The organism is Vibrio ouci, from assembly GCF_004551525.1.
Lineage (GTDB): Bacteria > Pseudomonadota > Gammaproteobacteria > Enterobacterales > Vibrionaceae > Vibrio > Vibrio ouci.
In genome coordinates this window covers 57,672-151,799 of sequence record NZ_SATR01000007.1, presented here as the reverse complement: position 1 = coordinate 151,799, position 94,128 = coordinate 57,672, and the positions used below count along the sequence as shown (strand labels likewise).

Below are 94,128 nucleotides of genomic sequence, written 5' to 3'. Positions count from 1 at the left end.
CAGATGTGGATGAGGGCGATTCGCTTACTTACAGCATTACGACCAATGTAGAAGTGGACGGTTTACCACTTTATCGTATTGATGACACGTCTGGTGAAATTTACCTCACGGATAAAGGTGTCGAGGTCTTTACTAACGATTTCGAAACTGATCCGAACTTGCACAACATTGTGGTGACCGCGACAGACAGTGGTGGCTTAACCGCAACCATCAATGTGAATTTACAAGAAACCGACGTCAATGAAGCACCAACGTCCAATGAGCCTGATGGTGGCTATGTCTTTGAGTATGAGGAAAACAGCGATACTGAAACCTTGCTCGGTACTGTGTCAGCATCCGATGTGGATGAGGGAGATACGCTCACTTACAGCATCACGACCAATGTGGAAGTGGACGGTTTACCCCTCTACCGTATAGATGACTCCTCAGGTGAAATTTACCTKACAGATAAAGGCGTYGAAGTCTTTACTAACGACTTCGAAACCGATCCGAATTTGCACAACATCGTGGTGACCGCGACAGACAGTGGTGGTTTAACCGCAACCATCAATGTGAATCTACAAGAAACCGACGTCAACGAAGCACCAACGTCAAATGAGCCAGACGGCGGCTACGTGTTCGAATATGAGGAAAACAGCGATACTGGAACTTTACTCGGTACAGTGTCAGCATCCGATGTGGATGAGGGAGATACGCTCACTTACAGCATCACCACYAATGTGGAAGTGGATGGCTTGCCACTCTACCGGATAGATGACACCTCTGGAGAAATCTATCTCACAGACAAAGGTGTTGAAGTCTTCACCAATGACTACGAAACCGACCCGAACTTGCACAACATAGTGGTGACCGCGACAGACAGTGGTGGCTTAACCGCAACAATCAATGTGACGTTGCAAGAAACCGATGTCAATGAAGCACCAACCTCAGATGAACCAGAGGGTGGTTATGTCTTCGAGTACGAAGAAAACAGCACTACGGGAACATTATTAGGCACCGTGTCAGATGTGGATGAGGGCGATTCGCTTACTTACAGCATTACGACCAATGTAGAAGTGGACGGTTTACCACTTTATCGTATTGATGACACGTCTGGTGAAATTTACCTCACGGATAAAGGTGTCGAGGTCTTTACTAACGATTTCGAAACCGATCCGAATTTACACAACATAGTCGTGACGGCCACAGACACCGGTGGCTTAACCGCAGCCATTAATGTGAATCTACAAGAAATCGACGTTAATGAAGCGCCAGTGTTTAATGAGCCAGAAGGTGGTTATGAATTCAGTTACAACGAAAACTCGACCGATGACTATGTCATTGGGGTTGTGACAGCTACAGATGAGGATGCTGGTGATGTTGTTAGTTATAGCATCAGTGAAAACATCCAATTCAACGAACTGGATCTGTTTGCGATAAACAGTGAAAGCGGTGCTATCTCGCTCACTGAGGCGGGTGTAGCTGCGTTTACCAACAATTTCGAATCTCTTCCTAATGAGCATACCATCACGGTGGCGGCTACGGATGGCGAGTTAACGACCTTCGTAGACGTTGATCTGTCAGAGTTAGACGTGAATGAGTTACCCGTTACTGAAGACTTTAACGTTGATGCCGGTGACGCGATTATTGTCCCAATTATATTCGACTCTGATGATGAATCTTTAGACCATATCTCAGACGAAGATGACGACTTTAACGGTATCCAACTCAATATCATGATCACCTCATTACCTCAGTATGGCACCTTGCTCTATACCGATGACTTTGGTGAAACTCGTGTTATTACTGAAGCTGATTTGCATGTGCTAAGTGAAGAAATCGATCCAAATAAACTTTTTGATCCTGACAATTTTACCTATGTGCCGGGCGTTGGTGACCCGTTTGAAATGGGGCATAGCGGTGATCCCGCGGATATTGTTCTTGGCGAAGATGGTTTTTATAACTGGGGTGAGTATGTCAGTGATACTGAAAGAGTCATTACTTTAGAAAACGGAAATACCATTGGGGTCAGCATTACTGATAACAATGACAAACCACTGAAACAATACACAGGCGGCCCTGCCCATGTAGGTTGGGGTATTGGTGATACCGATGGTAACGGTATGAACAAGCAAGAGACGCTAAACATTGACCTTAGTAACAATCCTCTGGGGGTCGTGACCTTTGGTCTAGATGGTATGGGCGGTGCGTTTACAGCCAATAGTAATGTTTATGTAGAGGTAACGTATACTTTCGCGGATGGTACAACTCATGTAGAGCAATACCAAAAAGACGTAGGTGATACTGGTAATGACCAGATCCTGTACGAATTTAGTTATTCCTCTCCGGATAACCCAATAGTGTCGATGGAGCTTACTGGTTCAGGGGGTAACTGGGAGCTACGTTATCTATCAGGTACAGAAGATATCACCGAAGACGTCACATTTGATTATGTTGCGGTCGACTCTGAGCTAGCGATAAGTAATGAATCAACGGTGACGATCGATGTTGATGAGTCACCTGAATTTGAAGTCCTATCAGCAGAACTCGGTGATTCACTAGATGCCGATTTGGGTAACCAAATGATGTTGGGGGATGAAAACGCTAACATCTTCACATGGCTAGACTCGACATTGGACAACGGTACTGATGTGGTTGATAACTTTGAGTTAGGTTCAGATCTTCTCGACCTAAGAGGCATCTTAGAAGAGGATGATAACGTACTGGTTGGTGATTTGATTGACTCAATATCAGCGGAAGTTGATGGCGATAACGTTGTGATGACGGTGACGGATGATGGCCGCGAACAGACCATTATCCTAGAAGGTGTGACGGAGGCTTTCGAAGAAGCCGGACTCATTACCGACAACACAATTACCAGTGAATTAGAGATGCTGACTCAGGTGCTCAAAACCGACGTCGCATAACATCAACAAGTAGAATATTAGGCCAGCCAAACGGTTGGCCTTTTTGATATTTAAGTCATTATTTGGGCGTCATTGATGAAAAAATATTGCCAGATGATTTCAAATTATGATAATTTTCGCCGCAATCTCGGAGGAGAGTCGAAAAATCGATATTCTGGGGGATACGCGTAGCAAATATTCGGGCTGAGTATTTTTACGTAGGGTAGGTATCAGCAACCTCTTGTTGTTGATAGACGGGATACTAATGTCACTTGGTGACATGTAAATGGGAAACCCAACATGAACTCACTTAACAAACACACATTAATCAGCTTAGTTCTTCCTCAATGCCCTGTTTTACAAGACAGTTGCATTACTGAACCTTGATCTAACACCTGACATGTAGTCCATCAGTTTGATGGATCGATTTGCTGTACGCGCTATTTAGAAATAACGCGGAATGGCTTGTTGCACCTTCTTGTTCGCAATTTGGCGAAAGAGGGACATATTACATTTCAAGGGATTAAATCATGAGCACAGCCTTTGAAGTCGATAACGCAGTAATCAATGCGGACATCGCAACTCCATTTTTAACTCAGATTCCAGTGGTTGAAGGCCTATATGACCTAACACCGGATCAAATTCTACTCGATCAAGAAATGCACGAATCTGAAGTTCGTTCATACCCACGTCGATTGCCGATAGCAATTAAGCAAGCTTATGGCGCATTGGTTGAAGATACACGTGGTCAGCTTTTCTTAGATTGCCTTGCTGGGGCGGGAACGCTCGCTTTGGGTTATAACCACCCAGAGATCAACCAAGCATTAAAAACGCAATTGGACTCAGGTCTTCCGTATCAAACACTTGATATACCAACAGAAGCAAAAACAACTTTTATCAAGTCTGTGAAGAACTTTTTACCGCAAGAGCTTGCTGCAAATAGCGTTATTCAATTTTGTGGTCCTTCTGGCGCAGATGCAGTCGAAGCGGCGATTAAGCTGGCAAAACAAACCACGGGTCGCAATACCATGTTTGCCTTCCGCGGTGCTTATCATGGCATGACCAACGGTACCATGGGCATGATGGGCAACTTAGGCACCAAAGCGCGCCGTACCGGACTGATGTCTGATGTTCACTTTATGCCATTCCCTTACGACTTACGTTGTCCCTTTGGCTTGGGTGGTGACGAAGGTGCTAAAGCGGGTATCCGCTATATCGAGCGCCTACTCAATGATGACGAATCTGGCATCATGAAACCAGCTGCGATGATTGTTGAACCAGTACAAGGTGAGGGTGGTGTTGTACCAGCTCCTGCTTTTTGGCTGCGTGAATTACGTCGTATCTGTGATGAGCACGGTATCCTTCTGATTTTCGATGAAATCCAATGTGGCGTCGGGAAATCAGGCTACAACTTTGCGTTTGAAGAAGCGGGCATTGTTCCTGATATCTTGTGCTTGTCGAAAGCGATTGGTGGTGGCTTGCCGATGTCTCTATTGGTTATCAATAAAGAGCACGACACGTGGAAGCCAGGCGAACACACAGGTACCTTCCGCGGAAACCAATTAGCAATGATTTCAGGTGCGAAAGCGTTAGAGATCATTGAGCGTGACGACTTGGTTGGTCACGCGAATGTTGCGGGACAGTATTTACGCCATGGCCTAGAAGCAATTCAAAAGCGCGTTAACTGCATTGCAGATGTACGTGGTAAAGGCTTGATGTTAGGCGTTGAGATCCGCAAGCCGGGCACTGAGCTGAATAAGTTCGGGGAGCCTCTCGCAGATGGCGAGCTAACTCTTAAAATTCAGCGCGCTGCATTAGAACGTGGCTTGATGGTAGAGAAAGGTGGTCGTGACGGTTCTGTTATTCGTTTCCTACCTCCTTTGATCATTTCATTTGAGCAAATTGATTTTGCCCTTCGTGTTCTTGAAGACGCGATTCTTGCCGCTGGTGGACAGCGAGTAACACAAGAAGAGTCGAACGAAGCATGGAAACAGCACTTTATTCATGCAGGCGAAGCGGGCAGTGATGAGTTCGCGAAAGTGATGAATCACGCTACGGCGGCAATGAAGTCGGTATTCGAGCAAGTTGACGCGCCATATTCTGGCTTAGAGCCTAAACAGCTAGAGCAAGCGATTAATGCCGTTGACCTAGACAACAAAAATGCTTCACTAGTGGATGTGATTGGCGATACCGCAGAGCTTGTTGCTAAGCATTCCATCATTGTTCAGCACCCTGATTGTATTGCGCATTTACACACACCTCCGTTGATGCCTTCGGTCGTGGCTGAAGCAATGATCGCCGCGTTAAACCAATCAATGGATTCTTGGGATCAAGCGTCTGCTGCAACGTATGTTGAGCAGAAAGTGGTTGATTGGATGTGTGACAAGTATGATCTTGGCACTAAAGCGGATGGCATTTTCACCAGTGGTGGCACTCAAAGTAACCTGATGGGTTTACTGTTGGCACGTGACTGGATTGCGGACAAAGTCGACAATCATTCGATTCAAAAGCTTGGTTTACCTGAATACGCTAAAAATCTCCGTATTCTATGCTCTAAAAAATCCCACTTCACTGTGCAAAAGTCAGCATCTTTGTTAGGATTGGGCGAAAGTGCCGTATGCTGTGTTGATGCTAACTCTAACGGTACAATCAAAGCTGACGCACTTAAAGTTGAAATCGACAGACTTAAGTCTGAAGGTTTGATCCCATTTGCGGTCGTTGGTACTGCTGGTACGACGGATCACGGTGCGATTGACGATCTAGATGCGATTGCTGATCTAGCGTCAGACAATGAACTTTGGTTCCACGTAGACAGTGCTTACGGTGGCGCACTCATTCTCAGCAGCCATAAAGATCGCTTAAAGGGCATTGAGCGTGCGGACTCCGTGAGTGTTGATTTCCATAAACTGTTCTATCAAACAATCAGCTGTGGCGCTGTACTGCTAAAAGATAAAAGCAACTTTAAGTATCTGCTGCATCATGCCGACTACCTAAATCGTGAACATGATGAACTGCCTAACTTGGTCGATAAATCAATCGCAACGACTAAGCGCTTCGACGCTCTGAAAGTCTTTATGACGATGCAAAGTGTGGGGCCATCAACATTAGGTGAAATGTATGATCACTTGCTTGAGCAAACTCAGCAGGTCGCATCTCTAGTGCAGGACCATGAAGGTTTTGAACTTCTCGCGCAACCATCACTTTCTACAGTGTTGTTCCGCGCAACAAATTCTAATGATCAATTAGGAAACAGCGTCACGGACTTAGACGAGCTGAACAAAACTCTAAGATTAGAGGCGCTCACGCGTGGCGTTGCTGTGCTTGGAGAAACAGTAGTAGACGGTAAGTCTGCACTGAAATTTACTATTTTGAACCCGTGTTTAAAGATTTCGGACTTCGAATCTTTGCTAACTAAAATCCATACACTAGCGGCTGAGCTAGCAAAATAAAGGTAACGAAAACGATGGCAATTCTACAGATTGGTGCAGGTGGCGTAGGTTGGGTAGTTGCACATAAAGCAGCACAAAACAACGACGTACTAGGTGATATTACAATTGCATCACGTACAGTGAGTAAATGTGAAAAGATCATCGAATCTATTCAGAAGAAAAACAACCTGAAAGATGCATCTAAGAAACTAGAAGCTCGCGCAGTCAATGCTGACGACGTAGAGGCACTTGTTGCTCTTATTAAAGAAGTTCAGCCAGATCTAGTGATTAACGCGGGTCCTCCATGGGTAAACATGACTATCATGGAAGCGTGTTATCAAGCTAAAGTCTCTTATCTAGATACATCAGTAGCGGTTGACTTATGTTCTGAAGGTCAGCAAGTACCGCAAGCGTATGACTGGCAGTGGGGTTACCGTGAGAAGTTCGCTGAAGCGGGTATCACAGGTATTCTTGGTGCAGGTTTCGATCCAGGCGTTGTGTCAGTATTCGCTGCGTACGCAGTTAAGCATCTGTTCGATGAGATTGATACCATTGACGTAATGGACGTTAACGCGGGTGACCACGGTAAGAAGTTTGCAACTAACTTCGATCCAGAAACCAACATGCTTGAGATCCAAGGTGACTCTTTCTACTGGGAAAATGAAGAGTGGAAACAGGTTCCATGTCACTCTCGTATGCTTGAGTTTGAATTCCCGAACTGTGGCTCTCACAAGGTTTACTCTATGGCGCACGACGAAGTTCGCTCAATGAAAGAGTTTATCCCTGCGAAACGTATTGAGTTCTGGATGGGCTTTGGTGATAAGTACCTAAACTACTTCAACTGTATGCGCGATATCGGTCTGCTTAGCCCAGATCCGCTAACACTGCATGACGGTACGGTTGTTCAGCCTCTTCATGTACTAAAAGCACTGCTACCTGACCCAACATCTCTAGCACCAGGCTACACGGGTCTAACGTGTATCGGTACTTGGGTTCAAGGTAAGAAAGACGGTAAAGAGCGTAGCGTATTCATCTACAACAACGCTGACCATGAAGTGGCGTATGAAGATGTTGAGCACCAAGCGATCTCTTACACAACTGGTGTACCAGCGATCACGGCTGCACTTCAGTTCTTCCGTGGCGAATGGGCAGATAAAGGCGTGTTCAATATGGAGCAGCTAAACCCGGACCCGTTCCTAGAAACGATGCCTAGCATTGGTCTAGATTGGCATGTTCAGGAGCTAGAAGCAGGTCAAGGTTTGCCAGTGATCCATGAGCTGGATAAATAAGAACTGACCTTTGGTTTGATTACTTATTAAAGGGGACAAGGACTGTTCCCTTTTTGGTGATGACTACCTTAAAGTGTTGGTATTATTTAGTTTGATTTTGTAACTCACTGCGTTCGAACAGGACAAAATCAAACTAAATCACACCAACCATATAATTTTTTTCCATCTTTAGATGCTGCTTGAGTGCGTATAGAAATGACATTTAAGAAAGAAGAACTTAAAACCCCATACTTTATGATCAACGAAGATAAGTTGATTGAGAACCTAGAGAAAGCTAAACAGCTCAAAGAGATCTCTGGCGTTAAACTGGTGCTTGCACTGAAGTGTTTCTCGACTTGGGGTGTATTCGACATCATTAAGCCGTACTTAGATGGCACGACAAGTTCAGGCCCTTTTGAAGTAAAACTTGGCTATGAGACCTTTGGTGGTGAAACTCATGCGTATAGTGTTGGTTACAGTGAAGGCGATGTTCGTGAAGTGGCGGAAATCTGTGACAAGATGATCTTCAACTCGCAGTCTCAGCTAGAAGCTTACCGACACATTATAGAAGGTAAGGCATCAATTGGTCTGCGCCTTAACCCTGGTGTGAGCTATGCGGGGCAAGACTTGGCAAACCCGGCGCGTCAGTTCTCTCGCTTAGGTGTTCAAGCTGACCATCTCAAACCAGAAGTATTTGAAGATATTGATGGCGTAATGTTCCACATGAACTGTGAAAACAAAGATGTGGATGCGTTTATCGGCTTGTTAGATTCAATCTCTGAGCAGTTTGGCCAATACCTAGATAAGTTAGATTGGGTCAGCATGGGCGGCGGTGTGTTCTTTACATGGCCGGGCTACGATATTGAAAAGTTAGGTCTAGCACTTAAACGTTTCTCTGATAAACATGGTGTTCAAATGTATTTGGAGCCGGGTGAAGCGATCATCACTAAGACAACTGACCTTGTGGTGACGGTTGTTGATATTGTTGAGAACGTGAAGAAAACAGCGATTGTTGACTCAGCGACAGAAGCGCATCGTCTAGATACGCTGATTTACAACGAGCCAGCATCAATCTTAGAAGCATCAGAAAGTGGTGAGCACGACTACGTAATTGGCTCATGTTCTTGTCTTGCTGGTGACCAGTTCTGCGAAGCAAAGTTTGAAGCGCCTCTAAAAATTGGTCAGCGCTTACATATTCTCGATAGTGCAGGTTACACCATGGTTAAGCTCAATTGGTTTAACGGATTACGCATGCCATCGGTCTACTGTGAGCGCTCAAATGGTGATATCCAGAAGCTAAACGAATTCAACTATTCAGACTTTAAACGTTCACTGTCACAGTGGTCAGTTGAGTAAGTTGCTAATAAAGAATAAGAACCTCGCCATGTGCGAGGTTTTTTTCTACCTAGATTTGAGTATTTTTATCACTAATGTCTAGATATGCCGTATAAAAAGGAAGCGATTGTTCGATTAGTAACCGCATTATTGTCAAGGGATTGTGATGTTTGTTATAGGTGCTTGTTTGGTTAATGAAAGTGATTAATATTGTAGGATAAATATTACGGAAAGCTGTTCTCTATTTGGCCGTTTTCAATGCTTTACAGTGGAATGATAGCGTTGGGCGGTAGTGGCATGGAGAGATCGCTGGTTTGCAAGGAGAGCCAATGAACCCGATTTTATACATTGAAGTAGGTGGAGTACTGTGGCAAGTGCTACCTGACGGTACTTGGCAAAGGATTCCGAGTGATTCTGTAAAAGAAGAGGGCGTCATTGTCGTTACGCAAAGTAGCGAAGCCGATAACGCTGAATTGACTCAAGAAGAAGTTGAAACAATAGAAGAGCAACTTGAGCAAGTTGTCGAACAGCTCTCTCAGTTTGTCAGTCGCCCTCAAGGTAACTCCTCCTCTGATAATGTCGATAGCCAAGGCGCATCTTTTGTCGAATATGTTCAGGCGACCCTCGATGAAACCATTGCTCAAGCCGGCTTTGATACTCGTCCGGATTCTCCTTTCGAAAATGATGACAACATTGATACCCCAGAAGTACTCGACATACTAAGCCAAAATGCTGAACTGACTGTCGATATTCTTGATGGTGGAGATGGTTACGAAAACCGATTTGAAGTCCCTGGTGTCACTATCCAAGGTACGGCTCTTGATGTTAGAGATGGCCGTATCGTCAATCTTACTATTACCGATGTAAATGGTAACAGCGTAAGTGTTACTGCAATTACGCAAGATGAAGCTTATCAAATCGATGGTGTGAACTTATCTAGCCTTGCTGAAGGGCCGTTGACGGTGACCGCAGTGATTGCCGATAACTTTGGCAACAGCATTTTGGCGCAAGATACGACGATTAAAGACACGTTGGCCGAAATTGAGGTGAATTTCGATGGTTTTGGTGATGAGTACTATAACCAGTTTGAAGTCTCAGCAGGTCGAATCGAAGGCACTGTGAGTTTTGTTCAAGATGGTCAACCGATTACCATCAAGATTACTGATAAGAATGGCCAAGTTTTAACCTTCTCTGCTGTCGTCGAAGGCAGCAGCTGGAGCATTGAAAATATAGATTTCTCCGCGTTTGCTGATGGGATACTGACTGTTGAAGCCTCAACCATTGATATTGCCGGCAACCCTGCAACTTACTCAGATACCATCGTAAAAGATGTTGTTGCATCGATCACTGCACAAGTGGAAGACGGCGGTGATAACGTACTTAACTCCACAGAAAAACAGTCGGCCACATTCCGTGGCGTGGTGACTGATGTTGAAGATGGACAAAGTGTCACTGTCGTTATTACTGATAGCTCTGGTGCGACATTGCAGTTTGAAACGGTCGTCGTGTCGGGCGTTTGGGTCGTTGAAAACGTTGATATTAGCGCTTTCGCTGATGGAGTCGTCACCGTAGAGGCTTCAACAGTAGATATCGCAGGCAACCCTGCAACGACGACAGATACCTCTACATCAATTGATACAACGGTACCTACCATTGATATCGATACTCTGACGGGCTTTAGTATTTTAGATTTCCGTACTGGTAACCTGACAACTATGCAGGGCACTACAACAGGTGTTGATGAAGGTTTACCTATCTATATCCATGTTAGCGATGGTGCTAAAACACTGGTCTTTGAAGGTGTTGTTGACGCTTCTGGTAATTGGACCATCACTGACATTGATATCTCTTCGCTTGATTTGAGTAATGCGTGGACGATTGAGGCTCAGGTGTTCAATGCCATCGGTAATGAAGCGATTGACGATATGCCAACCATTGTTTTGCCAGAGTCGCTGTCGTTTGCCGAAGCTGTGGTTGGGATATTTGGTTCTGAGTCTAAAGATTCTGATATCAACGTTGAATTTGCTGATTTTCAGTTTTATAGCGATCAGTCGTTAATTGAAGGGCTGACTTCAAAAGGTTTGGCGATTACGGTTACAGTTGCTGTTGATTCGCAAAGTTTAGAAGGGCGAGACTCCGACGGTAACTTAGTCTTTTCTGCGGCGATTATTGGCGACCAAGTTCGAGTGAGTTTCTTCCAAGCCATCGACCAGGTCGATGGGTTAGACTCGATTCAAACTGCTATTTTGGTGGAGGGTACCCAAACCGATGCGGATGGCACCACTGAAACTGTTATTGCTCACTTGCCTATTACAATTAAGGATTCAGAGCCGTTAGTTTTCGGTGAAACTTATCAAATGGTTGAGGGTACGACGGCGTCAGGCAACTTACTCAATAATGATATCGATCTGGATGGCGATTTGTTTGTCCGACAGGTTGAAGTGGACGGCACGACTAAAGCGGTGACAGAAAGTCAACCTGCCACATTTACCTTAGCAGAAGGTACTTTGACTGTGTTTGCCAATGGTCACTGGACGTTTGTCGCCAATCGAAATCTTGATCACAATAGCCTGCAGAATGTGACGATTAATTATATTGCAGGTGACGCAAGCAATGACTTTGGTGACGCGACCGCTGTCATTAATATTATTGACGGTGAGCAAGGAGCGATTAACGGTGGTAGCACGGTCTCCACTGAAAATAGTCTTGCCGACCGGGACCAAACGCTAGATGCCACCTTCACCGTAACCGCTGGCTCAGATAATCCTGATCCTGCTTCACTTCAGTTTGATGAAAGTACGTTAGCCTTGCTCAATTCGCTAGGGCTAGAATCAACCTTAACACTTAACTCTATCGACTTTGCTTTAAGTGCCGGCAATACCGTTATTACCGCTACGTCCAATGGTAACGTTATCTTTACTCTAACGCTAAGTGGTGTGGCGAGTGGCGATGATGTGACGGCGACTATACAATTGGTACAGTCTGAGCCTATAAGTCATTTACTTTCTAGTGACAACGTCACGTTACCGTTAGTTATTACTGGCAACGATCTGGATGGGACTGAGCTAGACAGTGGCCGCTTCGAGTGGACGATTTCAGACGGCGATGACCCGTTACTGTCCAATGGCACCTCTGTTGCTATAGATGAAACTGAGCTTGCAGCAGGTTCGGTAAGCAAAATAGGGCAGTTCTCGCTAGAGATTGGCAGCGATTATTTAGATTCCGTTTACTTCGATATTGCTGACCAACCAAGCTTTACCAGTGGTGGTATTGATATAATTTATGTGGTCAACGGTGATGGTTCACTCTCTGCGTATACCCAAGATCCAAATGATGCGACTCAACCAGACATTCTTGTATTCACCGTCAGTTTTAGCCAGCCAGCGAATGACCAAGATGCCACGGTTGACTACACCTTCACTTTAGAGCGAGCGTTTGACCAAATTAATGGCACGGATCCGCTACCGATCGTCGTTTCTGCTAAAGATGCGGATGGTGATGTTACCAAGCTAGAGCTAGATATCTCGATTACTGATGGTGGTGATTCTTCAATTGGCACAGGTACGGTGGAGCTCTCGGAAGTGCCTATCGTTGACGGCGTTGCAGCGGGCCCAACCGCTGAAGTCAGCTTTGATGTCAGTTCGGCGTTCGATCCGATTGTCTTCCTCGGTCTGAACGTGGCCACTGGCGATGCAGTGTTAGATTCAAACGGAAATCCACTTACTCAAAACGGTGTTGCGATTACGTGGCGTGACAATGGTGACGGAACGTACGATGCAGTATTATCAAGTGGTGAAGCTGTATTTAATATCTCGCTTCCTGCTGATTTCTTACTCGACCCAGACTCAACCGCTACGATTACCGTCTCGTTAGAACTATACCAGTCTATTGACCATATCGGCGCAGGTAATGATACCGAGTTAACCATCCCAGTACCTGTATACACCGTTGACTCTGATGGCAGCGAGAATGAAGTGACTTCCAACATCAAAATATACGATGGTGTAGGACCGGAGATTAACATTGTTGGCTCGATCTCTGTTGATGAAGATGGATTATATAAAGATAACGAAGATGTAGGCGTTGAAACAACCGCGCCTTCAATTGAGTTCATTGAAGGTTCGGATGATATCGTTTCGATTGATGTCGACTTAACTGCCTTCAATGCGAAAGGCTATACCAGTGGTGGCAGCGCGATCACGTTATCTGATGCCGATGTTGATGGTTGGTATTTTGGTGTCGATGCGTCAAGTAACCCAGTGTTTCAAATTAGGCTTGGTCTAGATGGTAGTGTTGAGTTTATTCTACTTGCACCGCTGGACCACCCAACAGGTCTTGGTGAGAACAACCTTCCGCTTGAATTCCCCATTTCAGTAACCGATGCCGATGGAGATGCCTCTCCATCTGTTGACTATATCGTTAATGTTACCGATGACGTTCCTACGACCGTTGACTCGGATGTTGCCTTGGTAGAGGGGGAGTCGTTATCGGGTAACCTGATCACTGCGGGGAATCGTGTTGGCGCTGATGGCGGTAAGCTTGTCAGCCTAGGGTACGATAGCGATGGGGATGGTAATCCAGAGACCTTCACCTTTATTGATGATGCAACACCTGTCGTCATCAACTTATATAACCCCAATGACACGAGTAATAGCTACGGTACTTTGACGGTCTATCAAGATGGTACCTATACCTTAACAACTAACGCCAGTGTGATGGCCGACCCACAAATCAACGATTTGTTGAATATGACTATCGAAGATTTTGATGGCGATATTGCTTCTAGTGAAGTGACGTTTGTTCTTGGCGATAATAACGGTGTGATTCGTGTTGAAGACGTTGAGATAAGGGAGGATAACTTAGCCACACTCTCAATTACTGTATCAACGGGAGATATTGACCAGAACGAGCAAGTCAGCCAAATCACGATTAGCGAATCTTCACTGCAAGGCGGTCAACTGTTCCTTAACGGTGTACTGCTCGTTGCCGTAAACGGACAAATTGTTTTATCAGGCAGTCAACTTAATGCGAGTAACCCAACGTCAATTGTTCCGAATGGCGATTTAACTTACCTTCCGCCAACTCATCAATCAAACACAACCATCGATATTACCCTTGATGTAGGGGCGACCATTACCAGTGACACGGGTGATCGCGACCTTACGGAAACCATCGAAGTATCGGTACTGCCTGTCGCCGATACACCGGAGTGGGGCGACTCTGTCTTTACCTATGAAACCATTGAAGATGCCGACAGCAGCTTAACGTTAGATATTGCAGCAAACTTGGTGGATGTGGATAGCTCTGAAACGTTGAAATACATCATCAATAATATTCCTGATGGTATTACGATTTTGTTAGATGGCGTGCCGATCACCGAAGGAAAGCAATACTCCCAAGGCAAGTTAAACCAAATGGAGATTGTTGCTGATGCGAACGTCGCAGGCCAATTTACCTTTGACGTCACGGCTGTAGCCATTGAAGATGGAAACAATTTCGCCAGCAATGACGACAAAAAAGCCGATACCACAGAGCAAATCACGGTCAATGTTCGCCCAGATGCGGATGCGCCAACGTTATCGGTTAAAGATATTAAAGGATTAGAAGATGAGGTAATCAACCTTCAGGATTACATCTTCGCTCATCTCACCGATACCGATGGCTCTGAGTCTTTATCTCTAATTATTGAAGTCCAAGACGGTTGGGAAATCGTTGGCGGCTCACTTACTGGCACGAATACCTATGTAGTATCAGCGCAAGATATCGCTGACGGCAACGTGACTCTAATACCAAAAGAGGACATCAGTTCTTTCACCGAAGATTTAGAGATCTATGTGACGGCAATTTCGACCGAGTCGACACAAGATGGTCTTCATCCGTCTAACCCTCAAGCATCAAGCCCGAAGGAGACAATTACCGTCTACTTAAAAGGCATTGTTGACGAGCCTACTGTCGTTGATGGAGGCCAAGGGCGCTGGCAATACGATGATGCTACTAAGGTCATTAGTAACCTTGCAGATCTTTTTGAAGACGAACTGATAGCGCTCGACTTCCTTGTTCAAACTACTGACGATGATGTCTCAGAAGAGATCAACATACTGATCACTAATATTCCTGCAGGCACGGTTCTAGTCGATGCGGCAGGCAACCCAGTTGTTTTGACCATTGCGAGCATTAATGACGTTACTGGACCTGTTTATCAGGTTAGCAATGAAGAGTTAGCGAACCTTTATCTTAAGCCTGTGGGCGACTTTAGTGGTGAGCTTTCATTTGATGTCATTGTTGTTTCTACTGAACCTGATGGTGATTCGGGAGAGTTCCCCCTAACAGTCGAAATGGAAGTGCTGCCTAAAGTAGATCAAGAGGACGGTCAGGTCATTGCGACCAGTGGTGCAGAAGACAGAAGTATTGGCTTAAACCTTACCCCATCAATCAACCAAGACGTCGATGGCAGTGAATCGCTTACCGGTTATACCATCGTTTCGTTAGACCCTGATTTAACGCTCTATTTCGATGGTTCACCGATCACGATTGATGCGAGTGGATTGGATCTCGCGACGTTACTTGATGCGACATCACCGACCTTAGCGGACCTATTAAATAGTGGTCGTTTAAGTGTTGTCGCAACTGAAGATTTAAGTGGTGTTTTCAACATTGGTATTCGATATGAGGTAACGGACACTTCTCCAACCGGTGCAACTGACGTTAAGCAAATCGATGGCTCATTGAGTGTGACAGTCAACCCTAAAGTCGAGCTGGATACGCGTTTAGAAGGCTCTGGCGCTATTTACTCAAGCGATGATGGTTCTGCTGTTGATATCTCTGATGCGGTTACTTTTGTTGATGCTGATTTAGATGGCTCAGAATTCCTCGACTACATCATTATCGTGGTCCCGGATGGCTATAACCTGATCGTTCATCACCCGAATGGCGCGAGCCAAGATGCGGATGGTAACTGGATCATCCCAGCTGATGGTTTAACCAGTGATTCAATTAAAGAGTCGTTCGCACTGATACTCAATGGTGCAACCATCTCTAGTCCACAAGATACGCCGTTACTCGATATTGTCGTGAAAGCGCGAGTGCTTGATGGCGATGACGCTCGTTTTATTGATGCGACATTCCAACTTGAAATCACCGGACATGGTGGCGGTGGTGGTACGTGTTACCCAGTTGAAGCGCCTGGTGACATTCAATCTGGCGATATCAAACAGCCTGAAGGGGATGAAATCGATCTCTCTGGACTGCTTGATAGCAACGTAGCTAGCGATCCTGGTAACGAGCTTTCTTTCTATATTCCAGCAGATTCGTTACCAGAAGGCGTTGAAATCGAAGGGGACGGTGTAACCGCAGAATACGATCGTCTAGGTAATGTTATTGGCTACTCGATCACCGGCGCTGCATTGGAAAACCTAAAGTTAACCGGAGTTGATGAAGATTTCGCTGGTTGCTTAACATTTACGGTGCAGGTAATTGAAACATCGCCGTGTAATGGTAGTACGTTAACGACGGATCAAACCATTACGATTCAAGTGACACCGGTTGTTGATGACATTACGGTTTCGACTGACTCCAATACCATTAAAGAAGATACCGCAACAGATCTAAACCTTGAGTTGATCCTAGGTGACAGTATTGAAGATGGTCAAACCATCACCGGAGAAGGGAACAGCGCAACGGGTAAAGAAACACTGAATTCGTTGACGGTTTCTTTGACGGCTGGAGCAACGTTGGCTGGGCCTGCCGATGTACTACAAAATAACAATGACGGTACTTGGACCATTCTTGACCCAACGCGTTTAAATGAAATTCAGCTGGTGCCACCAGAGCACTACAGCGGAGATATATCGATGACATTTACCGCGAATATTACCGATGCCGCGGATTGTGTTTCTGAGACAGATACACAAGATAAATCGACGACTGTGGTGATTAACGTTGAACCTGTTGCTGACATGGCCGATTTGGTGACTAGCGACGTTTTAGGTAACGAAGATGAATATATCTATCTTGGTTCGATGACAGCGTCACTGGTTGATCAAGATGGCTCTGAGAGTATGTCACTGAGCCTTAAAGGAGTGCCAGAAGGTGCAGTTGTTGTTTATAAAGTGGGCGACAGTTATGTGCTTGCTCCTAACAACGGTGCTGACGGTGGATCATTTAATGGCAAGAGTACCTACGAGTGGCAGCTAGACAGTAGCCGTTTAGGTGACGTTTATATTCTTCCACCGCGAGATTTCAGTGGTGATATTCCACTCTCGTTAGAAGCCATCACCCAAGAGCTTGAAAATGGGGATTTCAATTTCACTCAGTCAGACTTTATTGTCGGTGTTTTGCCAGTGGGCGACAGAGTAGAGTTAGTGGACTTACCTGAGACTATGTCAGGTGAAGAGAACGATGGCTTGCAAATCACACTAGATGCTTCGAGCTTTGAAACATTCAGTGATGAGTACCTAATCATCTCGCTTACTATTAATAACACCTCGGATCCTTCGGCGCTAACAGGACTAGATCAGATTCGTATTGGTCTACAAAGTGGTCTGTTCATCATGAATATTGATGGGAGTGCGACCGCGACCGTCTTAGTTAAAGTGAGTGAAGTGGATAAGATTACCTTCTTCCCAGGTGATGCGTTTGGCGATATGGACGTTACGATAACGGCTGCTACGTATGATGAAAATACGGTATTAGGTAACCTAGAAAGTGATATCGGCGATCCTGTCAGTGAAGACTTAGTCATTACCATTACACCAGAGCCAGATGAGCCGATTCTAACGACTGAGTATGAATCGATTATTGCTGAAGCTGACGGAGATATTCCGCTCGGATTAAGTATGAGTCTGATTAATCCCGCTGATAACGAATCTGGCTTTGTCACTATCTCAGGCCTTCCTTCTGGCTTGGTGCTAAGCGCTGGAACCTTATCTGACGGCAAATATACGGTTTCGATTGATGAGCTGGAAAGCTTATCAATAGTTGATGGGTATAACGGTGCAGTAGATTTTCAGTTGACGATAGAGCCAACGGCGACAATTGGGTCTGCTGAAGCGGCAGGGATCGCGCAAGTTATTGATGTGAGCTTACTTGATGTTACCGACAACACCTATCAAGGTTCGAATGGCGTTAACGATCTCTTTGTGATTAGCAATTCGTCGGGTTCGGATACGATTACCTCTTTTGATTATTCACCAAATAGCGATGCCATTGATATTAGTGCCATTGTTGACACCGTTACGGATGGTGAGCTAACCGATGTTCAGCTTGATGCGCTCATCGATATGAATGACGACAGTGGTAGTGTAACCATACAATTGAAGCCTGATGGTGCAACAACTCAACAAGAGATCGTTTTAGATGGCGTTACTCTTGACGATTTATATGGTGCAGACAGTTCTGCTGCCACTGAAGCGGATATTCTTCAGAAAATGATTGATGACCAAAACCTTATTCTGCAGTAAAGGGATTGAATAGATTAGATGGAAAATGAATACAGGGACGACCCTTGGTTGACGACATTAGAGTGGTTGGGAGACCACTTTAAGAGTCGTTGTCACCGAACGCATCTTATCAATGGATTACCACTAAAAAATGGCAGCTTTGACCGTTCACTATTTTTGCGTGGTCTTGAGAAGTTATCGCTCCAAATCCAGATGGTAAAAAAAACGGCTATTGACCAAACAATAGTGCCGCTTGTTGCCATGGATATGAAATCAGGCGAGCCTATTTTGATCATATCTGTTGAGCAAGGTGGGGTTAGGGGAATAAGGCAGGGAGAAGAATTTTCTGCCCCTTCTTCTAGCTTTCTATCAACTATTGAGTCAAACGTATGGCAAATCTCAATGCCAGCTAAACTTGACTCTAGAGTTGATGTTGTCGCGGATAAGAAACCAAGTCATTGGCTTTGGCGTACCGTTAGAGAAGTGAAACCTTGGTACCGTGATCTGCTAGTCGCTTCATTGATGATCAACGTATTGGCGCTGGTTGTGCCGCTATTTACCATGAACGTGTACGATCGCGTAGTGCCCAACCAGGCGTTTAGTACGCTTTGGGTTCTTGCGATTGGTGTCGCGGTTGTTGTCGTGTTCGATTGGTTACTTAGAGAGGCACGCAGTTCGGTAACAGACGCCGCAGGTCGCTATATCGATAATAAGCTTTCTGCAACGCTGTTTTCTAAAGTACTCGGCATGAAGCTGGAACAGCGTCCTCAATCTGTTGGTGCGTTCAGTCGCCAAATGCAAGAGTTCGACAGTGTCAGAGACTTCTTCACCTCAGTGACGCTAACCACCTTGGTGGACTTACCGTTTACACTTTTGTTTCTGCTGCTTATTGGTTGGCTTGGTGGTCCGCTGATGTTCATTCCTGTGTCGGTCATGTTGTTGCTGATCGTGTTCTCAATGGTCATGAAAGACAAGGTTGAAGGAACGCATGTAGAAACTGCGCGTTTATCGACACAAAAACAGGCGCACTTATTTGATGGCCTGACCAATATTGATGAAATCAAACAGAATAATGCTCAAGGCATGATGCAGCAACGCTGGGAACAACTGTCCAGTGCATTGTCAGATTGGCAGATACGTTCACGCCACTACTCGAACTTGATTGCTCACACGATTCAATCAAGTCAACAAGTGGTCACCATTGGCTTAATTGTTTTGGGCGTATACCAAATATCGGAAGGCCTACTGAGTATGGGCGGTCTGATTGCGATTGTGATGCTAAGTGGACGCGCTGCAGGCTCAATTAACCAGCTATCTATGCTGCTACTGCGCTACCAACAAACCAAAACAGCGGTAGACAGTCTGACGAGTATTATTGAGTTAGAGCAAGAAGATCAAAACAGCTCATTACTTTCTGATGGAGAGTTCCAAGGAGCGATCAAACTCGACGCCATTTCTTACCAATATCCAGAGACCCCAACGATTTGCTTAGACGAGATAGACCTTACTATTGCAAAAGGTCAACGAGTTGGAGTTATTGGCTCAGTAGGTGCAGGGAAATCGACCCTTTTATCCATTATCGCTAAGCAATTGAATCCGACTGGCGGACGAATTTTTTATGATGAAATCGACAGTCAGCTATGGCCAAACAGTTTGCTGCGCTCAAAAACGGGTTGGGTAGGGCAAAGCACACAGCTGTTGTTTGGTAGTGTGGTTGAAAACATCACTCTAGGGCATGGCGACGTTGATCAAGATAAGTTAACTCAAGCCGTGAACCTGTCAGGGTTAAATGCGTACATGGATCGGTTTAACAACGGACTGGAAACTCAAGTCGGTGAAGGCGGGCGATTCTTGTCTGGGGGTCAGCGACAAACGGTGGCATTGGCAAGAGCGCTGTATCGCGATTCGAGCCTCATTATTCTTGATGAGCCAACCTCTTCGCTGGATAAGCAGTCTGAAACCCGATTATTTAACAGCTTACAGAGTTTACCAAGAAGTAAGACGTTGATTATTTCATCCCATAAACCTTCTTTCCTAGCTTTATGTGACCGCATTATTGTGATGGACAGAGGCAAGGTTATTGCTGATGGCACACCGGCTGAAGTATTTAATCAAACCAACAACAAGACAGCAAAAAGCCGCGTGAGATCGGTTTCCGTAGTACGAGGAGGCCACAATGAGTAGTACTGCATGGAACAGCGTTCACTTAGCGCATCAGTCGAGAAAATTGATTTGGATGACAGCAGCTTGTATCACCGCGATTATCGTTTGGGCGTCGTGGGCAAAGCTTGAAGAAGTCGTGATTGGGGAGGGTAAGGTTGTACCAAGCTTATCGGTTCAGACAATTCAAAGCTTAGAGGGCGGGTTAGTCAAAGAGCTATTGGTAAGACAAGGTGAGCGCGTAACCAAAGGGCAACCTATCGCCGTGTTAGATGACACTCGCTTTAGAGCCAGCTATCAGGAATCAACTCAACAAGCTGAGTCACTGCAGGCCCAAAAGATACGGCTTAGGGCAGAGTTAAACTCGATTGTAGTCAGAGACTCTTCGCTACCTTGGCAGGAACATATCGTCATTGAGCCTCAAACTATTGAGGTGACAGAACAAAGCCATTTAGCTTTGATTAACGCCAAAGCGAACTATTTGGCAAGGCTTGGCAAGTTACGTTCCGAACTTGAAGAGTCGACACTCAGAGTAGAGCAACAAGCTCAATCCTATAGCGATACAGTACAAAATATCAGGACTTTGCAAAGTAGTCTCAAAATTGTGTCAAAAGAAAGAGATATGTTAAGAGAGGTGGTTGCCACCGGGGCCGTTGCTGAGGTAGAACTATTAAAGCTCAACCGTGATGTGATTAAGTTACAGGGCGATTTAGCGAGCGCTCAGACGGTTGCCCAAAAGCAAAAAGCCGCATTCTCTGAGTCGATTTCGGATAGACGCAGCACTGCACTTGAGTTTCGGACTAAAGTGCAAGGACAACTCAATGAAGTATCGGCCAAGTTAGCTCAGCTAAGTGAAAGCCGCTATGCCATTGCTGACCAACTGAAGCGCACCCAGTTGCTGGCGCCTGTCGATGGACGAGTAAAGGAAATCTTTGTTAGGACAATTGGCGGGGTAGTAAAGCCGGGTGAGCCGATTATGGAGTTGGTACCGGAAAACAGTAACTTGATTGTGGAAGCAAAAATCGCCCCTAAAGACATTGCGTTTGTTAAAACTGGGCTATCCGCGACAGTAAAATTTTCAGCTTATGACTTTGTCATATATGGCGGTCTTAAAGGGAAAGTGACTTACGTGAGTGCAGACGCCTTACAAACGGAAGAGGGTCACGCTTATTACCGAGCACACATTGAGTTAGGGGAGGATGTGAAAAGCTCAGGATTTACCATTATCCCGGGTATGCAAGTGGCAGTGGATATTTTAACCGATGAGAAGACAGTTCTTAGCTACTGGTTAAAACCAATATTAAGAGCAAAAGAAAGTGCTCTAAGAGAACGATAATAAAAGGAAATAGAATGCGTTCGAAAACAATGATGTGGATGGGGATTCTGTTCTCGACGACAACCCACGCTATTTCTCTGGAGGAGTCGGTTGCTTTCGGCATCGACTATAGCCCAGAGATAATGGCGCAGTATTCAAGATTTCAATCAGTCATCCGAGATAAAGATGCCGCGAGCGGACTCTACTTACCGCAGGCGAACCTCTACGGTGCAATAGGTTACGAAGAAACGCGCTATAACAGCGGTTCCTATATAGATCCAGAGGACAGAGGGTTAACAAGAACCGAGCTGGGTATTAAAGTTTCGCAGCTAATCTTCGATGGGTTTTCTACCACTTCTAACGTTGATCGTTTGGGTTATGAAGCAGAAGCAGAGCGACTAACGCTAATTTCTCGTGCAGAGAATGTATCTCTCGATATTGTTCGGATTTACCTTGAACGACTCAAAGCTCAAACCTTACTTGAACTCTCTGAGAGAAACGTCAAAGAGCACCAAGAAATTTATCAAGACGTATTGGATAAAAAGCAACAAGGACTCAGCAGTAACTCTGATTTAGCGCAGATATCTGCTCGTGTTGCTACCGCGCAGTCTTCATTGATTGCGTCTCAAAACAATCTTTTCGATTTAACTGCACAGTTTAATCGCTTAGTTGGCCAGAAGCCAAAAGGCTTGGTTCACCCTAACTTTGATGGTGCTTTACTACCAAGCTCGGTTGACGTCGCTAAATCGCAAGCCATTGAAAACCACCCTGAGATACTTGCCGCTATGCTCGACTTGGAAGCGGCGCGTAAAGAAGTCCGTCGCGAGAAAAGTGGCTACTACCCTGAGATCAAACTTGAGCTTCACGCGAACAAAAATGACAACGTCAGTAATGCGGAGGGTCCTGATGAAGACGCTCGCATTATGTTAACCATGGACTACGACTTGTTTAATGGCTTCTCTACGGATTCCCGAGTTGAGTCTTCCGCTTGGCGAGTAGAAGAAGCGCGAGCTATCCGAATTCGAACTGAGCGAGAGGTAACAGAAGGAACTGAGCTGGCGTGGAACGCTTATGACATGCTCGATAAACAAAAAAGTCTTCTTCAACAGAATGTCGATGCCGCTAAAATCGCTGAACTTGGCTATATCCAGCAGTTTGCCGTAGGCCGCCGGAGCCTTCTCGATGTATTAGACGCCAAAGTCGAAGTGTTTTTAGCGCGTCGTAACTATGTAAATACCAAATTTGATCATACCTTAGCGGCGTATCGACTATTCAACGCGATGGGGATTTTGACCTATGCGTTGAGGGTAGAACACCCAGAAGAGTGGCAAGAGGAGGTTAAATAATGAAGTTTAAAACTATCGCACCTGTGCTCCTTGCCCTTATGCTATTAGGCTGTGCTCAAGACCCGGTAACGCAAACGAAGCGTCATCAAATTGATGATCTCTCCGATGATGATAAGGATGGAGTGATTAATCAACGTGATCGCTGTGAGAACACGCCTGCTCAAGTTGATGTTGATCTTGAAGGGTGCACTGAGTGGCAAATTAATGAGAAGGCGAATGTGATCAGTTTCTTCTTTGAAATGGATAAATACAAAGAGAAAGCCGATCACCAGCAATCATTAACGGAGCTCGTTAAGTTGCTTTCTGAACACCCGCAATCATCGGTTGTGCTGGTGGGCGATACCAGTCCAGAAGCGAGCCTAGAGTACAACAAGGCATTGGCTCAAAGACGAACCCATACTATTCGAGACATGCTGATTCGAGAAGGGATCAGTGAAGAGCGCATTTCGGAGCAAGAGTTTACTCAAGTGACCGTAATCACAGAGCAACTTCACGCTCGAAAAAGACGTGCTATCGCTATTGTTATGACCAAAGCAATGTCAGTAAAGCCGACATGGAATATATTCAGTTCAGAACAGAATTTAAGCCCTAATTCGAATGTGGAGGTGTCAAATGAGCAATAATTGGAAACCTCTGGTTGTAGTGAGCGCAGTTTGTCTTTCAGGTTCAGCTCTGGCGAGTAATCATGAACGTGTTTCGAAAGTTGGAGTTGATAGTCATTTGATGCCACTCGTCTCTGAGCTTTTGTCTGAAGATGGTGAAAGAACGGAAGTTGCGGTTATCGATAACATCCCTCAAGCGATGATCGACAGAGATATCCGCGTTGGTATTAGTGAGCGTAAATGGACGGACTTTGAAGTCGCTCAGTTTGAGAGTGAAACGGGCTATCGTCCAACCGAGCTCTATTTTACTGCCGATGTCGTGGCTATCATTGCCAATTCCGACAACCCAAACGACAAAATTACTATCGATGAAATTAAAAGCGCCTTCACATGCAGTGAGGAGTTGAGTCCTGTTCGATGGGGAAATTGGGAAAATGATCAGAAACCGGTCATGCAGCCTTACGCGGTTGATCAAGGCTTAAAGCGTCACCACAAGTTCAGTCAGTGGGTAGAGTGTGGGGATGGGACGTACAGCGCAACGCAGTTTGTTGCTGATGAAGAAGAGCTCTTCTCCAAACTGGAATCAAATGCAGAGGCGGTGAGCTACGCGACGTATTCAGATCGACTTGATGAGTACAAGCTTTTGTCTATCGTGGACAAAATTGGCGTCACTTACGACTTAAACAAAGAAACTATATTGTCCGGGCGTTATCCATTATCAAGCGTGTATTACATGTATTTAGATATCCCTCCGCACAGAAACTACCTGAGTGACGATGAGAAAAGGTTTGTCTCGCTGGCTCTAGAGCAAGAGTACAAAGAGGCGTTCAATAACTTTGGTTTTATCAGCTTACCGGATGAAGCGATTCATCGAAATAAAGTGCGTTTAGGCTTAGTTGAGCCTATCGTCGAAGGTGGCTATAAATAGCGCCATAGATTGGCCACTAATTAACTTAAAGCCAGACACATATTGTCTGGCTTTTTTGTTAAACCAAGAACTGAGTGCCCACGGCAACAAAGGCGTGATCGCTTGCTTGCTTATCTTTTTGATAGATAGGGTTAATCAGGTGCTGATCTTGGACAAGATAGCTGATTACTTCTGCAATAGAACGTTGGGAGTCAGGCTGAAACTCTTGAGAGAGGAGAACATAATCGAGCACGTTTCCTTTTGAAAAGTGGTAATGAGTCGCTACACGAGCAGGGAAAGTGTCCGAGTCTTTATAAGCATTCCAGCTATCGGTTAGAACTAAGGCTTCACCTTCATCATCTGTTTGCTGAGTAAGTAGCCCTGTGATGTCACTAGTCAGGGGCTGATTCATGTCCCCTAGCAGAGCGGTAGGCATTGGTGACTTCTGATACTGTTTATCCATATACAGTTTAAGCATCACCGCTTCCCAGCCTCTTAGTTGGCTTGATAGCCACTGGCCAAGGAGCTGACTTGTCTCGCCTTGCATTGCGGGTTCTGTTGCGCGTTGAGATTTCAAATGACACACATACACCGAAACTTCGCCAATCGTTGGCACTTTGATAACGGCGTGGATAGGTTTGCGACTAAATTGGGGTAACTCAATCTGATAGGCCTTAGCCCATTCGTCTAAAGGTTTGACAGCCTCTGCGTGAATAATCGGATACTTTGACGCAAGAGCGACGACGGGGCGAGAATAAATATAATCACTTTCTGATTTTGGCGTATCGACAGTAACGAAATAGGGGAAACCAGATTCCACGAGAAGCTGTTGTGTGGCCTCGATACTAAAGACTTCCTGCAGGCCAATGATATCAGCGTTTAGCTGAGTAATTTGCGATTTTGTCCACTGGCACTTAGCTTGCCATTCTTGTTGTTCATAGATATTAGAAAACTCATAAAAAGCGTCGGGCGGCTTAAGGAAATTGAATAAGTTGGCGGTGGCAAAAGTAAGTGTTTTAGTTGCGTTCAATGCGGATGCCTTGCAAAGGTAGACTGACTACTAAGAGAGTAGCAACTGTTAAGCCGTAATTGAACAGATAAGCGTGAACAGCCATCAATAGAGGTACTGATGGCTGTATATTGGCTAAGCTTCAACCATCACGCGTGTATCTTCACTCAGAGCTTCTAACTCTTTGGCGACATCGTCGATTAACACTTCCGTCGGAAGGCGCATTGCTATGTTGGCCGTAAACAAGCTAGAGCTAACGCCACCACCACCCGCAATGAACACACGTTGGCAATCCATATCTAAGATGCTAATGCCTTGTCCATCTAGTACGTGAGTAATTTCATTTACGATACCTGCTCGGTCATTGGAGTCGAGTCGTAACTGGTAAATGGTATCTGCACTGTGGCTATGCAGATCAGAGTCTGTAATCTGCACCAGCAAATCTGGGTGGGAAGAAAATGCATCTTTTACTAATTGAACGTTATCAGCAGGTAATTCGACTTTGATAACTGCTGCAACCTGATCTTCGATGAAGTTGACTTTACTAATAAGCCATTTGCCATCGTTTTCATGTGTAATGGCAGCAAGTTGCTTGATGGTTGCTGGGGTTGCTTTACCGACAAAATTTACAATGAATGTGCTGTTCATATTGGGCCTCCTAGCGCTGAGTAAGGCATGACTATTCAATCTCTACAGCGATGAAAGACGAATCGGTGCCTAAAATCAGTTTAGGAAGCGCAGGGGATTTAGGTTTGAGCCAGGTCAACTTTTGGCCCTAATCTATTGTTGATATTACGGTTATTTTAACGAGAGCACAAAAAAAGCGACGTATGAACGTCGCTTTTTCAAATAATGTGAGCGTGTTAGAAGCTGATCTTCATTTCGACGCCGTAGAATACGTTGTCATAGCTTGCGCCCGCGTCCATAGCGAATTGCGCGGCGTCTTGGTTACCGAACCATGGAGTGCTGCTGTATTGGAACTCTGCACTGCCGCCCCATGCATCACTTACCCAGCCATGAATGTGGCCTACTGGGTTCAGGAAGAACAGAGTTACGCCACCCATAGTTTCAGAGCCCATGACTTCGCCACCGGAAGCGACGATGTCTTGCTCAGCTTCAAACATCATTTCACCAACAACCGCACCGAAGAACGGAGTAATGAAGATATCTTGCCAAGATGGTACTTCAGCGAAAGCTTCTACACCGTATTCCCAGAAGAAAGTCGACATAGTGGCAGAGTAAAGGAAAGACTCAAACTCATTAAAGCCAGCATGGCGCGCAGCGGTATAGTAAACACCACCAAAGTATGGGTGCATAACGTAGTTTAAGAAGTGCTCATCACGGTCCCAAACTGGACCTGAAGTGACATTGTCCTTCCATTTTGAGCCTAAGCCGCTTAAGTTACGATCTTCCTCATCCCACTTAGTGATTGATTCTGGTAGTAGAGTCATTAAGCCTACGGTCGCTACACTCAAACCAAGAATGGTGTAAGTCTGGCCCATTAAGTAATCCCAATCTTTTTCACTTGAAGCTGTAAGGTATTTTGGTAAACCTGGGTCTTCTAGCTTTAAGTTGTCTTCAGTAAGGCTTAATGAATACGGGTCTTGAGAGGTGTACTGATAAGAGTTGTAAGAGAGCGTGTCGAACTCAGCTTGGTCTACAGTGTACGAAAATTCAATATGCTGATTTGAGTCATAGATATTGGCGTTGGCACATGCAGATGCTGACATCAATAAAGCGGCGATGCTTTTTTTAAACACGGAAAACTCCACAGTTATTATTTTTTAATGATCGGGTTCACAATTATCTATTAAAGTCAGAGTAATGGGAACCAGTATTTGTTCTAAATTAGAAACTTAGACGTTTTTTACCGGATTGCCATAGGAATTAACGGTAAACTCATCAAATGTGTGACATTTCCCACTAAGGATAAACGATGTTGAAAATTGCAATGCTAAGCACTGGGGAAGAGGTCCTCCACGGAGATATTGTTGATACCAATGCCGCTTGGCTGTCTCAACGTTTCTTTGAGCATGGTTACAGCGTGACCAAGCGTTCGACGGTAGGTGATGAAATGTCTTCGCTAGTCGAAGAACTGATGATGCTGAGCTTTAATTGTGATGTCGTTGTGGTCAATGGTGGCTTAGGGCCAACGGCTGACGACCTGAGTTCTGAGGCGGCGGCTGTTGCTGCAGAAACGGAACTGACTCTTTTCCCTGAATGGCAGGCTCGCTTGGAGCAATTTTTTGCTGCTAGGGGAGTCACAATGCCAGAAAGTAATATCAAGCAAGCGATGCTACCGAAAGGGTCGCAATTACTTGATAACCCAATAGGTACGGCTTGTGGCTTCAAGGTCACCTTTAATGACTGTGATTTCTATTTTACGCCAGGTGTGCCGAGTGAATTTAAGTTAATGGTAGAACAGCAAATTCTGCCAGATATTAAGCGTTGTTACCCAGACATTATCGGTCAGGAGTGTAGCAAGCTCTACACCTTTGGTACTTCAGAGTCAGCGCTGTCAGATAAGCTCGATAAAATGCAGCTTCCTGAAGGGTATAGCTTAGGTTATCGTTCATACCTTCCCTATATTGAGGTTAAGCTGTTTGGGCCAAAAGAAGATCTAGAGAGACGTGTAAAGCTGCTTCAAATGATTTTCAGCTTAGTGGAAGCCAACGTCGTGAGCATTGATGAGTCTATGCAAGATCACGTTGCCCATTTGATTTTAGAGAAGCAGCAATCAATCTCGACCGCGGAACAATCAACCTATGGCGCGCTATCTCAGTGGGTTCAGTCTCATGAAGGTGCGGCAGAGTATTGCGGTCACGGCTGGGTACTGGGTGAAAAAGTCGCTTTAGCGGAAGGCAGTGAAGATGCGTTAGCTTCGGTACTCGCGTTATCTGGGGCGACTAAAGAGAAGTGCGCCACTGATATTGCCATAGTGACAGGGAAGGTGGTCAATAAGACATTTTCAGTTGCTTTAGCGACCCCTGAAGGGGAGTGGGGACAGACACTCACATTTAATCGTGATTACTCGCGCAAAGAGCGCACTCTTGTGATCACCACGATTGCAGCGGATATGCTTCGACGTTACTTGAGCACTAAGCCCATGTTTGCAAACTACAGCTCATTAACTCGTGAAAAAGAGATGTTTATTCCAAGAAGTATAATTGGTGCATAAAAATTCAATGAACTGACTATTTATATTTGTCAATTCAGCGTCGGTTGGCATTCTGTAATAAGCAAATGAATGCACTTGATATTTCATATTCATCAGTTAAATATTTTTTTATAGCGTATTCATATATGGCTTAACTCAATGATTTTAAATAGAAGCCAAAATTGTCTCACTTTTGGTACTTATTTTTGTTGGAGAAGAGGATAAACTGATTACTTGAATCGCTATTTTCACGGAGGGGTTAGTATGTTTAGTCAGTCAAAAATCCTTGTATGGTACCAAGTTGCTAGTCAAAAAGTTATTTTGGGTGAAGCACTTAAGGATGAACGTCAGGATGTAATCTCTTTGTGGCGACAAGCACCAAAAGAAAAAATCGTTGGGGATAGCTTAGGTTATCATCTTTCGCTTTTTGATGATGATGGTAGAGAGATCGGTGACAAAGCCGTGTCTATGCTGACCGCTGATGCATTTTTGTCACGTGAGCCAGCTAAATTAAATGCATAAAGGCTAACGCGAACCTTAGTCTTTTATAATTTGTATAGTTATGCACTTCATCATACTTATTTGAACTCGAGTTACTCGCTTGCACACCTGATTCTTTATATACAAAAAGCCCTTTAGTGATGAACTAAAGGGCTTTTTTTGATGACTAAAAATGTACTATGCGCGTTTTTCTTTTAGCGCATAGTGAACACCTTCAATCTCGATATCAGACTTTGCTTTGCAGATGCACGGTAAAATTTCGCGCTCTTCGGTGTAAGCCATAGCAAAACCAACGTATTCCACTTCACCTGAGACCAACTTGCAGCGACAAGCGCCGCAGTGTCCGTCACGGCAATTGTATTCTGGCTCTACACCTGCGTTCTCCATTGTTTCTAAAATGGTATTCGAAGGGTGAGACTGAATAGGAGTCATCCCGTTGATTTTGATTGTTGGCATTACAGTTCGAAGTCCTTAAAGTCATCCGCACGAACGTCACTATCTATCTGACCAACTAGGTAAGATGAAATCTCTGCTTCCTGAGGAGCAACCTGAACGTTATCAGAAGATAACCAAGCGTTGATCCATGGAATAGGGTTCGATGTTGCTTCTGGGTAAGCTGCGCCAAGACCAACAGCCTGCATACGGATGTTGGTAATGTACTCAACGTACTGACAAAGAATGTCTTTGTTTAGACCAATCATCGAGCCATCTTTGAATAGGTATTCTGCCCACTCTTTTTCTTGCTCTGCCGCTTCTTTGAATAGGTCGAAACACTCTTGCTTACATTCTTCAGCGATTTGCATGAATGAGAAGTCATCTTGACCGTTACGAAGCAGGTTGATCATGTGCTGAGTACCCGTTAGGTGTAGCGCTTCATCACGAGCAATGAGCTTGATGATTTTTGCGTTACCTTCCATCAGCTCACGTTCAGCAAATGCAAACGAACAAGCGAAACTTACGTAGAAACGGATCGCTTCTAGTGCGTTCACTGACATTAGACATACATACAGCTTTTTCTTCAGCTCGTGAAGAGTGATAGTCACTTCTTCGCCGTTGATTGTATGTTTGCCTTCACCGTAACGGTGGTAGTCGTTAGTCAGTTGGATCAAGTCATCGTAGTAGCGAGAAATGTCTTTCGCACGCTTTAGAATGTGCTCATTTTCTACGATGTCATCAAACACAAGACCCGGATCATTAACGATGTTACGGATGATGTGAGTGTAAGAGCGCGAGTGGATAGTCTCAGAGAAAGACCAAGTCTCAATCCATGTCTCTACTTCTGGTAGAGAAACCAATGGAAGTAACGCAACGTTAGGGCTACGACCCTGGATCGAATCCAGTAGCGTTTGGTACTTTAGGTTTGAGATGAAAATGTGTTTTTCGTGGTCTGGTAGCTTGTTGTAGTCGATACGATCGCTTGATACATCTACTTCTTCTGGACGCCAGAAGAAAGACAGTTGCTTCTCGATTAATTTTTCGAAAATTTCAAATTTTTGTTGATCGTAACGTGCAACGTTTACCGATTGACCCAAGAACATAGGTTCTTTTAGCTGGTCGTTCTTAGTTCGGTTAAAAGTACTGTAAGCCATGATGCCTCAATTCCTTTTATGCCCCTCAATCTGAGGGGCGAATATTTTGTTAAGCCTTAATAATCCCGATAGGGGATTATGGGTTAAATCTTACAACCGCCGCCCGCGCAATCGTCGTCTTGTGGTTGTACAGCGTCTTTCTGGTCATCGCTCGCACCATCACGAGTGTTATGGTAGTAAAGCGTCTTAACACCATATTTGTACGCTGTTAGTAGATCTTGCAGCAGCTTCTTCATCGGTACTTTGCCGCTTTCGAAACGAGTTGGGTCATAGTTCGTGTTCGCTGAAATAGCTTGGTCAACGAACTTCTGCATGATGCCAACTAGGTGTAGATAACCGTCATTAGAACCGATGTTCCAAAGTAATTCATAGTTATCTTTGTACTCGGTAAATTCTGGTACAACCTGCTTCAAGATACCATCTTTAGAAGCCTTAACTGATACGTAACCACGTGGTGGTTCAATACCATTTGTCGCGTTAGAGATCTGCGATGATGTCTCAGAAGGCATTAGTGCTGTCAGTGTTGAGTTACGTAGACCGTGAGTAACGATCTCTTCACGTAAACCATCCCAGTCGTAATGCAGCTGCTCATCACATACTAAATCGATATCTTTCTTATACGTATCGATTGGTAGTAGGCCTTTCGCGTAGTTTGTTTCGTGGAAAGATGGGCATTTGCCTTGTTCTTTCGCAAGCGCAACAGACGCTTTAAGTAGGTAGTACTGAATCGCTTCAAATGTACGGTGAGTTAGGCCATTTGCGCTGCCATCAGAGTACTTAACACCGTTCTTCGCTAGGTAGTAAGCGTAGTTAATAACACCAACACCTAGAGTACGGCGGTTCATAGTTGACTTGTATGCAGCTGGAAGAGGGTAGTCTTGGTAATCAAGCAGTGCATCTAGTGCACGTACTACCAGTTCAGAAAGCTCTTCGAAATCGTCTAGTGATTTAATCGCACCAAGGTTAAACGCAGAAAGCGTACATAGTGCAATCTCACCTGAATCATCTTCTACATTTGTCAGAGGTTTAGTCGGCAGTGCGATCTCTAGACATAGGTTCGATTGACGTACAGGTGCAACCTCTGAGTCAAATGGACTGTGAGTGTTACAGTGGTCAACGTTTTGAATGTAGATACGACCTGTAGAAGCACGCTCTTGCATCAAGATAGAGAACATCTCGATCGCTTTAACCGTTTCTTTCTTAACTGAAGGATCGTTTTCGTACTTCACGTATAGACGTTCGAACTCATCTTGGTTCTCGAAGAACGCATCGTATAGGCCAGGTACGTCCGAAGGTGAGAATAGAGTGATGTTGCCACCCTCAACCAAACGTTGGTACATAAGGCGGTTTAACTGAACGCCGTAATCCATGTGACGTACACGGTTTTCTTCAACACCACGGTTGTTCTTAAGAACCATGAGCGCTTGAGATTCACCGTGCCATAGTGGGTAGAATACTGTTGCTGCGCCACCACGAACACCGCCTTGAGAACAACATTTTACTGCTGTCTGGAAGTATTTGTAGAACGGGATACAACCTGTATGGAATGCTTCACCACCACGGATTTCTGAGCCTAGAGCACGAATACGACCAGCGTTGATACCGATACCAGCGCGTTGAGATACGTAACGTACAATAGAGCTTGCTGTCGCGTTGATTGAATCAAGGCTGTCACCACACTCGATAAGTACACATGAACTGAACTGACGAGTAGGGGTACGTACACCAGACATGATCGGTGTAGGTAGAGAAATCTTGAATGTTGACGTTGCATCGTAGAAACGCTTGATGTAGTCAAGACGCGTCTCTTTCGGATATTTTGCGAACAGACAAGCAGAAACCAGAATGTATAGGAACTGAGCACTTTCGTAAATTTCACCAGATACACGGTTTTGAACGAAGTACTTACCTTCAAGCTGTTTTACAGCTGCGTAAGAGAAGTTTAGATCGCGCTTGTGGTCAAGGTATGCATCTAGCTCATCTAATTCAGCTTTAGTGTAGTCTTCAAGAATGTGCTGATCGTACTTACCCATATCAACCATACGTGCAACGTGATCGTGCAGCGTTGGTGGCTCGTATTGGCCATACGCTTTCTTACGTAGGTGGAATACTGCTAGGCGAGCCGCTAGGTATTGGTAATCTGGCGTCTCTTCAGAGATCAGGTCTGCTGCAGACTTGATGATTGTTTCATGAATATCAGAGGTCGTGATGCCATCGTAGAACTGAATGTGAGCGCGTAGTTCTACTTGCGAGACTGAAACGTTATCTAGGCCTTCGGCAGCCCAAGTGATAACGCGATGGATCTTCTCTAGATCAATGCTTTCTTTACGGCCGTTACGTTTAGTAACGGTAAGTTGTTGGTTCATTCTGCTTCATTTCCCTAACAAAACTGATAAAAGCCGCATTTTTGTGTAATTCTTGTAAAACTTGTGCCGGCTTTGTGATCAAAATCTATCTATATATTGTAGTAGCAAACACAACATATAGGGGTGTATCTGTTTGCGGATTACAAGATAGTGCTATCAATCGTATATTTCAAGGAGCAGATCTGGGATGACTTGTGGATAACTGACAAAAACAAAAAAAACAGTTAGTGGCTACTAACTGATGGCGTTAGGGCTGGCAATAATGGACAAAATTACCATCTCCAGTGTGGTTTATAAGTAACCACAAACAAAAAAAAATCCCTTGATCTTTGAACAAATTTCGGAGCGAAAAAGGAGTCGATTAAATTGGAATCAAACACGCAAAAATTGATGAAAAAATGATTAAAAAAGGCGATGACACTACGTCATCGCCTGAGAAATAAACACAATATATGGTATGTGAAAGTTGTTAAAACTTTTGAGTGTGGACGATATAGTTCACGTCAACATTGCTACCAAGCTTATAGGTGTCTGTAAGAGGGTTGTAATGAAGGCCTGTAATCCCCGTCTCTGTTAAATCAGTGTGGTCAATCATTTTGATAAGTTCTGCTGGGCGAATGAATTTATCATGATCATGAGTGCCTTCAGGAACGATCTTCAGCAGTTTCTCTGCACCAACAATAGCGAACAGATAGGATTTTAAGTTGCGGTTCAGCGTTGAAAAGAAAACGTGACCACCTGGCTTAACTAATGCTGCGCATGATTTGATCACCGATAGGGGGTCAGGAACGTGTTCTAGCATTTCCATGCAAGTCACCACGTCATATTTACCCGCGTTGTCAACCGCGTGATCTTCAATTGTGCTTTGGATGTAAGTCAGCTTGGTTCCTGTTTCAAGAGCATGAAGGCGAGCGACTTCTAGTGGCTCTTTGCCCATATCTAGTCCCGTAACCGTAGCGCCTTCTTTCGCCATGCTTTCCGCTAAGATTCCACCGCCACAGCCGACATCAAGAACCGTTTTACCAAATAACCCGTCAGCATTGTCTAAAACGTAGTTGAGACGAAGAGGGTTGATTTGGTGAAGAGGCTTAAATTCACCTTCAAGATCCCACCAGCGGGAAGCCATATCTTCAAACTTTTTAATTTCGTTAGGGTCGACATTTTGTGATTGGGTCATAACAACTCTATTTATTAACCTGCATCCTTGAATTGAACGCATTATACCCGTTCAAGCATAACACTCCATAGAGAGGATCACTTTTCTCTAGAAGCGGGTAAAATATAACCATTTTTCAGCAAGATAAAATTAGAGTGTGCAATTTCTCGGCACTTGATTCACAACCAAGCTCACAACCTTATAAAAGGAGAGGGAAAGTGATGCCGAACTACTGAATTGTATGTTATATTTTTGCACCTTAAGCGTATTGTACATACGATCTATAAATAGAGGGATAATGGCTCTATGAGCGATCTAGCGAAAGAGATCACGCCCGTAAACATTGAAGATGAGCTTCGAGGTTCATACCTAGACTATGCGATGTCAGTAATCGTTGGTCGTGCTCTTCCAGATGTGCGTGATGGCCTAAAGCCTGTACACCGCCGCGTTTTGTTCGCGATGAATGTACTAGGTAATGATTGGAATAAACCATATAAAAAATCTGCCCGTGTTGTTGGCGACGTAATTGGTAAATATCACCCACACGGTGATAGCGCTGTATACGATACTATCGTACGTATGGCTCAGCCTTTCTCGTTACGCTACATGCTGGTCGACGGTCAAGGTAACTTCGGTTCGATCGATGGTGACTCAGCGGCAGCAATGCGTTACACCGAAGTTCGCATGGCGAAAATCGCCCACGAACTTTTGGCTGATCTAGATAAAGAAACTGTTGATTACGTACCTAACTACGACGGTACTGAACAAATCCCAGCAGTTCTTCCAACGAAAATTCCTAACCTACTGGTTAACGGTGCTTCAGGTATCGCGGTAGGTATGGCAACCAACATCCCGCCACATAACCTTGGCGAAGTGATTGATGGCTGTCTTGCGTACATCAATAATGAAGAAATCACTATTGATGAGCTTATGGACTACATTCCTGGTCCTGACTTCCCAACGGCAGCGCTGATCAGCGGTCGTAAAGGCATCGTAGACGCGTACAAAACTGGCCGCGGTAAAATCTACATGCGCTCTAAAGCGGAAGTAGAAGCTGACAAGAATGGCAAAGAAACCATTATTGTTACTGAGATTCCTTACCAAGTTAACAAAGCTCGTCTAATCGAGAAAATTGCTGAACTGGTTAAAGATAAGAAAGTAGAAGGCATCAGTGCACTACGCGATGAGTCAGATAAAGACGGTATGCGTATTGTTATTGAGTGTAAGCGTGATGCAGTGGGCGAAGTGGTTCTAAACAACCTATACGCACAAACTCAACTGCAAACGACTTTCGGCATCAACATGGTTGCACTGAACAATGGTCAGCCTCAGCTATTCAACCTAAAAGATATGTTGAAGTGCTTCGTTGATCACCGCCGTGAAGTGGTGACACGTCGTACTATCTTCGAACTTAAGAAAGCGCGCGATCGTGCACATATCCTTGAAGCTCTAGCACTTGCACTTGCGAACATTGATGAAATCATCGAACTGATTCGTAACGCAGCAACGCCTGCTGAAGCAAAAGCTGGCTTAGTTGCTCGTGGCTGGGATCTTGGTAACGTTGCTGCAATGCTTGAAAGTGCTGGTACTGATGCGGCTCGTCCAGATTGGTTGGAAGAGCAGTTCGGTATCCGTGACGGTCAGTACTACCTGACTGAGACACAAGCACAAGCAATTCTTGATCTACGCCTACACAAACTAACAGGCCTAGAGCACGAGAAGATCCTAGACGAATACAAAGCCCTATTGGACGAAATCAAAGAGCTAATGCATATTCTTGCAAGCACTGAGCGTCTGATGGAAGTGATTCGTGAAGAGCTAGAAACAGTTCGTGATGCATTTGGTGATGTTCGCCGTACTGAAATCACTGCAGCAAGCCATGATATTGACATGGAAGAGCTGATTGCACGTGAAGACGTTGTTGTGACGCTATCTCACGAAGGTTATGTTAAGTACCAAATCCTAAGCGATTACGAAGCACAGCGTCGTGGTGGTAAAGGTAAGAGTGCAACTAAGATGAAAGAAGAGGATTACATCGAGCGCTTGCTTGTTGCGAATACTCACGACAACATCTTATGTTTCTCAACTCGCGGTAAGACATACCGTCTGAAAGTGTATCAATTACCATTAGCAAGTCGTACTGCTCGTGGTAAGCCAATCGTCAACATTCTTCCTCTAGAAGAGGGCGAGCGTATTACAGCGATCCTACCAGTAGATGAGTTCTCACCAGAGAAGTTCATCTTCATGGCTACAGGTGACGGTACCGTTAAGAAGACGTCTCTAGATCAATTCGCGAACGTACGTGCAAACGGTCTAATTGCCGTTAACCTACGTGATGAAGACTCACTGATTGGTGTTGATATCACTAACGGTGACAGCGATATCATGCTGTTCTCTAAAGCAGGTAAAGTTGTACGCTTCAGTGAAGATAAAGTACGTGCTATGGGTCGTACTGCGGCGGGTGTCCGTGGTATGAAGTTAGCGGATGATGACCAAGTTGTGTCTCTAATCGTTCCTTCAAACGAAGGCGATATCCTAACAGTGACGCAAAATGGTTATGGTAAGCGTACTGAACTTGCTGAATACCCAACTAAAGGTCGTGCGACGCAGGGCGTTGTATCTATCAAGGTCTCTGATCGTAATGGTCCAGTAGTTGGTGCGGTACAAGTAGAAGAAGGCGACGAGATGATGATGATCACCGACGCTGGTACTCTAGTTCGTACACGTGTAGCGGAAGTAAGCCAAGTGGGTCGTAATACACAAGGTGTAACGCTAATCCGTACTGCTGAAGATGAAAATGTTGTTGGTCTACAGCGCATTGATGAAGTTGAAGAAGCTGAGTTAGTTGAAGGCGAAGAGTCGGAAGAGGTAGTGAATGCTTCTGAAGAGTCTGAAGCTCCAGCGCAAAGCGATGAAGACTCTCAAGAATAATACTTCGCTCTAATTTATAAATGCCGGACTTTATGTTCGGCATTTTTTTTGACTAAATTTAATGGAGCACTTTTGGAACAACGCATTTTGAGTTTGCATAGGTATAACAAAATAAATGAGATCATTATCTAGTAAACGGTGTTCTGTAATGAGTAGTTTCGTATTATTATGGCTTGAGCGATAAGTTCAGAAAACAGGAAGTTCTATGCATAAAAGGAAGGTGAGTGTGTCACAAGTGGCCAATCGTCAAGCCATGACATATGTTTTGACAGGAGTCTACTTAGTTGCTGTTTATCTCATTTCCTACACGCTGATCACTGAACACCAAATAGTCAGTTGGTTCTACTTGCTATTTCCCCTCGCGATGCTTGTCGCATACTTCTCTAACAGTGTTCGCATTAAAGTCGGTGCCTCCGTCATTTCTCTTATCGTCTTGTTTGGGGGCGGGATTGTTGAACCGCTGGAGCTCGATGCTATCGAAGAAGCATTTATTGGTCTCCCACTGTGTTACATCATACTTTTTCCCGGATCATTATGGCCAATTGCTATAGGGGCAGTGTTAATCGCGAGCTATTGGGTAGACTTACCAACCGAAGAGTTTGATGAGTTTATAGAAGATGCTATAGAAGTGGCATTTATTACGATATTCGCCACCATTATGACTTACTTTCAACAGAAGTCTGAGAAGCAATCCAACTTATATAAAGAAGCCAGTCTGACGGACTACCTTACCAAGCTCCCTAACAGGAAAGCCTTTTTCAATGTCGTAAATGAATTGAAAGCCAGTGACACAGTTGATTACGCTGCTTTGCAGGTTGGGTTAGATAATCTTAAAAAGGTGAATGATGAGCTAGGTTATGGTTATGGCGACGCGCTATTACTCAGTTTTTCTCGTTTAATGAAGCAATTACTTGGGGAGCAGACTCAGTTGTATCGCCTAGGTGGTGATGACCTTATCGCGCTAATCAAATGTACCGATGATAATCAGAGTGAAATTAATAATCTGATTGAAGGGCTAGAGGCCAACTACGATAGTGTTTGTCAAATTAGGAACACATCCCATCGACTAAGATACTACGCGGGTATTGCGATGCTGAGTGATGCGCAAAACAATATTGAGGTATGGGGTAAGAATGTTGATGTCGCTTTAGCTAAGAGTAAGCGCAAAAGTGATGGCGTTATCCAATGGTATGATGATGAGTTGATGAATGAAACCATTCATGATCACCAAGTAGAAACAGAGCTAAAAGGTGCGCTTGATAATGATCAGATGTACTTGGTCTATCAGCCTAAAGTGGACATCAATACGCAAGATATAGTGGGAGCAGAGGCGTTGTTGCGCTGGGAGCACCCAGACTTAGGTTTTGTGCCGCCTTGTGATTTTATCGGTGTAGCCGAAAAAACGGCCCAGATTATCCCAATTGGTCGTTGGGTTATTGAACAAGCGATTAAACAATCGAGTGAATGGCGTAAACAGGGTTATGAGATATGTATCTCAGTCAATGTCTCAAGTGTCCAATTTGCTCATGACGATATCTATCCGTTTATTGCTGAAACATTGAATCGATTTCAACTTCCTTCTCGGTGTTTGCAAATTGAAATTACAGAGACAGCGATGATGGATAAGTACTCACGCGTTGCTGATACCTGTAAAAAGCTGCAAGAAATTGGAGTCTCTATTGCAATAGACGATTTTGGCGTTGAATACTCATCATTAAACTACCTTAAGCAATTACCAGTCGATACGATTAAGATTGACAAGTTGTTTATTGATGACTGTGTGACAGAGGCCACCGATCATATGATCGTCAGAACCATTATTCAGATGGCACACAACCTTGGTAAGACCGTTATTGCTGAAGGGGTTGAGTATAATGAGCAATTAGAGCTGCTAAACCGTGAAAATTGCCACCAATACCAAGGCTATCTGTTTTCTAAACCGATCTTACCTTCAGAATTTGCACAGCTGTTTAATCGATAATTCTTCCTAATTCATCGTTACTTTTTGCGCGTGGCGATGAATTAATTCGTTGTAAGAGTCAGGCCCTTGACGCCATAAAAATGCCACAAATACAAGTACCTATCAAATTTTCGAAAAACAGTCGATTTTTCGTGCGTAAGTGTTTTCTTACTTGTAAACTCACCGCTCCCTAACTGTTCCCAAACCTTTTACTGACACTATGAAAATTTCTTTGAAACAGAAACTGATTGGCGCAAGCTTGTTAGCAGTGGTGCTAATGGCGAGCGCATTAACTTGGCTATCTGCTGACCAACTTTTTCAACAAACACGTAATGGTGTTTACTCACGAGCGGAGAGCCTAGCGACCGCAGCATCTGAAGGTATTTCTGACTGGATCGAGATCCGCAAAGATATCGCAACCGCATTTAATGATTACAGCGAAGAGATGGATGTCGTTCCATTCCTTCAGCAAGCACGTAAAGCGGGCGGCTTTGACGACATCTTCCTAGGTACGCCAGAAGGCGGTATGTACCGTTCTCACCCTGAGCGTAATCGCGCGGATTATGATCCACGTTTACGCCCTTGGTATATCGATGCGAATAAAGCGGGTAAGCAGATCGTAACGACAGCGTATAAAGATGCCATCACTAATGCATTATTGGTGACCATCGCTGAACCAGTGCGTCGCAATGGCCAATTTGTTGGTGTTGTCGGTGCTGACGTATTGATCGATCAGCTAATCAACGATGTGATCAGCCTAGACGCTGGCGACAATGCTTATGCAATGTTGATTGATACCCAAGATGGTACTTTCTTAGCGCATCCTGATAAGGCGCTTTCGCTTAAGCCTGTAACAACGTTGTCGAAGAAGTTGAACCTAAATGCCATCGAAGATGCAGCAAACAGTGGTTCAATAGAGATGATTGAGCGTGGTGGTAAAGAAAAACTATACTTCTTTAGCAAGATCGAAGGCACTGACTGGATCTTCGCGATTGAAATGGACCGAGCTACAGAAGAAGCGGCACATACAGAGCTTCTACAAAGCCTTATCATTACAGCTATCGTAATCACACTGATTGTTATCGCGGTTGTTTCGTGGTTAGTGAACTTCTTGTTCCGCGACCTAGTTCGAGTATCTGATGCTCTAGAAGAAATTGCATCAGGTGAAGGCGATCTAACTCAGCGTTTAGAACCACGTAGTGATGATGAAGTGGGTCAACTAGCGACAAACTTCAATACTTTCGTTGGCAATATGCACGAGATGGTGACGAAGCTAAGTGTGGTTTCTGCCTCTTTGTCTGAGCAGTCAAAACAAACGGCTCAACAAGCAGAAGAGCGTAGTGCGCGCATTCGTCTGCAACAAGACGAAATCAATATGGTTGCTACCGCGATCAATGAGATGGCTGCTGCGACTCAAGAAATCGCGGGTAACGCAGATAACACAGCTCAGAACTCTTCTGAAGCGGTGACTGCGTGTGTGCATGGCGGTGAGCAAGTAGTACAAACCCAAAGCTCTATCCAAAACTTAGCGACGGAAGTACAAGTAGCGACTGAAGTCATTCAAGAGCTGGAAGTGCACGGAAATAGTATCAACACGATTCTTTCTACGATCCAAGACATCGCTGAGCAAACGAACTTACTCGCACTTAATGCAGCAATCGAAGCGGCTCGTGCGGGTGAGCAAGGACGTGGTTTTGCTGTTGTTGCAGACGAAGTTCGCGTATTAAGTCAGCGTACTCATGCGTCAACGCAAGAGATTCAGCAGATGATTGAAACATTGCAGGGTACGACGGGCAAAGCGGTAAGCATTATGGGCGATAGCCGTCAGCTAGCGGATACCAGTGTAACAGATGCGGATTCAGCGGCTGTGAGCCTAACGCAAATCCAAACGGCTGTTGAACGTATTAGTGACATGGCAACCCAAATTGCTTCTGCTGCCGAAGAGCAAGCGTCGGTGACATCTGAAATCACTCGTAATACAGTGGGTATTCGCGATGTTTCGAATGAACTAGCTGATGAAGCGCATGATGCGGCGGATCAAGCCGCTAAGCTGTCAGAGCTTTCTCATGAACTAGAGCAAGAGATTCAACGCTTTAAGTTATAATCAGCGTTAACTCGAATGAATAAAAAGCCTCGAATTATCGAGGCTTTTTTTGAGCCTTATATTTCCAAAATGGAAACTGCGACTAAACATATTTTCAATAGTGGACATGGGTAAGGTTAGATAAAATCCTTAAAAACAATAAGGAATATCTCCATGTCTGACTGCCACATTGCTTTTCAACAGCGCGTATCAAAAATTGTTACCGATGCGACCTTATCCCCTAAACAGAAAAACCAGTTTTTGGCTCTAGAGGCCGAAGCCAGTTTACCTTACATGCAGGTTTCGACGGATGTTGCCCAAGCGATGGAAGCGGGGGTGTTATGTGACATGTTTGAAGGGCATGCACCATTTAAGCCGCGTTATGTGTTGCCTGATTACGCTAAGTTCCTAAAGCAAGGTTCAGGTTACCTTGAACTTGATGCAGCAACAGATTTCGATGATGCACTAAACCTACTAACCATCATCTACCATCATGTTCCTTCAGTGACCAATATTCCTGTTTATTTAGGTCAATTGGATGACGTGCTTTTACCATACGTGGGTGATCTCGATGAACAGCAAATCTATACCAAGTTGAAGCGTTTTTGGGTGATGCTTGATCGCACATTGCCTGATGCGTTCATGCATGTGAATATTGGTCCAACTGACAACGTTATTTGCCGTACTATTTTGCGTGTTGATGCTGAGCTCAAACAGATCGCGCCAAACCTAACCTTTATGTACGACCCTGAAGTAACGTCTGATGATCTATTAAGACAAGCGACGAGTAATATTTGCGAATGTAGTAAGCCTCACATTGCCAACTACCCGATGCACGCAATGGCGTATGGTGACAAACAGTTTGGTATTGTGAGTTGCTATAACTCACTACCTTTAGCGGGTGGCTCAAATACGCTTGTACGTATGAACCTTAAAAAGGTCGCGGCTCATGCCAAAGATAGCAATCATTTCCTTGACCACGTTTTACCTCATTACAGCCAGTTAATGGCAGACCTAATGGATGCGCGTAGCACGCATTTGCACGAAGAGTCCAACTTCTTTAAAGGCTTCTTAACCACAGAAGGATTGATTGAAGAGAGCCGTTTTGCGCCTATGTTTGGTATCTATGGGATGGCTGAAGCGGTCAATGCTCTACTAGAAAAAGAAGGTAAACAAGGGAAGTACGGGCACAATGAAGAAGCGAATCGCCTCGCACTGGCTATTTCAGAAAAGCTCGCTCACTTGGTAGATACGACCCCGGTGAAATACGGCTTAGATGGCAAAGCGCTGCTTCATGCCCAAGGTGGGATTAGCTTAGATGAAGACGTGACACCGGGCGTTCGTATTCCTTATGGAACCGAGCCTGATCCGGTGACCTACGTACAAGCAACAGCTCAGCAGCATAAATACTACACCTCGGGAATCAGCGATATTCTGACTATCGATGAAACGGTGAAATCAAACCCAGAAGCGATGTTTAACTTGTGTAAAGGTGCGATCAACCTAGGTTATCGTGAGTTTACCGCCAACGTGGCATCGAACGATTTGGTCCGTGTAACGGGTTATATGATTAAACTCTCTGATATCAATAAGTTTGAACAAGAGGGCTCGCGCAAGAATACAACCTTCTTAGGTGCTGAAGCGGCCAAAAATACAGGGATATTAGATAGAGCGCAGCGTGTAGTGAGTATGGAATCTTCACCAGTTTACGAATAGAAACCGATGACTATGCTGCCAGAAAAACAGGCTAAAGTGAGTCGAATTCTCAACTTTTCTTGTGTAGATGGACCAGGCAATCGTCTGGTCATCTTTCTCCAAGGGTGCAATTTTAACTGCCGCAATTGCCACAACCCGCATACGATCAATCACTGTAATCATTGCGGAGATTGTGTCGAGTCATGCCCAAGCAGTGCTCTGAGTTTGAATGAAAAAGGAGAGGTGATTTGGGACGCATCAGCTTGTACCAATTGCGATAACTGTATTGAGGTATGCGGTAATAAATCCAGCCCGAAGATTAGCCAATACACGGTCTCTGAAATGGTGGCGATGATAAAGCATCAAAGTATGTTTATTAGCGGTATAACGGTTTCAGGCGGAGAGGCAACATTACAACTTCCGTTTATTATTCAATTATTTGAATCAATAAAATCGGATGAAAGCCTAAAGCACCTGACGTGTTTTATCGATAGCAATGGTGACTTATCTGCGACAGGTTGGGAGCGAGTGAACCATGTGCTTGATGGAGCAATGATCGACTTGAAGTCTTGGCAGCGCGAAACTCACCAATGGCTAGTGGGTAAAGACAATCATCGGGTTATCGAATCGGTAAAAAGTTTGGCTAAACTAGGTAAGCTGCACGAACTACGTTTATTGCACATTCCGGGCAAGAGTGACCTTGATAGGGAACTTGGCAGCATCATTAAACTGATACAGTCTTTACCAAAAGAGGTGCTGATCCGTTTGAATGCGTTTCAACATCATGGGGTGGTTGGTGAAGCACTCGAATGGGACAAGTGTTCAGAACAAGAGATGAATCGATTCTATGCTCTATTGTCAGAAGGTGTAGAGCACAAGATTCAACTGCCGACGGTTTATACTTAATCCACCCTGTTGATACAGCTTTTGACTTTAGTAGGTTGTGGCTAACTACAGCCAGAAATTCTTGGCCAAATCGGGCATTATTAACATAAAAGAAATGCCACCATTCAAAGCCATCAGTTGGCTTCTCAATAGTCTACACTCAGTGTTCCTTAGGGCTGCCTAATACAAACTATAGATGGTTTAGGTTTTTAAGTTTACTGGTAATGCTGTTGTGTAAAGTGCTCACAACAAAATCGAATCAGCCAGTTACTGCAATGCAAGTGGCCTAGTCCTCTAACCATGTAGCAAACTGCTCGTATGCGCAATGAGCAGCATTAGCTTTGATATTAGAGTGAACACAGTATTTTCATGTAATATCTTGAAGCTATTTACCTTAAGCATATGACGTCTGTCTTAGTTCAGCATTAGACAAGTAACTTCCTATCAAAATTAGAATACAACACCTCTATACGTGATTGGTTCTTAGTTAATTATTTAATTCAAGATAATAAGATATGTATCGCATTTAAGTTTATTTAACATATGGAATCAATATGATTCCTTGAATCAATCTATTCAAATAAATAGGATTCTCACGAGCAAAATAACAACCTAGGAAATTAAGTTGGAACGATTTGATATTGATAGATTTAATAAAAGATGTAATAGCTTAAGTAATGTTTCAAACAAAAACCGAAATATGGCTTTTGACAGATTTGAGTGGCCTAAAGATATAGACGAAAACGAATGGTGGTATCCAAGGGAATTGCTTACTGTCTATGGTTCAGACTACTACGACGAAAATAACATTGAGCAGTTAATTAAGTTATCGAAGGCGGAAATGGTGAATCAGTTCAGTCTTAATATTCATAATGAAAGAATACTTATTAACGAGATATTAATGCAAATCGAGAATGGCAATCTTTCGGCTGAAGCCTGTGATTATCTACACCATTTTGTTGAAGAAGAAAATCAGCATATGTGGTACTTCAATAAGTTTTGCAGGAAATATTACGGTAAGGTATATGGTATGAAGTCGGCGTCAATAGGCAAAAGTGATTTTGCTGAGATCTCGAACTATTTGGTGTTTGCCAGAATTTATATCTTTGAAGAAGTCGGAGACTTCATCAACAGAGAGGTTTCAAAGCACCAAGGCGTAAATGAGCTCGTTAGAAACATTAATAAGGCTCATATTGAAGAGGAGTCTCGGCATATATCTTTTGGAAAGGCATATTTGCAGCATAAAGGAGAAGAGCTACTTGCTACACTTAAATTAGAGTCTAAAGATGCTCTAAAAAATAGCATTAATAGCTATATGAGATTAATGGTGGAATCTTCATATAACCCTTCTTCTTATAAGGATTCTGGTTATTCAAATTGCCTTAAAATGAGAAGTGATCTTATTGAGTTTAATGATAGAAATGGACGCAATAAAAAGTTCGTCCAAAGCCCTAGTAAATTCTTTGAAAAAATTGGAGTTATATAATGCACTTGGAAAAACTTACTGACTGGATCATAGAAAAGAATAATACAGTAGGATACATTGCTATGGATGACGATCTCATTGATGGTGGACTAATTGATTCCTTAGCATTCGTAGAATTTCTTTTCCTGATCGAAGAGCTTTCGGGACAAAGCCTGAACATTAATGAAGATACAATAAATAAAGTTAGAACGTTACAAGTTATCAACGATAATTTCTTTTCCAAGAGAATGGAGGTAGCGTAAGTTGAGCCATGGAACAGCAGCGCTAATTGGAGAGAGTGACCTTCTTCTTCTGTGCAAAAAACAACTTGATCGAGTTGGAATTCATGTCATAGCTATTTACAGCGAAGACCCACATGTAACCAGCGGTGTTGAAAACAAAGATGTTTTACATGACTCGTTTGACAAGTTTGGATCTTGGGTAACCGAACATTCTGTCGACTATTTGTTTAGTATCGTAAATCCATTGTTGATACCAAACCATGTGCTTGAAAGTATTAACAAGTATGCCATCAACTATCACGACTCCATACTTCCCAGTTATGCGGGTAGTCATGCTGCTCCATGGTCTCTCTATAACAGTGAAGCAGAGACAGGTATTACCTTCCACTTAATGAACTCGAAGTCCGATAGCGGTGACATATTACTTCAGCAAACTATTACGCTTGATGAGCACGATACCGTTGAGTCGGTTAATAAAAAATGTGGAATGAACGCATTATTCTATTTCAGTAAGTTGATTAACGAGATTGTAAACGACAAAATTAATCTGCGGAAGCAAGACAATCGTCGTCGAAGTTTTTATCATCGCTATAAGAGAATTCGGCCTGCTGGAATCGTCACTTCTCAAATCCAAGAGCAGCTCCCTTATATTCGCGCGCATGACTATGGAAAGAGCTTCAACCCCATAAGTATTCCCAAGGTGTTGGTTGATGGTGCTCTTTATCACATCACTAAAGATGAAGAGAGTGGGAACTATTTACTCACTCAACCAGAAATCACGCTTGATGGCAGCATTTCGTTAAACAATATTGAATACCTCGACAATAAGGTTTTTCGCAACGAGCGTCGGTGGATGAACTTACTGAGAAAACGCCCGAGCATTAAGACCGCAAGAAAGAAACTATGCAAGAGTGACGTTGTTCAAACATCAAAAACACCCACGAGTATCACTCATCTTCAGACTCTCATCTCACTCACTACCAGCGAGAATGTTTTCTTGTGGTTTGACGCTAAAGATTTACTTGATGCCGAAGTTATGAATAGCAATCTCTATGAAACGTTCCTGCCCGTTGACAACATAGAGTTGGCGCTTGAGGAAAAAGAAAGATTTCTGCGCGATGAGTTTGATACTTTCCTTATCGACGCATATGAACGAACAGGCTTGCCTGTACCCGAAGATGCCAACGTAATCAATATCGTGCTTGGCAAGAAAGGAAAAGAGTATTTCGGTTTTGACTATGTATGGTGTGCTTAGCATGGATAGTGTGTATATCGGGGAGCAACATGAGTGCCAGACGAACTTTATAAATACCATACAGGACAAATGCGTCACTGTCGTGGGATCTGACAATGTGTCTGCCGAGTTGGCATTTTGGCTTTGTATGTCGGGTGCTCATGTCAATTTAATTAGTGACAGTATTACGAAGGATTACCTCCATTCTGTGTCGGAATACAACTCTGTATTAAAATCTAGACCTCTGAATCATCTTTTTCAGCAAGCAGAAATTACCATAACAAGCGATTTTGCGCAGGAGAATGACGACGATGTAGTGATCATTATTGGACAGCATGAGGAAGACAAATACGCCGATCAATTAGGAGCGCGCTACTACGTCATTACCGAAGGAACGATGCCTTCGAAACGTGAGAGGCTGGACACGCAGGTAGCTATCGTAATTGGTAACGTATTGCCATCGACACCTATTTACTACAACCCATTTATTAATGAATACGTTCTCGATAAAGGGACCAGTGATGGGATCCCTTTGGATGTATTATTCACGTGGATCGTTCAGCATCTCGTGACTCAAAAAGTAAGTCGAACAACACGGCTACTTATACCCGATATTTTCTCTAGTGAAGCTATCGCAATCAATCAAAGTGGCGATTTGGCATGTGTGGCTATGCTTGAATGCTCGACGCGGCATGAGGTGGGGTTCAGCGACGGTACGTATTACAATGTTTACGAATTTCCTGGCGGTGATAAAACTGTGTTTCTCGTCAATGCTGTTGGTATGCCGACACTGTTTTTCACACGCATCGCCGACTATCTGGCGAAGGACTTTAGGGTACTGCTTATTGAGACTCCACTAGCCTTGATCGAAAACGTCAAACCTAACGACACATATTTCGATGCTGCCGCTCGGCACATTAACACGATACTGGAACGCTACTCAACTGAAAAACGAATTCATATACTAGGCTGGAGTACGGGCTGTGAACTCATTGAAAGAGCGTCAACAATAAGTTCCAGTCCCTTCGAATCTGTCTATTTGAGCCCATACCTCAGCATCCCCAACAAAGAGACTGAGTCCGGCTTCATAACCACGCTTATTTCAATGTCCATGGCCTTGGATCTCGACGACCACAGGAACCTGCACAAAAGCTCGGTATTGGTTAGGTTGGCAAAAAAGAATCACTTCAAAAGCGTGATTGAAAAAGAGAGTGTATTTTTGCAATCAATTTCGTCTGACTCGTTTCGTATTCCGAAAACACTCGGTCAGTATCTGCGTGCTTTAAATCATTCTGAGCGCAATGAGGTCTCATGCAACAGCAAAGATAAAGTTATGATTATTTCAGGTAGTGATGATTCCATCACTACTCCGGCGATGATTGACCAATATGCAAAGTACTTTGAAAACGTGATGAATATTAACCTGAAGGGCGAGACACATCATTCTTGCTTTGATTCTTTACATATATGGCGTACTGCACTCAACTTCTTTAAGGATAAATAGATGAAAAAGAATAATCTTCTCTCCCTTTTTAGCGAGAGTGTGTCTCGATTTCCTGATAAACATGCGATCGCGATTGACGGCAACAGGCTCACATATTCTGAGTTGGATTTACGTTCAGATTTCGTTGCTACCGCCATTGAAAAGTCTGACGGTTCTTCTAAAAGGGTTGCTCTGTTTTTGCCAAAGGCCATTGGAATATATCCTGCCATCATTGGGACGTTAAAATGCAACAAAAGTTATGTCCCGCTCTCACTAGGTTACCCTGTCGATAGGATAAAGAAAATACTCGCAGATGGTGATATAGATACCCTCATTGTCGACAATACGACGTTAGAGCTGCTGGATGACGCCATATTATCATCGCAGTTGGTCATCAATATAGAGAGCGACGTCCCTACGACAGCGTTGCGAAGGAAAACTCAGCTCAATAACGACAGTGAAGCTTACGTTCTCTATACCTCAGGCACGACAGGAGACCCTAAGGGGATCCCAATTACCCACGGCAATGTTGTTAATTACGTGTCCAGAATTAATACGGTGTTTGCTTTCAATGAAGAAGACAGATTCTCACACCTGTTTGATTTGACCTTTGATTTATCGGTTCATGACATGTTTGTCTGCTGGTCAAACGGCGCGTGTTTGTATCCGGCCACCAAAGCAGACTTGTTGCTTCCTGACTTGTACGTTAAACGAAACGCTATCACTGTCTGGTTCTCGGTACCATCACTAGCGGTGCAAATGAGAAAGCACAAGCGGTTATTACCTGAACATCTAGCTAGCATTCGTTACTCGCTTTTTTGTGGTGAAGCAATGCCAAAATCCATTGCAGACAGTTGGCTCTCCGCAACCAAGAATGCAGATATCGTTAATAACCTTTATGGCCCGACAGAAGCCACTATTGCTTTTACGTATTATCAATACACCGAGAAAGATCGGAATGCAACCTGGTCAATTCTCCCCATTGGCACCCCGTTTGCGGGACTGGAAGTTGCTATTGTAGATAGCGAAATGAATAACGGCGATGTCGGCGAGTTATTATTAGGCGGGGACCAGCTAACCCAAGGTTATCTGAATAACCCCTATAAAAACCAACTTTCCTTTGTTCAAGATGTCTTTCCTGCACTTGATTGTACAGCCTGGTATCGGAGTGGGGATCTCGTTGAGAGAACGCCGGATTCAGGCACTCTGCTCTACAAGGGGAGATTAGACAACCAGATAAAAATCCAAGGATTTCGTGTTGAAGTTGCCGATGTGGAGGAGAATATCCGCAAAGCGATGGGAATTACCGATGTTGCCGTCATCAAACAAAGCACCAATGGAGGAGATTGCCTCGCTGCCGTAATAACAGAAGAGATTGACGAGCAAAAGCTGATTAAAGCCTGCCAGAAACACCTCCCCGATTACATGCTCCCCAAGGCCGTATTTTGTATTCCTAAGTTGCCCTTGAACCAAAACGGAAAGACTGATTATTCCACCATCACTAACATAATTGGAGAACAAACATGAATTTGCTTGAGCGCTTTAATACCGTTAACCCTATCGATATTGGTATGCCTTTTGAGTATTTCCCCGATTGCAGATATTCACTTGTCGAACTGATGGCCAACAAGCAATTCTCAATCAAAGATTTTCATCAGGCCTATTGTTGGCATTCATTTGAGTACACCATGCAAGGCAGTCAGATTTCTCACGCAGACGATGTTCAGCTCAACATAACGCTGGATAGGAAAATGCGAGGTCTGCTTTTGTACAAGGATGGCATTGATACGAGCCCAATCGCAGAAAACATTCAACGTCGCTATGGTGTTCAGATACACAAAACTGATTTTCAAAGCTTTGACGCTTACGTTGAATACCTGCTGCGTTCATTGAAAAAAGGAGAGCCCGTTCTTTCTACCTATAGCCTTGGGTATGTTCCAACAAGAAGACATTACAAAAAAGTCTTTGGCCTACATTCAATCTGCATTGTTGGCTATAACGCAGAGCATCAGTCGTTTGACGCAATAGAACAAGCTAAAAAGCCAAAATTTAGTATCTCCAAAGGCGATTTATTTGATTGTTTTCATTATTTGCTCAAGGAACATGGCGCTTGTTCGGTTTTTCATCTGGAACAAACACATCAGCCAAAGCCTTACAGTGAATTAGACTTTCTGGAAATGGTTGAGTTTAACATTAGCAACCTGTCAGATACCTGTTCTTCTTACGGGCTTACTTGCCTGAAGAAATTCATCGCTGATCTTGGACTATATCTCGAGAGCAAACCCGAGAAGCCAATCTTTATTCCTGGCAGTTGGGTTTTTTCACACGAAAGAATTTCTGCTATTCGATTTATTGAATCTTACGTGACGGAGAACCCTCAATTTGGGGAGAGCTTCTCTTTTGAAAGTCTGACCACCGTTTTGCAGGATTTGCATGATAAATGGTTGGCCATAGATTTCTACTCGGAAATGGGTTTACAAACCAATTCCAATAAATTTAATCAACCAATACTTGAAATATTAAACAGCATTTTGGTTAAGGAAACGGAGGCATTAGAGCTTTGGCGTTCATTGTCTTTATGTTTTGAACGTGCTCGCCAGGAGGCTTGTTAATGCGCGCCAAGCAACATAATTTTAAATCGATTCTTTATTTCGCCTTGCCCTTTTCTCTACAAGGAGTCTTAGTCACCTCGTTAGGTTTTATTGACTCATTGATGATCAGTTCTTTGGGTGACGTGGCTATTGCAGCATCAGGGATAGGAGCAAGGTGGTTCTGGTTTGCTTCATTGTTTTTATTGAGTATCAGTACTGGCGTAAGTATTTTCTGGGCTCAATTTTCTGGGGCAGGTGATATAGACAAATTTAGGAACAGTCTTGCTCAGGGGGGCGGAGCCATTCTGTTTTCGACACTCGTTGTGGGCATGTGCTTCATCGTATTTCCCAATGTTCTTTCGCAGGTTGTTGCTTCAAAAGGGGCAGCGACCGAGCATTCCATCGATTACCTAGTAGCGTTGGGCTGCGTTGTTATGGTTACAGGTGTTGGCCTAATACTGGATGCAGCACTCCGATGTTTAGGTCGTCCTCTTATACCCATGTATACCTACATGGTTGAGTTTGCACTCAATGTGTTCCTCAACTACGTTCTTATTTTTGGTGCCTTTGGTGCACCTGAACTGGGGTTATTGGGCGCGGGAATTGCCTCTCTGTTGGCGAGAACGACAAGAATTCTCTTCCTGCTCCTGATCATCGCAATGAGTGAGCCACGGATCCGTATTAAGCGCACTAATCTAAGGTCGTTGTCAGACAAAAAATCGCTTATTGCTTTGTGGGTAGTGACCTGGCCAGTCATTGCAGGCTCGTTTGTTTGGTCTGCGGGAAACTTTAGCTTCCACGCCGTGTTCGGCCATATGGGGGAGCACGTTCTTGCTGCCATGTCGGTAATCACGCCGATTGAATGGGTCGCTTTAGCTGCTGTTGCTGGTATTGGACAAGGTACTGCAGTGCTGATAGGAAATAAATTGGGTGCAGACGAGTTTGAAGAGGCAATACAAGTAAGTCGTGAATCTCTTGTCCTTGCTGTGTTGTTTGGTGTCTCAGTCGGGGTTCTTTTGATGATTTCAACGATGTATATGGACACTGTCTTTATAAACTTAAGTGATCCTGTCATCAACATTATTCAGGAGATCCTTCCTCTTGCTGCTTTATCTGTGGTACTTCGTGCTGTTACGAGTACGCAAGTTGGGGGGATCTTAAGAAGTGGAGGGGATACTCAGTACTGCCTCTATTTGGATACTGTTGCACAGTGGGTCATAGCGGTGCCCGTTGTAGCGATAGGTGCTCTTTATTTTGAACTGCCTCTTATCGTTGTTTACCTGCTAGTGCAAGTAGAAGAGTTGTTTAAGATAATTCCCGCTACACTAAGAATTAAGCAACGAAAATGGTTAAAAAACCTCGTGTCTGATACCTAGTGGTCACCACGAATGAGGGGTGTTTTATGGACATTCCTCTAATTTTTCGTTTACGGCGAGCATAGAACATATTTATCCTTCTCCCCCCTTTTTATTAGGGATGACCACCATGAGGAAGACAATGAGAAATATCCGTTCCGTCGAAGAGATGAGATACAGCATCGGTAAACCTAATCCTTTGGCAAAAAAGAAAATATATGAGGCTTTGAATGACCGAATGCAGGCATTTATCGAAACCTCTCCCTTAGTTATGCTATCCACCGTTGATGAATTTGGTTTCCCAACGATCTCACCTAAGGGCGGCAAGCCTGGTTTTGTTAAAGTGCAAGATAAGCAAACGCTGCTGTTACCGGAATTAAGAGGGAATAAGCTGGCATTCTCGCTAGAGAATATTGTGACATCCAACGATAAAGTCGGGTTGATTTTTCTTCGCCCAGGAACAGTCGAAAGCCTGCGCGTTCACGGTATTTGCAAACTATTGGAAGGGGATATATGTGACACGGTTTCAGGGCACACCCACCGTGCTATTTTGGTACTAGAAATTTCTGTGACCAATGCTTATTTTCACTGTGGAAAAGCGTTTCTTCGCAGCAAAGCTTGGGATAAAGCAAGCTACCAGACTCCAGTCAAGATTTCTTTTGGACGCGAGATCGCGGAAAATATGGATAAAGATAGAGAATTTATTGAAGAAATAGATGCTGGTGTTCAAGAACGCTATATATCAGATTTGTAAGAAAGACACTGTGGGCCGAGAGTTAGATCCCGTATAAGGTGTGGTGGTGTTCCTCTTGGAATAAGTGCTTAACTCAAGTTGCAAAGATACGACCTTTTCGTTGGATATTTTGTTGATGGTGCTGCTCTGCTGGCCCCGCTTCCGGCTGCGATTACCGACGTTCAAAGGTGCTATGTAATTAGAAAAATCGAATAAACAATGGCTTATTCGATTTTTCTTCGGACCATTTCCATGCAGGCTGTTCATCTAAATCCATTAGCAAATTAGTGGCATAAAATGGAGAAAATTGACAAATAACCTCGGTTTTTTGTCAGTTTGTGTCGGCTATAGCTAGCGTTTCACCACTATTTAGTATACCCATTTGCACATAATCACCAAGCTGCTGATAGTCTACACCTAAACACTACTGATTAACTGACTATGTAGCCACTGCAGCGCAGGATCGTTCAAGCTGGCTTGATTCCACACTAAGCTATAGCCGACTTTGCCATATTCAAAAGGCAGTGGTTTACTCACCAACCCCTTTGCTTGTCTGGATTGCTCTGCCCATTTTTTAGAGCAAGTCAGCAGGTAATCACTTTGATGACACATCACCGCAGCGGCGCCAAAGTCAGCGACTGAAATAACAACGTTACGCGAACCATGTTGTTGCGTCAGGTTCTGCTCGAAGTAAGGCTCGGCAAGATCTTTATCCAAAATGCCAATATGCGGATAGGCAAGGTAATTATCAATGGATAGTTGCTTCTCAGCCAGTGGGTGATCTTTAGCCATTAAGCAGACCATTTCGTCAGATACAATCTGCTTCCACATCAAGTCTCGACTACGAGTCGGAGGCTGACTGATATCGTGAGGCAGTATCATAAAGTCGACCTGACCTCTTATTAGTGCGTCAAAGCTTGCTTGCTCTTTGGCGTAAACCTTAATCCCACGTGAGGTACTAAGTTGCTGAGATATATCGGCAATTTTGTGTGAAAACAGCTCAAAAGTACTTTCTCGCATTGAAAGAGAAATCTCGCCAGTGAAATCACTCGGTTGGAACTCACCTTGGTGAAGAATACCATTCATGCTCGAGAGAATCTTATGTACTTCAGCACCAATGCTAAGAGCAAAAGCGGTAGGGACTAATTGCGCGCCATCTCGATAGAAAAGCTCATCATTCATCTGTTCGCGTAACTGCCCAAGTGTCTTACTAATACTCGAAGGAGTAACACATAAAATACTGGCTGTGGTCGTCACACTATGAGTACTTAGCAGGACGTGGAATGCAGTCAAATGCTTCAAACTGATGCGTGAAAGGGCAAGGTAATCCATACAAGTCACGGGGTTAGGAGGAACTCGCTATTTATAACCTTATCGAGCTTGGAATGGTAGGAGTTTGTCGTTACTAATCGGCCGAAAGTTAGTGGGCTACACTTGTTATAAGAACAAGGAGGAGCTGCAATGAACAAATTAATGACACTTCTAGTTGCAGGCCTAGCAATGGTTACAGTGCATAGCTACGCGGAAGAAGAAGTTGATGAAGACAATAACCGAACCAAAACCCCGCCGAGTATTGAAGAAATGGATACCGATGGCGATGGGCTAGTATCCGCTGACGAGTTCAACGCGTTTCGGCTTGGTGCTGAGGGTGAGTTTGTTGAAGAGGAAGAAGAAGGCAGCGATGAGGATGAAGCCGAGACTGAAAACGAAACTGGCTTAAGCGCGTTTGCTTCTTTTGACAAAGATAAAGATGGTTTTGTCAGCGAAGAAGAGCTTGCGGCGCATGCGAAATACTCAAATCCTGGCAACGGTACTGGAGAGCTGAAAACCAGTAAGCAAGAGGCTAGAGAAGCGAAAGCAGCAAGTCGCAACGAAAGCAGTAGCTCTAGTAGCAGTCAAGGTAACAGCAATAAAGGGAATGGTGGCAATAAGGGCAACAGCGGTAATCGTGGTGGAGGCAACAGCGGCGGGAGTAATAAAGGCGGTAAAGACAAATAAGCTAAGCAATAAAACGCGCTCCGATTTGTATGGAGCGCGTTGCTTTTTGAGCATGAGATCAGTTAATCAATCAGTCCGTATTCCTTGCTTAAGATATCAATGATCTCTTGCTTAGGATTGTCGCTTAACTTGATTGGTTGACCGGTAATTTTCTCTGCAATACCAATATAGGTACGCGAGATATCTTGAAGCGCTTCGAGAGGCAAAGCATTGTCTCGTGCTAACGCTTCACGCTCATCCATACGTTCCTTGTTTAGCAGGATATCCGGATCAGGGAAGTGATTTAGCAAGAATTGGCGGAACCCTTCTTTAGAATTTTCAACGATATTACCAGCGTCGTACTCTTTCTCATCCCAGATACGAGATGAGTCTGGTGTTCCCACTTCGTCCATATAAATGAGCTTTTCATTGCCCGCTGCGTCATGGACATAGCCAAACTCAAATTTAGTATCAACGAAAATTTGCTCGATTTCGGCCAGTGCATTGCTGATAACGACAAAACCTTCGCGCAGGAGTTTCTCGTACTGGGCGATATCTTCAGCTTTAGAGAAATTAAATGCGGCGAAGTTATCTTCAATGTTTTGGCGGGTGATATTGACGTCGTCAGCTTCTGGCACACCAGGGATATCTTTCAAAATACCTTTCGTAGAAGGAGTCATCAATAGTTCTGGCAGTGCTTTGTCTTTTGCAAGCCCTTCAGGTAACTGAATACCACAGAATTCACGTTCGCCTTTTTCGTATGCGCGCCACATCGAACCAGTAATGTATTGACGACAAATCGCTTCGATCATGATGGGTTTGGCTTTTTGGACAATCCAAACGAATGGGTGAGGGATATCTAGAATGTGACTATCAGCAAGACCACTATCTTTAAACAGCTTAAACCAGTGGTTAGAAATAGCGTTGAGTGCAGCACCTTTCCCCGGTACGCCTTTTAGACCACCTTCAGCGTGCCAAATACAATCGAATGCAGAGATGCGATCACTGATCACCATGATAGCAAGTGGGGCATCTGGTGCTACGTCGTAGCCTTTTTCTTTAATCAGACGTTTGCTGTCTTCTTCTGTTAGCCAATATACAGAGCGAACTTTGCCACTGTGAACCGGTTTATCAGTACGAATTGGAAGATCATCATTTACGGCAAGAACTTGGTCAGCGAGACTCATCTAGACATTCCTATCTTAAAGCAACGTGGAAATTATCATTAGAGATAATAGATTTGAGTCGCATGATACCAGAACTTTTTGTCGCTGCCAGATAAAAAGCAAACGTTTGCTTAATTTTTTACTTATCGTTTAAAGTTCGACGAATGGTTAGTGAAAAAAGAAAGCCCCCTCGCTGGGAGGGGGCAAAAGGCAGTGACTATCGTTGAGCTTGCTAATGGTACTGGTTAACTCTGCCCTCAACGAAGAAGACTTCACACTGGAACTGTTCGGCCAAATTGCGCAGTAAGCTTTGTTCAACAGCAGCAATATTGGTTGATGCGACTACAGCACTCGCATTACCTGATTGAATGGCTTTTTTGACAATCTCAAACTCGCTCTGTGTATGAGAAGGTTTCATCTGAATGATCTTTTGGCAGCTAATATGAGACGCAGCAAACTGGTCGTAATTAGGACGAGGGCACTCAGAGGTAAATAAGATCCACTGGCTCTGACCTGACAGTCCAGCGAGACGATGTAGCGTAGAATGGTCAATGTTCATTGGCTGAGTCGGTTGAGCAAGAACATTAAACTTAGAGAATGCGCGAGCTGTGTGTTGTGCCTGAATCATAATAACTGTTCCTTTGTACATGCTGTATGCCTATACAGTAGTTATTTTTGGTTTTATGATCAAGTATTTTTTGCCTGTTTTTTCATCGAAAACTCACATTTCTAGGTGCGGGTTCTTCTGTAAGTAATTGAATGTAAGTGGATAAAGTTGAATTTGTCTTGGGTTGGAGAATTCAGGGGGAAAACAAGAAGTGTGATAAGGCGCACGTGATTTTATACAGTGTTATACAGTAGTCCTGTATAACACTGTAGGAAGAAGAGGCGTTGAATTATTAGAGGAAGCGCTCTGGGTAATCGCTAAAAATTGCGTCTAGCCCGTGTTTATTTCGTAAAGAATTAGGGTTATTCACGGTATAACACCATACCTGATAGCCTTGCTGCTTTAGGTGTGAGATCTGTTGGGTGGTTACCCATTGATAGTTCAGATTACAGCTAAACGCAGAGACTTCCGCCAATAGATCTTTATCTGCACGTTTCAAGCGTTCACTGAGTACACCTAAACGGACGAAAGTGAGCATCTTATGCAAATGTCTGATGACGTCATGATTAAAACTGGATAGTACGATGCGGTCTGCATGAATCGGGTGTGACTCTAACGTTTGTTTAATTAGCTGACATACAGATTTAGCACAGTGCCTATCGATTTTGATCTCAATGTTTAATTTTAATTGATGGCTTGTGGCAAACTGCAAAAGCTCGTCGAGAGTCAAAACGGATTGGTGTTCGATGTCGTACTTGAAGCGTGCGGCAAAATTAAGCTGCTTGAGCTGTTCTAGAGTATGCTCGTCGACTCTGCCGCTACCATTAGAGCAACGGTCGACAGTGTGATCATGACAAACCACTAAGTGGTTGTCTAACGTTGGTTGAACGTCGATTTCAATCCAATCTAAACCAAGCGTTACAGCCTCTTGAATACTGGCTAGCGTGTTTTCGGGAAAGCGTCCTGCTACGCCTCGGTGCCCAACAATAATCATAGTGAAATTCGATAGAATAGTCGTGCTACATAGAGTACCCCTAAATGAGAACTTAGAGTAGATAAGTCGTAGCTATTCGTTGATGAATCTGACACTATCGGCTCATAAATTATAAAATAATTACAATAAAGAGACTCGACTTTGAACGCTGAAAATAAAGCTGCTTGGATACTCGTTGCAACCACGGCATTGGCAGGACTTGGGTGGATTTTCTCAAAAGAAACCATCCAAGGATTACCGCCTTTTGGTTTCGTAGGATTGCGCTTTTTAGTTGCCTCAATCTGTTTACTACCGCTCTGTTTTAAGCAAGTTCGTCAACTGACGCTTCAATTACTATCACAAGCTGTTGGCGGAGGGATGATCCTAGCGTTTGCGTTACTTAGCTGGGTACACGCGATTTCGATAAGTAAAACCTTGGGTGAAGGGGCGTTTATCGTCAGCTTATCGATGATTATCGTGCCAATCATTGCTTGGCTGCTTTATAAAGAAAGACCTAAACGTGCGTTTTGGATTTCGATGCCTATCGCGGTTAGTGGCTTGGCGATGCTCTCTTTAACCGATGGCTGGAATAGTTCAGCTGGTCAAATATGGTTTTTGGCCAATGCTTGTCTACTTGCGCTGCATTTTAATGTGAACAGTAAACTCGCCCAAAAGATCCCGGTGCTATTGCTGACGGCGATTCAGCTATGTGTTACTGGCGTTATTGCCTTAATAGCTTCTGCAATATTCGAAACGATACCCACACACGTTGAAACATCTATATGGGGTTGGTTCGCACTGAGTGCATTGCTGGCAACCAGTTTGAGGTATGTGATGCAAACTCTAGGGCAGAAGGGGTGTAATCCTGGCAATGCTGCTCTTATTATGTTGCTTGAGCCAATTTGGACTGTAATCTTAAGCATCCTTTGGTATGGCGAGCAGCTTTCCAGAAATAAATTGATTGGTTGTAGCTTGATCTTGTTAGCGCTTATTTTCTATCGCACTGACGGTAAACTACTGAAATTCGTTAAACGACCATCATCGCAATAAACTTTGTTCACATATTAGAGTGATTGCTCTTTCCTAAGCACTGGCACCTTGCTATCGTTTTGTAAATTAAATGTTAACAGGGTGAGCTGTGAAACTTCATGCCATTGACGGATATATCCAAACCATCTATTTAGCGGAGTACTCCGACAAGTTAATGCTTCTTGATGGAGCCTCCCGTGCAGACATTTCATACATCAAACAATTCATCACCCATGAACTACAGCGACCGTTTTCGGATTTGTCTGTTGTGGTTGTTACCCACATGCACCCAGACCACGCAGGTGCGGCCCACAAGCTTAGAAGCTTGACTGGATGTAAGATTGTCTCCGCAAAGCGCGATTCTCACTGGTATGGGGGAATCGACGGTTTTGTTATGCATTTAACGGACATTGCGCTGGCGCGTTGGGTTGCAAACAGAAAAAGAAAGCCAAAGCGAAATCTGTGGTATTCACGCAAGTTACGCGCAGATATTCAGTTGTCTGATGGTCAATGTATTCCTGATTTCGAAGATTGGAAAGTATTAGAAACGCCGGGGCATACCGACCGCGATTTATCACTTCATCATGAAAAGCAGAGTATCCTTTACGTAGCTGATCTAATGGTTGAGGTGAAAAAACAACTGGTTTCTCCATTCCCTGTCTTCCATCCTAACCAATACAAAGCATCCATTAAGCGCGTATATAATCTTGAACCTGCTGTATTGCTAGTTGCCCATGGTGGAAAAGTGCAGTTTACCAGTGAGGTGTTTCATCATTTACTCAGTACAGCGCCACGTACGCCAACCACTCATTGGAGAGCAACTAAAGTTAAGCTACGTAGTCTGCTAGGGGCAGTAACGTGGCGAAAGCTTATGATCAAAAACAAATAACGGTCAGTTAGGTTGGAGATTCTATCGTTTCTTGATTGTGTTTATCGTGCTTCAAGATTAGAATGCGAACCTTTTTCAATTGTACTGTTATTCTCATGTCCAGAGTGTTAGTTGTCGATGACGATATTGAGCTGTGTGAGTTACTCACTGATGTATTACAAGCCGAAGGCTATCAGGTAGATAGTGTCCATTGTGGCGAGAGTGCACTTCAGTTTATAGAAAAGACCTCAGTAGACTTAGTGTTACTTGATGTAATGCTACCAAAACTGAATGGTATGCAAGTTGCGCGTAAAATATGCCAACGCTTTGCGACGCCAATTTTGATGCTAACTGCACTCAATGACGAGGCTTCAATATTAGACGGTTACCAGTCAGGCGCTGATCAATACATCGCTAAGCCGTTTAAAGTGCCGGAGCTGCTAACCCGAATTAAAGCGATTTTTCGTCGTGTCGGTCTCGAAAAACAAAGGCATTCCTATCAGCTTGATAAAGATGGCATTGCCTCTCAAATACCAAGTTTACCCCTTACAGGCACAGAATCAGATTTACTTAGCTATTTAGTTAGCCGAGAAAACTTAGTTATATCAAAAGCAGAGTTGCAGATTGAGGTGCTAAAGAAAGAATTGAGCCCCTTTGATCGCAATTTAGATATGCACATCAGTAATTTACGCCGCAAGTTTATCGAGGCGGGACTATCAAAACAGCACATCAAAACAGTGCGTGGCAAAGGTTATAGTTTTGTCGGAAGCGTAGGGCGTTAGGTCATGTTTCAGCTCTCTTGTCCATCCATGATCGTGAAAAGGAAAGACTCGCTTTTCTTTCAACTGTTTAGTTATATGTCTGCGGTCATCGTTAGCATTGTGCTTTTGCAGGCGCTCGCCGAACAAGCGCTAGTTTCGGCTGTGCTAAAAGTGCCGCCGCAAGTGAAACAGAAAATAGAATCGCTCGCCGAGCAAGCTAACGTGCTGATTGAAGAAGGGGATATGGACGAGCTCGCTGACTGGGGCAATGCACAGCCATACTACTTATTTGTCCTTGATGCACAAAACCAACCGCTTTCTCACCGCCAAATGCATCCACATTTTGAGTTTAAGCTACGTTTTCTTCGTGAACTCAATGGTCCACTAAATGACCGAGTAAGTAAGCCTTTGATTGGTGTGAGGCTTGTGAAGGGCAATACACTTGTTGTTCAACTTCCTAGTGAGTTACATCCGGCTCATCGTTTTATCGTCTATTTTGCTATTAGCAAAGTGGTTATTGTGATTGCGATGTTGGCGCTGTTTTCACTGATACTTGCCCGAAAGTTGCAAAAGCCTCTTGATCGGCTGCGTGAGGCAAGTCGCCGTCTAGCGTCGGGGGACTTTTCCGTTAATGTCGTCTCGGAGCTAAATTCTAAGACCACCGAGTTTAATGATCTTGCGCGTGATTTTGACAATATGACTCAAGAGATTCACGCATTAGCAGAGCGACAAAAACAGCTGATTCGGGATGTCTCCCATGAGTTGAGAACGCCTCTAGCCCGGCAGAATTTAGCGCTTCATCTATTACGCAGCAAAGCCTCAGATATCAGTTTGCCCTTGGTTGAACGACTAGAAAAAGAAGTGGATGAAATGGATGGGTTGGTTGGAGAAATTCTCGAATTTAGTCGCATCGAAAATGCCAGGTATGAATCAAACCTGCGCCCTATATGTCTTGAAGGGGTGATGACCAACCAGATCGAGCAAAGCAAGCTACAGTTAGGGAAAACTCAGAAAATCGTCGCTCACATGAGTGATGGTGTGCCAATGGTGACCACGGACGAACGTCTGGTCATGCGTTGCTTAACTAACTTAATATCCAATGCAATCAAGTATGCTGGACCTCAAGCCATCATAGAAGTCTCTCTTTATGTTTTGACAGGCGATCTTGAGCAAAAAGTCGTGATTGAAGTTGTCGATGATGGTCCGGGTATTCCGTCTAACCAGTTGAGTGAGATCTTCAGACCCTTTACCCGTTTAGAGTCCGCACGTGATAAGCAGAGCGGGGGATACGGGCTTGGCCTTGCAATTGTCAAAGAATCCATGAAGTTAGTTGGCGGTGAAGTGAAGGCGTCGAGTTGCACTTACGGCGGGCTAAGAATTGAGCTGCAATTTCCATGTGACAAGCCTAGAAAAAACGGAACCAAGATCTAGTTATCAATTTAGTCAGTACCGATAGATTGAACTATAGTTTATCTAGTGTGGTGGCTTATTCGTTGGAACTGATGATTGCGAGTTGACTCACTCGTATTTTCTGGTGAAAGACACTTTAGGGAACTAGTGATATTGGCTGAAGCATCGGCCAAGGGGGCTATGGACATGCGTCAGTACCCAAACCGAATACGTAATCAGCGAGGTTTGACCTTGGTGATTATGACCATGAGCATGGTTGCGTTTATAACGATAGCTGCGCTTTCTATCGATGTTTCTCACTTTGTGGTTAATAAAACGCGCCTGCAAAATGCTGTCGATACTATTGCTCTGGCAGGGGCTACAGTTGCTAATCGAACGAATGAGAAAAGTGATACCGATACAGCAATCATCGAATCATACAAGAAAGTCATTGAATCCCCCGGCAACGATGAAATTGAGCTAACTGCCACTGAGGATGGTAATGGCCTCAACCTTTTGTCAATTGAGTATTCTGACTCTCCAAATAGTGGTTTTTCGACTACTTTTCCAGCCTCTCCTGACATGGTTTATGTGCGAGTTCAAGTTTCCGAAATAGGCCTTAGCGAGTTCTTCCTCGATCTATTTGGTATCGAAAAAACAGTATCGGCAAGTGCCGTCGCAGGCCCGGTTTTTGTTGATGGTACTTCAAACATTCTTCCGATAGGTATGTGTGAAGGTAGTGATGTCGGTCCTGCAGGTTATGAAATTGCAAAAGCGTACGAAATAAAGTCTGGTAGCCAGTCGGACGACCCGGATGGGCTCGGCGCAGGTAATTACCACTTACTTGATATTGGTAGCGGCAAGTCTACGGTCAGTGACGCTTTGGTTGGTAAGAATACCGTGGTCGTTTCGGTAGACGAAACCATTGACTCTGAAACGGGTAACGCCGTTGGTGCAACGGAAGACATTGATAGCCGTTTTGAAGGTAAAACAATCGATGGTGTCTATTACCCACCAGATTTGGTAATAACGGAACCTGATACTGCTATTACGACGGACAATATTGTGGATCATAATGCCTCAGCATCGCCTGATAAGTGGACTTACACCGAGTATGTGGAGCAAACCAAAGCGTGTTTAAATGATGCTGATTGTAAATCAGCCGGAGGCGCAGCTTGGAGACGTGTTTTACCTGTACCAGTTTTAGATTGTGATTCTGCGACTAAGTCGGGCGGTAAGATCGAATTTACCGTAACCAGCATTGGTTGTTTCTTTATGTTGCAGCGTTATGACTCATCTCAGGAGTCAGGTAAAACGGGTCAACAAAGTATCTTTGGTGAATTTATCGAGCAATGCTCAGTCATCGAAGGAGGGGTTTCCGATACTGATACTGGCATAACTCGTATTGTTCTTTACAAAGATCCATCCTCTGTAGGAGGCGGGTCATGATGTTGCGTAAACAAAAAGGCCTAGCAGCGGTAGAGTTGATTATTGGTTTGCCGATACTGCTGCTACTGCTTGTCGCTGTCGTCGAAGTTGCGCGAGTATTTGTTGAGATGAATACGTTGAATAAGGCGGTTAGGGTAGGAGCGAGGTATGCTTCTACCTTGAGTCAAATGTCGGGCTGTGGGCCAATAATTAGCGCACAAAATGATGTAAAACAGTTTGTTGTCTATGGAACATTGAATACGGGTACTTCCGCTTTGATTGATAATCTTTCAACGACCGATGTCACGGTGAGTTGTGAAAATAATCAATTTGTAACGGTTTCGGCAAACTATACATTTGAACCTCTTTTCTCGACGAAAATCCCTAATACAGAATTTTCACTGGCCGTCCCTATGAATGCAGCAACCGTGGCGAGGTTGGATCAATGAAAAAAGTAAAAGGAATTACCATCATTGAATTCACCGTAATGTCATCATTTCTTATGATGATCATGCTGGCGATCGCGTCAATTGGCTATTTTATGTTTTCAATGCAGGCGGTGAGTGAGTCTGTACGTGCAGCGGCTAGAATGGCTGCAGTTTGTGAAATAAACGATACCGGTATAAAAACCTTTGTTGCCAACACCAGTTATATTTCATCTGTTGGAGAGGCCAACATTACAATCGAGTATCTCGACGAAGGAAGTAACGTTTTAGCGGCTCCTGTTGCTGAAGATGTAAGATTTGTCAGAGCGAGAGCTACCGATTTGAACTATCGTTTTGTCGCGCTGCTTTCTTTTATCGGTGATAGTGGTGTTTTACCAATGCCGAGCTTTGAAACCACCATCCCAAGTGAGAGTCTAGGCCAAGTACCCAATGACACTGATACCGACTGCTAACCCTTCTATTTGGCCCACCTTTTTACTAACTAAATTCATACCAAAGTAAATTTTGTAAATTTAATGCAAATGATATTGGTTATCACTTATATTTCGTTTCGTTATAAATAACTAAGCAAAGCGAGAAGCTTTGTATATAAAGAAACGGAGAAATTTATGTTCACTAAGAGTCAGTTAGCACTCGTGATTGGTGCTGTATTAGCGACTCCTGCAGTGGTTGCGGAAACGGTTAAAACAGATGAGCACATGGTCGTGGAAGGGCGTGACTACGGCTACAAAGCTGATACCAATGCCACGGCGATGCGAATGGAGGCGACTCAGCTTGAAACTCCGGGACAAATTGCAGTCATCGATGAGCAAATCATTGATGAGCAGCGCGCAAGTACTCTTGGTGATGTATTAAAAAATGATGCAAGTGTGAGTGCTGGTGGCACAAGCCGAAACCGTGAACGTTTTTCACTACGTGGCTTTGAAGTACAAAGCTCATCAGGTTTCCTACGCGATGGTCATCAACACTGGTCTCATTATCGTCAGCCGGTAGAGCTTCTAGAACGCGTAGAAGTCGTGAAGGGGCCATCAGGTCTGCTTTACGGTGTGTCAGCGCCAGGTGGCCTTATCAATATGGTCACTAAAAAGCCAACTTACGAAACTCAAGTCAACGTGAGCCAAGATGTGGGCTCTAACGATCACTCGCGTACCATGGTTGATGTGAGTGGCGCGCTAAATGACGATGAAACGCTACGTGCTCGCACAATTATTTCGAAAGAAAGCTACAGCTCTTGGAGAACATACGGTGACGGTTCTAAGCCTCAAACTGAACGACTCGTTGGTGGTTTGTTCGTTGATTACGATGTTACTGATGATGTAACCGTATCGGTTCACTATGATAAAACTAATGACAAAGGCAGTGTGGATTCTGGCGCGGTTTATACACTTGATGGTCAATTAGTTGGTAACAAAGATCATATCTGGGATGCTCAGTGGTCTGAAATTGAGAATGACGTAGAGAACGTTGGCTTCAATGTAAACGCCCAGCTTACGGACGTTTGGTCCCTAAACACCGGCTTTAATTACCAGGACTTCGAGCGTATTGATGTAGAGAGCTACCCAAGCTTTGCCAATCTAAACCCTGATGGCACAGGCACGGTTACACAAGGCGGAAATTATCGCCATGACAAATGGCGCTTTAGAACGGGTTACTTAGACTTAGCGGCAGATACTCGCTTTGCTGGAATGGATCATAAGATCTTACTAGGTGGTAACTGGTTGGGTTACAGCTACGAGCGTGGTATGGATAGCTTCAATAAAGGTGAATATGCACCAAGCGAAACTGTACCAGTACCAGTACAAGTACCAGGGGCGACTAGCCTTGCGCCGAAAGGGCGTTACGATACTTGGGGCTTCTATGCACAAGATCTAATGACGATTAACGATCAATGGCAACTTCTTGCTGGTTTGCGTTTCGACCGTAAAGTTCAAGACGGTGTCGCAGAAGAAAACTTTGCACCAAAACTTGGGGTAATTTATCACCCAGCGGATAACGGTAGCGTTTACGTTTCTTACTCTGAAAGCTTCGAGCCGCAGGGCCAAGTAACCAGCGGTAGCCGCACTTATATTAACGAAGGTGAGCTGCTTGACGCTGCGATTGGTAAAGCATACGAGGTAGGAACAAAATGGGAATTGCTAGATAACCGCCTATTTGTTTCAGGTGCATTGTTCGACATTACACAAGAAAACATTGAATTAGATGTAGAAGATCCAGCGTCAGGCGATTATGTTGTGACACAGGGTGGTCAGCAAGAGCACCGTGGTGCGGAATTGTCGGCACAAGGCTTTGTGACAGAGAAATTCTCGTTATCTGGTTCTGCTATGTATCTTGATGCGGAAATCACAAACCATGAAACATACGCAGGCAATCGACCTGTTGATGTTCCAGAGTTTGCCGCGAGCGTTTGGTCTACTTATGCAGCGACAAACGAAATGGATGTGAACCTTGGTGTAATCTATGAAGGTTCACGCTACGGAGACGAAGCGAATACATTCAAGAAAGACGCCTATACACGTGTCGATATGGGTCTGGCATACACATACAAATATGATGCAGATTTAGATATGGTTGCACGCTTAACAGTAGAGAACCTGTTCGATACAGATTACCTAGCGGGCGGTGGTTCTACATCGAGCAAGCACCAATACGCAGAAGATGTAGTAATCGGTGAAGGTCGCAACTACATGGCAACGCTGCAGATAAAATACTAATACTATGAGAGAGTGGTAGTATTTTAAATACACAAGAGGGAAAGGCTTAGCCTTTCTCTTTTTTTTGTATAATTTGTAAGTACGATTGCAATTTGCGTCAATCAGCTTATATTGTGCGACTAACAATGAGATTGGTTCTCACTTGTATTTAGTTAATTAATGATATCTGTTATGAATATAATCAAATCCAGCCTAGCATTACTTGTTGCTGCATCCTCTTCAGGAGTATTGGCCTCAAACCTCGATGCTGCGCAAAGCATTCAAAGTAAAACCAACTCGGCTTCTGCCTCAAGTCAGCAACGTATCGATAGTAGCGCTGAAACTTCACTCGCTCTCAAAGCAGAAATCGAACAGCTTCAAGAAGAAGTGAAGAATCTTGAAGTATATAAGAACCACTTATCTGCATTGGTAACGAGCCAAGAGCAAGAGATGACAAGTTTCCGTGGTCAGATTGAAGAGATCAAACAAACACGTCAGGGTGTTGTGCCGCTGATGTATCAAATGATTGATGGGCTGAAGGCAATTGTTGCTGAAGATGCGCCCATTCGACTCACTCAACGTCAAGAGCGAATTGCAAAGCTAGACAAGATGATGGTTCGTGCCGACATCAGTGATGCAGAAAAATATCGTCGTATTCTTGAAGCCTACCAGATTGAGCTTGATTACGGCACCAAACTCGGTTTATACCAAGGTCAAATTGAGGTTGCTGGTGAAAAGCTAGAAACGGATATCTTGTATTTGGGCCGCCTGTCTTTAGTTGCACGCAGTTTAAATGGTTCAACATTTTGGTCTTGGGACGAAGCGCAAAACCAGTGGGTGAGTGTTGACCCATCAATGAAGTCTGAGCTCGACAAAGCATTCAGTATTGCGGCTAAACAGGCAGCGCCTAGTCTCATTACCTTACCCGTTTCACTCACTGTTGCGGAGGCGAAATAATGAAACGCACATTTATTGCCTCACTTATCGCACTGGCGGCGACATCCTTTAACCTTTCTGCTAGTGAAATGACGGTGAATGCTCAAGCTGACTCAAAAGCTCAGGCACAGCATAACCTAGTACGCGAGTCCGGTTTTAAACAGACGGAAAAGCAGCTAGCAACACTTAAAGCAGAGTTGGTGAAACAGCGCCAAGCGCTTCAAGCGGCCAATGATAAGTTAGCGGCACAATTTAGCACCAATGAAGATGAGCTTGCCCGACTTGAAGAGAGCCTTCGACTAGAAACGGGTAGCCTAGGAGAAGTGTTTGGTGTCGTACGTCAAAATGCTAAAGAGCTAGAGTCAGAACTGAAATATTCAGTGACGGGAGCTGGCGACCAAACTCATACGCAAGTCGTTGAAGAGATTGTAGCGGCAACCAAGCTGCCATCTATGCCTCAACTAACCGGTTTATGGAAAGCACTTGAAGAGCAAATTAAAGCGTCCGGTGAATTAGCGCAGACGCAAATCCAACTGGTTGATGGCGAAGGCAAGCAACGTGCAGAATCAGTGGCAAGACTTGGCTCATTTGGATTAATTGGTGAGCAGGGCTACTTGAACTGGAACGGTGCGAAGCAGACTGCAACGGCTTATCAAAAGCAACCAGAGCAAGGTCCAGTAGTAACGGGACTTGATGAGTTACGTTCTGGCTCAATTCAAAACCTTGTTGTTGATCCTTCACGCGGTGTAATGCTTGAGCAATTGGCGCTGTCACCAACGTTAATGGATAGACTCCAAGCGGGTGGTGTTGTCGGCAAAATTATCCTCGTTCTATTGTTAATTGGCTTAATCATAGCGGTTGTGCGTGGTGTGAGTTTATCTATCGCTCGTCAAAAGATCCGTCGTCAACTTAAGACGCCGACTCAGCCTGGGGACAATCCACTTGGTCGCGTGTTAGCTGTATACAGCAAAGAGAAGAAGCAAAGTGTTGAAGCGTTGGAGTTAAGATTACTTGAGGCCGTGGTTGATGAGCAAACGGGTCTTGAGAAAGGCTTATCAATGCTCAAACTTCTCGCCGCTCTTGCGCCAATGCTGGGCCTACTAGGTACCGTCACGGGTATGATTGAAACCTTCCAAGTGATCACTCAGTTTGGTAATGGTGACCCTAAAGTGATGGCTGGTGGTATTTCCATGGCCTTGGTAACAACTGTTCTTGGTCTTATTGCCGCGATGCCGCTGCTTTTAGCTCATAACATCTTAAGCTCTCAAGCAGAATCGATTCGCCATATTCTTGAAAAGCAAGGAATCGGGCTGGTTGCAGAACAAGCTGAAAAAGAGATGGATGCCAAAGTGACAACTCTAGGGAATGCGGCGTAATGGAAGCAATATTCACACTGCTTCCCGAAGTGATAGCATCCATGCCTTGGGTGCTGTCTCTTCAAGCTTTTATGCAGCAGGGTGGGCAGGTGCTTTGGTGGCTACTACTAGTTGTTTGTATCTGCTGGGTGTTAATCCTTGAACGAGTTGTTTATCTATGGGTTCAGTTCCCTAAGCAGCGTAAACAGTGGGTGGATGCATGGCTTAGCCGCCCAGATCACCATTCATGGCACGCTCGCTCCATCAGAGAAGGTTGGCTATCTCAAGCGCATTTGTCGTTAACTCAGAACCTCAACATTATTAAGGTGTTGGTGGCGATTTGTCCTATGCTGGGCCTATTAGGAACGGTAACAGGGATGATCTCTGTGTTTGATGTAATGGCCAATCAAGGTAGTAGTAATCCAAAATTAATGGCATCGGGCATCTCTTTGGCGACCTTACCAACAATGGCAGGTATGGTTGCGGCGCTAACAGGCATGTTTTTCCATGCGCGCTTAGTTAAGGTGTGTCACAGACAAGAAATTAAACTAGAAAAATCATTAAGGAGTCGACGATGAGACTCGGTCGCAGCCAATCAAAACAAGAAGAAGCGCAAATTGACCTGACTTCAATGCTTGATATCGTCTTTATCATGCTGATTTTCTTTATTGTCACCAGTTCGTTTGTTCGAGAGTCGGGTGTTGAAGTTAATCGACCTACCGCTTCCAATGTTGTCAGCCAAAAAGAAGCGGGTATCTTTGTCGCGGTGACATCCGCTAACGATATTTACATCGATAAGCGCATGGTGGATGTAGAACGCGTTCAGGCAACCTTAGAGCATTTGTTACTTGATAAGCCAGATGCGTCATTAGTGATTCAAGCTGATGAGCATGCGTATAGTGGTACTGTGGTTAAAGTTATGGATGCGGCGAAGGGAGCTGGGGTTAAAAATATTGCTCTTGCTGCGGAGAAGATCTAGTGAAGCGATTGCTAATTGTTCTTCCCTTAGCATTTGTCTGTGCGGTATCGATATTTACCTTCATGGCTTGGATGGTGGATGGTGGTCATCAACGAGCACCACAATCGACTGAGTCACTAAGCTTCAATATGGTGATGGTTGAAAATGAGCAAGATGTTCAAAGACGACAGCGCACTGTTCCAGAGCAACCAAAAGCGCCTGAAGTGCCAGAACAAATGCCCACGTCACAGACAGAAACAAGGCTAACAGAAGTGTCGCCAATGTCTCAGCCATCTCTTGGGCTAAATACGGCAATTGATGGTTTGGCTATCAGCGCGCCAACGTTTGGTGATTTTGGTGTCAATCAACAAGCCATGCCCCTTTATCGTGTCGAGCCTCGCTATCCTGCGAAGGCGTTAAAGCGCGGCGCGGAAGGGTATGTGATTATGAGTTTTACTATCGATCCAACGGGTAAACCGACGAGTATTGAAGTGGTTGAAGCAAAACCAAAACGCATGTTTGAGCGAGAAGCGATTCGGGCGCTCAAAAAGTGGAAATATCAACCGAAAGTCATTGATGGTGGCGCAATCGCTCAAGTTGGCCAAACGGTAAAATTGGAGTTTAAGTTAGCCCAATGATGAAAAGACTAATCACATTATCCTGCTTACTTGTTTCTGTTTCTTCGATAGGGCAAGAGCTGAGTCAGTATACTGCGGTGCGGGTACAGAAGGCTCATGAGCTCGCACAGGATGACAAAGTGAAACAGGCGATTGCTTCGTTGAAAGAGATAGAGACAAACCGCAAGTACGATAGCGCATTTGTAGCTCGAATGCTGGGGGTGTTTTATTGGCAAGAGGGTCAAATAAAACCTGCCATCAACCAGCTAAAAATCGCGGTATCGAGTGGTTTATTGCAAGATGAGCAGGCGTGGGTAACCGAACGTATGCTGGCGGATCTTTACTTAAACGATCAGCAGTTTAAGTCTGCACTTGGTCACTATTATGCCTTGTTAAAGTCAGTACCAAAGACGCAAAAAGCAGATGATTTGTGGCTGCGGATTGCCCAATCTCATTATCAGATTGAGCAATGGAGTAAGGTGATTCCTGCGACGAATAGCTACCTTAAAACCAAGCCGAAGGAACGCTTGCAACCCTTGTCACTAAAGCTAGGTTCTCAATTGCAATTAGAGCAATGGAAACAGGCAATTCCTACCTTAGAGCAACTGATTGTTTTACAACCAGAGAAACTTAACTGGTGGCGCCAGCTTGTCGGGCTGCAGCTTAGGGTAGGTAACAGCAAGGCAGCACTTGATACACTATCTTTGGCCAAATTAAATGGGCTAGAGCTGAGTCAAAAAGATCTCCACTTACTGGCGCAGTTATATGCCAAGCGGGGGATACCAGAGCGAGCAGCGGTTCAAATCGGTCAACTCGATAACGCAACCACGGATGTGAAGTTGTTATCTGAACAGGCGTCATACTGGCAAGTGGCAAAAGAGTGGGACAAAGCGATCAGCGTTTGGAAACTTGCGGCGCAAATGAATGCTAAGTACCACTGGAATGTCGCTCAACTTATGGTTCAGCAAGGTTACTATAAAGAGTCCTTGCGTGTGCTGGATAAAGTTAAAGGGAAAGAGGCCGATGTCGCTTTGGCAAAAACGCGAGCGTTTTATAAGTTAAATCAGTTAGAGCAAGCGCTGATTGAAGCGAAAAAAGCCAACAGTGCAGAGCCTTCTAGCCAAGCCGAGAGTTGGATTACTTATCTGACGCAGCTTCGTCAGGCTCAGGCAGTAACAGGTTAACGAAAAAGAGGGAAGCATTTAGCTTCCCTCTTTGTTTTACCGCTGTTGTTACTTTAAATCACAGCATATATATTCAGCCCGCCATAAAAGCTTTTGCGAAGACTTCATGCTGGTAAGTAGCTCTTGCCCCGACATTTGGGGAAAAGCGTGCAGTACGGTAACTTCTTCACTTTCAGCCTGTTTTTGGTAAGCCCTGACGTGTGTAAATGTGCTAGATAAATTGTTGGATAGCATAGACTTAGATAAGCAAATGCCAAATACGTCCCGTTTCATCGCCTTTCCCTTTCAATATTGGCGAGCACTTATATAGTCATTATTGTGTAAATGCTAATGCCAGTTTTTCCGTAAAACGATCTGCTTAATACGCTTAATAATTATACAAAACAAACGACAGGATCGCGCAAAAAATAACCTAAAATTCATGTGATCTAAATCAACTATTCCACTGGTTTTATATCGGATTTTCTCTATCAATCTAAATTGATGCACACGGTGAGACGCAAGGAATCGAATATTGATACTGAGAATGATTTATTTTTGTCGTCATCACAGTTTGAACCATGATAATTCATAGAAGTGTTAGCCAGATGTTATCTTGTTGGCCTATCAAGGAGTTGTTATGAAATGGAGTCGTATCAGCTTTCGTAAACGAATGCTGATTATCATGACACTGTCTGGCCTAATAGAGCTTTTGCTATTAGTCGCAGCTGGATTCGTCTATATCAAATATGCCCAAGAAGATGAAATGGGTCATAAAGCGCTTGGCGTTGCTTCCTTTCTTGCCAAGTCTCCTTATGTTATCGAGATGATTGAGCATGGCGTCACAGGCGAGAGCCAACAGCGCTATCGTAACCTGACAACACTGATCGGTGCGGCATTCATCGTAATTGGTGATCATGAAGGCATCCGACTTGTTCACCCACTCGATGAGCGTATCGGTAAGCCAATGAAAGGCGGTGACAACGACCGTGCATTAGTCAACGGCGAGGCCTATATCTCTATTGCGAAGGGCTCTTTGGGTTATTCTGTCCGAGGAAAGTCGGCAGTATTCAATGAACAAGGTGAGATCATTGGTGTGGTCTCAGTCGGTTACTTGATTGATCGTCTCCAGGATAGAATCGAACCGTTTTTAGCTTACTTAATTGCGATGGCTTTGCTGGTGGTTGCTGCTAATGCGCTTGTCTCTAGTTACGCTTCAAGGAAATTTCAACGCGCTATCTTAGGGTTTGAGCCAGAAGAGATTGGTCGTTTATATGTTGAGCTCGACGTAACTTTAGAAACCCTCAAAGAAGGGATTATCACGATTGATGATAAAGGTAAGCTGCGTTCAATTAACAAGAGTGCTTGCCAGATTTTGGGTTTAGTCAAAGCGAATTGCATTGATAAACCCCTGAGCGAAATACTTCCTGATAGCGATTTACAATCAGTGCTACAAACCGCTCGTACTGACCATGACATCAACCTTTATTTGAACAAGAAGCGTCTTATTGCTAACCGAAGTCCAATCATTGTGGAAGGCAAAGTTGTCGGTGCGGTATCAAGTTTCCGTCTTAGAGATGATCTCACTGAACTGACAGAGCAGTTGGCGAAAACCAAAGAGTATGCCGAGATGCTGCGTTCACAAACCCATGAGCATCGAAATAAGCTCAATACCATTAGCGGTATGGTGCAAATGGGTGAACTCGAAGCGGTGCAATATTTGATTGGTCAGGAAACGGCGCACTATCAAGCGCTAATTGAGTTTTTACGCGAAACGATCAAAGAACCACTGATTGCGGGCATGCTGCTAGGTAAAACCGAGCGCGCGCGTGAACTTGGTCTAAGTTTGGTTGTGGAAGAGGGAGCACGATTAGAACCTTTACCAAGTCGCATTAACCCAGAAGATTTGGTGACCATTTTGGGCAACCTTATCGACAACGCGTTCGATGCAACACGTGATGCTTTGACCAAAGAGCCATTACTAGCGCCTCATCGCCGAACCATAGAAGTCTCAATCAGTGATTTTGGCAATGAAGTGATCCTAGAAGTGATAGACCAAGGGTGTGGATTACCGGATGATATGAGCGCTGAATCTCTGGTCAGGCGAGGGGTTTCGAGCAAAGATTCTGACACAAGAGGTGTCGGACTATATTTAATTAATGAACTCGCGATTCGTTACCATGGCGAGTTAGAAATGGTAAATAACAAGGAACATGGGGCAAGGATGACAGTATACCTACCTAAGGAAGAGCTAAGATGAGTACCGTGACTCGAGTGATGATTATTGAGGACGATCTCGCCATTGCTCAGCTGCATCAGCGTTATTTAGAACAAGTGGGTGGCTATGAAGTTATCGGCATCGCTACGACTAAGTTAGAAGCAAAACTTCAGCTTGAAGTGCTCGACCCAGACTTATTGCTTTTAGATGTGTATTTACCCGATGGTACTGGCATTGAAATTCTCCATGATCTTCGTACCGAGCATCTGTGTTGCGATGTTATTTTAATCACAGCGGCTAGAGATGTAGAAACCTTACAACAGGCTATGCGAGGTGGCGTGGTTGATTATCTATTAAAACCGGTCGTATTCCCTCGATTAGAAGCAGCATTGAAAAAATATGTGCTACAGAAGCAGCAACTCACTCATGCCGACGGTTTGGACCAAAACATCGTTGATAAAATGCTTCAGGCCTCAACGATCAACGAAACCTCAAAGAACAGGCTGCCAAAAGGAATTGATGCGGTAACTTTAGATAAGATAAAAGCGTTATTTGATGAGTCGGTGTTGATGACAGCGGATGAAGCTGGTGAGTTAATTGGCGCGAGCCGTACAACAGCACGTCGTTATCTTGAGTACTTAATCAGTACGGGAGAACTCGAAGCCGATCTTAATTACGGTACGGTCGGTAGGCCAGAGCGAACATATAAAAAAGCCCATTAGAACCTAATGCTTTAGTGCTAGTTTCTAGACGTAAATGCAAACGACCTCTACATTATAAATAGGATCATAAGAGATTTCATAGAGGTCGTTTATGCGACTCGTTATCTACATCATATTTAGTTTTTTCGTCATGGTAAGCCCAGTGCGCAGCGCGCAAATAAATGAGCTTACTTATCTGACGGAGCAATATCCGCCTTATAACTTTGAGCAAGACGGTGTTCTCCAAGGCATTGCGGTAGATGTGCTGCAAGCAGTGGGGAAGCAATCGCAAAGTCCAATTACTCTCCCTCAAATTCAGTTGCAGCCGTGGCCTAGAGCCTACCGAGCGACCCTGATTAAGCCTAATACAGTCTTGTTTTCAACGACTCGAACGCCGTTACGTGAGCATATCTTCCAGTGGGCGGGACCAATCAGCCCAACACGGATTGTCGTGCTAGCAAAACGCTCAAGGAATATAGAGATTAATCATGCGATGGCCCTTGCACAGTATCGCATTGGCGTCATTCGAGATGATGTTGGCGAACAATTATTGCTAGAGCTCGGCGTTCCTCGTGATTCAATGGTTGAGAGCTCCGTGCCGGATACGCTGGCTGACCAACTGACTAAAGAGCGTATCGATTTATGGGCCTACGAGGAAAATGTCGCCAAATGGTGGATTAAAAAAGGGGGTTATGATGCCGAAGAATATGAAGTTGTGTATGTTCTTCGCGAAGGTGAGCTCTATTTTGCCTTCAACTTAGAAGTCGACCGGACCATGATACTTCACTTTCAGAATGCTCTAAATGACTTGAAGCGTACCCCTGAAAGTGGAACAAGTATTTATCAGCAAATTCTCAACAAATACCGTTAAGGCATGTGTATGAAATTATGGATATACGCCGCTGTTGCTTTGTCTCTATCGATGCAATGTTTCGCAAAGGAATCTTTAAGGTTAACTTTGGCCTCGCAACTTGACGGTGGACATGAGTTTTATCATGAGTTGTTGTATGAAGCATTGACCAGAGAAGGTTACAAGGTACGCATTGAAATACCCAGTGAGCATATTCCTCAAAAACGGGTCATTAAGATGGTACAAGGTGACAAGTTAAGCATGACTTGGTTATTAAGCACGCCAGAAAGAGATGACCGCTATGTTTCCGTTGACGTCCCTTTGACCAATGGATTAATTGGTAAAAGGGTGTTGCTGATCCCACCAAAGCTACAAGCGAAATTTGATTCAATTGAAACCATTGATGAGTTAAGGAATTCTAAATTAGTTGCTGGCATGGGCGTGAATTGGTTCGATGTCGATGTGTGGAACAATAATCAGCTGAGTGTATACCTTGAAGATGGAGAGTGGAGAAGTCTGTACGATAAGCTCAGTGTTGATGGCGATGTTAATTATTTCCCACGAGGGATTAATGAGATAGGTGCGGAAGCGGCGATGAACAGTCACTTGGCAATTGAAAAGCGCCTGCTACTGGTTTATGAAAAAGACTTTAAGTTCTACTTGTCGCCAAGTATGGCTCAATATAAAACGGAAATTGAGTCCGCTCTAAAACAAGCTAAGCAGGATGGGCTTATCGATCAACTCGTCGAGAAGTATTGGGGAGCCAGTTACAAAACCCTAAATCCCACTGAGCGTGTTGTAATAAAATTGGCGTTACCGAATCTAGAATCTCAAAAACACTAACATTATGTTGCTCTTCGCGTATAAACTCTAATAATCAGTATATGAGCTTGCTAAAGGGTTGATTTTACACAGATGGAAAGTGTTTTTATTGTCGTAGTGATTTTAGTGGTGTTTTTTTTCGTCGTGCAAAAGCGCTACTTGAAACAAGATGAGCTGAAAGATAGTAGCTATAAAAAGAAAGGGCCGTTACTCAATGGTCAGGAATCAGCGTTCTACAATGCACTCACGGCGGCGGTTGGCCAGCATGGCGTTGTAATGACTAAGGTCAACTTGACCAGCGTACTTACACCGCTAGCAACGGATAAGAAGCAATGGTTTATTGCCAACAACCGCATTGCTAAAAGCTACTTTGATTATGTTGTTTGCGATCCTAGAACGCTCGAAGTTCGAGTGGCTATTGAACTCGATAATGGTAAAGAGCTAAGCAAAGGAAAGGTCGATCGTCAAAAGCTGCTTATTCATGTCTGTAAGTCAGCAGGTATCCCTTTAATTGGCACCAACATTAAGCACAGCTATCAAGTGAGCCGACTACGTAGGTTACTTGCGGCACATATCGATTTGATTGAATCCGACAAAGAGGTGCGTTTTTGTAAACGCTGTGGCAGCCCAATGACGATTAAAGTTGCGAGTCAGGGAGAGCATAAAGGTCGCCGTTTCTTTACCTGTAGTCGCCAACCACACTGCACCTACACAGAAAATTACAATGTTGTATTTGAGGAAGAGGGCTAAGAGCCCTCTTTTTTATGAGAGAGGAAAGGCGAGCACTAAACACACACTGAGCATTCGTTTTGATTACACACCATGACTTGATTTCGACCGTTACTCTTCGCTTTATAGAGTTCTTTATCTGCTTCACGCAACACATCTTCTAAACATTTATAATGATCACATTGATAGATACCAATACTTGCAGTGAGCTTGATTGGGTTGTCTTTATCATTGAAGGTGTATTGCTCGATTCCAATTCGAATTTTCTCAGCCTTCATCATGGCGTGTTTTACTTCAGTGTTGTGTAAGGCGATACAAAACTCTTCACCACCAATTCGATACACCAAATGTTCATCGCAAAAGCTATCAATAAGTGCTGCTGTTTGTACCAAGACTCTATCACCAGCGTCGTGACCGTGTTTATCGTTGACCGTCTTAAAGTAATCCAAATCCAAAATCAGTAGGGACAGAGGAACCTTGGCGCTTTCACTGCGGTAACGCTCAAAGTTATGGATCAGTGCATGCCTGTTATAAACCCCGGTTAATGCGTCACGAGAGGCGAGCTGACCCAATGAGGTCTCGGATGTTTTTCGTTTTACTTCTAAGATATGGGAAGCAAGCCAAATACAAAGGTAAGCGAGTGAGAAATTAACGGATAACTCAGCAAAGTTAAGCGTGCCGTCATTGTAGGTTTTATGCATAACCAGCATGGCTACAATCGTGAAGCCCACGCCAGAAGAAATAAAGCCATATCGACGCCCCAATATGAGGTAGAACAATACTGGGAATAATAGACTCCAAATAAAGCTACCATGCTCTATAGGGTGAATAAAAGTAGCAAGAGCAACGACGCCAATGAGGATATAGACAAAACTATTGGCTATGGCAAGTGAGGTGTCACCTCTGTAACTGGTATATGTGACGTATAAAGAGAATAGACAAGAAGCAACTTGTGTCGCTGCGAGCAAGTAGTACCCGCCATGGAATGTGTTTAGATAAGCGATGACTAAGGCCAAAAACGCCAACGCGATACTCAGCCAAAACAACACCGTTCTACGCAGTTGCCGAGTAGGGTTGAATATGTCTAGCTCCATGACGTGACCTTTGCAACCATATGCCTTAGTGTGAATATCAGACTATAGTATTATGTTCAGGTTTAGAATCAAGGCGATATCTGTACCGAGATCACATAACTAGCACCTGTAATGTACGTAAATGAGAATAGAGGCTTGCTAATCTGTACGAGAACGTTTACGTACTATTACTGCATATTTATCCTTATTTAAATTGAGGAATAGGAAGGAGTTGGTACAAGACCAACTCCAGTAGAGTGTTACTCGTAATCAGAAGCGTAGGTATCTTCATAAGAGTGCGAGTAGAATTCAAATAAGTTACCAAACGGGTCTTCTAGATAAACCATTTGCGCTTGTTTTAGTTCGTCTTCTGGGTGGTAACGCATGATATCCATACGAACCTTGCCGCCAAACTCTTCAACACGTTTAATCGCAGTTTCAAATTGCTCTTTTGATACTTGGAGACAGAAATGGAAGATACCTAAGCGAGAAAAGTCTACTTCATGACGTTCTTGGCGCTCCTTCATCTCAAACAGTTCAACACCGATACCATCTGAAGTAACAAGGTGCGCGATGTTAAAGCCTTTGAAGCCTTCACCGAATACCGCGATACACATGCGGCCAATTGCTGTTTCACGCTCTTCTACGACTTTGGTGTTGTTCATTACAATACGAAGGCCTAAAGCTTTAGTGTAAAACTCTACCGCTTTGTCCATATCGCCGACCATGATACCAACGTGATTCATTTTCATAACTTGTTCCTCAAAATCTGATGTTTGAATATTGCTCAATTCGATGGGGAGAAGTGTATGTTGGGCTGTTGTTTAATAAAAATTATCAATAATTCTTATAATAATAATTTTTTGTTATTAATATGGGCTCATGCTAAGTGAAATACCGGGTGCATGACGGAAATGAGGTCAAACATGACAAACTATGTATAAAGAATTTGAATTGTGTCGTAAAAGCGGATTAATTCAATCATGGGTGTAATCAAGTTACAGGAATGGGGTGGTTATTTTATGCTCCTACCCCTTTAGGGTAGTTTAATTCTGTAATTGATTTACATCATGTATTAATTTTCTTTCATATTTAACAATTGGCTCAGATAAAAAACCTAACCCTTAGGAAGTACTATGAGCAAGTTGAAGCTGGTTGTTATCGGTAACGGTATGGTAGGTCACCGTTACATTGAAGACCTAGTTGAGAAGACGGACGCTTCTCAATATGAGATTACTGTTTTCTGTGAAGAACCTCGTGTCGCTTATGACCGAGTCCACCTTTCCTCTTACTTTTCTCATCACACAGCTGATGAACTTTCTTTAGTTAAAGAAGGCTTCTACGAGAAACACGGCATCAACATGTTAATCGGTGAGCGTGCAATTAACGTTAACCGTGACAAACACATCGTTTACTCAAGCTCTGGTCGCGAAATCAAGTATGACAAATTGATCATGGCAACGGGTTCTTTCCCATTCGTTCCACCAATCAAAGGTCGTGAGAGCAAAGACTGTTTTGTCTACCGTACGATTGAAGATCTAAAAGCAATCGAAGCTTGTGCTAAAAAGAGCAAAGTGGGCGTTGTAATCGGTGGTGGTCTTCTTGGCCTAGAAGCGGCTGGCGCACTGAAAGCGCTGGGCGTTCAAACACACGTGATTGAGTTTGCTCCAAAGCTAATGGCTGAGCAGTTAGACCAGGCGGGTGGTAACCAGCTTCGTCAAAAAATCGAGAGCATGGGCGTAAAAGTTCATACAAGCAAAAACACCCTAGAAATTGCTCCTGAAGGTAAAGATGCGCGCAACGTTATGCGTTTTGCTGATGGTACGGAGTTAGAAACTGACTTTATCGTCTTCTCTGCGGGTATTCGACCTCAAGACAAGCTTGCTCGTGACATGAAGTTGGATGTAGCGCCACGCGGCGGTATCGCAATCAACGATTTCTGCCAGACTTCAGATGAAAACATTTATGCTATCGGTGAATGTGCTTCGTGGAATGAAACTTTCTACGGCCTAGTAGCGCCGGGTTACAAAATGGCGACAGTGGTTGTAGACCACATCGTTGGTAACGACAGCAAGTTTGAAGGCGCTGACATGTCAGCAAAACTTAAACTTCTTGGCGTAAAAGTAGGTTCTATTGGTGATGCTAACGGTCGCACTCCTGGCTGTAAGAGCTACGTTTACCAAAACGAAGAGCAAGAAGTTTACAAACGTCTAATCGTTTCTGAAGATAACAAGAAGCTTCTTGGTGCAGTAATGGTCGGTGATACGTCTGACTATGGTGATCTTCTACAGCTTATGCTGAATGAAATCGACCTACCAGAACACCCAGATGCACTTATCTTACCTGCGCACGCTGGTGGCGAAAAACCAACACTTGGCGCAGACTCTCTACCTGAGTCTGCTGTTATCTGTTCATGTTTTGATGTGACTAAAGGCAAAATCGCAGAAGCGGTTGCGCAAGGTCACCACACGATTGGTGATATCAAGGCTGTGACAGGTGCAGGTACTGGCTGTGGTGGTTGTATTCCACTTGTAACTTCAGTTCTAAATGCTGAGCTTGAAAAAGCGGGTGTAGAAGTGAAGAACGACGTATGTGAGCACTTTGCTTATTCTCGTCAAGAGCTTTTCCACCTTGTACGTATCGGTGAAATCAAATCGTATGAAGAGCTACTAGAGAAGCATGGCACTGGCTACGGTTGTGAAGTATGTAAGCCTCTAGCGGGTTCTATTCTTGCTTCATGCTGGGGTGACCACATCCTTAAACCGTCACTGGTTAAACTGCACGATACCAACGATAACTTCCTAGGTAACATGCAAAAAGATGGCACTTACTCAGTTATTCCTCGTATGGCGGGTGGTGAAGTAACGCCTCAGGCACTATCAGTTCTTGCTGAAGTTGCTGCTGAATACAACCTTTACACTAAGATCACTGGCGCTCAGCGTATCGGCCTATTTGGTGCTCAAAAAGACGATCTTCCGGCAATTTGGAAGAAGCTGATTGCAGCAGGTTACGAAACCGGTCAAGCGTACGCGAAAGCACTACGTATGGCTAAGACATGTGTGGGTTCTACTTGGTGTCGTTACGGTGTTCAAGACTCTGTCGGCTTAGGCGTTATGATCGAGAACCGCTACAAAGGTATCCGTACTCCTCATAAGATGAAGTTTGGTGTGTCTGGTTGTACTCGTGAATGTGCAGAAGCGCAGGGTAAAGACCTTGGTATCATCGCGACAGACGCGGGCTGGAACATGTACGTGTGTGGTAACGGCGGTATGAAGCCTCGTCACGCAGACCTACTTGCAGGTGACCTAGACCAAGAGACGCTACTGAAATACATCGACCGTTTCATGATGTTCTACATCCGTACAGCAGCGCCACTACAACGTACTTCTGTATGGTTTGAAAACCTTGAAGGTGGCATCGACTACCTACGTGAAGTGATTATTGAAGACAAACTTGGCATCAATGAACAGCTAGAAGCAGACGTTGCGAAGCTAGTTGAAGAGTACCGTTGTGAGTGGACTGACACTATCAACGACGAAACTCAGCTTAAGCGTTTTGCGCACTTCGTTAACTCTGACGAGCGTGATGACAATGTCATGTTTGTTACTGACGGACGTGAGCAACATCGCCCAGCAACATTTACTGAAAAACATCCTGAAGCGAAAGGCGACATCCTTCACGTAGAAGTCGTGTAAGGGGAGAAGAGATTATGGCATTTACAAAAGTTTGTAACATTGAAGACATCATTCCAGGCACAGGTGTCGTGGCTTTAGTAGACGGTGAGCAAGTAGCGATTTTCCGCCCACGTGCGACAGAAGAAGTGTTTGCGATTAACAACATGGACCCTTTTTTCCAATCGAATGTGTTATCTCGCGGCCTGATTGTTGAGCACGATGAGCAACTGTGGGTTGCAAGCCCGCTTAAGAAGCAGCGCTTTAACCTCAAAACAGGGGCGTGCATGGAAAATGAGCAGTTCAACGTGAAAGCTTATAAAGCACGAGTGACTAAAGGTTCAGTAGAAATTACGGCTTAATAATCCGTTAGCTGAGATTTAATAGCTTAAAGGCTCGTCATTTCTTGGCGAAAAAACAAAGAAATTCGCGAGCCTTCCACTATTCAATTTTAACTTTTTAACCTTCAAATTTTTGAATAAGGACACATTCATGTCTACAGACTTTAAACCCGCTGAATTCGTACAAACAATGATTAACGTTGGCGAAGCTAAGACAAAGACAAGCTCTCGTGACTTGCTTTTGCGCGGCACCATGGCAGGTATCATCTTATCTCTAGCGGTAGTCGTCGCGATTACGACAATCGTTCAGACTGGCATGGGCATTGTGGGTGCTCTTGTCTTCCCTGTGGGTTTCGTGATTCTTTCTGTAATGGGGTATGACCTAGTAACAGGTGTATTTGGTCTTGCACCACTAGCAAAATTTGAAGGCCGCCCAGGTATTACTTGGAACCGCATCTTTCGTTGTTGGGGCCTTGTTGGTCTTGGTAACCTTATCGGTTCTTTGATTGTTGCTTACCTAGTAGCAGTATCACTAACGGGTAACTTCTCTATAGAGCTAAACGCAGTTGCTAAGAAGTTCATTGCTGTTTCTACTGCACGTAGCTTAGGTTTTGAAAACATGGGTATGGACGGATGGATTACCTGTTTTGTGCGCGGTATCTTCTGTAACCTAATGGTTTGTCTGGGCGTTATTGGTAACATGACTGCACGTACAGTCGCTGGCCGTGTAGCGATGATGTGGTTCCCAATCTTCATCTTCTTCGCACTAGTATTTGAGCACACAGTGGTAAACATGTTCTTATTCCCACTTGGCATGATCCTAGGTGCTGACTTTGGTATCGCGACTTGGTTGAACTTCAACCTAATTCCAACAATCCTTGGTAACATTGTTGGCGGTCTAATCATGACTTGTATCCCGCTATACCTAACGCACGCGAAAACAGCACCTTCTCTATCGGATGAAGACGCTGTAGAAGCAAAACCAGTATTAGCGAAATAAGTTAAGCTTCACTACCAGAGTTTGATAGTGAACAAGTCGGGATTCTCTACGATATTAAATAAGAGATTCCCGACTATGCTCTCTTGCCGAGATAGGGAATGATAGCGCAGGGAATCTTTTTCCCATTTATGAAATAGTGATTTGGCTATAAACAGAGTTTTTAAGATAGAGCCTCTTTTTATATCTAAATTTTTCGATAGGCGTTGATATGACAACTGTTCATCCATCTTCAAACTACGGCTTTGTTTCTCTTGTGGGCGCAGGCCCAGGTGACCCAGATTTATTGACAGTAAAAGGCTACCGCGTAATCCAGCAAGCTGAAGTCGTGGTGTATGACCGTCTGGTTTCACCTGAGATTCTAGCGTTAGCGGATGAGTTAGCAGAAATGATATACGTCGGTAAAAGACTTGATTACCACTGTGTGCCGCAAGACCAGATCAATCAGCTATTGGTCGACAAAGCGAAAGAAGGCAAACGAGTGGTGCGTTTAAAAGGCGGGGACTCATTCATCTTTGGCCGCGGTGGAGAAGAGCTGGAAGAGTTAGCGCAGCACGGCGTTAGATTTGAAGTGGTACCAGGGATTACCGCAGCGGCAGGCGCAACTGCCTATGCAGGGATTCCATTGACCCACCGTGATCATGCGCAGAGCGTTCAGTTTATTACTGGGCATGTGCAAAAAGATGGCCGCGAAATTGAGTGGCACTCGTTAGCACAATCAAACAATACGTTGGTGTTTTATATGGGCCTTAAGCAGAGTGAGTACATTGCGACCAAGCTGCTTGAAAATGGTATAGATGCAGACATGTCTTGTGCCATTATCGAAAACGGTACTCGCCGAGAGCAACGCGTATTCACGGGCAACTTAACCGAGTTAGCGAGTATGGCGAAAGAGGCGGTCAGCCCAGCTCTCATTGTGGTGGGGAGTGTGACTTCGTTGCACGACAAGTTGAAGTGGTTTAATTAATCAAAATGACAGCGGCAAGAGCCGCTGTTTTTTTATCTAGTATTCATACCTTTCATGAGTTTACGTGACGGCGTCACTGCGCGGTGGTTTGTGCAAAACGAAGCTGTAATGTTGACTCGGTTTTGATAAAGTCAGCGCTCAATATGAAGAAGTAGGCAAAAAATGGAAACCGTCGCGATTTTTGTAGATGTTCAAAATATCTATTACACCACAAGAGAAAAGTACCGCAGCAATTTTGATTATAACCAGTTCTGGTATATCGCGACTGAAGGAAAAAATGTCGTAGAAGCCAACGCTTATGCTATTGCTTCCCACGATCCAAAGCAGCGTCAGTTCCATCATATTCTTCGTGGCATCGGGTTTAATGTGAAGTTAAAGCCGTTCATCCAGCGCATGGATGGCAGCGCAAAAGGGGATTGGGACGTCGGTATTGCGCTAGACGTTTACGAAGCCGCAGCGAATGTTGATCGAATTGTTTTACTCTCTGGAGATGGCGATTTTGAAGTCTTAGTCGATCGAATTCAGCAAAGATTTAATACCAAAGTGGATGTGTATGGTGTTCCCGGCCTGACAGCTCAGTCCCTTATTGATGCAGCGGACAATTTTATCCCAATCGATGAAAACTTACTCATCACACGAAACTGACATTCTAGTAAGCAAATTCATTCAAAATGCTTACTCGTTTCAAACCGTTAGATATTTAACTCTACTGACTGTTCGAAAACTGCACTGGCTATGGTAGAGTTCCCTCGTTAGGGAAGATAGCTTATTCGTTGTTTTAGTTAGGTTTTGCTGTATGTTAAATCGTGCTGATCAGGTCCAAATTAGTGTTTCAGAACAAACAATCGAAACATTGGATACGTTGCTAAAAACCATTGATACAGATATGGCTGTATCAATGTCTTTTGTGCGACGAGCTCAAGGTATGTCGTTTCATGATTTGGAACAGCGTACGACGGGGATCAATGGCTCAACGCTAAAACGTTACATGCAACAGAGTTATCATTCGATTAGGCCAATCCATATGGTGGCTGCAATGTCATGGGTAATGATGGTACCTATGACTAGCTTCTACTTCGCGCTCAAAATGAAAGAGCACTACCGCGGAATGGATGATAAGGCGATAGAGGCGTTATATTGCATTGGCCGACTACCTAGCGAGCAATTTGAACTTTACCTAGACCTTGTAAGTAATATGATGAGTGAAGAGAGTAAAGCTCACTTCCATGCGTTTCGTGCTGAAATCGAGTCACAGATCGATCCTGATATTGTTTACAATGAACTACTTCCTCCTCCCGTACTCGATATCAATGCTTTTGCGATTGATTACTACCGTTCAGTCGCGATCACAGTAAAGCGTTTCCGCTTAGAACATCAGATCCCAATTGATGTTATCGCGCGTGTGTTGGGACTTTCAGAATATCAATACCTTCAGCTTGAAGACGTTAACAAAGTAAGAGACTTTTCAGTCGCAATTGGTTTCAGGGTTAAGTTGGGTTTTGAGCTAAACTCCCATGTAAATTTCACCAGTGAAATGCGCTTGTTCCCCCAGTTCCACCAACTACGTCAAATCCAGCATCTTAGAGATGGGTTGATTGTTGAAGCGTTGCGCAATCTTAATGGCGAATGTAAGAAGCGAGCGGTGGAAATACTGACCACTCTATCAAAGATCTACATAAAAAATGTGATCTGAAATCATTGAGTGGAAATAATCAACTCAATATACACATAGCCTTGAGTTGATTATATCTCACTAAAAAATAACAATATTAATCGTTTATTTAGGTTAGCGCTAACAGGGTCTCGTTAAGCGCCATTGCTGCGTTGGCTTGAGCTAGCATGATGGCGGCTACCTTATCGGGATACTGTAAATGTACCAAATGGTCGGCATTTTTTATCACTACAAGACGACCATTTTTGAGCTGACTAGCAAAAGCTTGAGCTGTTTCCTTAGTAACATAAGGATCAAACTCGCCAACACAGACAGTACAAGGTACTGAGATATTGGCGATGTTCGATGGTGTATGAACCAACAATCTGACGGAGTTTTCAAAAAACACGTCGATACGTTCTTGCGACATGTTAGTGATGTTACGTACTGTTGCTTTGATGATGGCTTTGTTTCGTGGAATATCGCTGTTGTTCACTGTGAGCGACTCGGTAAATGATTTGGCAAAGTTACTTGGATTGTCCATAGCTGCTGCAATCATTTTCTTGGTTGCTAGACGCCCGGAAGAGGGGATACCCGGTACTCCGCCACAGATGGACATCGACAGGATATGCGGCCAAATGTCACACAACTCGACAGCGACAGCAGTAGCGTAAGAAAAGCCAATAACATGGGCATTTCTGACTCCTAAATATTCAATAAAATCGCGCAACATAATCGCTTGAGAACGAATACTTACTGTCGATTCAAGGTTTTCTGTATGACCTGTTCCAGGAACTTCAATAGTTATACAGTTCAATTTATTCGCAAAATGGGTAGAAAAGCTATGGACACTTTCAATGTCCTGCAGTGCACCCAGTAAAAAAATAGCGAACTGATCAGAGCCTTCACAGTGATGAAAAGAATAGCGGTAGTGATTGCCATTTAAGATCGTTTTTATAGTTTCCATAATAATGCCTCTGGTTGAATAAGGGCTTAACTATAAACGATTGATTGATAACGTTATGGCTATGAAATTATGAATAATCACACACTTGAACAACACTTAGCAGAAGCTGATCAACCCGTAAAAGATTTTATGGCGGACTTGTTGGAAACGCTGGGTAAGAAGATCACTGATAACCAAGATCCTAAGTTGGCATTACGCTATTTTGGCGCTCAGTTAGAGATTAAATTGGTCAATTTTGAAGGTCAGTACGACCAACGACAACTCTAGTAAAGTGTAAGAATTAAAAAAGCCAGTCAGGGTAACTTGACTGGCTTTTTCGAAACTGGAAGTTAGTCTAGGCTTGGCTTTCTTGCTCGTTTATCTCAGATTCTTGACTAGTCTGAGATTCTTCATTTTTAGCGTTTGCCTCTTCTGCTTCAAGCTTTGCTCGCTCTGCTTTAGAAATGTAGCGAGGCTTATTACTTTTATGAAGCTTAGCGTTCATCTTTTTTTGCTTGGCTTTTAAGATGCTATTGATCTTCTTTTTGCGGTTCATGGTATCGCTCAGTGCTAAATTTGGCCGCCGATCCTATCAAAAAACAGTGCACAAAGCACGAATATCCGTTGATGGTTACTCGATTGTGAAACGAAAAAACTCCGGTATTTTGCCGGAGTTTTTTGTTTAGGTTTTATTCGTAGAATCAGCGCTATGATCTATCAAAGGGTAAACTGTAACCCAACAGTAAATGCTGTTTCTGCTTTCTTTCTCTTTGCGTATTCCAGTCCAGCAGTAAAGCCAAACACAGAACCAAATTGGAACACGTTGTTCAAACGGTAGGTATCTTTAGCGACATCGAGAAAGGCGTGTTGATAAGAAGCATCGATAAGCCAATGTTTCGCAATCTGTGCTCTTGCGCCACCTTTGCAGTACATGGCGTTTTCAGAATATGAAGGTGAGTAGTCGCTGTCTGCACGATAGTTGATGATGCCGCATGATAAAGGTAGAGCGACTAAAGGTGAGACAGGAACATTGAATCCACCGCCAGCTTGCCACGTATCAATCTCAGAGCTAAAGCGTGTCACAAAGCTCGCGTTACCTTCCAAAAACAGCGCTTCGGTCATGCTAAGTCCAAGGTCTATATACAAACCGCCATAGGTTTTTTCTACATCGTTACTGTATTGACCGTTTAAGTAGGGCTCTGCCGCTCCAGCATCTAGGCTTGCGTGTTTGTAGCCGAATCCAATGTGTGACATTTCATAGACGATATTGCTATCGGCGATGGCTTTAACTGACGCTAATGAGAGAAGAGGGAGTAAAAAGAGAGATTTCTTGAACATAGCGAACTTCTTATATCGATTGTAAACAGTGCAACTTTAAACACATAGTTGGGAGGAATCGATGGAAGTTTTGTAAGCCTGCGTAAGGGGAGGGAGTAGCCTGAAAACGTAACGTTCAGAAACAACAAAGCCCGCTAAAAAGCGGGCTTTGTGTTTTGTTCACAAGGAACTAAATTTGGTGGGTCCGGGCGAACTCGAATCGCCGACCCCTACCATGTCAAGGTAGTACTCTAACCAACTGAGCTACGGACCCAAATTTAATGTTCGGCATACTTTGGTTTTAGTATGGCTTTAAGGAGTGGTGGGTCCGGGCGAACTCGAATCGCCGACCCCTACCATGTCAAGGTAGTACTCTAACCAACTGAGCTACGGACCCATTCCTTAAGAACGAGATGGATGTTACCGAGAGTTATTCAATCCTGCAAGGGCATTTTTAATGATTTGAAGCCGTTTGCTTTATAACTAATCGAATTGTTGCTGTTTTATCCGTCTCGATTGATAAAATGTGCGTTAAATCACGCACATAGTAGGGGCTATTTATTGTCCACGTCCGTCAAACATCACAACGATAGTACGAGTAATGATCGACAAGTCCATGCTGAGCCACGATTTCATAGAACAGAGAGATAGAGCATAGCTATGGTCATAACCCACTTTACGGCGTACATCATCGATACATGTATCGTAACCTTGGTTGACTTGAGCAAGTCCGGTAATACCTGGCATCACGCCATAAGTACGATCGGCAAAGTAAGGAATCGCATTTTCCAGTTTTTGATAAAAACTTGGGCGTTCAGGGCGAGGACCGATTAAAGACATATCACCGAAAACGACATTAAACAGCTGAGGGATTTCGTCAAGGCGGGTTTTACGTAAGAAGCGCCCAACAGGAGTTATACGCGGATCATTCTCTGTCGCCCAAACCGCGCCGGTTCTCTGCTCTGCATCTTGATACATGGTACGAAACTTAATGATTTCAAAGAATACCATTTTTTCAGGGGTCGATTTACCCACCCTTAGTTGCTTGTAAAACACAGGACCTGGTGAGCTGACTTTTATGGCTAAAGCGATGAACGGAATAAAAGGGGACAACAGCAGTAATCCAAACAGTGCGCCAAACAGGTCAAACAGTCGTTTTGCTAGCCAGATAGACATGTGATTTGAAACATTACTCATAATTAGCTCCTTATTGGTCTACACGAGACCACTTTCCTGATTCAAGTCCGAATAAATAACGTAAGCCACCAATGAAGTTGGCATAGTGACCAGCGACGACGTAAAGGATCACTTTGCAGGTTTTGTGGCAGAAAATGTAAGGTAGGTAGTAGCTCAACAGCGCGATTGTATAAAGCGCGACTTGAGCAACAACGGCTACTGAAAATAAAGGATGTTCAATCAACCAAACCGACGAGACAAAACACATAATCAACAAGTAAGGCGTCAGCAATCGTAGACCTTTACCAGACATAAAGGCGAAGGCAATGCCGCGATACTTTGGCAAAAACATATCAGCTAACCGAATCGCTTGCTGCATATTACCTGCTGAAATGCGTAGTCTTCGGCGAAAGTCGTTTTCCTGATTGGTTGGTTCTAACTCTAAAGCCACCATGTTTGGTTCATAGATAGCCGAGTAGCCTTTTCTGACAATCGTCATAGGGATCATGAAGTCGTCATTAATCGTATTGGCTTCCATCTCTTCAAACAGATGAGTTCTAAATAAGTAGAAAGCCCCGTGAGCACCCAAAGTTGAGCCCAAGGTCGCCTCGTTCATTTTGACTTTACTTTGGTACTGCCAATAACGGTTTTCACCTTCGTTATGGCTATTAAACAGTTGGTAATGGCCGTTGACGACACCCACATGCGGGTTTTGGAAGTGTTTGTTAGCAATCCAAAGTGCATCGATAGAAATCAATGCCGAAACGTCACTCAAGGCGATAATGTCACTTGAGATGGTTTTGAGCTGTTGATTGACCAGTGCCACCTTGCCTTGATTTTGGGTAAACGCGCGTATTTCAAAGTGTGTGTCTGCGCAAATCGCTTCTTGAATGGTTTGTTCGGCAATCGTAACGGTATTATCACTGCATCCATCGCAAGCAATGATGACTTTGAGTTTATTTCGCGGGTAATCAAGCGAAGCAATATTACGGATCTTGTCTGCGATCCATTGTTCCTCATTGTAAGCCGGAATCAATATAGTGACGGTAAGGCACCGGCGGTCACTTTTCAGTGCTCGGTAGCCTCTAACCTTGTGTTTTATTGACTTTAACGGGTGATGACGAGAATACCAGTTTAAGAAAATAGGGTAGCCAACATGGTGATAGACCACTAAAAGGCTGCACAGCACAAATATGATTGAAAGCATCAAGTCCATCATGCGGTCTTCTCCTCTGCGAGTGAATGGTATGCCTGTATCATCATCTTGATATCGTTATGCTTTAGGACAAAATTTCTTGGCGATACATCAAATTGCTCATTGAGGTTGCATAGAATGCTAGTGGCAAGTGCTAGTGGGTTTTCACTCGGTACAGATGCGCTAGTGATTGGGCATAAGGTTTCTTCTGTTGCGCCAACCTTTGTGGCTACGGTGGGAATACCACAAGATTGCGCTTCAAGTGTCGACAGTGGGAACCCTTCGCTGCGAGAAGGAAGACAAAATAGATCTAAGCTCTGATAGAAGCGTGGCATGTCATTAACTAGCCCCATGAAGGTGACTCTATCAGATAGCCCAAGTTCACTGACCAAAGCTTCTAGGTTTGCGCGCTCACTCCCATCGCCTGCGATCGCTAAATGGACATTCTTCGGCAAAGAGCATATTGCGTGGATGAGTACGTCGTGGCCTTTAACTTGTTCCAAACGTCCAGCAGTCCCGACCAATAACGTATCAACAGGAAGAGAAAGTGCTTGTCTCGCTAAGAGCTTAGAGCCGGGTTTGAACGTCGCACAGTCGATGCCATTTTTTATTACAGTAACGCCATCAAGGTTAAGCTGCTTTTGTACTTGATCGCGCACCAAGGCGGCATCTGCGACTAGTTTTGGTTTGGCGATTCGAATCGCGAGACTTTGTAGAGAGCGATGCTTGAGGCTAGAAAGGTGCCATGCATCGTGTTCAGTGTGAATTCTAACTTTAATATTAGCCAAGCGAGCTGCGATGGAACCATACAGAACAGGGCCAATATGATGGGTATGTACAACACTCGGTTTGAATGTCCGAAATAGCTTATACAGTTCATAGAGTGTTTTAACGCTATAACCATTGGGCTTGTTCAAGAACAGTAATTGATCTTGAAATTGGGCTAAGCGTGGCCAATTAGCGATCGACTCTTCTCTTGTTCCATCCAAACTGACGATTAAAACGTTATCTCGATTAGGGGAGTAGCTGAGCATATTTAGCGCCAAAGCCTCAAGTCCCCCTGGGGCAAGGTGCTGAACGACGTGGATGGTTGTCGAACCTCTGTTCATAATAACTCCTCGTTACTGTCCTTTAGAGAAATGCTTTTGATGGTGGAAGTAAATCAATCATCAAATGCAGGCGTTAATAAGAGAAGGAGCATTATCTGTGCCAACAGTATTGGCCTTATTTATCAATTGGTTATGCGGTTTTCTCCTGATTTGATATTGGGCGTTTCAATTTGAATTGCGTTATGAATGATAAGGTTTGATTTTTGGAATCTGAGTAAGCAAAGGCGCATTGGTAATCTGTTCTATTTCTTCTTTACGGCGTACAGATGAATCGAATAACTCGATCAAAACGGCAATACCGCAACCTAAACCGATACCCGCAACAATACCTGCGATGATGAAGACGATGATTGGCAGGTTGGCTGGGCGACTAGGCGTATAAGGCAAATCGATAATCTTAACGCGTTTGTTTTGCTCGAAGATACCCAATGAGCCTGTTAGTTGAGCCATTTCATATCGTTGAATCAGTTCATCGTATAGCTGGCGTTTGACCTCTACGTTACGCGCAAAACGATGCATCGCTTTGGCATTATCACCAAATCGATTGGCTTCTTGCTCTAGCTCTTTGATCATGGTTTCCAAGCTTTTAGTCTCTTCAGTGAGAGACTCGTATCGGCCTCTTACTAGCTGCAAACTGTGCAGTTGGGTAACAAGAAGGGGTTGTACATCACCCAGTTCGCGTATTTTGGTGCTGCTGGCGATATCCCATAGCTGTTCACTACTAATAGAAGGCTGCTCGGTATTGATTAAGAGCTTGCGTTCGTTTTCAAGACGGCGTAACTCTCGCTCTTTGCCCTGAACGGCGCTGTGGCTGTCAGTGTATTTGGCTTTTAGCAGCGTTAATTGGCTTCTTATATCAATGATTTGGTCTTCAATTTTACCGACAACAGGGTTGGTCTTGGAAAGTTGTTGGTCTAGTGAACCTAGACTTCTTTCGACCCCTGCAAGCTCGGCTTTTTTCTCTGCGTAACTTTGTTTAAGCGCTGCGAGTCGGCCTAGTGCTTGGCTTTGCATCTCTGGTGTGACTGACGCATAGCGGTTTTTAAAATCGGCGAGCTCATTTTCTGCTTGCTCTAAGGCAACGCGTCTTTTTTCAATATGAATGGCCAAGAACTCTGAGGAATCTTTGATTGACGATCGTTCAGGAGCAAGGAGTTGTTCGATAAAGTGATCACTGACCGACTCTAACATCTCTTTCATACCAGTAGGAGAGGGAGCGGTGAATGAGATTTTTAAGAAGTCTTTACCCGGTTGGGTGACTGATAAGCTATTGGATAGCACGCTGATGACATAATCTTTCTCGGCCGGTTTCATTTGGTCATTGATTAATTGATGTTCCATGGCGACGGCTGTCAGTACATGTCGACTCTTTAATAGAGTACTCAAGGCATTAAGACGCTCTTTCAGCATGGTCGAAACGGCAATGTCTTCTAGAAACGGATTCATTTTTGCTGTCTCTTGGATCAACATGGATGTATGAGAAACATAATTGGTTGGCGCCATTTTACCGATAAAATAGCCAACAAAAGGCAAGATAAGTATCGGTACAACGATAATGTAGCGCTGACGCCAAGCTCCGTTAAGGATGATGACTAATCGTGTTTTAAGCTCATTCATAGTGACTCCAACATTTCATGAACCAGTTGGCTTCGTGCATTCCAACTGTTCTTGTCGATATCATTTAAGGTGGCAGTTTGGCGCGTTTGCTCTAGAGACTGAAGAGCGCTAGAAAATGCGTCGGCGTCAGGAGCGACAGAAACATAATCAACATAGGGTGTCAGTGCTGGAAATGGTGTACTTATCACACGGCTTCGCGCTGCCAAGTACTCAAGGAGTTTAAGTGGACTGCATGAAGCAATTTGATCATTGGCAACAAACGGTAGCAGGCTGACGTCCCAGTGTTGGCTGTAGCTAGGTAATTCGTGATGCGCTTTTGGACCTAGGTAATGCACATTACTCAATTGAGGCAGTGGATTGTAGCTGAGCTCGATCGGGCCGATAAAAACGAACTCCCAATTCGGGTTATCAAGACAAACTTTATGAATCAATTTGTAGTCTAACCAGTTTGATAAACTGCCATAGAATCCGGCGATCTTTTTCGTTGTGCAAGGCAGGTCCTTTGCTCGTGGCGCGGGTTGACGGAACAACTCAGTATCAACGCCATGGGGTACATAACGTGTTTTGTTTTGAGGGAACTTAGCAAGCAACTTGGCACTGGCGGCGAAAATAAGGTCGGCGTGATAGATCAGCTTGAGTTCGTGTTTAGCAACAACATGGTGATCAACGCCAGCCAGTGACGAAAAATCATCACCACAATAATAGACCACGGAAGATTCGCCCAGGCTTCCACACAGGTCAGCAGCGGTGGGCAAAGAGCTCCATAGTACGGGCTTATTCAAACCTAACCGCTGTACGATAGGGCGTAGCTGAGCGCAGATAAGGGCTTTCGCCACATAGCGAGCAAACGCTGAGTGGGGAGCCGGTATGGTACGCAGATTAACCACGGTTATGTTGTTAGGTGTTTCAAGGCTAGTTCTATAACCGCTTTTCCCTTTGCCCATTAGCTTGAAAAAAACGCGCTTAATGTCGTGCGCAGTGAGTTTGGGCTGGCGCAAGCCGATAGAGTTCACCCAAAGTACTTTTCGCTGCTTCGCTAAGCGCGTCACTAAGTGTTGTGTGCTAGAAGGGAGCCCGCCAAAGTCTTCACCGAATACAATCAAATCACGCATGATGACCTCCGGTCTGTTTTAGGTGTTTAACGATTTTTGCAGGGTTTCCTACTGCGACAACAAAAGGCGGTAGACTTTTGGTGACGACACTACCGGTACCAATAACGGTTCCTTGACCAACCGTTACATTTGGGCAAATTGTTACATTGGTTCCT

75 protein-coding genes and 2 tRNA genes (1 of these 77 cut by a window edge) are annotated in these 94,128 nt (G+C 44.1%); 52 read left to right on the top strand and 25 right to left on the bottom strand.

Annotation, left to right across the window (positions count from 1 at the left end):
• The 10 genes from ELS82_RS26275 to ELS82_RS07075 form a co-directional block, all read left to right on the top strand.
• On the top strand, positions 1-2,906 hold a 2,906-nt coding region (locus tag ELS82_RS26275; RefSeq protein ID WP_167489253.1), incomplete at its 5' end, for a cadherin repeat domain-containing protein.
• 509 nt (positions 2,907-3,415) lie between these two features.
• A complete protein-coding gene (locus ELS82_RS07115; protein ID WP_134834874.1) occupies positions 3,416-6,334 on the top strand; it encodes a pyridoxal phosphate-dependent class III aminotransferase in 2,919 nt (972 codons plus the stop codon).
• Between the two features lie 14 nt (positions 6,335-6,348).
• Positions 6,349-7,602, top strand: a complete 1,254-nt coding sequence (locus ELS82_RS07110; protein ID WP_134834873.1) for a carboxynorspermidine synthase — start codon at positions 6,349-6,351, stop codon at positions 7,600-7,602.
• A gap of 195 nt (positions 7,603-7,797) precedes the next feature.
• Positions 7,798-8,937 (top strand): carboxynorspermidine decarboxylase, encoded by a 1,140-nt coding sequence (gene nspC, locus ELS82_RS07105; protein ID WP_134834872.1) that lies wholly within the window; start codon positions 7,798-7,800, stop codon positions 8,935-8,937.
• Between the two features lie 308 nt (positions 8,938-9,245).
• The gene (locus ELS82_RS07100; protein WP_134834871.1) at positions 9,246-18,374 is read left to right on the top strand and encodes a T1SS-143 repeat domain-containing protein; all 9,129 of its coding nucleotides are present in this window, start codon (positions 9,246-9,248) and stop codon (positions 18,372-18,374) included.
• A gap of 18 nt (positions 18,375-18,392) precedes the next feature.
• A complete protein-coding gene (locus ELS82_RS07095) occupies positions 18,393-20,537 on the top strand; it encodes a type I secretion system permease/ATPase (protein ID WP_134834870.1) in 2,145 nt (714 codons plus the stop codon).
• Positions 20,530-21,849: an HlyD family type I secretion periplasmic adaptor subunit gene (locus ELS82_RS07090; protein WP_134834869.1), complete on the top strand. Its 1,320-nt coding sequence runs from the start codon at positions 20,530-20,532 to the stop codon at positions 21,847-21,849. Before ELS82_RS07095 ends, ELS82_RS07090 begins: the two co-directional genes overlap by 8 nt.
• Positions 21,850-21,863: 14 nt before the next feature.
• Complete coding sequence (locus ELS82_RS07085) at positions 21,864-23,174, top strand: TolC family outer membrane protein (protein ID WP_134834868.1); 1,311 nt, start codon at positions 21,864-21,866, stop codon at positions 23,172-23,174.
• On the top strand, positions 23,174-23,797 hold the full coding sequence (locus ELS82_RS07080; protein ID WP_134834867.1) for an OmpA family protein: 624 nt from the start codon (positions 23,174-23,176) through the stop codon (positions 23,795-23,797). The genes ELS82_RS07085 and ELS82_RS07080 overlap by 1 nt, the downstream gene beginning before the upstream one ends.
• On the top strand, positions 23,787-24,704 hold the full coding sequence (locus ELS82_RS07075; protein WP_134834866.1) for a PstS family phosphate ABC transporter substrate-binding protein: 918 nt from the start codon (positions 23,787-23,789) through the stop codon (positions 24,702-24,704). Before ELS82_RS07080 ends, ELS82_RS07075 begins: the two co-directional genes overlap by 11 nt.
• Before the next feature lie 58 nt (positions 24,705-24,762).
• On the opposite strand, the gene ELS82_RS07070 is transcribed toward ELS82_RS07075, so the two are convergent.
• The 3 genes from ELS82_RS07070 to ELS82_RS07060 form a co-directional block, all read right to left on the bottom strand.
• Entirely contained in the window at positions 24,763-25,713 is a 951-nt protein-coding gene (locus ELS82_RS07070; RefSeq protein WP_134834865.1) for an endonuclease/exonuclease/phosphatase family protein, read from the bottom strand.
• A 114-nt stretch (positions 25,714-25,827) separates the two neighbouring features.
• The gene (locus tag ELS82_RS07065) at positions 25,828-26,340 is read right to left on the bottom strand and encodes a glycine cleavage system transcriptional repressor (RefSeq protein WP_134834864.1); all 513 of its coding nucleotides are present in this window, start codon (positions 26,338-26,340) and stop codon (positions 25,828-25,830) included.
• A gap of 215 nt (positions 26,341-26,555) precedes the next feature.
• Positions 26,556-27,452, bottom strand: coding sequence for a DUF3943 domain-containing protein (locus ELS82_RS07060; RefSeq protein ID WP_134834863.1), 897 nt, complete (start codon positions 27,450-27,452; stop codon positions 26,556-26,558).
• Positions 27,453-27,628: 176 nt separating this feature from the next.
• Between ELS82_RS07060 and ELS82_RS07055 the strand changes: the two genes are divergently transcribed.
• Positions 27,629-28,870 (top strand): CinA family nicotinamide mononucleotide deamidase-related protein, encoded by a 1,242-nt coding sequence (locus tag ELS82_RS07055; RefSeq protein WP_134834862.1) that lies wholly within the window; start codon positions 27,629-27,631, stop codon positions 28,868-28,870.
• 243 nt (positions 28,871-29,113) lie between these two features.
• Entirely contained in the window at positions 29,114-29,371 is a 258-nt protein-coding gene (locus ELS82_RS07050; RefSeq protein ID WP_134834861.1) for a 30S ribosomal protein S6 modification protein, read from the top strand.
• Positions 29,372-29,527: 156 nt separating this feature from the next.
• On the opposite strand, the gene yfaE is transcribed toward ELS82_RS07050, so the two are convergent.
• From yfaE to ubiG, 4 genes are all read right to left on the bottom strand, one after another.
• The gene (gene yfaE, locus ELS82_RS07045) at positions 29,528-29,806 is read right to left on the bottom strand and encodes a class I ribonucleotide reductase maintenance protein YfaE (protein WP_134834860.1); all 279 of its coding nucleotides are present in this window, start codon (positions 29,804-29,806) and stop codon (positions 29,528-29,530) included.
• Positions 29,806-30,939 (bottom strand): class Ia ribonucleoside-diphosphate reductase subunit beta, encoded by a 1,134-nt coding sequence (nrdB, locus tag ELS82_RS07040; protein WP_134834859.1) that lies wholly within the window; start codon positions 30,937-30,939, stop codon positions 29,806-29,808. Before nrdB ends, yfaE begins: the two co-directional genes overlap by 1 nt.
• Positions 30,940-31,022: 83 nt before the next feature.
• Positions 31,023-33,305: a class 1a ribonucleoside-diphosphate reductase subunit alpha gene (gene nrdA, locus ELS82_RS07035; protein ID WP_053437969.1), complete on the bottom strand. Its 2,283-nt coding sequence runs from the start codon at positions 33,303-33,305 to the stop codon at positions 31,023-31,025.
• A gap of 469 nt (positions 33,306-33,774) precedes the next feature.
• Entirely contained in the window at positions 33,775-34,482 is a 708-nt protein-coding gene (ubiG, locus tag ELS82_RS07025) for a bifunctional 2-polyprenyl-6-hydroxyphenol methylase/3-demethylubiquinol 3-O-methyltransferase UbiG (RefSeq protein ID WP_134834858.1), read from the bottom strand.
• 285 nt (positions 34,483-34,767) lie between these two features.
• Here ubiG and gyrA point away from each other — a divergent pair, with 285 nt between their 5' ends.
• The 13 genes from gyrA (at position 34,768) to ELS82_RS06960 (ending at position 53,139) form a co-directional block, all read left to right on the top strand.
• Entirely contained in the window at positions 34,768-37,392 is a 2,625-nt protein-coding gene (gene gyrA, locus ELS82_RS07020) for a DNA topoisomerase (ATP-hydrolyzing) subunit A (protein WP_134834857.1), read from the top strand.
• A 205-nt stretch (positions 37,393-37,597) separates the two neighbouring features.
• Positions 37,598-39,373 (top strand): putative bifunctional diguanylate cyclase/phosphodiesterase, encoded by a 1,776-nt coding sequence (locus ELS82_RS07015; RefSeq protein ID WP_208733143.1) that lies wholly within the window; start codon positions 37,598-37,600, stop codon positions 39,371-39,373.
• Between the two features lie 199 nt (positions 39,374-39,572).
• Positions 39,573-41,456 (top strand): methyl-accepting chemotaxis protein, encoded by a 1,884-nt coding sequence (locus tag ELS82_RS07010; protein WP_134834856.1) that lies wholly within the window; start codon positions 39,573-39,575, stop codon positions 41,454-41,456.
• A gap of 153 nt (positions 41,457-41,609) precedes the next feature.
• The gene (locus tag ELS82_RS07005) at positions 41,610-43,151 is read left to right on the top strand and encodes a YjjI family glycine radical enzyme (protein ID WP_134834855.1); all 1,542 of its coding nucleotides are present in this window, start codon (positions 41,610-41,612) and stop codon (positions 43,149-43,151) included.
• 6 nt (positions 43,152-43,157) lie between these two features.
• Positions 43,158-44,036 (top strand): YjjW family glycine radical enzyme activase, encoded by an 879-nt coding sequence (locus tag ELS82_RS07000; RefSeq protein ID WP_134834854.1) that lies wholly within the window; start codon positions 43,158-43,160, stop codon positions 44,034-44,036.
• 604 nt (positions 44,037-44,640) lie between these two features.
• A complete protein-coding gene (locus tag ELS82_RS06995) occupies positions 44,641-45,501 on the top strand; it encodes a diiron oxygenase (protein WP_134834853.1) in 861 nt (286 codons plus the stop codon).
• Positions 45,501-45,743 (top strand): acyl carrier protein, encoded by a 243-nt coding sequence (locus ELS82_RS06990; RefSeq protein ID WP_134834852.1) that lies wholly within the window; start codon positions 45,501-45,503, stop codon positions 45,741-45,743. Before ELS82_RS06995 ends, ELS82_RS06990 begins: the two co-directional genes overlap by 1 nt.
• A gap of 1 nt (position 45,744) precedes the next feature.
• Positions 45,745-46,977: a formyltransferase family protein gene (locus ELS82_RS06985; RefSeq protein WP_134834851.1), complete on the top strand. Its 1,233-nt coding sequence runs from the start codon at positions 45,745-45,747 to the stop codon at positions 46,975-46,977.
• 1 nt (position 46,978) lies between these two features.
• The gene (locus ELS82_RS06980) at positions 46,979-48,460 is read left to right on the top strand and encodes an alpha/beta hydrolase family protein (protein ID WP_134834850.1); all 1,482 of its coding nucleotides are present in this window, start codon (positions 46,979-46,981) and stop codon (positions 48,458-48,460) included.
• The gene (locus ELS82_RS06975) at positions 48,461-49,966 is read left to right on the top strand and encodes an amino acid adenylation domain-containing protein (protein ID WP_134834849.1); all 1,506 of its coding nucleotides are present in this window, start codon (positions 48,461-48,463) and stop codon (positions 49,964-49,966) included.
• Entirely contained in the window at positions 49,963-51,051 is a 1,089-nt protein-coding gene (locus tag ELS82_RS06970; RefSeq protein WP_134834848.1) for a cysteine peptidase family C39 domain-containing protein, read from the top strand. Before ELS82_RS06975 ends, ELS82_RS06970 begins: the two co-directional genes overlap by 4 nt.
• Entirely contained in the window at positions 51,051-52,406 is a 1,356-nt protein-coding gene (locus tag ELS82_RS06965) for an MATE family efflux transporter (protein WP_134834847.1), read from the top strand. Before ELS82_RS06970 ends, ELS82_RS06965 begins: the two co-directional genes overlap by 1 nt.
• Positions 52,407-52,527: 121 nt before the next feature.
• Complete coding sequence (locus tag ELS82_RS06960) at positions 52,528-53,139, top strand: pyridoxamine 5'-phosphate oxidase family protein (RefSeq protein ID WP_134834846.1); 612 nt, start codon at positions 52,528-52,530, stop codon at positions 53,137-53,139.
• Positions 53,140-53,535: 396 nt separating this feature from the next.
• On the opposite strand, the gene ELS82_RS06955 is transcribed toward ELS82_RS06960, so the two are convergent.
• Positions 53,536-54,450, bottom strand: coding sequence for a LysR family transcriptional regulator (locus ELS82_RS06955; protein ID WP_134834845.1), 915 nt, complete (start codon positions 54,448-54,450; stop codon positions 53,536-53,538).
• 129 nt (positions 54,451-54,579) lie between these two features.
• Here ELS82_RS06955 and ELS82_RS06950 point away from each other — a divergent pair, with 129 nt between their 5' ends.
• Positions 54,580-55,116 (top strand): EF-hand domain-containing protein, encoded by a 537-nt coding sequence (locus tag ELS82_RS06950; RefSeq protein ID WP_134834844.1) that lies wholly within the window; start codon positions 54,580-54,582, stop codon positions 55,114-55,116.
• 62 nt (positions 55,117-55,178) lie between these two features.
• Here ELS82_RS06950 and ELS82_RS06945 read toward each other — a convergent pair whose 3' ends face one another.
• The 3 genes from ELS82_RS06945 to ELS82_RS06935 all read right to left on the bottom strand — a co-directional run bounded on the left by ELS82_RS06945 (position 55,179) and on the right by ELS82_RS06935 (position 57,862).
• Complete coding sequence (locus ELS82_RS06945; protein ID WP_134834843.1) at positions 55,179-56,282, bottom strand: phosphoribosylaminoimidazolesuccinocarboxamide synthase; 1,104 nt, start codon at positions 56,280-56,282, stop codon at positions 55,179-55,181.
• 211 nt (positions 56,283-56,493) lie between these two features.
• Complete coding sequence (locus ELS82_RS06940; protein WP_134834842.1) at positions 56,494-56,889, bottom strand: SulA-like leucine-rich domain-containing protein; 396 nt, start codon at positions 56,887-56,889, stop codon at positions 56,494-56,496.
• A gap of 271 nt (positions 56,890-57,160) precedes the next feature.
• The gene (locus ELS82_RS06935) at positions 57,161-57,862 is read right to left on the bottom strand and encodes a glycerophosphodiester phosphodiesterase family protein (RefSeq protein ID WP_134834841.1); all 702 of its coding nucleotides are present in this window, start codon (positions 57,860-57,862) and stop codon (positions 57,161-57,163) included.
• Between the two features lie 141 nt (positions 57,863-58,003).
• Between ELS82_RS06935 and ELS82_RS06930 the strand changes: the two genes are divergently transcribed.
• The 14 genes from ELS82_RS06930 to ELS82_RS06865 all read left to right on the top strand — a co-directional run bounded on the left by ELS82_RS06930 (position 58,004) and on the right by ELS82_RS06865 (position 71,502).
• Entirely contained in the window at positions 58,004-58,891 is an 888-nt protein-coding gene (locus tag ELS82_RS06930; protein ID WP_134834840.1) for a DMT family transporter, read from the top strand.
• A gap of 88 nt (positions 58,892-58,979) precedes the next feature.
• Positions 58,980-59,759, top strand: a complete 780-nt coding sequence (locus ELS82_RS06925; RefSeq protein ID WP_134834839.1) for an MBL fold metallo-hydrolase — start codon at positions 58,980-58,982, stop codon at positions 59,757-59,759.
• A gap of 95 nt (positions 59,760-59,854) precedes the next feature.
• The gene (locus tag ELS82_RS06920) at positions 59,855-60,520 is read left to right on the top strand and encodes a response regulator transcription factor (RefSeq protein WP_134834838.1); all 666 of its coding nucleotides are present in this window, start codon (positions 59,855-59,857) and stop codon (positions 60,518-60,520) included.
• A gap of 3 nt (positions 60,521-60,523) precedes the next feature.
• On the top strand, positions 60,524-61,930 hold the full coding sequence (locus tag ELS82_RS06915; protein ID WP_134834837.1) for a histidine kinase sensor domain-containing protein: 1,407 nt from the start codon (positions 60,524-60,526) through the stop codon (positions 61,928-61,930).
• Between the two features lie 132 nt (positions 61,931-62,062).
• Positions 62,063-63,337 carry a TadE/TadG family type IV pilus assembly protein gene (locus ELS82_RS06910; RefSeq protein WP_244230766.1) on the top strand — a complete coding sequence of 425 codons (1,275 nt, stop codon included), beginning with the start codon at positions 62,063-62,065 and terminating at the stop codon, positions 63,335-63,337.
• Positions 63,334-63,765: a TadE/TadG family type IV pilus assembly protein gene (locus ELS82_RS06905; RefSeq protein ID WP_244230765.1), complete on the top strand. Its 432-nt coding sequence runs from the start codon at positions 63,334-63,336 to the stop codon at positions 63,763-63,765. Before ELS82_RS06910 ends, ELS82_RS06905 begins: the two co-directional genes overlap by 4 nt.
• Positions 63,762-64,214, top strand: coding sequence for a TadE/TadG family type IV pilus assembly protein (locus tag ELS82_RS06900; protein ID WP_134834836.1), 453 nt, complete (start codon positions 63,762-63,764; stop codon positions 64,212-64,214). The genes ELS82_RS06905 and ELS82_RS06900 overlap by 4 nt, the downstream gene beginning before the upstream one ends.
• A 156-nt stretch (positions 64,215-64,370) precedes the next feature.
• On the top strand, positions 64,371-66,473 hold the full coding sequence (locus ELS82_RS06895) for a TonB-dependent siderophore receptor (protein ID WP_134834835.1): 2,103 nt from the start codon (positions 64,371-64,373) through the stop codon (positions 66,471-66,473).
• A 171-nt stretch (positions 66,474-66,644) separates the two neighbouring features.
• Positions 66,645-67,409, top strand: coding sequence for a DUF3450 domain-containing protein (locus ELS82_RS06890; RefSeq protein WP_134834834.1), 765 nt, complete (start codon positions 66,645-66,647; stop codon positions 67,407-67,409).
• Complete coding sequence (locus ELS82_RS06885) at positions 67,409-68,764, top strand: MotA/TolQ/ExbB proton channel family protein (RefSeq protein WP_134834833.1); 1,356 nt, start codon at positions 67,409-67,411, stop codon at positions 68,762-68,764. The genes ELS82_RS06890 and ELS82_RS06885 overlap by 1 nt, the downstream gene beginning before the upstream one ends.
• Entirely contained in the window at positions 68,764-69,321 is a 558-nt protein-coding gene (locus tag ELS82_RS06880) for a MotA/TolQ/ExbB proton channel family protein (RefSeq protein WP_134834832.1), read from the top strand. The genes ELS82_RS06885 and ELS82_RS06880 overlap by 1 nt, the downstream gene beginning before the upstream one ends.
• On the top strand, positions 69,318-69,722 hold the full coding sequence (locus ELS82_RS06875; protein WP_004414186.1) for an ExbD/TolR family protein: 405 nt from the start codon (positions 69,318-69,320) through the stop codon (positions 69,720-69,722). The genes ELS82_RS06880 and ELS82_RS06875 overlap by 4 nt, the downstream gene beginning before the upstream one ends.
• Positions 69,722-70,339, top strand: a complete 618-nt coding sequence (locus ELS82_RS06870) for an energy transducer TonB (protein WP_134834831.1) — start codon at positions 69,722-69,724, stop codon at positions 70,337-70,339. Before ELS82_RS06875 ends, ELS82_RS06870 begins: the two co-directional genes overlap by 1 nt.
• Positions 70,336-71,502: a tetratricopeptide repeat protein gene (locus ELS82_RS06865; protein WP_134834830.1), complete on the top strand. Its 1,167-nt coding sequence runs from the start codon at positions 70,336-70,338 to the stop codon at positions 71,500-71,502. The genes ELS82_RS06870 and ELS82_RS06865 overlap by 4 nt, the downstream gene beginning before the upstream one ends.
• A 48-nt stretch (positions 71,503-71,550) precedes the next feature.
• Here ELS82_RS06865 and ELS82_RS26895 read toward each other — a convergent pair whose 3' ends face one another.
• On the bottom strand, positions 71,551-71,775 hold the full coding sequence (locus ELS82_RS26895) for a hypothetical protein (protein WP_134834829.1): 225 nt from the start codon (positions 71,773-71,775) through the stop codon (positions 71,551-71,553).
• A 346-nt stretch (positions 71,776-72,121) separates the two neighbouring features.
• On the opposite strand from ELS82_RS26895, the gene ELS82_RS06855 reads away from it, so the two are divergent.
• From ELS82_RS06855 to ELS82_RS06835, 5 genes are all read left to right on the top strand, one after another.
• On the top strand, positions 72,122-73,741 hold the full coding sequence (locus tag ELS82_RS06855) for an ATP-binding protein (protein ID WP_134834828.1): 1,620 nt from the start codon (positions 72,122-72,124) through the stop codon (positions 73,739-73,741).
• Complete coding sequence (locus ELS82_RS06850) at positions 73,738-74,421, top strand: response regulator (RefSeq protein ID WP_134834827.1); 684 nt, start codon at positions 73,738-73,740, stop codon at positions 74,419-74,421. The genes ELS82_RS06855 and ELS82_RS06850 overlap by 4 nt, the downstream gene beginning before the upstream one ends.
• A 91-nt stretch (positions 74,422-74,512) precedes the next feature.
• Positions 74,513-75,271: a substrate-binding periplasmic protein gene (locus ELS82_RS06845; RefSeq protein ID WP_134834826.1), complete on the top strand. Its 759-nt coding sequence runs from the start codon at positions 74,513-74,515 to the stop codon at positions 75,269-75,271.
• A gap of 9 nt (positions 75,272-75,280) precedes the next feature.
• Complete coding sequence (locus tag ELS82_RS06840; RefSeq protein ID WP_134834825.1) at positions 75,281-76,093, top strand: hypothetical protein; 813 nt, start codon at positions 75,281-75,283, stop codon at positions 76,091-76,093.
• 72 nt (positions 76,094-76,165) lie between these two features.
• Positions 76,166-76,822, top strand: a complete 657-nt coding sequence (locus ELS82_RS06835) for a DUF2726 domain-containing protein (RefSeq protein ID WP_134834824.1) — start codon at positions 76,166-76,168, stop codon at positions 76,820-76,822.
• A 35-nt stretch (positions 76,823-76,857) separates the two neighbouring features.
• On the opposite strand, the gene ELS82_RS06830 is transcribed toward ELS82_RS06835, so the two are convergent.
• Together ELS82_RS06830 and ELS82_RS06825 are read right to left on the bottom strand one after the other, a co-directional pair.
• Positions 76,858-77,895, bottom strand: coding sequence for a GGDEF domain-containing protein (locus ELS82_RS06830; protein WP_134834823.1), 1,038 nt, complete (start codon positions 77,893-77,895; stop codon positions 76,858-76,860).
• Between the two features lie 239 nt (positions 77,896-78,134).
• Entirely contained in the window at positions 78,135-78,626 is a 492-nt protein-coding gene (locus ELS82_RS06825; protein WP_134834822.1) for a VOC family protein, read from the bottom strand.
• Positions 78,627-79,010: 384 nt separating this feature from the next.
• Between ELS82_RS06825 and nirB the strand changes: the two genes are divergently transcribed.
• From nirB to ELS82_RS06795, 6 genes are all read left to right on the top strand, one after another.
• Entirely contained in the window at positions 79,011-81,569 is a 2,559-nt protein-coding gene (gene nirB / locus ELS82_RS06820) for a nitrite reductase large subunit NirB (protein WP_134834821.1), read from the top strand.
• A gap of 14 nt (positions 81,570-81,583) precedes the next feature.
• Positions 81,584-81,907, top strand: a complete 324-nt coding sequence (gene nirD / locus ELS82_RS06815) for a nitrite reductase small subunit NirD (RefSeq protein WP_134834820.1) — start codon at positions 81,584-81,586, stop codon at positions 81,905-81,907.
• A 130-nt stretch (positions 81,908-82,037) separates the two neighbouring features.
• Positions 82,038-82,886 carry a formate/nitrite transporter family protein gene (locus ELS82_RS06810; protein ID WP_134834819.1) on the top strand — a complete coding sequence of 283 codons (849 nt, stop codon included), beginning with the start codon at positions 82,038-82,040 and terminating at the stop codon, positions 82,884-82,886.
• A 208-nt stretch (positions 82,887-83,094) separates the two neighbouring features.
• Positions 83,095-83,850: a uroporphyrinogen-III C-methyltransferase gene (gene cobA / locus ELS82_RS06805; RefSeq protein ID WP_134834818.1), complete on the top strand. Its 756-nt coding sequence runs from the start codon at positions 83,095-83,097 to the stop codon at positions 83,848-83,850.
• Between the two features lie 162 nt (positions 83,851-84,012).
• Complete coding sequence (locus tag ELS82_RS06800; protein ID WP_134834817.1) at positions 84,013-84,495, top strand: LabA-like NYN domain-containing protein; 483 nt, start codon at positions 84,013-84,015, stop codon at positions 84,493-84,495.
• A gap of 151 nt (positions 84,496-84,646) precedes the next feature.
• A complete protein-coding gene (locus tag ELS82_RS06795) occupies positions 84,647-85,543 on the top strand; it encodes a hypothetical protein (protein ID WP_134834816.1) in 897 nt (298 codons plus the stop codon).
• Positions 85,544-85,631: 88 nt separating this feature from the next.
• On the opposite strand, the gene ELS82_RS06790 is transcribed toward ELS82_RS06795, so the two are convergent.
• The gene (locus ELS82_RS06790) at positions 85,632-86,468 is read right to left on the bottom strand and encodes an alpha/beta fold hydrolase (RefSeq protein ID WP_134834815.1); all 837 of its coding nucleotides are present in this window, start codon (positions 86,466-86,468) and stop codon (positions 85,632-85,634) included.
• Positions 86,469-86,537: 69 nt separating this feature from the next.
• Here ELS82_RS06790 and ELS82_RS06785 point away from each other — a divergent pair, with 69 nt between their 5' ends.
• On the top strand, positions 86,538-86,735 hold the full coding sequence (locus ELS82_RS06785; protein WP_134834814.1) for a hypothetical protein: 198 nt from the start codon (positions 86,538-86,540) through the stop codon (positions 86,733-86,735).
• Between the two features lie 67 nt (positions 86,736-86,802).
• Here ELS82_RS06785 and ELS82_RS06780 read toward each other — a convergent pair whose 3' ends face one another.
• From ELS82_RS06780 to ELS82_RS06735, 10 genes are all read right to left on the bottom strand, one after another.
• Entirely contained in the window at positions 86,803-87,003 is a 201-nt protein-coding gene (locus ELS82_RS06780; protein WP_134834813.1) for a DUF2986 domain-containing protein, read from the bottom strand.
• Between the two features lie 161 nt (positions 87,004-87,164).
• Complete coding sequence (locus ELS82_RS06775; RefSeq protein ID WP_134834812.1) at positions 87,165-87,785, bottom strand: outer membrane beta-barrel protein; 621 nt, start codon at positions 87,783-87,785, stop codon at positions 87,165-87,167.
• Positions 87,786-87,961: 176 nt separating this feature from the next.
• Positions 87,962-88,038 (bottom strand) — tRNA-Val (locus ELS82_RS06770).
• A 46-nt stretch (positions 88,039-88,084) separates the two neighbouring features.
• Positions 88,085-88,161, bottom strand: a tRNA-Val gene (locus tag ELS82_RS06765).
• Between the two features lie 161 nt (positions 88,162-88,322).
• Positions 88,323-88,961, bottom strand: a complete 639-nt coding sequence (locus ELS82_RS06760; protein ID WP_134834811.1) for a sugar transferase — start codon at positions 88,959-88,961, stop codon at positions 88,323-88,325.
• Between the two features lie 10 nt (positions 88,962-88,971).
• Entirely contained in the window at positions 88,972-90,159 is a 1,188-nt protein-coding gene (locus ELS82_RS06755; protein ID WP_134834810.1) for a glycosyltransferase family 2 protein, read from the bottom strand.
• On the bottom strand, positions 90,156-91,244 hold the full coding sequence (locus tag ELS82_RS06750) for a glycosyltransferase (protein WP_134834809.1): 1,089 nt from the start codon (positions 91,242-91,244) through the stop codon (positions 90,156-90,158). The genes ELS82_RS06755 and ELS82_RS06750 overlap by 4 nt, the downstream gene beginning before the upstream one ends.
• A gap of 180 nt (positions 91,245-91,424) precedes the next feature.
• Positions 91,425-92,861 (bottom strand): GumC family protein, encoded by a 1,437-nt coding sequence (locus ELS82_RS06745; RefSeq protein ID WP_134834808.1) that lies wholly within the window; start codon positions 92,859-92,861, stop codon positions 91,425-91,427.
• Positions 92,858-93,973 carry a glycosyltransferase family protein gene (locus tag ELS82_RS06740; RefSeq protein WP_134834807.1) on the bottom strand — a complete coding sequence of 372 codons (1,116 nt, stop codon included), beginning with the start codon at positions 93,971-93,973 and terminating at the stop codon, positions 92,858-92,860. The genes ELS82_RS06745 and ELS82_RS06740 overlap by 4 nt, the downstream gene beginning before the upstream one ends.
• Positions 93,966-94,128: the end of an acyltransferase gene (locus ELS82_RS06735; protein WP_134834806.1), read on the bottom strand. It continues 569 nt past the right edge of the window; the window shows 163 of its 732 coding nt (coding positions 570-732); its start codon lies off the right edge, out of view — the gene reads right to left on this strand; it ends in the stop codon at positions 93,966-93,968. The genes ELS82_RS06740 and ELS82_RS06735 overlap by 8 nt, the downstream gene beginning before the upstream one ends.

Bases quoted from the DNA above. Each gene is read 5' to 3' on its own strand.
- ELS82_RS07115 (WP_134834874.1), top strand. From the start codon at position 3,416: ATGAGCACAGCCTTTGAAGTCGATAACGCAGTAATCAATGCGGACATC.
- ELS82_RS07110 (WP_134834873.1), top strand. From the start codon at position 6,349: ATGGCAATTCTACAGATTGGTGCAGGTGGCGTAGGTTGGGTAGTTGCA.
- nspC (WP_134834872.1), top strand. From the start codon at position 7,798: ATGACATTTAAGAAAGAAGAACTTAAAACCCCATACTTTATGATCAAC.
- ELS82_RS07100 (WP_134834871.1), top strand. From the start codon at position 9,246: ATGAACCCGATTTTATACATTGAAGTAGGTGGAGTACTGTGGCAAGTG.
- ELS82_RS07095 (WP_134834870.1), top strand. From the start codon at position 18,393: ATGGAAAATGAATACAGGGACGACCCTTGGTTGACGACATTAGAGTGG.
- ELS82_RS07090 (WP_134834869.1), top strand. From the start codon at position 20,530: ATGAGTAGTACTGCATGGAACAGCGTTCACTTAGCGCATCAGTCGAGA.
- ELS82_RS07085 (WP_134834868.1), top strand. From the start codon at position 21,864: ATGCGTTCGAAAACAATGATGTGGATGGGGATTCTGTTCTCGACGACA.
- ELS82_RS07080 (WP_134834867.1), top strand. From the start codon at position 23,174: ATGAAGTTTAAAACTATCGCACCTGTGCTCCTTGCCCTTATGCTATTA.
- ELS82_RS07075 (WP_134834866.1), top strand. From the start codon at position 23,787: ATGAGCAATAATTGGAAACCTCTGGTTGTAGTGAGCGCAGTTTGTCTT.
- ELS82_RS07065 (WP_134834864.1), bottom strand. From the start codon at position 26,340: ATGAACAGCACATTCATTGTAAATTTTGTCGGTAAAGCAACCCCAGCA.
- ELS82_RS07055 (WP_134834862.1), top strand. From the start codon at position 27,629: ATGTTGAAAATTGCAATGCTAAGCACTGGGGAAGAGGTCCTCCACGGA.
- ELS82_RS07050 (WP_134834861.1), top strand. From the start codon at position 29,114: ATGTTTAGTCAGTCAAAAATCCTTGTATGGTACCAAGTTGCTAGTCAA.
- yfaE (WP_134834860.1), bottom strand. From the start codon at position 29,806: ATGCCAACAATCAAAATCAACGGGATGACTCCTATTCAGTCTCACCCT.
- nrdB (WP_134834859.1), bottom strand. From the start codon at position 30,939: ATGGCTTACAGTACTTTTAACCGAACTAAGAACGACCAGCTAAAAGAA.
- nrdA (WP_053437969.1), bottom strand. From the start codon at position 33,305: ATGAACCAACAACTTACCGTTACTAAACGTAACGGCCGTAAAGAAAGC.
- ubiG (WP_134834858.1), bottom strand. From the start codon at position 34,482: ATGACCCAATCACAAAATGTCGACCCTAACGAAATTAAAAAGTTTGAA.
- gyrA (WP_134834857.1), top strand. From the start codon at position 34,768: ATGAGCGATCTAGCGAAAGAGATCACGCCCGTAAACATTGAAGATGAG.
- ELS82_RS07015 (WP_208733143.1), top strand. From the start codon at position 37,598: ATGCATAAAAGGAAGGTGAGTGTGTCACAAGTGGCCAATCGTCAAGCC.
- ELS82_RS07010 (WP_134834856.1), top strand. From the start codon at position 39,573: ATGAAAATTTCTTTGAAACAGAAACTGATTGGCGCAAGCTTGTTAGCA.
- ELS82_RS07005 (WP_134834855.1), top strand. From the start codon at position 41,610: ATGTCTGACTGCCACATTGCTTTTCAACAGCGCGTATCAAAAATTGTT.
- ELS82_RS07000 (WP_134834854.1), top strand. From the start codon at position 43,158: ATGACTATGCTGCCAGAAAAACAGGCTAAAGTGAGTCGAATTCTCAAC.
- ELS82_RS06990 (WP_134834852.1), top strand. From the start codon at position 45,501: ATGCACTTGGAAAAACTTACTGACTGGATCATAGAAAAGAATAATACA.
- ELS82_RS06980 (WP_134834850.1), top strand. From the start codon at position 46,979: ATGGATAGTGTGTATATCGGGGAGCAACATGAGTGCCAGACGAACTTT.
- ELS82_RS06975 (WP_134834849.1), top strand. From the start codon at position 48,461: ATGAAAAAGAATAATCTTCTCTCCCTTTTTAGCGAGAGTGTGTCTCGA.
- ELS82_RS06970 (WP_134834848.1), top strand. From the start codon at position 49,963: ATGAATTTGCTTGAGCGCTTTAATACCGTTAACCCTATCGATATTGGT.
- ELS82_RS06965 (WP_134834847.1), top strand. From the start codon at position 51,051: ATGCGCGCCAAGCAACATAATTTTAAATCGATTCTTTATTTCGCCTTG.
- ELS82_RS06960 (WP_134834846.1), top strand. From the start codon at position 52,528: ATGAGAAATATCCGTTCCGTCGAAGAGATGAGATACAGCATCGGTAAA.
- ELS82_RS06955 (WP_134834845.1), bottom strand. From the start codon at position 54,450: ATGGATTACCTTGCCCTTTCACGCATCAGTTTGAAGCATTTGACTGCA.
- ELS82_RS06950 (WP_134834844.1), top strand. From the start codon at position 54,580: ATGAACAAATTAATGACACTTCTAGTTGCAGGCCTAGCAATGGTTACA.
- ELS82_RS06945 (WP_134834843.1), bottom strand. From the start codon at position 56,282: ATGAGTCTCGCTGACCAAGTTCTTGCCGTAAATGATGATCTTCCAATT.
- ELS82_RS06940 (WP_134834842.1), bottom strand. From the start codon at position 56,889: ATGATTCAGGCACAACACACAGCTCGCGCATTCTCTAAGTTTAATGTT.
- ELS82_RS06935 (WP_134834841.1), bottom strand. From the start codon at position 57,862: ATGATTATTGTTGGGCACCGAGGCGTAGCAGGACGCTTTCCCGAAAAC.
- ELS82_RS06920 (WP_134834838.1), top strand. From the start codon at position 59,855: ATGTCCAGAGTGTTAGTTGTCGATGACGATATTGAGCTGTGTGAGTTA.
- ELS82_RS06915 (WP_134834837.1), top strand. From the start codon at position 60,524: ATGTTTCAGCTCTCTTGTCCATCCATGATCGTGAAAAGGAAAGACTCG.
- ELS82_RS06905 (WP_244230765.1), top strand. From the start codon at position 63,334: ATGATGTTGCGTAAACAAAAAGGCCTAGCAGCGGTAGAGTTGATTATT.
- ELS82_RS06900 (WP_134834836.1), top strand. From the start codon at position 63,762: ATGAAAAAAGTAAAAGGAATTACCATCATTGAATTCACCGTAATGTCA.
- ELS82_RS06895 (WP_134834835.1), top strand. From the start codon at position 64,371: ATGTTCACTAAGAGTCAGTTAGCACTCGTGATTGGTGCTGTATTAGCG.
- ELS82_RS06890 (WP_134834834.1), top strand. From the start codon at position 66,645: ATGAATATAATCAAATCCAGCCTAGCATTACTTGTTGCTGCATCCTCT.
- ELS82_RS06885 (WP_134834833.1), top strand. From the start codon at position 67,409: ATGAAACGCACATTTATTGCCTCACTTATCGCACTGGCGGCGACATCC.
- ELS82_RS06880 (WP_134834832.1), top strand. From the start codon at position 68,764: ATGGAAGCAATATTCACACTGCTTCCCGAAGTGATAGCATCCATGCCT.
- ELS82_RS06875 (WP_004414186.1), top strand. From the start codon at position 69,318: ATGAGACTCGGTCGCAGCCAATCAAAACAAGAAGAAGCGCAAATTGAC.
- ELS82_RS06865 (WP_134834830.1), top strand. From the start codon at position 70,336: ATGATGAAAAGACTAATCACATTATCCTGCTTACTTGTTTCTGTTTCT.
- ELS82_RS26895 (WP_134834829.1), bottom strand. From the start codon at position 71,775: ATGAAACGGGACGTATTTGGCATTTGCTTATCTAAGTCTATGCTATCC.
- ELS82_RS06855 (WP_134834828.1), top strand. From the start codon at position 72,122: ATGAAATGGAGTCGTATCAGCTTTCGTAAACGAATGCTGATTATCATG.
- ELS82_RS06850 (WP_134834827.1), top strand. From the start codon at position 73,738: ATGAGTACCGTGACTCGAGTGATGATTATTGAGGACGATCTCGCCATT.
- ELS82_RS06845 (WP_134834826.1), top strand. From the start codon at position 74,513: ATGCGACTCGTTATCTACATCATATTTAGTTTTTTCGTCATGGTAAGC.
- ELS82_RS06840 (WP_134834825.1), top strand. From the start codon at position 75,281: ATGAAATTATGGATATACGCCGCTGTTGCTTTGTCTCTATCGATGCAA.
- ELS82_RS06835 (WP_134834824.1), top strand. From the start codon at position 76,166: ATGGAAAGTGTTTTTATTGTCGTAGTGATTTTAGTGGTGTTTTTTTTC.
- ELS82_RS06830 (WP_134834823.1), bottom strand. From the start codon at position 77,895: ATGGAGCTAGACATATTCAACCCTACTCGGCAACTGCGTAGAACGGTG.
- ELS82_RS06825 (WP_134834822.1), bottom strand. From the start codon at position 78,626: ATGAAAATGAATCACGTTGGTATCATGGTCGGCGATATGGACAAAGCG.
- nirB (WP_134834821.1), top strand. From the start codon at position 79,011: ATGAGCAAGTTGAAGCTGGTTGTTATCGGTAACGGTATGGTAGGTCAC.
- nirD (WP_134834820.1), top strand. From the start codon at position 81,584: ATGGCATTTACAAAAGTTTGTAACATTGAAGACATCATTCCAGGCACA.
- ELS82_RS06810 (WP_134834819.1), top strand. From the start codon at position 82,038: ATGTCTACAGACTTTAAACCCGCTGAATTCGTACAAACAATGATTAAC.
- cobA (WP_134834818.1), top strand. From the start codon at position 83,095: ATGACAACTGTTCATCCATCTTCAAACTACGGCTTTGTTTCTCTTGTG.
- ELS82_RS06800 (WP_134834817.1), top strand. From the start codon at position 84,013: ATGGAAACCGTCGCGATTTTTGTAGATGTTCAAAATATCTATTACACC.
- ELS82_RS06795 (WP_134834816.1), top strand. From the start codon at position 84,647: ATGTTAAATCGTGCTGATCAGGTCCAAATTAGTGTTTCAGAACAAACA.
- ELS82_RS06790 (WP_134834815.1), bottom strand. From the start codon at position 86,468: ATGGAAACTATAAAAACGATCTTAAATGGCAATCACTACCGCTATTCT.
- ELS82_RS06785 (WP_134834814.1), top strand. From the start codon at position 86,538: ATGAATAATCACACACTTGAACAACACTTAGCAGAAGCTGATCAACCC.
- ELS82_RS06780 (WP_134834813.1), bottom strand. From the start codon at position 87,003: ATGAACCGCAAAAAGAAGATCAATAGCATCTTAAAAGCCAAGCAAAAA.
- ELS82_RS06775 (WP_134834812.1), bottom strand. From the start codon at position 87,785: ATGTTCAAGAAATCTCTCTTTTTACTCCCTCTTCTCTCATTAGCGTCA.
- ELS82_RS06760 (WP_134834811.1), bottom strand. From the start codon at position 88,961: ATGAGTAATGTTTCAAATCACATGTCTATCTGGCTAGCAAAACGACTG.
- ELS82_RS06755 (WP_134834810.1), bottom strand. From the start codon at position 90,159: ATGATGGACTTGATGCTTTCAATCATATTTGTGCTGTGCAGCCTTTTA.
- ELS82_RS06750 (WP_134834809.1), bottom strand. From the start codon at position 91,244: ATGAACAGAGGTTCGACAACCATCCACGTCGTTCAGCACCTTGCCCCA.
- ELS82_RS06745 (WP_134834808.1), bottom strand. From the start codon at position 92,861: ATGAATGAGCTTAAAACACGATTAGTCATCATCCTTAACGGAGCTTGG.
- ELS82_RS06740 (WP_134834807.1), bottom strand. From the start codon at position 93,973: ATGCGTGATTTGATTGTATTCGGTGAAGACTTTGGCGGGCTCCCTTCT.